We start from the raw sequence: 115,343 nt of genomic DNA, 5'->3' as shown, positions 1-115,343 counted from the left end.
CTCTGTTGATTATCAAAAAATTTGTCAAGAAATACGAGGCTGATTCTTTGTCACTGAAAATGTGTCTTGTGAACAATCTTCCAATCCGAATAGCTCAGATCCCAATTGCCCTCCTTCTCGGACATTTCAGATCGTACAATATTCTAGGAAGCAACAGTGAAAAAGTTAATCGTATTGTTCGTGGAACGTCGTTGTGAGAAAGTCAGTACTCATGATTGCCTATTTTTTCCCTCCAGAAGGAAATGCCGGTAGCTATCGACCTCTTCGATTTGTCCGATCATTGTCTCAGATGAAATGGGATGTCTGCATCGTGTCAGCCGATCCTTATTGTTATGAACGATATGATCGAGGGCTTCTTTCGCTGGTTCCTCAGGAGATACATGTGAGTCGTGTGCGCGGACGCAATATCTGGCATGCGATCCAGGCTTGGAGGGGGCAGCGATTACAGGCTATGCTTTCAAAGGGCTCGTCAGGACTGTCAGAGAAAGTCTCTGCGATACATAACGCTCCATTTCGTTCACGAGTTCGCGAAGTACTCAGGAAGGTTGAAGCGTGTTATTACTTGCCCGATATGGCACGACCTTGGATTCGCCCAGCGGTGAAGTCTGCAGTACGCTTATGTGCCTCACGACATTCTAACGTGATTTGGGCGACGGTGGGTCCATTGTCATCAGGTCTTGTCGCTTTACAGGTATCAGAGAAGACTGGGATTCCTTATGTGTTGGATTTTCGCGATCCGTGGGGGCTGAATTATTATTCGACTGAACTTATACGGCCAAAACTTGTGAGCCATTTTTTTCGTCGGACAATGTATCGATTGCTACAACGAGCCCAAGCTGTTGTCTTTCTCTTTGATACCGTTGCCGAGTGTTTTCAGCGGGTCTACCCAGGAGCAGTGGATGATTCCAGAATTCATATCATTCCAAATGGATACGATGGCGCCATTGATGATTTTGAGACTCCTCAAGGTGAAAGATGTACGATCTTATATACTGGAACGTTAACGACCTATCGTTATGACACATTCTTACAGGCCTTGTCTCTTCTGAAGAAAACCTCTCCGTTTCAGGCGAACCAAATCCATGTGATGTTTGTTGGTGAGGGGACCGTTGCACTTCAAGATAAGGTGGCCACCCTTGGACTTTCTGATATCGTGACGATGAGGCCTTCAACGTCCTATGCCGAGATTCTTTGTCTCCAGAAAAATGCTCATGCCTTTCTTATTCTGGGACGCGAATCGAATAGGAAAGGGCATGAGCTGGTGGCTGGAGCCAAATTGTTCGGATATCTCAAAGCTAGACGACCGATTATTGGCATTCTCCCACACGATGAAACCCGTAAAATACTCGATCATGTTGGTGTATCTACACTTGCGGATGTCGACTCACCTAACGAAATTCTTAGAGTTATTCAGCAGGTATTCGACTCGTGGGAAGCTGGGACGTTAGACGCACTTCTTCCAAGTGGAGCTACTTGTGAAAATTATTCTGCCGAAAGTCAAACCTTAGCACTGATCAGGGCCTTGAACGGAGAGATGGCGGAAACACCGTTTCGGTCTGGTACGGTGAGTCCGCCTCCGAGTTTAGCGGAAGACTTTTAGCCCTTTAATTTTTGAACAATGCAGATGTTCTTGGAACTATCAAGAAAGTATCGACGCAGAGGAAACTGTTGAGAAATAGAGCTTCCTCCGAATATATGCTAACGTCGTTTTTCATTCCGAAGCGTGAGATTGATTTTTTTCTCCTAAGGTTAATGTTTGGACTCAAGACAGGCATGTGGTCATGCGTTGCATAAGATGGTGAAGTCGATTGATATGAAACACATCTGACAATACGTGTTGTTTTCAGTGTCCTCAGGTGGTTTCCAGTTCTTTAATTTTCAATGTCAAGAAAATATCGAATCGAATGACTGTGAAAAACAGCGTTCTCGTGAACATAGGAATCTTTGTATGCACCATGATTGTTCTTTGCGTCATACTTGAAGCTGGGTTAGCGATTGTTGGAATAAACACGAAGTCAAATATCCGTTTTGTTGAAGATAAAGGCACAACCTTTGTCCCACATGCCTACTATCGACACACAAAGGAAGGGTTCTCAGAAGGGTACTTTAATGCGCATGGATTCCGAGACTATGAACGAACCTATCAGAAGCCAGAGGAAACCTTTCGAATCTTGATTTTGGGAGATTCTTATACTGAAGCCTTACAAGTCTCGCTTGAAAAAACTTTCCCCGCACTTCTAGAAAAAAAACTCAACGACACGATACTGTCTCCAAAATTTGAAGTCCTAAACCTCGGTCAATCTGGTTTTGGCACGGCTGATGCTTACATGAGGTATTTGAATTTTGGTGTTCAATATTCCCCTGATTTAGTCATTTTGGCGTTCTTAACCGGTAACGATTTTCGGAATAATTCCAAATTTTTAAATGAAGAGAGCTTAGCCTTCTATTTTGTTTTTGATGAGAATAAAGAACTTGCCTTGGATCGCTCTCTCTTTGATGAGTATCGCAACAGTATGACCTTACCCAAAAGACTTTTTCAAAGTCTGAAGCGGCATTCATATCTCGCTAGCCTGCTTTCCGAAAGGCTATTCCTTTGGGAACAGCAATTACAGAAGTATTCCATCAGTGACCATGCAAAGAACAATATGACTAAGGCAACGGGGACATTACAAGATTTTTCTGACCTGAACATCTATTTCCCCAAGCTCAGGCCTCATTGGCAAGAAGCTTTTGATATTACCGCAGGCGTGATTCTCAAATTTAGGGATTCCGTAAGGCAGCACGGGAGTGATTTTCTTCTTGTTACGCTCTCCAATCCTGAGCAAGTTCATGGAGAGATTCAGCAAGACCTTGTGCAACGCTATGATGTGACATTTGATTTTGGACAGCCGGATACATTTCTTGAGAAATTTTCTCAGCGTAACGAAATCATGTTTCTGGGACTTATGCCTGTACTAAAAGAGTACTATCATAAAACAGGCAACTATCTCCATGGTTTTGGCTCTACTTTAGGTCGGGGCCATTGGAACGAAAATGGTCATAAGGTCGCAGCTGAGACAATTTTTAAATTTTTACATAAGCAAAGGCTTGTGCCTCTTTCCGCGAAATAACCCTGACCATGAAAAGTTTCAGTCTGGGCGGTTACCTACTTTTCTGGTGTGACGCTCTCAACTTGACATCATTGTGAGTGATTCCCTGAACTGGAACGAGTGACTGGAGAACACAATAAATGAAAATGGTGATCGTGAATGATATGGTCTATCGATATGCCGACAATGATCCGACTGCTGTGGGTGGGTCAGAACGTTATCAGTGGCTACTCGCTCGTGCACTCGTTTCTGCGGGATGGTGTGTGACGGTCGGGGTACACACCGAATTGCCATATAAAGAGTCTCGAGAAATTGACGGGGTCAAATTTATCGGAATTGGAAATGGTAATACGCTATTGGCCTGGTATAAGTTTTTACGGTGGGAACGTCCAGATTGGTGGCAGTGGCAGTGTTCAAGTCATTGGTTGGGACCAGCGGGCATTATGGCAAAGCTCTCACGAGTCCGTCTCATCTTTTCTGCAATGCATGATCGAGACGTCCAGCCTCGAACGGCCTTGTCAAGACGTTCTCGCTGGTGGATGTTGTATGCATGGGGACTGTTATGGGCGGACAGGATTTTCGTACAGCATCAAGGACAACTGGCTGGGCTTGATCCGAAGTTACAATCAAAAGCCTTTTTGTTGCCTGGCATTGTTCAGCTGATACATAGGGCGACCGGAGATCATGTGAATCGCGAACCCTATGTCGCGTGGGTTGGAGTACTACGTGAGGTCAAACGACCGGATCTGCTTCTCGAGATTGCGAAGCAAATTCCTCATATTCATTTTGTCGTCTGTGGTGGTCCGACGGCTCATCGAACCAGTCCAGGTTATTGTGAAAGAATCATACGTGAACTGGGGAGTCTTCACAATGTTGAATATTTAGGGCATGTTCCGCCTGAAGATGCGCTAGGCGTGATAGCAGGAGCTTCGATCTTACTCTCTACGTCTGATGAAGAAGGATTCCCGAGTGTCTTTCTTGAAGCGTGGTCATTCGGTACCCCGACGGTGAGTTTGAACATTGACCCTGATGGTATTATCCAGCACAAGGGACTCGGCACACTCGCAGGTAATGTCAATAAGGCGATAGCCGACATTGAATTTCTTATGAAGACTCCAGAAGTTTGCAAGAAAATGGCGATTCGAGCACAGCAACATGTGTCTGAAGGGCATTGCGAAACTGCGGCCGTTCGAGCGTTTGAACATGGACTTGGAAGTGCTAGCAGGTAAACAATTCTCGTATCTTGTTTGCAAGAGATCAAGAATGTTTTTACCTACGTCTCTGTATTCAATGCTAAGTTGCCAATCCTGGCTCGTGACTTTGGTGTTTCCCGAGATCTTGGGATATGGTTATAAAAGAGTTTGTGATATGTATGGTGAAGGCAAAACCCTCACTCTAGTAGGTGCGCGCTAGCCAGAAGCTTTAATATTATTTATAAACGAACAACTTCAGAACAAACTTCCTGATTATGATCAATGGTGGGCGTTGGCTGCATCCCATGTCATAAAAAACCATTGCATGTCTGCCGAATGTCTGATTAGAACGCAACGCTCAAAGTGACCTTTCCTTTCATGTTTACTCCCAGTCAGGACGAGCCATTGAGGAAGTGTTGTTTCGAGCTGTTGATTGAATTGAGGAATTCTCTAGACGTTGGTGTTGCTCTAGGCTTCAATTAATGCCGAGGTTTTTGGTGAATGATTTGTGGATATTGACTGACTGTATTCGAATTTAAGTTAGTCAAATGGGGGATATGTGAACGTGTCACATCTACGGTAAACTACGTGTAAGTTGGCGTTCTGGGAAAGTCGGAAGACCGGCATGGCCACTTTACTACTGCTTGCGTATTTTCATGACCAAGACCCTTAGCCAGAATCACACTCTACGGACTCCGTCTTATCTTATTGAGTATGCATTCTATGGTCTTCAATTCTATTTGATGCTGGGTGAAGTTCTGGGACTGTCTATTCCCTTTCTTGGCGCAGGTGTCTTAGTCGTGCTCGTTACTCTCTCTTTTATGCACGCAGGTGCGCGTGGGATGGGTCTCATTAGACCGATCGCGCCTGCTCTAACCTGTGCACTTTCCACAATTTTCCTACAATTGGTGATCCATGAAGAATCAATTTCCAACGGTATGATGCGATCATATGTCACCTGGGCTTGGTCGCTTGTTGTGATTCAGATGTTATTGTTACGACCACAGTTTTTTCATCGTTTTGCATGGGTTTCTTTTTTCCTTGCCTGTGGAACGCTTCCATTTATTAAAGTCTACGTGAGTACGGGGGAGTTGACGCGAATAGGAACAACGTCTGGAGTTGGATTAGCCAATCCAAATGCGTTTGCCATGTGGTTTGGGTTTTGTTACGTGTATTTCCTAGTCTTAGGCTTAGAAACCAAAAACTATCTCGTGCGTGTGGTCTCCTGGTCAGCGGCATTATTGTCTTGTTATTTTGTCGCCGCTACCGTCAGTCGCGGTCCGCTTTTAGGTATAGCGATTGCCAGTGCCTTTGCGTTCAAAAACGTTCTCAAGCGAAGTTTTCTTCCGATAATTATCTTTCTTGTCTGTCTATGGTGTATTTATATGTCAGGGATTGCAGATGAACTCATCGGGTATTATCTTGAACGGGGGACAGAGGAAAGCGGTCGCACGTATCTGTGGTCTGTTGCACTTGAACGTATGTGGGAGTCCTGGTGGGTCGGGGTCGGGATTTCGGATGCGGTCATCGAACTGCCGGGTTCAGGGTACAAGACGAATCCCCACAATGGCCTTTTGTTTATTGGCCTGGCCTCAGGAGTCATTCCCTTATGGTTCTTTATCACGTACATTGTTCGTGTCATTCGCGGAGCGTTGGCCTCTAGCCATTCCCGTACTCAATACACAGCATTTGTGTTCCCTTTAACAGTTTTTGCATTACTTGAGGTCATGATTATTGGTCAAGCGTTTATGTCCGTTTGGCATATCGTGGTCTTCGCCATGGCAATATCATGTTGTTCGAACCCTGTAGTACGTCAAGAATCGTAATTTGAAGGCCATCTGATTTTCCCAAAGAGGCCAACCCGATTCGTGTGTGACAGGCATGTATGTTAATCCAACGTAACGTGTGAAAATGGGAATGGCGACTCCTACGGATGAGATGAGTATTTTGGCATTACACCAGAAGGTAGATCTTGAAGAAGGTTCTGAGGCGAGAAGCAAGATTCTCTATCTCATTGGTCAATTGGGGGCTGGAGGGTCAGAGCGGCAATTGTATTATTTACTTCAGGAAGTAGATAGGCAACACTGCGTTCCGACCGTTGTCGTCTGGAACTATAACGAGCAGGATACCTATGTGTCTCGAATTCGTTCATTAGGCATAGATATATGTGAGGTTCCTCATTCGTCTAACCCTATGAAGAAACTTCTTGCGTTCCTTCGCTTAGCCAAAAAGCTTCAACCTGATGTGGTTCATTCCTTCACGTTTCACACGAATTTTTCAGCTTTCTGTGGTGCGCTGATTGCCTCTTCAGTGGCTGTTGGCTCACTACGTGGGGATTTTCCAAAGACGTTATACGATACAGGGGTGATCCAAGGGCGGTTATGTTTACGATTTCCGCGAGTCCAACTTTGTAACAGCAGTATCGTCGCCGATAAGGTCAGGCAGTGGGGGGGGATCTTTGCTCCCAGACGGCAAGTCGTAGTCCGAAATGGATTAGATTTCTCGTTATTTACATATTGTGCTTTGCCTGCCTCTCAACGGGTAGAAATCCTGGCTGTTGGATCACTTTTACCTCATAAGCGGTGGGATCGTCTTATTGACGCGGCGGCTGAATTGAAGAGGCGCGGATACGATTTTCTTATACGTATTGCTGGGGATGGTCCGCTTTATGGTCTTCTGAGTCAACAGATACAAATGTTGGAGGTAACAGACTGTGTGGCCTTACTTGGACATTGTGAGCATATATCAGACTTGCTAGCTAGCTCGAGCTTTCTTGTCCATACTTCAGAGACTGAAGGCCTTCCGAATGCCATTATTGAGGCCATGGCCTGTGGTCGGGCTATCGTGACGACTGATGTCGGAGAAGTGTCACATCTTATGGAAAATGGGGAAAATGGATTTGTTGTCGAGAAAGATGATCGAGAAGGATTAGTTGCTCGAATGGCCATATTGCTCACCGACGCTGAACTCCGTGAGCGTATGGGAAAAGCCAATCATGTCATCGCTAAACAAGCGTTTGGGTTGACTCGACATGTCGATGAAACTTTTGACGCGTATCGCGCGGCGGGCTGGACGAATAGTAAGCCGATGCGACGTGACTGAGTTGTGTGAGCCTTGTGGATACGATGTAGGAGTTAGCTGATCCGTCCTCCCTGGTTAACTTCAGCACAATTATCTGAAACTTTATTTATGTAAATATGCAAGTATAGCTATGTGTGCCAATTGACGAATTCACTTTCTCTCACTGAGGGATAAGCAATTTTCGACAATCCTCATTTATTCAATGTTCCTGCCATCTATCTCTTGACGACTTATATCACGTAGAGGTTCTTTATGCGTATCCTTGCTATCACGAATATGTACCCTAGCGCTGAATATCCATCTTCAGGTCTGTTTATTCAGCAGCAAATTAAAGGGCTCCGAAATATTGGGGTTGACGTTGATCTCCTTATCGTGGATCGTCTGGAAAAAGGCAAACACGCCTATTGGGGATTAGGTCCTCAGATTCGCGATAAAATCAAAGAAGTGAGTCCTCGTTTGGTGCATTGTATGTATGGTGGTGTGATGGCTGACATTGTTACACGCACTATTTCTGATACGCCTGTTGTTGTCACGTTTCATGGATCCGACTTGCTTGGAGAGAATTTGTCTGGCCTTTTGAGGAAATGGTACTCCAGATATGGAGTCTGGTGTTCCAAGCGAGCAGCACAACGGTCAAGCGGAATCGTTTTGGTCTCATCGGTCCTGCAAGAAGTTCTGCCTGTCAACGTTGATCGGTCTAAAATCAGAACGATTCCTTGTGGGATCGACGTCGAACTTTTCAAGCCCATGAATCGAGACGTGTGTCGGCAACAACTTGGATGGGATCATGATGTTTTCCACATTCTATTCCAGAATTCCAGAGATCCAGTTAAGCAACCTGCGCTCGCATACGCATCCGTTAAGGCGCTCGAACAACTCGGAGTCAAAGCGCAATTACACGAATTGCGAAACATCCCCTACCGTGATGTACCCATTTGGTTGAATGCGAGTGGAGTATTATTGCTCACTTCGTTACATGAAGGCTCTCCAACTATTGTCAAAGAATCCCTGGCGTGTAATGTTCCAATTGTTTCGGTGGATGTGGGAGACGTCGCTGAACGAATACATGGAATTGATGGATGTTATTTGGCAAAATCTTCTCCTGGTGATCTTGCGGCTAAGCTCGCTCTCGTTCATGCTGGCATACGGAGCCATCAAGGACGAGAAAAAATTAAGGAACTTTCACTCGATCACGTGGCGCTGCGTCTTGTGCAATTCTATGCTGAGTTACAATGATTGAATCGTACAATGTGTGGGATGAATCATGATTGACTCTATTTATCCTTTGAGACCGTTGAGCTCTGGTTTGATACCGTCTTGGCGTTGAGGGGAGCGGCACAATCGAAACAGGTAAAAAGTGAGATGGAGTTGTGCTAGGTGGTGATTGAATCCCCGTTGCCTCTGTGCAACGAGGATTCATTGATGCTGGAATCAGAATTGATTGAGGGCTCTCTTAGTTTTCGTTTAGTTTTAAGATTACACTTTTGGGGCTTGCTGGAGGTTCATTATCAGTTGAAACCTGAGGAAATTCAAATGCTCCAATGTCAGGTCCCGTTCCAATGTTACGTTTGATGCCATCGTAATCCGTCGTGACTTCATTGATGGTAGAGGCATTATCAATAGCTGGGCTACCTTCTTGAAGCCGAAAATCATTGGCTTCTTTATTCACGAACTCTGGATTGGTACTTAGATTGTGTGACAACACGGTTCCTGACTGATCCCCAGGGGATAAGTAGATGTCTTCGGTTGTATTCTGGTATACAATATTATTTCCGATTGTGGCGTTTTTGAAGTTGTTTCCCACATAAATGCCGTATCCTTCATTTTTGTACACGGTGTTATTGTACGCTCGAGTCGTTTGGCTATTTCCCAATCCGCTAATATAGATACCGTAGTGTTTGTTTGCAAACGCGATATTATTATACAAAAGTGCGTTTGAAGATCGGTATGTTGTGCAAAAGCCAGAAAAGTTTTCGTAAGCCGTGTTGTTGTATACCTGATTGCCAGTCCCTGCGCTGACGAGTACCCCACATCCCCACTTACCAGAGGTGTTATTGTGGTGTGCAACGTTGTGTCGGATCGTATTATGGTCAGCGGTATTAATCGTACTTCGATAAATGTGGACTCCAAATCCGACGTTATGATGGATGTCCGATTTTTCAATGATATTATGAGCTGTTTCAATATAGAGTCCGTGATCAAAATATGTTGAACCGTTGTGATGGATGTTCATATTAATAAACTCATGGTAGGTATTATGCGGGGCGGTCTGTGGGCTTGCGCAACCACTACAGATTGACACCAATATTCCGCTATCTGTAGCGTTTTTCACTTCAGTATTTTTCACACGTATATATCGAGAATTGTCACTGAATTTAAATCCGTGCTTCGCCTGACTATTTCCGTCGACGGTAAATCCGTCGATGATGAGATATTTAGCTTGTCCGTCCTTAACCCAAAAAAATGTCTGTCCCCCTGGGGGATATATGGTCACCGTATCACCGGGGTTTGCTGCGACGGTGACTGGATTGTTCCAGGATGTTCCATTGGGAATTTTTGTAGACCAACTCAAGATTGACTCATAATACGTCCCAGCTTTAACGTAGAGGGTATCGCCGGCAACCAGTTTACTCACTCCGTGTTTAATGTTTCGGAATGGTGACGCTTGAGTCCCAGAACTCGAGTCATTTCCTGTCTTGGCAACATAATATGTTGCGGCGTCACTTATTGTTGGTGTGCTGGTTATTAATGTAGATACTAACCCAATGAAGAAAAATATCGTAGTTCTGACACATATTGAGCCTATCATGACTTCCCTCCACAGCTTTTAAGAATTAAGTATACAAGAAATGTGTGGCTATGGTCTTATCGGTAAAGAGAAATGAAACTAAAGGATGTGTTTTAGAGACGGAAATACCTTGTAGGATTCTTCTTGAAGTCGATGGAATCTCTACAGGACTAAGCTAAGCGCAATAGTTCTGAGGGTTTGTGTTCATGGCTGGTCCAGGTTTGGAGAGTGACAACTAGGTGGAGAAAAGTGCAGTCTGAGTCCTCCCTCCTTTGTCTATTGGAGGGAGGTTTCAGGTTTTGATGAGGTAGAATGATGCTCGTGACGTCAATATGTTTCGCTACTTTCGATCCGAGCTTCGATTGCTACTGATTGAATAATACTTTCAGTTATTAGTTTCCGTTTTTCTCTCTCTGTATTTGACCTCCCTGGGAAGTGTTCAAAGCTCGTTCCCTCTGGAATTCATCGCATCGTGTAGGTATGGTCTTTCTTATCCCAACCACTGCCATTGCGAGTCCAATACCGAACATAGATCGTGCCGCTGCTGGGAAGCCCTGTGACAGTACGTGAATGACTGGTTCCCATGGAGCCGGATTGAAAGAGATTCGAGCCTCCCACACTCGTGCCGATTTCCAGCCAGTGTTCCAAGTCTTGACTGGTGTGAGCACCGGTAAAGGTGACGGTCCTGGTCGATAGTGTCGCGCCGGGAGTCGGGGAACTCATGGCGGGCGGGAATGTGCCCCCTCCCCCTCCGCTGCCACCACTGCTTGTCGTCATCGAGTAGGTATGATCTTTTTTGTCCCAACCACTGCTATTGCGAGTCCAATACCGAACATAGATCGTGCCGCTACTGGGAAGCCCACTGACGGTACGTGAGTGACTGGCTCCCATGGTGCCGGATTGAAAGAGATTCGACCCGCCAACACTCGTGCCGATTTCCAGCCAATGTTCCAAGTCTTGACTGGTGTGAGCACCGGTAAAGGTGACGGTCCTGGTCGATAGTGTTGCGCCTGGAGTCGGGGAACTCATGGCGGGCGGGAATGTCCCCCCTCCCCCTCCGCCGCCGCCACCACCACTATTGACCGACATCGTATAGGTATGCTGTTTAAAGGCCCAGCCACTGTTGTTCAGAGTCCAGTATTGGACATGGATTGTTCCACTCGTGGGAAGTCCAGATACCGTTGTGGTGTGGCTGTTGCCCATGGACCGGTTATACAGATTGGGATTGTTGGCTGTTGTGCCTACTGCAAGCCAGTGCTCTTGATCTTGACTCGTATGACCGCCGGTAAAGGTGACCGAAGTGGTTGTTAACGTAGACCCCGGTGCTGGTGAGTTTAAGGGAGCAGGGAATGATCCACCGCCACCGCCTGAACCGCCCTGAAATTCATATGCGCCAATATCAAAACTGCCACCTTGAGGTCTGGAGTTTCCATCATGATCACTGTTTATTCCGCTAATGGTCGTTCCAGCATTAATGGCTGGACTTCCGGCGTTAAGACGGAAATTTTTCGCCCCGGCATTTACAAATTGTGGATTACTTTCCATGTTATGTGAGCTTGAAGCTCCATTTAACCCAAAGTTGGTACCGTTAGATCTGGCAATATTATTTTTCACTGTCGCATTAGGTACGGCTCCGCCGACAAATATGCCATAGGTTCCATTATTATAGGCGGTATTATTTTCCACCCTGGAACTAGTGTTGGTGGCTTTTCCGACATATATTCCATATATGTCATTCCCATACGCAATGTTGTTATAGATTCTTGTACTTGCAGATCTTTCGATGGTGCAAAGTCCAGCAAAATTTCCATAGGCTGTATTGTTATAGGCAACGTTGCCAGTTCCGGAACTCAGAAGGATTCCGCACCCCCAAACTCCGACTGTATTATTATCGTAGGCTTTAACATTGCGAACAATGTTATTGTTCGCGGTGTTCGTCGAACTATATAAATGGACGCCATATCCCTTGTTATGATGAATGTCAGATTGGTCGATTAGGTTGTTGCTCGTGGTAATATACATTCCGTGATCAAGTTGTCCTGAACCGTTATGGTGTGCATTGAGGTTGATGAATTCATGGTGGGTGTTACCAGATCCGGAAACCAGGACGCCGGAGTTTGTGGTGTTTTTTACTTCGCAGTCAACAACTCGGACATATTTCGTTCCACCCTCAAACTTAAAGCCATGTTTTGCCGAATTGCCCCCATCAACGTTAAAGCCCTTGATGATCAGGTATTTCGCTTTTCCATCGCCGATCCAAAAAAACGCGTTATTGGCTTTAGGTTTAACTGTCACCGTATGTCCAGGGTTGGCCGCAATGGTAATTGGGTTATTCCAGGAAGTGCCATTTGCAATAGGAATTTCCCAATGTCGAATTGATTCAGTATAGGTCCCTGATTTCACGTACAACGTATCACCAGCAGAGATGGAGCGAACGCCTTTTTCAATGGTACGAAACGGTTGCGAATTTGTGCCGGGATTTGAGTTATTTCCTGAGGTAGCAACGTAGTACGTTGTTGCTTGTGCCGACGTGACATAGATAAGTGACAAGATCAAGAAAAGAGCGTGGCCAATAGTCTTGTCTCGCATGAACGTGAAAAGTTTCAAGATCATAAGAGGATCCTCTCTGTGTGTTGTGGTATGACAACTGTTGTAAGTAAGGTGCGTGTGTTGCTGGTGGTTGTGTGGATGTCATTTGAATCAAGCACGTGACGATTTGCTGGGCGATTGATTTCACTTGCCGAAGTCTGTTGATTTGACGGAAACATTCCAATCAGTCATATGCAGCAGGCAGGCACACGTATGATCAGATTTGTGGTAACATCATTTTTTTCTGAGACGTGTAAGAACTGCTCAGATTAGATTTTTAAGAATTTCTATGAGAACAAGAATGAAACATACGGAGCGGAATCACCCCAAACAGGTGGGAAAATTCTACCGATGTTCGAGTTTTTAAAAATGGTGTACGGGAACGTCTTCAAACGTTGTTAGCTCAAAGCAAAATATATGCTCATTGTGATATGACGAGAGCGACCGAGGAAGAATTTTTTCGCAAGTACCTAAAATGTCAAGTAAAAAATCATGTTGAGTACAAGGCGCATGAGAGAATTTGTGTTTTAGAATTTTTATCTAAAATCTATATCTAAGTATTGTTGCTGCATTCGTTGACCTTCACTTTGCCAGATGGAGTGTCAAGGAATTGAGTTCATGTTGTGTGCAATCTGACGTATGTGCTGTAGGCATTGTCCGAATCCACTGTAACCATGCATGTATCGAGTCGCGTCCGTGGATGAAATGCGTCAACTATTTTTTAATATTCTTCGTCATATGGTTGGTCATTAACTGAAAAGAGTCGAAGGAAATGGAGGGATATCAGTACAGTCTCTCGTTGTTCGAGATTAACATCATCATATCGTTTCCTTGATCTGCACCACTGTTAGACTACAAGCTTTCTAATTTCTTCTTGTGACAGGAATAGTCGAAGATGTAAGTTAGGCCTTGGGTCGTCTCAGTCGTTTTTCAATATTCGGTATTTGTGCATCTAAACGTATCAGTGACTGCTCCAAGTTTTGGATCAAGCTTTCTGAAAATTAGGGTGAAACACGATGAAGTCAAAATATCCTACTGTTTCGGTGATTGTTCCTTGTCGAAATGAATACGTGCATATCGAAGAGGGCGTGCGTTCCATATTAAATCAACAGTCTCCTGATGGAGGCTTTGAAGTTCTTGTTGTCGACGGGATGTCAACGGATGGCACCCGTGAAATACTTCAAGAGCTTATAAAGGATGATTCTCGACTTCGAGTAATTGATAATCCCGCGTTTTTCACTCCTCATGCGATGAACGCAGGAATACGCGAGTCCAGTGGACGGTTTATTGCTATCATGGGAGCTCATACTCACTATTCAAAAAGCTATATTCAGGCATGCGTCAATGTCCTTGAGGAGCATCCCGATGTCTGGTGTTCTGGTGGACCAATTCGAAGTGAAGGAAGAAGTGCCTTTGGTCGTGCTGTCGCGGTGGCGATGTCGCATCCCGTCGGTGTGGGAAATGCGAAGCATCGTTTCAGTACGTTCGAAGGGTATGCTGAAGGAGCATGTTTTCCAATGTTTCGACGTGAAGTATTTGAACAAATTGGCTTATATGATGAAAATCTCATTCGTAATCAGGATGATGAATTAAATTTACGTATGGCACTCAATGGCGGAAGAGTCTATCTTTCTCCACTCGCTGAATGTCGGTATTTCGTGCGTGATACTCCGAGGCGATTATTTTGGCAATACTTTTTCTATGGGTATTTTCGTGTGGAAGTGTTAAAAAAACACAAAGTCCCAGCTTCTTTCAGGCAACTGGTGCCAATTGTATTTTTCCCTGTCGCGCTTTTGTTGGCGCTTGCCTGTTGGTGGGTTCCTGATTGGTGGGCATGGGCGGGATGTGTGCCGTTGGGCTCCTACGTGTTGGTGCTACTGGCCACTGGGATTTGGGTTGCCACACAAAAAGGTGTGATGCCTGGCGTATTATTTCCTCTTGCCGCTTTTCTAATGCATGCAGCGTATGCGGTGGGATTTGCGTGGAATCTGGTGGGCGCGGGTGTGCCGAAGTCTACAAAATAAGGTGAATCCGTGAAGGAACGATTGGTTGCAGTATTGATTGACGTAGGAGCTAAAGCATGTCGAACAGTCATACCTTGAAAAATGTTCAGGCGATTCCTCGTGTTGCCGTCATTGGGGCCGGTTACTGGGGGAAAAATCTTGTTCGCAACTTTCATGCGATTCAGGCATTAGAAGCGATATGTGAAAGTGATTCACAGGCGGTGATGGTGTTACGTGAGTCCTACCCTGGCATCAAATTCGTTCAGAATTATTCAGACATTATCAATGATCCGGCGATTCAAGCTGTTGCGATTGCAACTCCTGCGGAAACTCACGCAACAATTGTCCGAGAAGCTCTTCTCGCTGGAAAGGATGTCTTTGTTGAAAAACCCCTGTGCTTGTATGTTGACCAAGGAAAAGAGCTTGTAGCTCTGGCGAAAGGTCGGGCACGCATTCTGATGGTTGGTCATTTACTCTGGTATCATCCTGCGATTCTTGAACTCAAAACACTTATCGATTCGGGAGAACTTGGGCGAGTTCAGTACATTTATTCGAATCGCCTCAATTTAGGGAAAATTAGACGAGAAGAAAATATTCTTTGGTCTTTCGCGCCTCACGATATTTCTGTCATTCTTGGTCTTCTTGGAGAAATGCCAGAGAGTGTTCAAGCTCAAGGGGGAAATTATCTGCAGCAACAGATTGCTGATGTGACCGTGAGTTTGTTGTCGTTTCCTAGCGGGGTGAAAGCTCATATCTTTGTCTCCTGGCTTCATCCTTTCAAGGAGCAAAAATTGATCGTAGTCGGTGATAAGAAGATGGCTGTATTCGATGATGTGGAGAAAACAGATAAGTTGCGTTTGTTTCCCCATTCGATTGCATGGAAGGCTCATCACCCGATTGCGAATAAAGCCGATGCTCAACCTGTGGTTTTAGATGAGAAGGAACCATTGCGTGAGGAATGTCTCCATTTTATTGAATGCATACAATCTCGAAAGACTCCACGGACAGATGGTGTGGAAGGGTTACAGGTTTTGACCGTACTTCAGCAATGCCAAATCGCCTTAGAGCAAAAAATTTCAGATCGTACCGAGCAGACTTCTGTATCATCACTTGGGTATTTTGCCCATGAATCTGCTTGTGTGGATGAGGGAGTTGAAATTGGGGAGGGAACAAGCATTTGGCATTTTTCACACATTCTCAAAGGGACTCGGATTGGGACGCAGTGTAAAATTGGCCAGAATGTCGTTGTGGGGCCAAACGTATCGATTGGAAATGGTGTGAAAATTCAAAATAATGTTTCGGTTTATGAAGGGGTCACCCTAGAAGATTCGGTGTTCTGCGGTCCCTCAATGGTCTTTACGAATGTGTTTAATCCAAGAAGTGATATTCCAAGGATGAATGAACTGCAGCGCACGCTTGTCCGGAAAGGCGCAACTCTTGGGGCGAACTGTACGATTCTTTGTGGATTGACGGTTGGGCGATATGCGTTCATCGGAGCCGGATCTGTCGTGACCAGGGATGTTCCGGATTATGCTTTAGTTCTTGGATCTCCAGCCAGAGTTACAGGGTGGATGTGTGAGTGTGGGGTCAAGTTGGTTTGGTCTGAACAGGAAGCGGTGTGTGTCTGTAGTGGACGATACACAATGGACGGTGTAGACATCTGCAAGCGTGTTGACCTGGAAAGGTAGAGAGGCAACTATGAGTGTTCCATTGCTAGATTTGAATGCACAGCATGAGCCAATTCGTAAGGACATTCTTGCGGCTATAGAGCGTGTGATTGATAAGAATAGTTATATCTTAGGAGAAGAGGTCAAAATATTAGAGGAACGCGTGGCAGCGTATTGTCAGGCGCGCTGTGGTATTGGGGTGTCCTCAGGGACCGACGCATTGCTGGTTTCTCTTATGGCGCTTGGGCTTGGACCTGATGATGAAGTGATTACGACCCCACTCTCGTTTTTTGCGACAGCTGGGTGTATTACGCGTGTCGGCGCAACGCCGGTCTTTGTCGATGTCGAGCCGGACACGCTCAATCTTGATCCACAAAAAATTCAAGCAGCCATTACGCCACGAACACGAGCGATTGTTCCTGTTCATCTGTATGGTCAATGTGCTGATATGGATCCGATCCTTGAGATTGCTGCTGAGCATGAACTTGTTGTTATTGAAGATGCGGCACAGGCTATTGGAGCGGAGTATAAAGATCGTCGTCGCGCTGGAAGTATAGGGAACATCGGATGTCTTTCCTTCTTTCCAAGTAAAAACCTTGGGGCCCTGGGTGATGGTGGGATGGTTGTGACGAATGACGAGGCACTTGCCGATCGAGTTCGATTGCTCCGAACGCAGGGAGGAAGGCCAAAATACTATCATCAAGCTGTCGGCGGGAACTTTCGGTTGGATACACTGCAAGCCAGCGTGTTGAATGTGAAGCTCTCCTACTTAGACCAGTGGACATCGATGAGACAACAGAATGCGATGCGATATGAGCAATTGTTTACACAATATCAGTTGACTGGAAATGATCCTGTTCATCTTCCTCCAGCGGTATATCGAGATTCGCAGGTGCCTCATTATCACATCTATAATCAATTCATCATTCGAGTCCCAAAACGTGATGCGCTTCGCGAGTTTTTAAAAGAGCAGAAGATCGGCGCCGAAATCTATTATCCCGTTCCGTTACATCTCCAGGAATGTTACGCATCGTTGGGGTATGTGCCGGGTGATCTGCCGCAAGCAGAAAAAGCCTGTCAGGAAAATTTGGGTATACCGATCTATCCTGAGCTTACGTTAGACCAACAAGAAACAGTCGTGAGAGCAATTGCCGAATTTTTCGATAGGTAAAAACTCATGGGGTAGTTTTTACTGCCGTTGATTTTTACCGTGTTGGTGTGAGATGTGGGGGAGCGTGGCTGCTATTTCCCTTCTCAGGCATTGAACGATTGAGTGCGCATTTCTTGTTGAATAAACGAAGGCGATGCGTGGTCACAATATTGCCGATGAAATAAACATGTCAATTCAATCATATGGCTCGCAGAGTGAAGAGGCGCGGATTCAGGGTGTCTATGCTGGCCGTCATGATGATCAGCGTAACTCGTGGTTTCGTGCGGGTCACCTATTTATGATTCAGTCGCGGGAGCGGCGACTTTTAGGCATATTGGAAAAGTACCGACTGAGTTCATTAGGACACGTATCCATTTTAGAGGTTGGGTGTGGAACGGGGTATTGGCTCCGACAGTTCATTAATTGGGGCATGCAGCCCGAGAATATTCATGGTGTCGATTTAGTAGAAGAGCGTATTTCCGAAGCACGGCGTTTGTGCCCGAACACAGTTCACCTCACATGTGGAAGTGCGGCGAAGCTTGATTATACTGATAACCAATTTGATCTTGTTTTACAGTCTACGGTGTTGACCTCAGTGTTAGATCAGGACATGCAAGCTCAAATTGCTTCGGAAATGTTACGTGTCGTGAAGATCGGAGGAGCGATTATTTGGTATGACTTTCATGTAAATAACCCGAGGAACTCTAATGTTCGCGGCGTGAATAAAAAGGAAATTCGAAAACTTTTTCCCAATTGTGAGTTACAATTACATCGTGTGACATTAGCTCCACCAATTGCTCGAATGTTAGCTCCGGTCTCCTGGGTTGCATGTTCGTTACTTGAATATACGAAAATTTTTAATACACACTATCTTGGCATCATCCAGAGATCATGAGTAATCACATCTGTAAAGACTCTGAGCGAGCAAGGTCAGGTGTGATAGGTTCAAGTGGAATGAATGTTTTTGACCAATGAGACACTTCAGAGTCTCAGGTTCAAGACAAAAATAAATCTTCGTATTGAAGGAAGAAATAAGTATGGCACAGAATCGTGTACGGGAGCGAAGCGAAATTGCCGCTCAACTCGTTGGATATGCGAGTCAGGCGAGATATGCGACGCGCGCCAATTTTTTGTTTGATGGGATTGCTTTTTCTGATTCCACAGTTTTGGAGGTTGGTTGTGGAACTGGCGCTTGGGTCATTTGGGCGGCTATAAACGGTGCGAAACAAGCAATTGGCATTGAACCGGAGTCTGACGGCAGTACCTCACAAACGCTAGAGACATTACGGCAGACAGTCAATGCGCTTGGGTTAAACGAAACCGTCTTGGCCTATGACTACTTTCTTCACCAATTGCCGATGGAGGAAGGTAAATATGATACGGTTATTTTGTACAATGTTATTAACCATTTAAATGAACAGGCCGTTGTTGATCTTCATGAAAATCAGGAGTCATTCAGTCAATTTCTTAATATTGCGACAGATCTTCACCGAAGGATGAAACCTGGGGGCATTATTATTATTGCTGATTGTGGGCGGACAAATTTTTGGGATCGTATAGGGCTTCCCTCTCCTTTTGCTAAAAATATTGAGTGGGCGAAGCATCAAGATCCTGTTGTTTGGAGCCGGGTGTTTGTATCGGCGGGATTCCGATTGTTAGATATTCGCTGGTCTCCGCTCCAGCCTTTTACGAATATTACGGCAAATCGTTTCGTTCAGTATCTTACGTGTTCGCATTTTGTCCTGCGATTGAATGCGTAAGTGCGAGTTTGTCGGATTATTGCTTTTTTGTGTACCCCTTGATTTTGATGAATGTTACAAGGATTTAGTTCTTGGTGACGTTTCATGTAGAGAACGACTTGCCCTTTCCCTTCCAGCGTTGTTTTCCTGCCTCCTACTATTTGAGGCTTGGAGGGAATCAGTTGATGGTAACGCCGCCTCTTGGATTTTTTTGTCTAATCCTCCAGTCGAGCTTGTGCCGCGAGACTTGTTATTGAGTGATCGTTTGCTCCGCACCTAAACCTTGGATTAGTTGCTTATATTATTTCGCTGAACTCTTTTATTATGATTTGTGCGCTAATCTTCTAGATGTCAAGGTTACGCGTTGTCGGTATTGTTCTCCTTCCAAATGTCAGGCAAATAAACATCTCGCGATGCAAAGTCCTCTATACTCGTATTACGTTCCTTTGACTTAGTGTCATGCTATTTGACGAAGGTCGAATTTCGTGGAGGTTCGTAGATCGTTTCTATTGTCTGAATGATTCTGTGTGGCCAATTTGATTGTACCAGTGAGCTTCTATCAAGCAGAACAAGCGTGTGAGAGGTTGATCGGGAGTAGACGTGTGCTCATACTTTTGAGCACATATAGCATCTATCTCTTAGTCTTGACTCTGATGCCGTTTACGTTTTCTTTCGACTCGTCATGGAAGTTTCTTGATCTCGCTTCAATCCGATTTGAGCCTTTGGCGGCTGTTGTGTGTTGTACGCCCATTGAAGAGATTGTCGGAAATGTTTTGCTGTTTGCCCCATTTGGTTTTTTGTTGAGCATTCTTCCTGCGTGTCGTTGTCGGAGTCAGTGGTCAAGGCTTATCATTGTTGTCTGCTTTGCCTGTTTAGTGAGTGTTTTGATTGAGTACAGTCAGATTTTTCTCCCGCGTGCCCCCTCGATTGCGGATGTATTTCTGAATTCTATTGGTGGAATCATTGGGGCGGTAGCTGGTTCGTATGGCTATGATGTTGGTCGTCGATATGCCTGTAGAGTGTGGGCGAATCTGCAGAAATCCCCGATGGTCCTGTGGCTATTCTTGGTGTATGTGATGGCGCTGTTTGATCTGACTAGTCTGAGCATCCTTGGTACGGATTTTCGAAATTGGGATCCAAGCTATCCATTTCAATTAGGTAATGAAGCGAGTGGCGACCGCCCTTGGCTTGGAAAACTTTATTTTGTGGCCCTCTATGACAATGTCCTAACTGCTAAAGAGGTACAGCGTCATTTCCATTCAGGGCCCTTCCAGAGGCCCTCTCAAAAGGGTAATCGGAATGGTCCTGTCGCACTTTATTCGTTTACCGAAGGGAGAGGAACAACAGTCCAGGATCGCTCTGGTTTTGGGCCGCCTCTCGACTTGTCCATTGGTGATCGAGAGAAAATCTCTTGGATTGCCCCACAGGGTGTCGAACTTTTAGCGTCCACGAGTATTACCAGTGCGGGGCCCGCCCAAAAACTTTGTTTACGCCACATGTGTTCTCGCAGCCAGCTGTCTGTTGAGGTGTGGGTGGAGCCGGAGAACCTTGAGCAAGCTGGACCTGCGAGAATCCTTTCATATTCAGCGAATACGTTATTGCGGAATTTTACGCTTGGTCAGTATGGAAAAAATATTATCTTTCGATTACGGACGCCTTTATCTGGTCTGAATGGTATTCACCCCGCTTTGCAGACGACGGATGATCCGCTCATTGAGGGACGCCACCACATTGTCGTGACCTATCGCGTCGGTTATTTCACGCTGTTTGTGGACGGGCGAAAACATGCCATTCTTACGGTCGATGGACGAGATCATTTGACGCTATTTTACTCTGTCGGTAAATGGGCCTTTTGGTCTGTCGCATTGTTTCCCATAGGATTTCTTGCTTATATCATTTTTTCACGATTGGTACGTTCCGTGGTAACGGCCATTATTTTTTCTTTGGTCATTGGTTTCGTAGTCTTATTAGGGGTAGAGCTGGTTTCATGGGCTTTCGTGAACAGAGAAATAGACGTGCCGCTATTACTTTCTGGAACTGGTGTGATCTTTCTTTCAGCGCTGACAAGTTCAACTTTTGATAAAGCGACGGCTGTTCACTAATGTTTCAAGCATGGTGTTCTGGTAAATGCGATGTTTTGTAATTGATGAGTCTAGAGAGTGAGAAATTCTTGAAGTAGACTTCCTTTGCCATGTACTGTACTTAGTCCTAATTTCTCTTGAGACCCCACAATCATTTTGTTCTGGAGCGGTCTATGTATACCGGTAACAACTTATGACACCTTTTCTCCCATTTCATCGTCCTGATATTGGTGAGGACGATATCGCTGCTGTGGTTGAGACGCTGCGATCTGGTTGGTTGACGACGGGTTCGAAGACTCAACAGTTCGAGGAAGAATTTAATTCACAAATTGGCGCTCGACATGCCGTCGCTGTCAATTCTTGTACCGCTGCTTTACATTTGGCTTTGGAGGCGGTTGGTGTGACAGCCGGGGATGAAGTTATTGTGCCAACGATGACATTTGCCGCAACGGCCGAAGTTGTCCATTATCTCAATGCAAGCCCTGTGTTGGTTGACTGTCAAGAGGACACGCTGAATATTGATATTCAATCGGTTGAGCAGGCCATATCCTCGAAGACGAAAGCGATCATTCCCGTACATTTTGCAGGTCAGCCTTGCGCCATGGATCCACTGCTGGCGTTAGCCAGACAGCATGATATCAAAGTGATTGAGGACGCCGCTCATGCGCTTCCAGCCCGATATCGAGGGAAAAAGGTGGGGACGATTGGCGACATTACCTGTTTTTCCTTTTATGCGACCAAAACGATTACGACTGGGGAAGGGGGAATGGCGACGACTGATAATGCCGAGTGGGCCGAGCGAATGAGAATTTTGAGCCTTCACGGAATTTCGCGTGAGGCCGTGAATCGGTATAGCCCAGAAGGTTCCTGGCGCTATGATATTTGCTATCCAGGGTACAAGTATAATTTAACCGATATGGCTTCGGCACTTGGGATTTCTCAGTTAAGGAAATGTGATCGATTTGGAATGGTGCGGCAGTACTATGCCGGGCTTTACAATGATGCGTTCCAGAAAATTCCAGAAATCATCGTTCCGTCTGTCAGTACAGAGATGGAGCATGCCTGGCATCTCTATGTTATCCAGCTTGACCTGGAACGGTTGCGAATTGGGAGGAATCAATTCATTGTATTACTGAAAGAACAGGGCATTGGAGTCAGTGTCCACTTTCATCCTCTTCATCTTCATCCGTATTACCGCAAGACTTATAAGTACCGACCTGATGATTTCCCCATAGCCACGAAGGTGTGTGAGCGAATTATTTCACTACCGATCTATCCAAAAATGACGGAGTCGGATATCAACAGAGTCATTGAAACAGTGAATATGTTAATTTCTCAATATCGGTGTTGAGCCGCACAGTACTTCGCTTATCTTTTTCCAAGACCCTGGTATGTTTCATTGTGTAGACCTGATCTTTGAGCTGTCTTTTATTCCGAGTCCTTGTTATTCCTCTATAAGCGGTTGTGACTCCTCAAAAGCGAGAGACGTCTGAGATGGAGGGCCTAGGGGACTTGAGGCGTAATCTCACAAATTATTTTTGTTGCCTGTTCCCGTTTTGAGTGCTTCCAAGCCAACTCCCTCTCGTCCATTACAATATCCATGATCTAAGTGAACGTTTTTGTAGGTTGCGCAAAGCGCGCTTGATGACACGAGCTCTGGTTCTCCACTTCTTAGTACGCGAATTTTCATCGTATCTTACATGTTCATTGGGCAGGAAATTCAGAGCCTTGAGAGGCTTCCTTGCTGGTTTGCTCTGCTTTCAAGATGGGTGTATAGCCATTTATTCAGGTTTTTTGGATAGCGTGTCTTTCTCAATGACAGCAACCGCCCTCTGTGCAGTTTGTCCCATGGCCTTCCACTTGACTAAGAGATGCTGTTGACCATAGTGATACAAGGTCCCGAGAGCTGGGCCTTCACCGTACTCAACACAACAGGCAACCCCGTGGAATCTCCGAGCATTATCTACGAGGTCACGACGTGCCTCGATGGCCCGGGCGAACGGAGTGCTCCACGGGGTGAGGTGGCCTCAAAGTTGGGCCGGTAGTCCGTGTCGGTTTTGATCAGGCCATGGGCGACCCGCGCTACTTTCGCGGCCACCGCACACAAGGCCTTGCGTTTGCGATCAGGATTCAGGGGATCGCTTTTGATCGAGCGCGCATATTTCTGGCGAAAGGTATTTTCACGCATGCGCACGGCACCTTGAGCCGCCATCCAAAAGGCATAGCGCAAGCGGCCATTCCCATGCTTCGATAACCGTGGGAGACTGCGGGATAGCCCTGATTGATACGTACACAGATCGAAGCCACAGTATTTGAGGAATTGCCGATGATGAGGAAAGCGCCGGAGATCCTCCGCTTCAGCCAGGATGGTTAACGCCAGGATCGGCCCGACCCCGGGCAAGGTCCGCAGTTGCTGATAATCGGGATGAAGCTGGAGCGTCTGATCGGCTTGAGCTTCAATACTGGTGCGGAGGGTACAGAGGTGTTGATGCTCGGTGAGGACGACGCGAAACATGTGAATCGCCTTAGAGTCCTCGGTGACGGGAAGCCCAACGCTTGAGTGGGCTGTCGTATAGAGATCATCGAGAAAGCCGCGCTTGTTGACCTTCCGGCCCACAACCGATTCGGCTTCCTGGTAAAAGGCTTCACGGTCGTAGCGCGTAATGGCGGCTGGACAGGGGAACCGATGCCGCAGATGCGTAAACCATTGCGCACGAGAATTCGTGAAATAGCGTTCGGCTTCGGGAAAATAAAGCGGCAGATAATGGGTCATGATGCTGTGCTGGACTTGGACCTTCCGTTGAGAGATATGGAAATGGGTCTGGGCTAATTCTTGGAGATCATTCATGGCATGGACCAAGGGATCATGATAATGTTGCGAGACACCCGTTTTGAGCAGATGTAAAAGTACCTGGGCGTCTTTGGGATCATTCTTATCCCAGGAGTTATACAGTGCATCGCGGGTGCGGGCCAGGGCCAGCGAAGAAAGGAGCCGAAGTTCAAACCCGCACTGATGGAGAAAGTGCCCGAGGGAGCGGTGATACACGCCCGTGGCCTCAAACCCAATGAGGACCGAAGCCCCTACCGCCTCAAGGCGTTGTCGGAGTTGGTCATAGTCGCGACGGGTATTGGCCATCCGCCACCGCTGACGCGACCCGTCCGGACATTCCATGAGGACTTCATGATGCTGTTTGGCGATATCGATAGCGACAAGAGTTTGCTGAGGGTGAGTGGTCGAGCAAGATGTCTTAGGATGTCCCTCCTGAGAAGAGTGAGTACGCCACTCTATTGTAGAAGAGATCTAATCGCTTAGGGGCTTGCTTCCACTTATACTACGGGCCAGAGTTTCTCGCACAGGCGCTACAAGATTGGGGCCAGGAGAATCGCGTCCTCATCTACCACATTCAGCCCGGTCGCCCGACGCAGAACGCCTTCATTGAACGGTTTAATCGGACGTATCGGACTGAAGTCTTGAATCTCTATCTTTGTCGGAGTTTAGAAGATGTGCGGGAGATCACGGCCGAATGGATGACGATCTATAATGAACACCGGCCTCACGAGGCATTGCAGTGACAAGCCCCCTGTAACTATCACAAATCCACACCAGAAAACTCTATGTCTGAACTGTCCGCTTGACGGGGAAGCTTACACCTGTGCCTAGTGGAAATGGAATGTTCGTTATGACGACGCTGTGGAGGAGTGCCCAAAGGAGTTTAGTATTATTACTTATTTATGGGAATGTTCCAGCCAATTTCAACACAAATAGGTCTGTGAGATTGTGGTGTGTTTCTCGGTTTATAGAAAGTTTTTGAATAAGAAAATACCTTTAGTGTGAAATTGGGATCAATTAGACTAAGAGTATAAGCCCAATGGCTCACTATTTGTGAGTTTTTTTTGCACCTACTCGTATACTGCGAAACGATGATCTATAGCTAAGTTTATAACAGGATACCTCAGACGAAAGTTGTTAAAAAATTTGACTAAGAACAGGTAGATGCAGATTTTTCAAGGAACTACCCATTAGAGATAGCCAGATACCGCATTCTACACTATAATGCACTACCCTTTTTCCGTTGAGACAAAAATTTAATGTCTTTCTATTTTGACATTTTGGAGTGTCAAAGATGATCAAGCGTTCATTTGATTTTCTTGGAGCACTGTGTGCTCTCCTTCTCTGTTTTCCCATCTTTGTCTTAGTTGCCATCTTCATTAAGTTGGAAAGTCAGGGGCCAATTTTTTTCAGTCGCATTTATGTGGGGAAGGGGTTTCGCCACTTTTCCCGGTATAAGTTTCGTACGATGATTTATAGTGAACCCCAGAGACAAGAGCCGTCTCCTGTGGTCTCGTCTCATTGCTTTACACGAATAGGACGTTTGTTGCGCCAGTTTAAATTGGATGAATTGCCTCAACTCATTAATGTGCTGAAAGGTGAAATGAGTTTAGTCGGGCCACGTCCCGAAGTCCCTTATTATGTCAATCAATTCCGAGATCGGTATGAAGGGATTATTCAAGTTCGTCCCGGATTGATGGATCTTTCATTTCTCATGTATGTCGATGATTTGACTGCTCTTGGTCCATCAACCATCAAGCCTCCAGTTTCAGAATCTACTTATTTGCAAGAAGTTCTTCCAGAAAAAATCCGATTAGCAAATCTCTATATTGAGCATCGATCTTTTGCTTTTGACTTGGCCGTTATCGCCCAGACGCTTCTGAAGTTATTTGGGATGCGAACGGTATTGCTGAGAGTACGAGCCTCGCAACACCCTAATGAAATAGAAGAGACGATGGTGTTTAAATTTCTGTACAGACATAAACGAGTTCTTTTCCCAGTCTTGGACGTGTCTCTTATTGTGTTGGCCAATTATATTGCGTTCTGGTTGAGATTTGATGGTCAAATATCTCTCGAGTCATACCACTTGTTTACAGGTATGTTGCCTTGGCTCATATTGATTCGTGGGGTATCGTTTTTTGTGTTTAGGCTCAATGAGGGGCTTTGGAGATACGTCAGCATTTGGGATGTGAAGAAAATATTAGTTGGGGTCTTGTCTGGATCTCTAGCCTTTTATGTGTTGGTTGCTTGGGTCTTGCAGGTGGGGGCGTATCCGCGTTCGGTCTATATTATTGATGCCATTATGCTAATCGGGTTGCTCGTTGGCATTCGAGTCGCAGTCCGATTATTCCGTGAGCGAAAAGTCATAAACCGAATGAAGCGAGTACTGGTGATTGGCGCAGGAGATGCTGGGGCAAAGATTGTTCGGGAAATGCAAGCTCATCCATCCTGTACCTATGTGCCCATTGGGTTTGTAGATGATGATCCCACCAAACTCAATAAGCGGATTCATGGCGTCAAAGTCCTAGGTGCCCGTCACGACCTCGTTGATCTTTTGCCAATGTTGAAGCCTGAGGAAGTCTTAGTGGCCTTGCCCCGAGCGAGTGCCGCTGTGGTGCGAGACATTATGAACGTTTTATCCCCGTTTAAGCTGCATATTAAGACGTTGCCAAAACTAGAAGATATCTTAAATGGTCATGTTTCGATTAACCAAATTCGTTCGCTGGCCATAGAAGATTTACTTCAACGACCTTCTGTGAATTTACGCCCAGAGCCAGTTGCGCAATTAATCAAAGGGAAGCGAGTATTTATCACAGGTGCCGGAGGCTCCATTGGGTCGGAGCTTTGCCGTCAAATTGTCGAGTTTGAACCAGAGGCTCTCATCCTGTACGAGCGACATGAAAACAGTTTGTATACTATCAATAGTGAGTTAAATGATCATGGACATGCCAAGCTCATCTACCCGGTACTCGGCGATATTACTGATGCTCAACGCCTTGAGAGCACGATGCAGGAGTATCGCCCCGACATTGTATTTCATGCTGCTGCGCACAAACATGTCCCCTTAATGGAAATGAATCCTAGTGAAGCATTCAAAAATAATGTGTTGGGGACCTGGGCTGTTGCTGATATGGCCAATCAGTACGGCGTCGAGTACTTTGTCTTAATTTCAACTGATAAAGCCGTAAATCCCTCAAGTGTGATGGGGGCCACGAAGCGGGTCGCCGAATTAGTCATTCAAGGATTAGCGAGACAAGCGTCGACATGCTTTTTGACTGTCCGTTTTGGGAATGTGTTAGGGAGTAATGGGAGTGTCGTCCCTCGCTTCCAACAGCAGATTAACGCAGGGGGGCCGGTTACGGTCACCCATCCTGAGGTTCGTCGATATTTTATGTCTATCCCTGAGGCTGTGGGATTGGTGCTTCAGGCAGCGACGCTTGGTGAGCAAGGGAGTATATATCTACTTGAAATGGGTGAACAAATTAAGCTAGTGGATCTTGCTCGTAACCTCATTAAACTATCTGGTCACTTACCAGATAAAGACATTTCGATTGAATTTGTGGGGCTTCGTCCTGGAGAGAAGTTACAGGAGGAGTTGGTGGGACATTCAGAAAGTACCATTCCTTCTGCACTCGATAGCATCCTTAAGGTCCATTCTCAACAATCTCTCGATAACCAAATTTTCGACAAGATCAATGAAATTAAAGCAATGTCTGTGAGCAATGATTCTCGTTTGGTTCTTGAGCATCTTCAACAACTTGTGCCGACCTTTTGTCAAATTAGTCGCATCGGTAAAAAACAATCTGAAAGCTCTCATGTTCCAACCTATGATCTCCATTTGAATTCAGGGAAAAAGCGAATTCTGATTGTCGATGATGATCGTCCTGCTCGGAAGGCCATCCGCATTTTTCTCGAATCCCAAGGCTATATTTGCGCTGAAGCTGATCACGGAGCTTTGGCCTTAAAGTGGTTAGAGACGCAACATGCCGACTTAGTTATTACTGATAATCGGATGCCAGTTTTGGGAGGGTTTGAATTTCTTGAACGCCTCAAGGGAGGAAGCCAAACCCTTTCGCTACCTGTGGTCGTGTTCAGTGGCCATTTAAATGAAGAAGATAAACAGCGAGTGCTTCATTATGGAGTTTGTGCTGTATTTGAAAAACATGAAGGTTTTAGTGAAATCTTACCCGTGATTGATCGCGTTCTTGAGAAAATATAATTCGGAACGTGGGAGTCAAATTCCTAATTTTAGGGTTTCTTGGATAAACGCTCGACGCGTATGCTCAGATAGATCTTACCGTTGCGATTGAGAGTCGTATCGGCAGATGGGAGGAGAAGGTCATTTTCTCTTACAAATTGATTATGTCATCTTCGACAGAATGAGCGGCGTTTCCACCAGGAAAGGATTGTATGATCAATTGGATTGTCGATATTTTGACAAATCTTTAGTAGATAGTGCGGGTATTGGCTCACCATCCATCAACTTTTCGATCATGTCAGAACCCCGGACCTTTGCTTTATTAGAAAACAATCTAGGTATTGGGGACGCATTGTGGTGTTGAAACATGCTGAGCCGTTTCGCCTCATGCATCGCCTCATGGAAATCACCTGAGCTGTGAAACGGTTGATGGATATTCTTGGAAGTATCGCTGGGTTTGTTGTGTTTCTCCCGTTTGCTCTCGTCATTTCAACAATAATAGCGATTGTCGATCCTGGGCCTATTTTTTACAGGCAAGAGCGAATCGGGAAAAACGGTAAAAAGTTTTTATTGTGGAAATTTCGAACGATGCGAGTCCATCAACCTTCAGACGTTGGTCAACTGACTGCAGGCTCAAGAGATCCTAGAATTACCTCGTTTGGCTATTATTTACGGATACTCAAATTAGATGAAGTTCCGCAGTTATGGAACGTCATGAAGGGAGAAATGAGCTTAGTGGGCCCTCGGCCTGAAGTGGAACGATATGTACGATTATACGATGATAGGCAAAAACGGGTTCTTCAACTGCGCCCAGGCTGTACAGATATTTCGGTGATTCGAGGGCATTTCCATGATGATGCTTTACTTGACGACCATCAACATGATCCAGAGCAGTACTATATTAGTACCATTATGCCACGAAAATTAGATCATAATTTGTATTACTTAGAGCACCAGTCCTTATTATTAGATCTAAAAATTTTAACTGGTACGATGATGCTATTGATAGGGATCAGGAAAAATCAATCTGTCATGGAGGGGCATTGAACAAAAGAGAACGAGAAAAGTCCCCACCAATCATTTGTGCGTATATTCCGCATAATGATTCTGTCGTCATTTACAAATTTCTTGAATATAAATAAGCGATGAAGGGGATGACATTTGTGGGGCACTTGATTGGTATAGTACTGTAGAACACTGTTTTTGACTGCTGTGGCAGTTGAATCTATGAATTTTATCTGCGTATAAATGTGTAGATATGATGGATTCCGCTGTAAATGGTGTATTATTTTTACCACGACTTCATTATTTTGGAGATGAAAGGGTATTGAAGTAAATCATGATGCGACTATTTTTTGTCATGTTTATTGGATTCTTTGTTTTCCTCTCAGCCTGTAGTTCGATAGGGACCGGTGTTGAGGTTTTTACTCCGTCTGACTTAGGAGAGAACGGTTTCCCAAGTTTTTCTAAGGGCACAGTGTTGTCCGGAAGCAAAGTCATTCCACATGATGATGAGCAGTATATTATTAGGGCTGGTGATCAACTAAGTATTAAATTCTTTTTCAATCCAGAATTGAATGAGGAAAATTTAATCGTACGTCCTGATGGTCGGATTTCCCTCCAGCTCGTCCACGAAATCGAAGCTGCAAACCTGACGGCTCCGCAACTGACAAGTCTTTTAGAAAAACAATATTCCGGGCAAGTCAAGACCCCGGAGATAGCCGTTATCGTGCGATCGGTCAAGGAGCTCCCTACAGTGTACATTGACGGACAAGTGGAGAGCCCCGGGGTGTTTGAAATCGTTGGCTCTCTCAATGTGCTTCAAGTGGTTGCGCTTGCTCACGGGTTTGACGAAGACACCGCCAAAAAAAGTGAGGTTATTGTCATACGTCGAGATCAACAAGGTCATTCGTTTGTGATTAAGTTAGATCTCACAGCTGCGCTTAGCGGAAAGGACTTGAGTCAAAACATTCAACTTCTTCCAAATGATTTTGTCCATGTTCCAAGGGCGTTTTTTTAAATGAGATCATCAATGATGTTGTTGTCGAATCAGCAAGATACGGTATGTGTTATCTGTCTAATTGAAGTCTTTTTCCTAAGCGAAACCTTTTATTCGAAATGAATTGAGGTTACGATTATGTATATTTTACGGAAACAAATTCGTTGTCCTTATTCTCGGATATCTCAGCTTCGCTCGGCAATGGTGATATTGGCATTGAGTGTCTTTATTTTTCTACTACCTACTCTTGATCAAGGTGACTTTGCCTATGCTGCCTCTGATCTAGAGGTAAACCGTCCAGTAGTGAAGCAGCCCGTTGAACGGTCGAATAAACAAGCTTTTGTGATTATGCAGCAACAGCTTCACGCTTATCGGGAGCAACTGCAGTCGTCGGAGAGTGAGCTGGAAGCGTTTCAGCAGAAACATGGAATTATCTCTCTTGAAACACAAATTGATTTACTCCTTCAGCAACGTAAGGCGTTAGATGACTCGTTGAAGAAAGTGCGTAACATTTCAATGGGATATAAAGAAAAATATGAGTGGGTAAAAGGTCAAATCAGTCTTGTTCCCAAAGAGGTTCCCCTTTCAACAACTAGTAGTGAGCAAGGAGTGATTAGCGCGGCAAAGAATAACTTACTGGGCCTTCAACTCAAAGAGCAACAGTTACTGACCAAATACACGAGTGGGAGTCCTCATGTGCAGGCGGTTCGTGAGGAAATGAATGTGATTGCCCGTTTTATCACAGAGCAAGAAGCGAAGCAGGCGGGGAGTACCACACATGGGAAGAACCCCTTGTATCGTGAAATGGAAATGCAATTATTTCAGACACAGGCAGATTTAATATCCGCCGAAGCTCAAAGTGAAGTCATCGTCAAGCAGATCGCTGAAGTTGATCAAGAGCTTGAACGGTTTAGGGGATTACGGTCTGGCCTTGATGAACTTCGGCGTCAAGTGACGGCTGCTGAATCAAACTATTTGAATTACTTAACCAAGGTGGGTACCACGCCGCCGCAAGACTATCAAGTCCAAGTAGGCGATCAACTCGATTTTAAATTCTTTTTTAATCCAGAATTAAACGAGTCTGTCGAAGTTCGACCTGATGGGCGTATTGCGTTGCAGTTAGTCGGTGAAATCTCGATTGTCGGTTATACTGTGGCACAGATACGAGAGATCTTGATTGAGAAGTATGCAGGACAATTAAAAAATCCAGAGGTTGCCGTGTTACTCCGATCCTCTCATGTTTTAGCTGGAGAGGCGAGTGTTCGTTCATCAGGTCAAGCGAGTCGAGAGCATCATGAAAACTGAATCTGCAGCGGACAAAGAACTACTCCCCTATCCCTTTGGAAGCATTCGAGATATTCTCACGGCTCTCTTCAGGCAAAAAATTAAGATTTTACTTATTTTTGTTGTAACCTTTTCGACGATCATTGGATGGGTTTACTCCAAGGAGACTTTGTATGAAGCCGAAGCAACAATTCTTCTGAAGTTTGGTCGTGAACATATATTCAGGCCAGAAGTTGGAGATGTCGATCAAATTGTGCGGTTTAATGAAATCGCAGCTGTCGAATCAGAACGAAAAATTTTGGAGAGTCGCGATCTCGTACAACGAGCTGTCGAGACAATAGGAGTTCAAAATATTTATCCCGATTTAATTATCTCCAATGAGGAAGTCCAACCCTGGCAAGTGGAAACGGCTTCTTTAAGGTTTTTAGGTAATTTGACGTCCTCTGGAGCAGAGGGGACCAACGTTATTGAAATTGGATTTTCCCATCAAAGCCCTCAAGTCGCGGCTATGGCTTTGAATGTCTTGATTGATGTGCTGCAAGAAAAACACCTCCAAGTATTTAGTGATCCCAAGTCGTCGTTTTTAATTCAGCGGTTAGAAGCCTATCAGAAAAATCTTGAGCAGGCTGAAGATGTGCTACAGGATTTTAAGCGGAAGCATGATCTTGCTTCTCCCCTGGAAGATCAGCAGCGTCGCTTGCTTGATCAGCGTTCTCAATTAGATACCAATAACAAAACGATCAAAAATCAATTACAAGGTTTAGTTGGGAGAATTTCGTCGCTTACCGATCAGATGAAGACTGTATCCAAACGCATTCCGCTTTCGACAACTGAGGGTGGAGGCATGGTCGCCAAAGCCAAGGCAGATTTATTCGCACTCAGGCGACAGGAACAAGGTTTGTTGGCAAGATATACGGAAGCCAGTGGTCCTGTGCAGAATATTCGAGAGGAAATTGAGCTTGTCGAAGAGTTTATCCGAACTCAAAAGAATAGCGAGGGAGACAAAAGTGTTACAAGCGGGAAAAATCCAGTATTTCAGAACCTTGAGGTTGAGCATCTGAAGGCATTATCCGAGTTGAAGACGCTTCAGGCTAGTAATGAAGTCATTGCTCGACAGATTAGCGACCTAGATAAGAAAATACAACGGCTTGATTCACTGCAGGAGGAGTTGATTGGGCTTGATCGCAAGAGGGCGACGGCTGAAGAAAATTATAAATTATACCTTAAGAAAGTTGAAGAAGCCAAAGTCTCTGATGAAATGAATCAACTGAAAATGTCCAATATCAGTGTGATTCAAGCCGCGGATACGCCTCGTAGACCATCAGGTCGTCCCAAAAGTCGTCAGCTGCTCTTCGGCTTCATTTTTAGTACTATTATGAGTTTGGGAATGGCATTTGTGATTGAGTACCTTCAAGGGGGCTATGCGAGGCCGGACCAGGCGGCTGAGGACCTAGGTCTTCCTATTTTGGCTTCCTTTAATCAGAAGGGGTAGAGCTCTCTTTATGTATCTTACCTACTATGGCCTTAATCGCGAAGCATTTCAAATCACACCAGACCCGAGTTTCCTCTACATGAGTTCTAGCCACAAGGAAGCTCTTGGTGCAATCATTTATGGGGTCGAAAAGAGGAAGGGGTTTGTTTCAATTATTGGAGAAGTAGGTGTTGGGAAGACCACAATCCTCCGTGCTTTTCTTGAAGGACATAGCGATTCGAATCAGAAGACTGTGTACATTTTCAATCCAGTCGTTTCATACCGAGCCCTTCTCACGGCTATTTTTAAGGGGCTTGATATTGTTCCTGCTGCAGCTGATGAAGTCGAAATGGTGAATCAACTCCATGAAGTGTTAGTTGAAAACTATAAAACCGGTGGGACCGTTGTCTTGATTATTGATGAAGCGCAAAACATGCCGATTACGACATTGGAGAATCTACGCATGTTATCGAACCTTGAAACGGCAACAGAAAAGTTACTCCAAGTTGTTTTGGTTGGTCAGCCTGAGTTGGAAAGATTACTAGAACAACCGGAGTTACGCCAGTTTCAACAGCGGATTGCCCTTCGAGCTAAAATCTGTCCTCTCACTGAAAAAGAAAGTATGGCATTTATTCTTCATCGAATTGCGGTTGCCTCTACTCCAAGGAACCCGGTATTTACAAGCAAAGCACTTCAGTTGATAGCCCGAAAGGGAAAGGGGATCCCCCGAAGAATAAATATTTTATGTGATAACGCACTGATTACTGGATTTGGGCGACAACTTACCCCCGTTCCTGTGAGTGTGGTGAAAGAAATTCTTGTAGATATTGATGGCACGTCTTCTCTTCCCTTATGGAAGTGGGGCCTTGTGGCTGGCTTTGTTTTGCTTTTAGGATTTGGTGTGCTGTTTTATTGGAAAACATTTAATTTCCAGTTAAATAGCGGGGTTGTCCAGAATGTCAGTCACGAAGTGCCAGGTACTTTTAGCGAATCTAGAAATGCTACCGTTATTTCTCAGCAAGAAGGAGAGCAATTGGGGAATACGACTAGATCCGATAACTCTTTAGATGAGACGCCTCTGGGTCAATTACCGTCGCATATTCGGCAAGAAAGTTTTACGGATGATGTGACCGTTGTAGCTGAAAATAGTCAATCGGTGAAGTCTGGGGTTAGCGTTTCAGAACAAACCAATAGTGAAGACTCAAAGATTCCTGTTTTGGTCAATCGACAAGAAGCCAGTGTTTCTTCATCTCCTCGGTTTCCCCAAAGTATTCAGACTCAATCTGTTCATCGTTCATCCAGTAGAGAAGGCGAGGATGCTTCTGTTCATCATTCCAAAGCAATTTCACTCCCTTCAGAGCAATCTTCAATGGTGAAGCGATTTGTTCAACATGGGGAAAGCTTGAGTCAAATCGCTAGTGAGACCTATGGCTCCGCAAGCCTGGAGTATATTGAGTGGGTCAAACGTCATAATCCCCATATCGTGAATCCAGATATGATTCTCCCAGGTCAATACATTGCATTGCCTGAGTATCCTAAAGTCACGGATTCTCAATGAGTAAAATCTACGACGCATTACAGATTGCTCATGGCGAGCGTTTAACGGCAGCGAAGAATCAAAAGGACGCTCCGACAGTCTTTCTTCCTCCCCTCGTCACACAAGATAGTCAATCTTCTTTTCCCAGGCTCTATCAAAATTCTGAACTTTTGGCTCTATCTCAGAACATTGCAGCACGACTTCCTGACCCAAATAAAAATGTGATTCAGTTTATTGGTTCACGTAGAGGAGAGGGAACATCGACCTTGGTGCGGGAATTAGCAATGGCTTCATCTCAACAGGGAAATAAGCCTGTCTTACTTATTGAGGCTGATCATCTCAGCCCTTGTCAGTATCAGGCATTTGGTGTCAAGTCCAAACCTCCTGTCGATCAGCTATTAGAGGGCAACCATAACCTTGATGGAGTTATTTCTCAAGTTGGCGAACTAAACCTTTTTCTCGCGACTCTTTCTTCAAAAATTCAATCTTCACTTGCAAGACGTAGTTTTTTTGGCCCTACGGATATGTGGAAAGCTGTGAGAGACCAATTTTCCCTTATCCTGATCGATTCATCCCCAGCAAGTGCAACGGCAGATAGTTTCGCTATCTGTGGGACTGTTGATGGTATTGTTTTGGTTGTGGAAGCAGAAAAGACTCGATCGGTTGTGGCGAACAATGTCAAAGATCAAATTCTCATGCGCGAAGGAAATTTATTGGGCATAGTATTTACCAAGCAGAGGCTCTATATCCCAGAATGTCTTTACAAGCTGATGTGATAGGCAATCTCTAAGTAGATCAGGCAATTGATAGGAAACGTAGAAGATGCTCACATCTACTCATGATTTCGCAGTCTCCTTATTAACGACTTAGCAACGATTTCTTGGTGGAACATAAATTTCCCGTTCTTGGTCTTGCAGAACAAAGCATCAGTGTATCGTCAATGATGCACAAATTCATTTCCATGAAAATTTGTCGTGTTCTCTTCATCCGGATTTAGGCTCATCCTCTCCATAAAGAATTGTATAAAGCTGCCGATTTAATTTATGCAATTATTTCGAGTTTCGTCACGTCTTCATTCTTTTAATCAGAAAAGTATCTGTATCTCCGGATTCCTATAGGGACGGGCCCTGATACTTCTTTCCTTTACCTCCGAAGCCTAATTTCCCCAGTTCTCCCTCAATTATGAATCTGACACTTTGCCTAAGATAACATACAGCTTTAGCAGCTTTAGTCTAGATGAGAATAATTACCCAGGTTTTGTTTGGTGCAAGGTGCTGAGAGTTCCCCGCCGTTCGTATGCAGTTTTTTTGTCTGTTCGCGTTGAGTCTGTCGGGTGTTGTCCGGCACAAGTTTTTTTATACGAATTTCTGCTCTGATAATATCCGAAATTATTGAGTGGATTTGTAAAACTTTTTGTCTCAATCATCTCAAGATTTTATTTACACCCCTGTCGAATGAGGTAAAACATCGATTAACCGTATAGGTCGTTGCAATCAGTTATGTGTGAGATTTTAGGTCTATCAGTTTCAGAGGTGGCCGAGGTATTAAATTTGCATGATATGAATCGTGCAAGGCGAGCCTTATTGGATTCCATACTAAATGCTTTGGGTGGTCAATTGAGACTCAAAGAATGGCTTCGGCTCGTAAGCATGATGAGTAGGCCGGCGTCTAAGAACTCGGGTATTCTTAGGATGTGTAAGGGTGCCACACAACTATCGATAGTTTTGGTTATACTCGTTGGCGCAAGCAATACGGCGTTGGATTAACTTTAAGTGTAAATACGTATTTCGTGAATCTGACGGACGTGCGCGGCGACTTTATAAATGATGTTTTTATGTATTAAGTGTGTGTGCGTCGATTGATGGTTCTTCGTGATTTGTCTTCTGAATAGTGTGTCGTTCACTCTATGGTCTGACGAATATTCTTTATTTATGAATAAGCCGCAATATTATGGAACTCTCAATATTGATCTTTTTTGTTAGCCCGAACAAAATTGAGAAAGTCCCATTGTCGCATGACAATAAGTTGTGCAAAAAAATCTCAGATCGTACATCAAAATAGAAGACGTGTCATGAGTAGTCCAAATACACCTCAAGCTACGTTCTAATTGTAGGCTTGCTTGAAGAGCAATAGTCAGAGAGTTGTTTCTTAATGAAGTGTTCTCGTGAATGTCTATGCGTATCATCGTTCTGGAAAGGACGTTGAGGTTATTAAGAAATTTTGAGAAATAGTGTTGGTTTCATTAAATATATGGTGTATTGTATAAGGCTATAGCGAATCCAATTAATTTCTAGTTGACTGATTCAGGCAGTCAGAGCGAAATCATGCACCTCAAGGTCGGAAATTATATGAAACGGCTATAGGCTTATTGATCTTCGGAATGCTGTAGTTTCTAAGCAATACTCAACTGAAAATATACTGACGTTCTTCTTTCCCAAAATTTGTTGGAGGTCCAATTATGGTGTCTTGGCAATGTAAGGGGTCTGAGCTGATAAGTGTGTTGATCGAACAATGGTGTAGTCATGCATTGTTACATGATCAGGGAAGGAATGACCTGGAAGTGAGGGAATGGTGATGAGCATGTTCAGATGTCAGTATGTAAAGTTGACTCTCGTTATTGCCTGCGTCTCATTGTTCCAGATTCCGGTCCCACTGTTTGCTACGCTTACACTTCATTCTTCTCTCAGTGTGACCGAAACATATACAGATAACCTCTTTTTTGAAAGTAAGAAAAATAAACGCGATGATTTTGGAACGTTTGTGATTCCATCGCTGACTCTCTCATATGAAAGTCCAGACGTGGTGTTGTCTGGGACCTATGCGGGGGTGGCTCAATTTTATGTGAATCATCCTGATGCCAATGCCTATTCTCACAGATCAAGGATTGGGATTGACCTTCCGTTTTTAACCAAGCGGTATAAAGGTCTTGAAGTCCGGTTGATTGAATCATTTAACTTTGCTCCGGCCTTACAAGGATATTCGTTTGATGGTGATCAAGCTAATCAGGATTCTCCGCTGCCGGGTCAGGCTGGGCAAGGAGGACGTGTTGGTGGCGGCGGCGGATTTGGGGGTGGCGGATTTGGAGGCGGTGGACTGGGTGGCGGGGGGATTGCTGGGACCAGCTCTCCGATAGGGAATCAAGGGGTGTTCACCGGCCGAGGGACTGGGAGTAATTCGTTTCAAAATCGTGCTGGATTCATTGTGAGATATCAAATGTCACCACGTTGGGTCCCGAATGTAAGTTATCTTAATCGCTATACGACGTTCACTGATCCAGATTTAAATGATTCGCTGACTCATACCATGGGCGCAGGAACAAGTTATATTGTATCTCCCAGAACGAGACTGAACATGAATTATCGAGCAAACATTAGCGATATTCGACGTGGAGAGACCGTCGTGACCCACAGTGTGACAGCAGGGGTCGGCCACACGTTGACCCCAACGGTTAACTTCAGAGTGAGGGCGGGTGCTTCATACACGGAATCTGCTGACAGGATTACCTTTACCTCAAGTGCGAATATCACTAAAAGCTTTGAAGCTGGCTTGTTCGGGTTGAGTTACTTTCAAGGCGTCACCCCTGGTGGTGGTTTGGCCACTTCTGGCGTACTGACTCAACGCGGCACGGCAACTTGGTCGTATCCGCTGACTGAGCGAGTGAGTGGATTCCTTGCAGGCGGTGTGGCAAAAAATAAGTCATTATCCGGGAATGAGGTCGATGTGACGAGTTATCAAGGTCAAGTCGGGTTTAGTGCCTTACTGCTGCCATGGCTGAGCGGAAATATTTCGTACAGTTACATTAAGCAGAATTCAGATGGCTCCGCCACGGCATCGAGAACGGCCACAGTGAATCAAGGATTTATTGGCCTGACCGCCAGACTTCCTGATTGGCGCATTATGAGATAGGGATGACTGCGTGATGAGAAAACGACCGGCACTCTCCGTTATTGTTCCAGTCTATAACGAACAAGAAAGCACGCCTCAGCTTTTTAGCAAGATCGTCTCAGCCTGTGATTCGTTAGGTGATCCATATGAAATCATTTTTATTGATGATGGAAGTCAGGATCAGACCCCTCACGTGCTGGAGCAGTTACATCAAAAACATTCGTGTGTTCGCGTCATAGAATTCAGGAAAAATTATGGTCAAACCCTGGCGATGGCAGCCGGGTTTCGTGCGGCGCAGGGTGAATTTGTGGTGAGTATGGACGGCGATTTACAGAATGATCCGAAAGATATTCCAAGACTGCTGGATAAACTAAAGGAGGGTTATGGCGTTGTCTGTGGCTGGCGTAAGGATCGAAAGGATAAATTGGTCTCACGCCGGATCCCTTCCCAAATTGCCAATTGGATTATTGGGAAAATTACCGGTGTTCCCATTCATGATAATGGCTGTTCTCTCAAGGCCTATCGCCGAAGAGTAGTCAAGCAATTACCTTTGTATGCCGACTTTCATCGGTTCATTCCCGCAATGTCGACCCTTGGAGGTGCGAAAGTCACTGAAGTGATTGTGACGCATCATGCGAGGCAGTATGGGAGCAGTAAATATGGAATTTCACGCGCCTGGCGTGTCTTTTTGGATTTGTTTGTAGTGAGTTTGATTGTTCGATGTTCATCACGACCGGCTCTTTGGTTTGCACGGGCAAGTGGTGTGGCATTTATTGCCGGCTTGGCGTGCCTGGTTGTTTTTGTGGCCCATGATATTTCAGGCATTGTCCTTCCATCTGTCGCGTTTATGCTCTTGGCGTTAACTGGTCATTTGATGGCACTTGGCGTGTTGGGTGAAATGGTTTTGTCGACTGGAGATTATTGTCCTGAACGTATGATGAGCGGGAGCATTATCACAAAGACGTAAAGTTTACGTGCAACGATACGCGAATGTAGATTTGTATTGTATGGATCCACTGGGATCGTGATTAAAGCGAAATTCTCATATGGCATTAGCATCCATGAGTTTATCTAGCACTGACACGGGGCTGACTGCACACGAGTCATCTCAGCGACGACCCTCAATTTCGATTGTTGTGCCTGTGGTCGAGCGGTCTCATGATGTGGAAGCGGTCTATCAGGCCTACTCATCGATTCTTGAGCGGTTACAGCTGACCTTCGAATTTATCTTCGTCATTGATGGAGGAGAGCGTAGCGTGATGCATACGCTCGAGAGCATTCAGAGCGAACAATCCCCCCTGAAGATTGTTCCGTTACCCTACTACTTTGGAGAATCCATGGCATTGGCTGTGGGATTTGAGCAAGCAATGGGAGAAACGATTGTCACATTGCCCGCGTATTTTCAAACAGTTCCTGAAGGTCTTGAGAACGTGCTGAAACTTGTCGATGAGGGTTATGACTTGGTGGTCACGCGGCGATGGCCACGAATTGATACATGGTTGAATCGTCTACAAACACGGACGTTTCATTCGCTCGCTAATCGATTGACCGGTCTTGCGCTCAACGATCTGGGGTCCGGACTTCGCGCGATGAAAAAACAGGTTGCCCAAGAGGTTTCCATCTATGGCGATCTCCATCGTTTTCTTCCACTGCTTGCCCATCAAAAGGGTTTTCGGCTCATTGAAGTCGATATTCCTCAACATCCAGCACAAAGTCAGTCTCGCCTCTATCGACCAGGTGTGTATCTCAGACGCATCTTGGATCTTCTTACCGTCGTCTTTCTTTTTAAATTTACGAAAAAACCCTTGCGATTTTTTGGTTTGATTGGAAGCGGGCTATTTGCCACTGGATTCTGCGTTTCGGCGTTGTTAGCCCTAGAACGCTTGCTGGGAGTGACCGCGTTGTCCGATCGCCCACTATTGATTTTAGGAGTGTTACTCATGGTGTTAGGGGTCCAAGTCGGATCGATTGGACTCCTTGGGGAAATCATTATTTTTACCCATGCTCGAAAATTGAAAGAGTACACCATTCGAAGGTTCTTGCGGTAATTCACCCGTTTTCTCGTCGTGACAACGCATCGCCATATTTCGTAGGACTTACATGCCCATGGACGTCAATGCGTATACGCCCCAGAATCAAGGTCGATGGGATGATTTTGTCGCCCTTTCGCCGGCAGGTACGTTTTTTCATACCAGTCGGTGGAAAGCCGTGATTGAAAAAGTATTTGGCTATCAGTCCGTGTATTATTTGGCTGAACACGAGGGCGCGATCAAGGGAGTTCTTCCGCTATTTTTAGTGAAAAAGCCACTGCGTGGACAGGTGCTGATTTCTGTTCCATTTGGTGTCTATGGTGGGATTTGTGCTGATTCTCCTGAAGTGATTGCATGCTTGAGGGCACGAGGGGAGAGTCTTGCACGAGAATTGAGCGTTGATTTTCTTGAGCTGCGTCATGTGAATGCCGGTGGCATTGATCTTCCGATTAAAGAATTGTATTACAGTTTTTCCCGTGAGATTTTTGATGGGGAAGAGAAGAATATGATGGCTATTCCCCGGAAACAGCGTCGGATGGTTCGCCAGGGTATCAACCATCAACTGGAATCAAAAATAGGAGGAAAAGAATTCCTCAAAGAATTTTATATGATCTATACGACGAGCTTGAGAAATCTGGGCACCCCGGCGTTTCCTTATCGTTTCTTTGAGGTATTATTGGAGGAGTTGGGAGAACAATGTAAAATATTAACGGTCTGGCATCAGAACCAGATGGCTGCTGCCGTGATGACGTTCTGTTATAAAGATCAGCTGTTGCCGTATTATGGGGGAGGGCTTTCCCAATTTCTTCGATATGCCGTCTATGACTTTATGTATTGGGAGTTGATGCGTTATGGCTGGGAGCATGGGTACAAAGTCTTTGACTTTGGTCGGAGTAAGCAAGGGACAGGAGCGTATGACTTTAAACGCCATTGGGGGTTTGAGCCCAAACCGCTTCAGTACCAATACTATCTTCCTCAAGGGGGAGAGATTCCGAATGTTTCTCCGACCAATCCAAAGTTTCAGCCATTCATCTCCCTTTGGAAAAAAATGCCCCTTCCTGTGGCAAATTTCATTGGGCCGCACGTCATTAAGTATCTTCCCTAAAGGTCCGAAAGATCAGAAGAAACAGGGGAGCATTGTTCTGCTCCTGTATTTCGTGATTGTCCCGATCTCTCTTGGGCTGTGATGCCTGACAGTCCAACACTTTTTCATGAACATTCTGTATCTTGCCCATCGAATTCCTTTTCCCCCGAACAAAGGCGATAAAATTCGGTCTTACCATCAAATTCAGTATTTATCTAAGTCCCATGATATCTATCTCGCCTGTTTAGTTGATGATGTTGAGGATCTTCAGTATGTCGATGAGTTGAAGAAGTATTGTCGAGTGGTTGAAGCCGTGAACGAACCATATTTGAAGAGAGTTTGGCGTACAGGAGTAGCTCTGGTCAGTGGACAGGCCTTAACAGTCGGAGCCTTTTACTCGCACAAGTTGCAACAAAAGATTGAGGCCATACTTCAGTCCGTCAAAATTGATCGCATTATCGTGTTCTCCTCGCCGATGGCGAAATACGTTCGTCAGGTCAACTCGACACCAAAGTTGATGGATTTTGTTGACGTCGATTCTGAAAAATGGCGTGAGTATTCCGTGTATCAAAAGTTTCCTCTTTCGTTACTCTATCGCTTGGAAGCGTATCGACTTGGTTGCTATGAAAAAGCAATTGCTGAAGAATTTGAGCAATCAGTATTTATTTCTGTTGAAGAAGCCAATGTCTTCCGTCGTCGTGTCAAGGATTGTCCTGTCAGAGTTGTCCCAAATGGTGTGGATATGGAATTCTTTCAACCCCATCGTTGCGCAGAGACCCAGATTTCTCCAAATGGCACGATTGTGTTTACAGCGGCCATGGACTATTTCCCGAATATTGACGCGGCTCAGTTTTTCTGCAGAGATATTTTCCCAAGAATTTGCGAATTATTCCCTCAGGTTCGTTTTGATATTGTTGGACGAAAGCCGAACCCAAAAGTTCTTCGATTGGCACGTCTCGGGCATGTCAATGTGACTGGGACAGTTCCTGATGTTCGGCCGTATCTTGAGACGGCATCAGTGGCGGTTGTGCCATTACGAATAGCCAGAGGTGTACAAAATAAAATCCTTGAAGCCATGGCAATGGGACTGCCCGTTGTTGGTACCTCTAATGCGTTTCAAGGTATCTCGGTGTGTCAGGAGAATGGTATTCGAATTGCGGACGATCCAATTCAATTCGCGGATGCGGTTGTCAATTTCCTTCATGATCCGTTTTTACGCTCAGCGTGTGGGATACGTGCACGAGAGTTTGTCAAAAAGTGTGGAAGTTGGGAAGATTGCGGGGCCGAGCTGGATCGATTAGTCCATAGTATGAGTTGACGGTCCCAGTTTCTTCTGGTCGGATTTGTGGCAGAAGATCTATCCATTTATGTGTGTTGTACGGTATGTCCATCAAGCCTGAATTGCCGCAAGGCGTTGGTCACGATGAATTACCTCCAGTGGTGCTCCACCTGGTATTTCGTTTGGCCATGGGGGGATTAGAAAACGGGTTGGTCAATCTGATTAATCACATGCCTGTGGATCGTTATCGTCATGTCATTGTGTGTTTGACAGATTTTACAGATTTTCGAGATCGGATCACTCGAGCTGATGTTAAGGTGGTAGCCATTCACAAGAAAAGCGGGAAGGATTGGGGATCGTACGTGCGGATATGGAACGTATTGAAAGACGTGAACCCGACCATTCTTCATACACGTAATTTACCGACGATGGAGTATGCCATCGTTGGGACGCTGGCAGGTGTTCCCTGTCGTATTCATGGAGAGCATGGTCGAGATATTCATGATCAGTATGGAGTCAGTCTGAAATTTCGATGGTTTCGTAAGTTTGTTGCTCTATGGATTCAACATTTCATCACCGTCAGTGAAGATCTTGCGCAATGGTGTCGATCGAGCATTGGTATCAACGGCCGTCGCATCAGTCAAATTTATAATGGTGTGGATATTCAACGATTTCATCCTCGACACGACGCACGACCGGAAATTTTCCCAAGCGGGTTTGCTTCCTCCAATCAGTTTATCATTGGAACAATAGGACGACAACAAAAGGTTAAAGATCAAACGACTTTGGTGCAGGCCTTTATCCATCTTCGTGAACATTTTCCAGACAGCGCAGAGCATGTGCGATTAGTGCTCGTGGGAGACGGACCCCTCCGTGCTGACATTCAACAGCTGTTGGAAAAAAGTGGAATAGTCGAATATGTGTGGATGTCGGGAGAGCGACAGGATATTCCAGACCTTCTCCGATCATTTGATCTTTTTGTCCTCCCTTCTGAGGCTGAGGGAATTTCCAATACGATTTTGGAGGCAATGGCCAGTGGATTACCCGTGCTCGCAACGGCCGTGGGTGGGAATGCCGAATTAGTGATTGATGGGGATACGGGTTCCTTGGTGCCTCCGAAAGATCCTCGTGCGATGGCCGAAGCTATGGTGAGATATGTGAAAGATAAAGAATTGGTTCGAACGCATGGAAGGGCTGGTCGTGTTTTATCTGAACGCCGTTTCAGTCTTGAGGCGATGGTGAACGGATATTTGGGTGTATATGATGCGGCACTTGGTCGATTGTCTCACGATACATCATCATAGCTTTATGGTCGGACGCATGAATACGCCATAGGCTAGTGTCATGAATGTATGTGAAGGAAGGATGTGTTGAACGATGTGCGGAATCTGTGGTGTGTTTAATGTTGGGACCGGAGCTCCGGTTCCTGTGTCGTTATTGAAAACGATGGCTGACACGATCGTTCATCGTGGGCCGGATGAAGAGGGGTTTTATTCTGTAGGTCCGGTTGGTTTGGCGCATCGTCGTTTATCCATCATCGATTTGGAAGGTGGTCAGCAACCTCAGACCAATGAAGATCAGTCAGTTTGGGTGGTGTTCAATGGTGAAATCTATAATTTTCAGGAATTACGAGATTTTTTGTTGAAAAAAGGTCATACGTTTAAGACGCGATCTGATACGGAAGTCATTGTGCATTTATATGAAGAAAAGGGCGAAGACTGTTTTAAAGATTTACGGGGGATGTTTGCGATCGCTATTTGGGATAGTCGTCAGCGTCAACTTCTGTTGGCAAGAGATCGTGTAGGAAAAAAACCATTGTTTTATGCATATAATGAATCACGGGTGGTGTTTGGGTCAGAAATGAAGGCTGTCCTGGCAGCACCTGATGTCTCGCGGGACGTCGACCTCGAAGCTCTTTCTGACTATTTCTCTTTGCTCTATGTGCCCGCACCAAAGTCTATCTTTACGTCAGTTCGCAAAGTCCTCTCTGGTCACTATGTGGTGATTTCAGAGCGTGGTCTACGAGATGAAGAGTATTGGGATATTGATTTTTCTCGAACGGTCGTGAAATCGGAACGTGAATGGTGCGAGGAACTCATGGAAGCCTATCATGAGGCTGTTCAGCTACGGTTGATTAGTGAAGTTCCGTTAGGGGCATTTTTGTCAGGTGGTATTGATTCTTCGTCAGTCGTGGCACTGATGAGTCAGATTACCGGGAAGCCAGTCATTACCACTTCGATTGGATTTGAAGAAAAAGAGTTCGATGAGTTGGAGTATGCGAGGCAAGTGGCTACGCAATTTGGTGCTCAGCATTTTGAGCAAGTTGTTCGTCCTGATGCTGTCGGGATCACAGAAAAACTTGCGTGGTATTATGATGAGCCGTTTGCCGATTCTTCGGCCATACCGACCTATTATGTCTCGAAGTTAGCACGGGAACATGTCACGGTCGCGCTATCGGGAGATGGTGGGGATGAGTTGTTCGCGGGATATCGACGTTATGTCTTCGACAACCGTGAAGAACAATTGCGGTCATTCCTCCCTTCATGGTTTCGCCGTGGGGTATTTGGTCCATTGGCCTCGTTGTATCCTAAGGCTGATTGGGCGCCGCGAGTATTCCGCGGGAAAGCGACGTTTGAGAATTTATCCAGGTCTCACATTGAAGCGTATTTTCGCTCCATTTCAGCCGTCCGGCCTGAAGTGAAACAGCAACTTCTTCATCGGCAAGTCCAAGAGTCTCTCGGTTCGTATGATACGGTGAATGTTCTTCGGTCGTATTATGAGAAAGCCCATGGCGCTGACCCGATCGCTCGGATTTTGTATGTGGATGTCAAAACGTATATGACCGATGATATTTTAGCCAAAGTCGATCGCGCGAGTATGGCCCATTCGTTGGAGGTTCGGGCGCCTCTTCTGGATCATCCCTTTATGGAATTGGCCGCGAGGATCCCCGCTTCTTTCAAGCTTCAGGGCACGACGGGTAAGCATATCTTTAAAAAAGCCTTGGAAGGGACATTAAGTCATGACATTCTGTATCGAAATAAAATGGGCTTTGCCGTTCCCTTGGAACGATGGTTTCGAGTTGAATTAAAAGACATTGCCCACGACATGTTATTTCAGGATAAGGGGCATCCATTTTTGAATATGGACACAGTAGGGAAACTTTGGAAGGAGCATCAGTCAGGTTTACGAAATCGAGCAACAGAATTGTGGACGGTTTTGATGTTTCGTATGTGGGAGCGTCAATTTCTCTCATAAGTCTTCCCCAGGCTTCTTTGCGCACTGAGTATTCGCACTGAAGCCATCCTTTTCCTTATAGCCGTATCCAATAACTTTCGATATTTGAGGCGCATTATTTCGCTTGGCTGTCTGATAGCCGATTCAGTTATACCGAAATGTTAAAGCGCCAATTTGTATCACATTGAGAGCCAATACGTGAGATCACACGTCAATCATGCTCAATACCTCCAAGCGGGTATAACCTTCCACTGTTTGATGTGGGTCATGACGCTGGGTTACTTGGATACCTGTAATCGTGGTGTCAAAATGATTCCGTCGTCTCGATAGATTGCTCATCAGATACGTGTGATTTTGTGAATGATCGTATCCAAGGGTTGGTTCGACTTGACTTGGACACCTTTCAAGAAAACGTCGGAAGGGTTATTCAAAGGCTCTTGTTAAAGGCATGTCAAAAACTCGCGTTCTTCCGGACTATTGTGTCCAAGCATACCGACTTCTCATGAATGGGATTCGTTATAACCTATGAAGATTTTAGTGTTTACGGGTTTATATCCGAATAACGTCTGGCCCAATCATGGCATTTTTATTCATCAGCGCATGGCTGAGGTTGCGAAGTTGCCTCAATATGACATGCGAGTCGTCGTACCGGTTCCCTATTATCCTCCAATTCCGATGGGGTGGAGGGCTGCGTATCGAAAGATTGTTTCGAGCCAAATAGTGGATGGCATACAGGTTGATTACCCAAGATATTTCATGATACCCAAGATGGCCATGGTGTTACAGGGTGTTATGTTGTTTTGCTCTGTCTTACCCTTTGTGTTAAGGCTCAGAAAGTCCTTTCCGTTTGAGGTCATTGATGCCCATTATGTCTATCCAGATGGATTGGCTGCTGTGTTGTTAGGGTGGTGGTTGCAGGTTCCAGTTGTGGTGTCAGCAAGAGGCAGCGACCTCAATGTATTTGAGCAGCTCCCCATCATTCGGCGAATCATCCAGTGGACACTTGGTCGAGCCAGGGCTGTGATTACCGTTTCTCAAGCGCTGAAAGATGTTACAGTACGGTTAGGCATACCGTCCGATAAAGTGACAGTGATTCCCAATGGTGTGAATTCGGAAAAATTTTCTCCCATGCCCAAGGTTGATGCTCGCCAAAAATTGGGATTGCCGGTTGGTAAAAGAAAGGTTCTTGTCTCTGTGGGACATTTAACCCCGAATAAGGGTTTTGATCTTCTTATCAAGACATTGAAAAGACTTTCCGAAAAGTCTTATGAAACCACACCTTTATTAATCATTGTTGGAGGTGGGGCCTATAGTAAGGTCTTGGAGCGACTGACAGAAGACTTGGGCGTGACCCAGTGGGTCAGGCTCGTCGGAGCCACGCCTCATGATCAGTTGATCTGGTATTACAACGCAGCGGATATTGTCTGTTTGTTGAGTGAGAGAGAGGGGTGGCCGAATGTCATCCTTGAAGCCTTAGCCTGTGGTCGACCTGTCGTAGCGACACAAGTCGGTGGAATTCCTGAAATTTTGACTTCACCACAAGTCGGGAGATTAGTTGAACGAGAGGTTGAACCCCTCACGCAATGTTTGGAGCAGGCCTTACAACAAGAGTGGAATGTTTCGAAGATTGTGGAGCATGCCAAAGCCTTTAGTTGGCCACGAACGGCTCGTTCGGTGGGCGAGGTGTTGAATGCTGTGGTTTCTCAGGAGAAGGTTGCGAATGCCTGTGTCAAATCATCATGATGATCGATGATTGAAATGTTGGGAAGGAATGCTTGATGAAAATTGTTCTTGTTGCTGGAGCTCGACCAAATTTCATGAAAGTGTCGGCCATTATCGATGCGATTCAATCGCATAATGCTTCTGGTGGTCGTCGCATTGAGTATCGGTTGGTTCATACGGGGCAGCATTATGACGCTCAGATGTCACAAACCTTTTTTACTGATCTTGGGATCCCCAAGCCTGATGTGGATATGGAGGTAGGGTCATCTTCGCATGCTCAACAGACGGGGGAAATTATCAAACGATTTGAGTCTATCATGCTCGATGAACAGCCTGATGTCGTGCTGGTGGTTGGAGATGTGAATTCGACAATTGCGTGTTCATTGGTGGCCTCAAAGATGATGTATCCGACTCCGACGGCGACGCTGAATCTGCTTCGCCCTCGTATTGCCCATGTTGAAGCGGGGTTGAGAAGTTTTGATCGTGAAATGCCGGAAGAAGTCAATCGCGTGTTGACAGACGTGGTGTCAGACTTTCTTTTTACGACGGAACAGAGTGCTCAAAAAAATTTAAAAAAAGAGGGTATTCCAAAAGATAAAGTGCATTTTGTTGGCAATACGATGGTCGATTCATTATTGAAGCATAGAAAAAAATCTCAAGCGTCTGACATATTAAGACGTTTAGGCTTATCCCATGATGATAAAATGGCACCTCGAGAGTATGGGGTGATGACGCTGCATCGCCCAAGTAATGTTGATGACCCAACCTGTTTTCAGCCAATTCTTGAGGCACTTGAGGAATTAAGCCAAGATATGCCGATGGTATTTCCCGTTCATCCTCGAACCATGAAGCGGATTCAAGAGTTTCATCTAGAGTCACACTTCGTCTCATTGACCCCACGCGAAATTGGAGAATCAGGTTTGCATTGCATCGAACCGCTTGGCTATCTCGACTTTCTGTGCCTTACGGCCAACGCCAAATTGGTGTTAACTGATTCTGGTGGCTTACAAGAGGAAAGCACTATTTTGGGCGTGCCCTGTGTGACGTTACGAGAAAATACCGAACGGCCAATCACCATAACGCAAGGCACAAATGTGTTGGCTGGGACGACGAAGGAGCAGATTCTTGTCCATGCGCGCCAGCAACTCACCCATCACAAAAAACATAAAAGGCCAAAGTTCTGGGATGGCCATGCCGGTCAGCGAATCGTTGAAATTCTTGATCGGAGTTTGTGTGGCACAAGCTGACATGTCTCTCAAGATTCTTCATGTTTTAGACCATAGTTTGCCACTGCATAGTGGGTATACTTTTCGAACGAAAAACATTTTTCGGGCACAAGAAAAAAGAGGGTGGACCCCCATTGGGTTGACGTCGCTAAAACAAGAGCAGACATGGTCTGGACCATGGGTGGAAAAGGAGACAATCGATGGTTTGTGTTTTTATCGATCTCCCCTGCTGGCCTCCCCTCAAGGCTGGTTAGGGACGCAATATCAACTGATCAAGACGTTAGCCCGAAGACTTGAAGACGTGATTGAACGTGAGAATCCGGATATTTTACATGCCCATTCACCGGTATTGAATGCGATACCGACTTTATGGGTTGCGAGAAAGTACAAACTCCCGGTTATTTACGAAGTTCGGGCGTACTGGGAAGATGCAGCTGTCGACCATGGAACGTATGAAGAAGGGTCGTGGAAATACAGGACAGTCCGAACACTTGAGACCTTAGCCTGTCAACGGGCGACTCATTTAGCGGTCTTATGCAACGGGATTAAACATGATCTGATGAGCCGCGGCATCTCTTCCAGTAAACTGACTGTAATTCCAAACGGAATTAATCTTGAAGACTTTACCGATTGTCGGCCTGATGAGGAAAATAAGAAAAGTTGGAATCTCGCAGGGAAGCGGGTGATTGGGTTTATCGGATCGTTCTATCGTTATGAGGGGCTGGACCTGCTTGTTAATGCGTTTGCAGATCTTGCAAAGGATCATGAGGACCTTGTTCTTCTTTTGGTGGGCGGTGGGGAGGTGAAGCACGAATTAGAAGAACAAATTCAATCGCTAGGCATTCAATCAAAGGTCGTCATGCCTGGACGTGTTTCGCATGATGTCATTCCAGGTATCTATGGTCTTGTTGATATCTTTGTGTATCCAAGGAGATCTATTCGACTTACTGAGCTCGTGACTCCATTAAAGCCGCTTGAGGCGATGATCGTTGGAAAGCCTTTGGTGGCAAGCAACATTGGAGGGCACCGTGAATTGATTCAAGATGACGTGACAGGTCTTCTCTTCGCCCCCGGTGATGCCAATGCATTGAGTGCGACGTTAGAGCGATTGCTGTCAGATGAACCATATTTGAAAACGCTTGGGCAGCAAGCGCAAGCTTGGGCAAAGAAATATCGTTCGTGGGATAAGACGACATCCCCCTATGGACAGATGTATGCGTCTGCTACTGGCAAATGAAAGATCTGAGGGGACAGATTACTCAAGTATGTTGCATGTTCAAGCAACTGAGTCTCTTGACATGTGAAGGAGTACTGGCTTTTTTCGCCATACCCAACGAATATGAATACACTTTTTCATTCGGAGAGATGAGAGCCTTCATCATTGTACTTTCTACAGAGGAGTCATCTTTATGAAAAGAAGACTATTGCAGATTAGGAAACGTGTCATGCCTACACAGGAGTTGGTCGGCACTTATTGGAAACAACTTCATGGCGCTCACTATCGTGTTTTTTTCAGTCTAGCTGCACTTATCTGCATCACATGGCCCGGACCGGTTGAAGGAAGAGGAGTTGCCCCGTCGTCGTTAATCATTAGCTGGGTCTCGCATCAGGAGATCAGACGAGTCAATTCTTTTCCCATATATCAAGTGTCCCATCATCCTGCTGGTCCGACGATGTATCATGATTATTATCAATTAAAAAAGGATCGACATATCGGTCAACTTGTTCGGCTTGTCGAAAGCGCTCATACGAAGCGTATTCTGCCTCTGCTACAGCAGTCTTTTAAGATTCCAGCGCACAAAGAACATTATTTACGGCAAGCGTTGCGTGAAATTCGATACACTCTTGATCGGCTCGTTAATCATCCAAAAGCCTTAGCCTTATCTGCAACGGTGTCGAATTTGGCTGGCCGACCAAATTTGCCAATTACTTACTATCAACGAGCGATAAAGATGTATCCAAAGCATGCCATCACTCATGCGCAATTTGGAAATTTTTTAGTCGGGTTGGGAAAGTTTGAAGAAGGCATTGAACGATTGAAAGTTGCCATTAAAGTTAACCCCAAAATGTCTGTGGCCTATGGCTGGCTTGCCTTGGCCTATCAAAAGAATGGAAACCACGACTTGGCTAAAGAATATTCACAGAAAGCGAAGGAACGACACTTTAAAGGCAAACTTCCTTATTAATGCAACTCGACGGGTAATCTATATGGATGCCTGGACGTTCTCATGCAAATGAAAAGACCTACGATATGAGTGGAATCTGTGGCATAGCGTTTCCGGAACGAACACATCGGCAACACTTTCAATGTTTGACTCCCATGCTGCGTGAAATTGATCGCTCTGCCCAGAGTCAAGGGCACATGCATATTGAAGAATCAATTGGGTTTGGGGTGCAAGCATTTCCGGGTCGATTGTCTGGAATTGCCGAGCTGGTAGAGCATGGAAAGACTCATTGTCTAGGTTTTCATGGCAGCGTCTACAATCTCGATGAAGTTCTTGCTCCTGTCCGAGAGCATCATGATCCGCTTGTCGCGATGTTAGCGTTGTCATTACGTGGGATTCAGTCTTTGTTGACAAGACTTCGTGGAGACTTTGTCCTCTCTTTTTGGGATGCGAACCAAGAAGCGCTCTTTCTAGCTACTGACCGGTTTAGAGTTCATCCTCTATTCTTTCGACAGGATCACGATAAGTTTGTCTTTTCATCGAGAATGCAGGGTCTTCTGGCGTGTCCATCCGGTCAGGACATGACCATCAATCCATCGGCCGTTCTGAATGTCATTAGCTCCTCTTTCATTCCAACTCCACGAACGATTTTTCGTGAGGTTCAAAAATTACCACCAGGACAATTGCTGACTTGGAAGAAAGGGGCCATGCAATTGGAGCCCTATTGGGATATGAATTTTCCCAATTCCGGAACATTGTCTCGGACGGCCTATTCAGAAAAACTGAAAGAAACATTTTCGGATTCCATCACGGTTCGGATGAAATATGATCAGAAGGCTGACCAGATTGGAAGTTTTCTCAGTGGAGGCATTGATAGCAGTACGGTGTTGGGGGTGTTGACGCAGCTGGCGCAAACTCGGATGAATAGCTTTTCTATTGGCTTTGGCGAGGAAGCCTTTAATGAAATGAGTTTTGCGCGTTGTGCTGCCAATGCGTTCGATTCACAGCAGCATGAATATGTGGTGACGGCGGATGACACATTTCAAATTATTGACCTGCTTGTTGAAAATTTTGATGAACCGTACGCGAATGCGTCAGCTATACCGACGTATTTTTGTGCGAAACTGGCACGCGAACATGGATTTCAAGTGCTCTACGGTGGAGATGGCGGAGATGAACTATTTGCCGGCAATGAGAGATATGCGACTCAGAAAATATTTGACTATTACAAAGCCATTCCTCGCTGGCTACGAAACTATGGGGTCTCGCCTGCCGTTTCCATGCTGGCGAGCTTGCTGAAACTCAATGTGTGTATAAAAGGAAAGAAATATATTCAGCGAGCGAATACGCCTTATCCCGACCGATTGTTTTCATGGGGATTGTTTGAAATTCTTTGTATGGAAGAGGTGTTCTCTGGAGATTTTTTAAAGTCGCTGGGCGATCGCCACGATCCGTATGACCATGTGAGAGAGCTCTATGCTCATTCGCAGTCATTGGCACACACGGAGTTGGAGCGGCAATTATATCTGGATATGAAACTGGTGATTTCTGATAACGATATTTTAAAAGTCACTCGGATGACGGAAGCCAATGGGATCGCCGTACGATTTCCCTTTCTCGATCATCGTTTGGCGGAATTTGCTGCTGGTGTCCCGGCGCATATCAAGATGGAAGGGACGCAATTGCGAACCTTCTTTAAATCAACCTATTCCAACCTCCTTCCGGAAGAGATTCGGACCAAGACCAAACATGGATTTGGATTGCCGATCCCCATTTGGTTACGAACCCACAAAAAGTTGAGAGAGATGATGATGGATCTTTTGCGAAGCGAAAGGGTTCACCAACGAGGATATTTTGGTCAACATACGATTGATGATTTGCTCAAAAGACATCAAGAAGATACGACCTCATTTTTTGGAACCATTCTGTGGAACTTTTTCATGTTGGAATTATGGCTTCGGAGATATAGTGACAAACATTAAGGTACATGACGGCGAGTATTAACCCTATTTCCTCTATGTTGCGCGAGGAGTGGGTCCTCACAGTTTGAGAAACTAAACCATGGGTATACTTAAGTCGGTTGGATTTAAAGCAGTCGGAATATTGTTGCATCGAATTGGGGTACTGGGATTCATCAGTCAACTTGTGGATCGTATGCAGAAAAAAACTGTTTCAAATAGCCTACTTCCTTTTCCTCTGGTCCAAAAGCGCGTGTCTCGACCGGTTCAGATTTTAATGTACCATGGGATCGATGATGCGTGGTCTCCATTTCTCGGGCCTGCTCCGATTCGTGGTTTTAGGAACCAACTTCGTTATTTGGCCGAATACTGCAATGTGTTGGATCTTGATGAGGCCGTGGAACGAATACAACAACGGGATGTGCCCAACCGAGCTGTCGTTATTACACTAGATGATGGTTATCGCGATAGTTATGTCAATGCGTTCCCTCTGTTAAAAGAAATGGAATTACCTGCTACGATTTTTCTCGCGACGGCGGCTATCGGAACGGGGAAGGTGTTGTGGCATGATCGCGCGTGCTGGATGATCAGCCAAACGGCTGTTTCATATTTAGAGGGCTTTGGCAGCCGCAATCGGTATGTGTTGGATACGAGGGATGGGAAACGGGCGGCACAGGAAGGTGTGCTGTGGTATCTACGATCTCTTAAGGATGAGGACCGAATTGAAGCACTTGAACAGCTCTCGACGCACTTGCAGGTATCTGGTGAACCTGATATTGAACCGCGGTTAATGCTGAATTGGGAAGAGGTGAACGAAATGTACAAATCGGGCATTCGTTTTGGTGCACATACCGTACACCATCCGATTCTTTCAAAAATTCCCTTAAGCAACGTGGCCAGTGAGCTTCGTGAATCAAAAGAAACGATTGAATGTCATATGGGATGTCGTGTGACGACCTTTGCATACCCCAGTGGTCGACCAGAGGACTATAATTCGAACATTAAAGAGATTGTGAAACAGGAGGGGTTCGTCTGTGCAGTGAGTACGGTGTCTGGGGCAAATTATGAGGGCGATGATCTTTTTGACTTGAAGCGAGTGGGATATTGGGATCAGGACGTCGGGCCTTTTGGTCTTCGTTTTGAGTATTCCCGATTCTGCGCATAACCTAAACCCCATATTTTTTATCGAGTACTTATGAGGTGGAAATTCTTAAATGATCGAGAGGCCTTTCACGCACATCGTGAGCAATGGGATGCGCTGAATGCCACTACCGGCAACCATATCTTGCTCGATTCAGGTTTTTGGGATCCACTCGTCCGGTTGTTTGGTCATGATGAGCTCTATCTTGCGATTTGTGAAGACCCTGCATATCCTGCCATGATTCTTATCGAACATGTCGGAGCAGGAAGATGGACGACGTTTCAGCCGTCACAAGCCCCTCTTGGTCCAATCCTGTTCGGGAATCCCTTGAATATTGAACAGCAAATGGCCATGCTCGTTCGCAGTCTTCCTGGTTTTACAATTTCTCTAGGGATTACACAACAAGACCCAGACTATACGAGCCTTAAGCAGGGTTCCAGTGATCCGAGGCTAGAATTTTTGGACTATATCACAATTCCTAGGATTTCAATTGTCGATACATTTGAATCGTATTGGAAGCAACGAGGGAAAGATTTGGTAGGAAATCTTGCGCGTCGCAAGAAAAGACTTGATGAGCAAGGCGTCAAGATCTCCCTTTCAGTCGATCGAACTCCTCAAGGGATGGATGAGGCGGTACGAATTTATGGGCAGTTTGAAGAATCTGGTTGGAAAGGGGAGAATGGAACAGCCGTGAGTGCGACCAACTCCCAGGGTGTATTTTATCGTGAGATGTTAGCCCAGTTTTGTCAGCAAGGAGAGGGTGTGGTGTATCAGTTGCTCATGGATGAAGTCCCGATTGCCAGTAATCTGTGTGTTGAAAGGGGTGGGATGCTCATTATGCTGAAAACAGCTTATGATGAGAAATATAAGAAATTATCCCCAAGTTTCATCATGCTAGAAGATATGTTGAAACGATTATTTGCAGATAAGACGGTTCAGGTTTTAGAGTTTTATGGACGATCGAAGGAATGGCACAAAAAGTGGACGGATGAAGAACGGACGATGTATCACATTAACTGTTACCGATATGCCATGGTTTCTCAAGCAAGAAAGCTTTTGAAAACTCAAGGTCTCTTATCAGGAAAAAGCGGGTAATGCATGGATCTTGTGGTGCGACATGCTGACCTGACCAATGATTGTGAGCAGATTGTTGATCTTCAGCGTCAATATTTAACTGCCCATTCGAATCTCCAACGATTTCATTGGCTCTACAGAAATAATCCCTTTGGTCAACCGCGAGTTTGGGTGACTGAAGAGTCAAAGTCATGTGCGATTGTCGGGGCAGCAGCAGCATTTCCTCGGTCACTCTATATTGGGTTAAAAAAGAAGGTGGGTTGGGTCTTGGGTGATTTTTGTATAAGCGAGCAGTACCGGTCTCTTGGACCAGCGATTCAACTTCAACGCGCGTGCCTTGAAGGTTTGGGGTCAGAGGGGAGTGCAATTTGGTATGATTTCCCAAGCTCGCATATGCTAGCGATCTATAAGCGGCTTAAGGTGGTTCAATCACAGAAGATGATTCGTTTTGTCAAACCGCTTAAAGTCGATCGGAAGGTTCGTTCTGTGGTGAAATCGAGTTTTTTTCAGCGATGTCTGAATATTGTGGGCAATCTGACATTACAGGTAAGTGATCGAAGAGTGAAACCTCCAGCTGGCTTGACGTTTCAGCAGCATGTAGGGGAATGCGGGCCGGAGTTCACAGAATTATCTGAATTCATTGGAGGTAGTCATGGAAATTGCCTCGAACGAACCGCAGCCTATCTGAATTGGCGCTATTGCCACAATCCTCTCGACTGTTGTGTGTTGGTTACAGCCCGTCAAGAGGGGGCACTTAAGGGGTATGCTGTCTTTACCGAGACAGGGGCAGATGCCTATGTGTTGGATGTGTTCGGTGTTCAAAATCGTGATGTCATGGTCGGCCTACTCGATCATATTGTTGGACGTGTTCGTTCAGGTCCATGTGAAACCGTAGTGGTCTCTATTGTGGACAACCATCCTTGGATTCATTTTTTACAGTCCGTGGGATTTAAGCCACGTGAGGCTTCTCCCATCATTATTAGTGGTTTACCTATTGAATCTGAATACAAAACCGACGAGAATCAGCACAGATCATTATTGTTAATGCAAGGAGATCGTGACAGTTGAAGGGGGAGGCATATTTCATTATGGAAGATACGGTAGATCTTGAGCATATTAGAAAATTTGTTGTTGAACATATTCCAAGGGTCAGTCAACTAGAGGGACAAGATGATGTCCAACTTTTAGAGGATGGCTTATTAGATTCTCTTGGTATTTTGGATGTTGTGACATATTTAGAAGAAGAGTTTGGCATTACCATTTCTGATGAAGAATTAACTCCAGATAATTTTCAGTCAATACGTACGATATTTCTTTTTGTTCAGAAAAAAAAGAATCACGTCCAGGTTGCTGATTAATCATGAGGTACCCTTCCTGCGGTATGAGTTGTCTCAGGTGACATGTGAATAGGAACAATCACTCCTGGAGACGTGAGATGAGGTAGGCCCAGTTCATCACATTGCGGAATAGCTAAAGGTCCTGGGGCTATTTGGAACGCAGGTGTGCTGTAAGGTGGATCGTTGCGATCCCCCTGCTGTATAAAGAAGGTCTGAATGATGCATTTCTGCATATCGTGGGTTTCAACTTTTCCACTCCTTCCAATCTTCTCCTCTTAGTATGGAATCCCAAACAGGAATAGGCCTGGCGTTACCTGCGAGTTTTTGTCACGGTATGATGCCTGGGCGGCCTTTCTTGTTACGCAACAGCCTTGCCGATTGGTGCGAAGCTTAAAAAGAGAGCTGAGATATGTCACGTGTGTACGAAAGTAATAGTCTCGTCTCGAAACCTTACTGGGTATTCCTCTGTTTCATTCTTATATGTATTGCTGCCATCTTTCGATTTTCACATCTTGGCGATAAAGATTTTGGTATCGATGAGATTCTCCATGTGTATGCTGCTCAGGAGCTGCTTCAGGACCATGTACCTCTTTTGCCATCAGGGTATGCCTATGAGCGAGGGTTGCCGTATACCTATCTCGTTGCTGTCATGGGCTATTTGGGAGGGTTTACTGAACTGAACCTACGGATTCCGAGTGCCATCCTTGGCGTCGTGGTCGTCTTTTTTGTGTATTGGATGACTCAGCGATGGTTCTCTGTCGAGGCTGGTCTTGTGGCAGCTTTCTTCACGGCCTTATCGCCAATGGAGATTGCGCATTCTCGCGAAGTGAGGATGTACATGCTGTTCCAACTGTTATTCTTGCTGATTGCGTTTTTTTTCTTTGAAGGCTTCGAAACGTCTTCGCGAAGAAATACAAACGTACCTAAGCTGACCGCGACAAAGAAATGGACAGACACATTTCAGGTTCGTCCGTTGTTTTTATGCTATGCCGGGATGGCTTTTTTGTTGGCTCTGGGAGTTCATAAGCTCATCCTTCCGGCGATGTCTGGTTTTGTCGGCTATGTGTTGGTGATGGGGATTATTGGTGTCGTCAGTCGGTCGATCGATTCTCCTGTTCGGCAAAAATATATTGGAACTGCTCTTATGATCATTGTCGGGGCGACTGTGGGGAGTCTTCTCTTTCCGGGTATACCAGCGAAGCTCGTTGCGATCACTCAAGAACCACTAGCTTGGGGACAGGAAAATGCTGATAACTGGAGTTACTATCGTTGGTTACTGTTAGATGAATACCCTCTTGTGTTTGGGGGGCTTTCGATTTTTCTGCTCTATGGATTCTTGCAGAACCGCAGAGTTGGGTTGTTGATTGCGTGTGTGTTCCTGTTGCCTTTTGTGATTCAGAGTGTGATCTTGCCGATGAAAAGTTACCGGTACCTTTTGTATGTTTTACCATTTATGTACATGGCGGCCGGGGTCGGAGTTGCGGGACTATTGAGATCGTTGTGGTCTGCAGGGCATGCGTTTAACAAGGTGGAGTTCGTTCCGAACAGGGTTTGGAAATTCTTTGTATCGATCGTTCTTATGGGAGGCATTCTTGGGGTCTTGATCAATATGCCGTGGTTTATGCGGACGGTTAAGGATTTCGCCCAGGACTTTCAATCGCCCCATGTGACCGATGTCCAGCATCACAACTGGGGAACCACTGTGCAATATATTGAGTCACATGCCGTACCTGGTGACGTCATTGTTTCCGGTTATCCCTTACTTTCCCGTCATTATGGAGCTACCCAGCCGTTGTATTTCATGAATAATGCCTACTTGGTGACCAATATCAACCGAGATTTAAAAAATGAACAAGGACAGCTGATTGATTATACCTTTGGGGTTCCTGTTCTTCAGAACCTTGACGATCTCAAACAGATCATGAAACGTCACCCTTCTGGGTGGGTCATGACCTATGAGTGGCGGAAAGATCGATTTTGGAACTATCCAGATCTTCCAGAGACTTCGTTAGGGACATTTCCTGTGGAAGTGATACGGTACATTAAAGAACATCTTGAACGGCAGAAAATACCCAATGCTCCATATATGGCGTTATGGCGTTGGGACTCTCGCTCCTAGTGAGCTTTCGGAAAAAATTTACTTAGTTTCCCTGCTTGTACATTAATATTTCTCCAGCTCAGCCTCCCTTTGTCTTTTGCCAGACACTATTTCAAGAACCCACTGAAAAGATTAGGTCATTAATAGCGGATCTAAATGGTTGTTCAGTGAGGTGCCTAGGCCACGATAGTTCAATGGGCCAATGGCTCCTGTCCAACCATCCTTTCCTTGAAATGCATGTGCAGCATATAGGTGTCTATAGTCTTTTAACTTTTTCTTAGTACCTCTGCTCCGACGCCTGCAGGCTCTAGCCGTGCCGCGACTCTTTTATAGGGTCGATGTGTGTTTTTGCGTTCTACCGGGCATGTGTATACCGTGAGGAGCGATGAGGTTTCGCTAGAGTCCTCTGAGTGAACGCCTCTCATCGTGGGCGGGGCTTGTTTGAGATTCTCTGGTTTATGTCAAGCCTCGTGTAAGGCGGGCCGGGTTAAACGTGGTCTGATAGCGGTGAATGGACCAAGCTGCTCGGGCAATTTTCCGCGCGATACTCACTAAGGTGGCCGTTGAACTCCACCCTTGGATGCGATACGAGTCATAGATGGGTTTCCAGACTTTGGTTTTGACGGCAGCCATGGCGGCATTAACGAGTAAGGAGTTGAGATAGTAATTTTTTGTAAATATAAGTATTAACAGCTAAATATTTTATCTGTATTTAGAAAAATCTTGGTTGAAAAACAGATCAATATGCCATGTTATGTGACAGTGTGTAAGATTTTATGAATTAGATAAGAGGCTTTTGAAGACAGTTGATTTTCGTTCTAAATAATGAGATGCTTTTCTTTCATGCCAAGCACTTGGTGGTGCTTCATAGCTGTAGAGCCTTCATCTATTTTGTTCATTCACCTGTAGAAGAGCCATTTTGTCACGCTCCGCTATTCATTCCTCCTGCACCTGTGGATTCTAGGCAGCGAATGAGATCGACATAAGGAAATATCATGGATCTTTCTATCATTTTGTCCACATGCAGACGTCCAGAGATTCTTGTTCGGACTCTCAAAAGCTTTACGGAGTTGAACGTTGGAGACCTGCGATGGGAGCTTGTGCTTGTGGACAATGCCGATGATGAAGCTACGCGTCAATTAGCTGATCAATTTCAGGACACCATCACGCTGACGTATGTTGTTGAGACGAGAGTAGGGAAGAATTATGCCTTAAATACGGCCATTCCAAAAGCGAAAGGAAATATCATTGTCTTTACCGATGATGACATTCTGGCTAACCCTTATTGGTTGATACGTATCTGGGAAGGAGCGAAGCGTTGGCCGAATCATGATGTATTTGGAGGGAAAATTTTACCGCATTTTCCAACAGACCATGTGAAATTTGATCTCGAGAATCGACTCGTCAAATCGGCTTTGGTGATTGCAGACTGGAAGCTTCCTGAAGGCGAATATAAACCGAGCATGGTCTGGGGGCCAAACTTTGCTGTTCGTTCCTCTGTGTTAGAGGGCGGGTTTCGATTTAATACCGATTTTGGTCCAAATAGCGGTCAATACCTCATGGGTGATGAAACCGAATTCGTCTATCGGTTAGAGCAAGCTGGGCATCCTCCAATCTATCTGCCTGAAGCGCTCGTTCATCACCAAATTCGACCCGAACAGTTGAGTATGGAATGGTTACGTCGTCGTGTGGCTTCGTATGGAGGCACTTTTGCTTTTATGTCAGGGTTACCTCATTCTCCATTGTTATTTGGTGTTCCTCGGTACATGTACGCACAAACGCTTCAAGCGTTTCTTCAATATCTTCGTTCCCGCCTGTTTTCAGACGACAAGACGCGGTTTGAGTCCGAGCTTATGTACTGGTATCGCAAGGGAATGTTACTTCAGTATTGGATCGGAGTGCCGAAAGAGAAGGTAATAGTGTATTAACGCATTGGTTTGGTCGCGTCGTCTTCTATACCTCGTACTTACAGTTGTCATCCTAGTTGTCGTTAGACGGTCATAATAAAGGCGTATTATGAGCTTTTTGATCCATCATATGTTGAGGGACAGTGCCAAGCGTGTTCCTGAAAAGCCGGCGTTGGTCTATCGTGCTCAATCGCTGAACTACCAGGAAGTCGTGACGCAGGTATCTGGATTGGCTGCTGGGTTAAGTCAAGCCGGGATTAAACGTGGGGATCGTGTTGGCATCTATCTTGACCCATCAATAGAGTTAGTGATTTCTATCTTTGGGATTTCTCAGGCGAGTGCCGTTTTTGTTCCTATTAATGGGCTCTTGCTGGCTGAACAAGTGGGACACATTGCTCAGGATTGCGAGATGCGGTGCCTGATTACGACCAAAAAAAGACTGGCTGGCTTACAGGATGTTCTTTCCACCTTGCCAAGGTTAGAGTTTCTCGTCGTCATTGAAGATGGCTCTGACGTGCCATGTTCGACATCCGTCTATTGGTACCATGAGTTGCTCAAAATGGTTGAGATCTCTTGTCAAATTGAACCGTGCATTGACAAAGACCTCGCGGCCATTTTGTACACCTCTGGCTCCACTGGAAAACCGAAGGGTGTGATGCTATCCCATTCAAATGTTGTCAATGGGAGTTCGATTGTGTCGATGTATTTGGAGATCACCGAACGGGATAAAATATTGGCGGTGCTGCCATTTAGTTTTGATGCCGGATTAAATCAACTGATGACGGCTTTCCAGCAGGGATGCACGCTTGTGCTTATGACATTTGTGTTTGCGAAGGAAATCGTTCAAATGTTGCTCAAGGAACAGATTACCGGCTTAGCGGGTGTTCCGACATTGTGGAACCTGTTGTCACAAACTAATTCGACTCTGCAAAAACAGACCTTTCCACACTTGCGGTATATCACCAATACCGGAGGGGCGATGCCGCAACATGTTTTGGCTTTGCTTCGGAAAGCCTTACCTGCAACGAGTGTGTATCTGATGTATGGGCTGACGGAAGCCTTCCGGTCTACCTATCTTCCTCCCGATCAACTTGAGCAGCGCCCAACGTCTATGGGCAAAGCGATTCCCAATACTGAAATATTAGTGGTGAATGAGCAGAATGAACCTGTGAAGCCTGGAGAGGTTGGAGAATTGGTTCACCGAGGTCCAACGGTGTCGTTAGGCTATTGGGGAAATCCTGAGATGACGGCTAAGGTGTTGCGTCCACACCCCTATCAACATTCAAATGGCGGGACGGAGGAGATGGTGTGTTTTTCAGGAGACCTTGTGAAGATGGATGAGGATGGGTATTTGTATTTCGTTGGGCGTCGTGATTCTATGATTAAGTCTGCAGGATTTCGAATTAGTCGTACAGAAGTTGAGGAAGCCCTTTACCAAAGCGGCCAGATCAAAGAGGCAGCCGTGATTGGTGTCCCTGACGACATTCTTGGGCAAGCGGTGACAGCCTTTGTCGTGGGGCAATCTCAAGAGTCCGTGGATGTAAGTGTTCTTTCAGCCTTTTGTGCCAGCAAGCTTCCGCGGTATATGATGCCAAAGACCTTTCATATTCTGGAGAAGTTGCCCAAAACCCCGAACGGTAAAATTGATTATACGAATCTTCAAGCGATGAAAGTGCCTGCCAATGCCTGAATCTCGAGACCTTATTGCTCGCCACTTTCATATGGATTCTGGACTGTTAATGTTTGGGGGGCAAACATCGATTGAAACCATTGTTGCGACGTATGGCACGCCACTGTTTATATACGATGCAGCGGTTCTTAATCGGAAGTATGAATTATTGCAGCAGACTCTCCCTCAGAATTTTGCCATTAGTTATTCCGTCAAGGCGAATCCTTCTCAAGCGATTCTCAAGCATTTTGTGCAGAAGGGCTGTGGGTTGGAAATTGCTTCAAGCGGAGAATTTCTTCAAGCCCTCCAAGCGGGTTGTGCATCGAATGCTATTCTGTTTGCAGGGCCTGGAAAAACAAAAGCAGAACTGGAATTAGTGCTGGCGAAAGGCATTGGAGAAATTCATATCGAATCTGTTCTGGAGGTTGCCCGTATTGCCGCGATCAGTCAGCGATTAGGGGTCATGGCCAACGTTGCGATCCGAGTCAATCCAACAGGGGAAGCGTTGGGCGGCGCCATGCGGATGGGTGGACAATCCACGCCCTTTGGTATTGATGAGGAAGAGCTCGAATCGGTTGTTGCGCAAGTCTGTTCTAACCCAGTACTCAAATTCAGTGGACTGCATTTATTTTCGGGGACGCAAATTTTGGACTACTCCGTCTTGGTTTCTCAATACCGAAAAGGGTTGGATATTGCTAGGAGAATTGTCAAAAAAACAGGTCAACCTCTTCGCACATTGGACTTCGGAGGTGGCTGGGGAATACCCTACTTTGGAAAAGAGATGGAGTTGGATACGAAAAAACTGAAGTCTGGCTTGGAGGAAGTGTTTTCTGAGGTTCAGAATGATCCTGATTTTTCTGGGACGCAATTCATGGTCGAACCAGGACGATACCTTGTTGGCGAAGCCGGTGTGTACGTCACACAGATTACTGACGTGAAAGTTTCTCGAGGAAAAAAATTTTTAATCGTCGATGGAGGGATGCACCATCATTTGGCGGCGTCTGGTAATTTTGGGCAAGTCATTAAGAAAAATTTTCCGGTGTGTCTCGTGAATAAGATTGATCAGCCTATGAAAGAGACTGTCGATGTTGTGGGGCCACTTTGTACGCCACTGGATGCTTTGGCGCGTGGCATTCAACTGCCTGAAGCAATTGTTGGTGATCTTGTTGGTGTACTCCAGTCTGGTGCATACGGAAGAACGGCAAGTCCATTGCATTTTTTAAGTCATTGTTCACCTCCTGAGGTCTTGGTTGAAGGCGGGGAGGCGAAGCTTATTCGACGAAGAGGGACCTACGAAGACTTGACAAGAGACTGCGTTTAATCCGTCGTTATCATGTTCAACGATCTATAGCCTATGCGATCTAGGGCTGAGACATCGTGCAATAGGGCGTGAATTTCAATTGAATGTCTGCCCATTTGAGTATGTTAGGAATGATCGTGAGCTTGCAGACGAGGATGTGCCGATAGACTGTATGGAATTTGTCGTATCACGAGATCCTCGTTTACTTATCCAAAACCTGATTCCGTCACTTTCTCGGAAAGCACTGTCTGGTCCTGTTAGGGGGAGCTTGACCTCATATCATTTCTGGGCCAGAAATGCGTTATTTCACGGACTGGGGGCCTTGGGCCTTCAGGCTGGAGATAAGGTTCTGGTTCCCGCTTTTCACTGTTCGACCGTTGTGGAGCCGATTCTTCACTATGGCTGCGAGGTAGTTTTTTATAATGTGAATCGTGATGGAATCGTCGACTTTGAAGACATTGCTCGGAAAGTCGATTCCCGAACAAAGGCCGTGATTGCCATTCACTATTTTGGCGTCCTCCAACCTTTACCGACAATTCGAGATTTTTGTCAGGATCATCAACTTTTTTTTATTGAAGATTGTGCCCATCTCTTAATGGGTGAAAGTGAGGATGACCCACTTGGTCGTGTCGGAGATATCAGTATTTTCAGTTGGAGGAAGTTTTTCCCAATTTATGATGGAGGAATGTTGGTGTGTAATCATGCCTCACAGCTTCCGACTGTCTCTTGGGATGGCTTGGGAGGGTGGCTTCATCTTAAAATTGTCAAAAACCTTTTTGGAAAATATTTATCCGATCGATCAGCCGCTCGGCCTCCTGTAGCTTTGAATCGTGAAAAACGTGAGTCTGAAGTAGAGGATTCCGTCTCAGAAGACGAAACGAGGACGAAGTTTAAATCCAAGGCTCCTCACAGAGAGTTTGATGCCTTACAATTAAATTGGCCGATGAGTCCATGGTCTCGATTTATTTTAGAAAACATCGATTTGTCGGCAGTCATGCAGAAACGTCAAGAACATTCGAAATTTCTCAACCAAGCTTTGGGTGAGTTGTCTGGCGTTCGTCCGTGGTCTACAGAGGGAGTCAATGGCGTCTGTGCTTGGGCGTTTCCGATTGTTGCGGAAAATCGGACGGACCTTCATGTTCAATTGAGAAAACGGGGGATTCAGTCCTTTTCTTGGGGTGGGGTGATTCATCCTAGCCTTCCCTTAGAAGAGTTTCAGGACGCCAGGTTTTTGTATGAGCATCTGGTCTTGTTACCAAACCATCAAAGTTTAACTCGAGAAGAGTTACACTTTATTATAGAAAGTGTAAGAGATGTCTTGTGAGTCGATAGAGTGAACTTGACGCACCAATATTTCTAAACGTCTTAAGTTGAAATATGGTTGGTTATCAACGATGAGGAATATTTTGATGGTGGCATTTCATTACCCACCTTTTTCTGGGGGTAGTGGTGTGCATCGGACCTTGAAATTTTCACGGTATCTCCCCCAGTATCAATGGAGGCCGATTATGTTGACCCCTCATGTCCGAGCGTATCCTCAGACTAGCGATCACCAGATGAACGAGATTCCTTCGGATGTGCTCATTAAACGGGCATTTGCTTTAGACACAGCACGGCATTTGTCTTTCAGGGGAAAGTATCTCAACGTATTGGCGTTGCCAGATCGATGGGTCACCTGGATGATCGGAGCCATTCCTTTGGGGCTTTGGTTGATCCGAAAATATCAACCTCAAGCGATATGGTCGACCTATCCTATTGCGACAGCGCATGGTATCGGCCTTGTGCTCAGTAAACTGACCGGGCTTCCTTGGATTGCTGATTTCAGAGATTCCATGACCGAAGAAAATTATCCGCGTGATCGTTCGACCAGGGAATATTATCAATGGATTGAACGAAATACGTTTGCGCAAAGTACAAAAAACATTTTTACCGCTCCATCAACGAAAAAGATGTATCTTGATCGATATCCCTGGTTGAAGCAAGAGTCCTGTCTCGTGATTCCTAACGGGTATGACGAACACGACTTTCAAAGTCTTCAGTCTGAAGAGGTTCATATTTTTGGCAACGGTCGTCCTGTGCGATTGATTCATGCTGGAGTTGTCTATCCGGAAGAACGAGATCCACGCCCATTCTTTCAGGCATTGGCGAAGTTGAAATCAGAAAATCTGATATCCTCAAATATGCTGCAAATTGAATTTCGCGGATCTGGTTCAGAAGATTTGTATGCAACCAAATTACAAGAGTTAGACATTACGGATATTGTCTATCTACTTCCCTCACTCCCCTATCGCCAATCGTTGCAAGACTGTATGGCGGCGGATGGGTTACTCCTCCTTCAAGGGGCGACCTGTAACCATCAAATTCCAGCAAAAGCCTATGAATATCTTCGAATACAAAAACCTATCTTAGCGCTGACGGATGTTACGGGAGATACAGCTGCACTGTTGAACGAATGTGGAGGCGCAACCATTTGTGATTTGCACGATGAAGAAGATCTCTATCAAGGAATCCGAATATTTTTGGGACAAATCAAATCCGGTCAACATCCTATCCCGCATAGACCGACGGTGAATAAATTTTCTCGAGAAAGCCAATCTGAAATGTTGGCCACATATTTGCATCATCTTACCGATAGCCAAGGCGGTTAACTCTTTACTTTTTTTAAAAAAATATGAGAGATATTGCATTAGTTATTCTCGTTTTAGGTTCTGCGGCCGTTGCCATTAGAAGGCCCATGTATGGGATGTTACTCTTTGTAGCCTTTGGCATTGTTAATCCTCAAGGATTTACGTGGGGGTTTGGCAGGTCCTTTCCTATCGCCATGATCATGGCCATGGCCACTGTTCTGGGTTATGTGATTTCACCAGAATCAAAACGTTTTCCTCGACAGCGAGAAGTCTGGATGCTGCTTGGCTTGTGGTTGTTATTTGTCGTCTCAACTGTGGTTGCGTATATTCCGCATCGAGGGTGGATGTCAGATGCCGCGTTAACTCAACTCATCCATGTATCAAAAATCTTTGTCATGATCTTTTTGTCCATGTCCCTTCTCAATTCGCCAGAACGTGTTCAGATGCTGATGAAGGTTGTGGCCTTATCGATTGGACTATTATCGGTCAAAGGCGGGATATTTGCGATTATCACGGGTGGGAGTGAGTTGGTATGGGGGCCGGAGGGATCATTTCTGTATGCGAATAATGCCATCGGTCTTGCAATGGCCATGAATGTTCCCTTGCTTTATTATCTGATTCAGCTTGAGCGTAAGCCCTGGCTTCGCAAGGTCATGTGGATTATGTTGGGATTGTCCGTTCCAGCAATTGTCTGTACGTTTTCCCGTGGCGCATGGTTGGGACTCATGGCGGCGGTTGGATTAATCTTATTGAAGAGTAAGTATAAAGTCGTGATAGGTGTTGGCGGTGCCATTATGGTTTTCGCTACGATCGCCTTCATCCCATTTTTAACGACACTGGATCTCGTGCCTGAGCGGGTCCAATCTCGATTTGATGATTTGGTGAATTATGAAGAAGAAGGGTCAGCCGTCAGTCGATTTTGGAATTGGGAGGCTTGCAAGCGGGTTGGCTTCGCCAATCCCCTTACAGGAGAGGGCTTTGATTATTACGGTCGACATATCTATGAGAAATACTTTCCTGAGTTCATCGTACAGTATGGACATGATAAAGTCTGGTCCTGTCACAGCATGTGGTTGACCGTGTTGGCAGAGCATGGCATTCTGGCATTTCTCCTCTGGATTGCATTGCTGATATCCTGTTTTCTCAGTTTACGAAAAATCCATCGATTCAGTAAGAGAATTGAGAGTCTCCAATGGATGGGCTATTACGCGTCGATGGTCGAAATCAGTTTTGTGGTATATATGATTGTCGGGACGTTTCTGGATGTCGCGTATTTTGATGTATTTTATCAATTTATCGTTGTGGTAATACTTCTGAAAGAACACATGTACCAGATGGTGAAGTCTTGGCATTTGAGTCCAGGGGAAGAGCGTTTTCGACGGTCACATGTTCGAGCGTCGTTGGCTGGGTCCAGATGATTCTCTATGGATGGCCGTGTCCTTCGATGCTCAACCCATAATTTTTCTTGGTGAGTGACCAATTTACATGAAAATAGGGTATGATAAGACCATCTCATGACCTGGTAGGTCTCCAAGGTGGGGAATGAGCTTGTTACGGAAATGGTGGGGTGCGTTATCCCTCATCTATTCATGTCCTGCGTCTTCAAAGATGCCCACTTACTTTGGGTGATGAACAGAACGATCTCCTGGTATTCCTATCGGTCTGATGGGCTATTTTCGGCGCCAAACCCTTGATTTTCTGTGGTAAGGCAGAACGGTATATGTATGAAACACATTAGTCTTGGCATCTCAGCTTATTACCACGATAGTGCAGCATGTTTAGTGCATGATGGTGAAATTGTTGCAGCGGCTCAGGAGGAACGCTTTACGCGAAAAAAACATGATGCTGGATTTCCTCGTGAAGCCGTGAAGTTTTGTCTGAGGGAGGGCGGGTATACTTTGTCTGATGTCAGTGAAGTTGTGTTCTATGATAAGCCATTACTCAAGTTTGAACGACTACTTGAAACTTATTTAAGCTTTGCCCCAAAGGGGATTTCTTCCTTTCTTGCCGCGATGCCTGTATGGCTGAAAGAAAAATTGTTTCTCAAAGACCTTTTACGCAAAGAATTAGTGCGAGTGGGAGAGTTTGCCTCCACAAAGGAGGTTCCGCCAATCCTCTTTGGGGAGCATCATGAATCTCATGCCGCCGCGGCCTTTTTCCCTTCGCCGTATCAGGATGCGGCCGTGTTGTGTATGGACGGTGTAGGGGAATGGGCGACGACATCAGCATGGGTCGGGCAAGGAAATCAACTGACCCCGTTATGGGAAATTCCCTTTCCGCATTCAATGGGATTGCTGTATTCCGCGTTTACCTACTACACCGGGTTTAAGGTGAACTCTGGGGAATATAAAGTCATGGGACTGGCGCCCTATGGTCAGCCCACATATGTAAAAGCCATCTATGAGCATTTGCTGGATGTGAAGGAAGATGGCACGTTTCGATTGAATATGGAGTATTTTGATTATTGCACGGGCTTGAAGATGACCAGTGCGAAATTTGACGAAGTATTTGGAGGGCCGCCCCGCAAACCTGAATCGGAGTTGACGCAACGGGAAATGGATTTGGCGAGATCGGTCCAAGAGGTGACTGAAGAGGTCGTTCTGCAGTTGGCCCGAGGACTTCAGAAAGAAACAGGCTTCGATTCGCTATGTTTGTCTGGTGGTGTGGCTCTCAATTGTGTCGGAAATGGTCGCTTGCTTCGCGAAGGTCCCTTTAAGCGTCTTTGGATTCAGCCTGCAGCGGGAGATGCTGGAAGTGCGTTGGGGGCGGCGTTATCCGTTCATTATCAATATCATGGAAATTCTAGGACGACCAACGGAGAATCCGATTCGATGCGAGGCAGTTATCTGGGCCCAGCTTTTACCAATGATGAGATTGAAACGCGCCTGCAAAGTCTTGGGGCTCGCTATGAACGTTTGGATGACGAAACTTTGTCCAGTCGTGTGGCCCATGAGCTTGCGACTGAAAAGGTCATTGGATGGTTTCAGGGACGAATGGAATTCGGCCCTCGTGCGTTGGGAGGACGAAGCATTCTTGGTGATCCTCGAAGCGAAAAAATGCAGTCGATCATGAATCTAAAAATCAAATATCGAGAATCATTTCGACCCTTTGCTCCATCTGTCCTTCGCGAGCGGGTTTCTGATTATTTTGAAATCAATGCCGAGAGTCCCTATATGTTGCTGGTGGCGCCGGTCTCCAAGGACCGACGTTTGGCACTGACGGATGCTCATAAAAACTTATGGGGGATCGATTTATTGAATGTCCCGAAATCGGATATTCCTGCTGTGACCCATGTGGATTATTCAGCGAGAGTTCAGACTGTGACTCACCAGACCAATCCGCGGTATTATGCGTTGCTCAAGGCTTTTGAAGCTGAAACGGGTTGTGGTGTGCTCATTAACACGTCGTTTAATGTGCGGGGTGAACCAATCGTTGGAACACCTGAGGATGCCTTTCGATGTTTCATGCGGACGGAAATGGATGTCTTGGTACTTGAAAATTGCGTGTTGCGCAAAGAGGATCAGACCCCTGTGGAGAAAGACAGTAGTTGGATGCAAGAGTTTGAACTTGATTAACGGGAGCCCAAACGATGAGTTTTGATCCTTCAACAGTCACAACAAAACAGCTACGGGGTTTTGGCTGGCTCATGGGTGGGCTATTCTTGGTCATTGGACTGTGGCCGCTAGTGGTGCACGGGACTGGGATTCGTATCTGGAGTTCCGTCGTGGCGGGTCTATGGGGAACCATGGCACTAGTTTGGCCAGCAGGGTTAATGCCCCTTTACCGGGGATGGATGTGGTTTGCCGAAAAACTCGGGTGGTTTAATACGCGAGTGCTACTGGGAGTGATTTACTATGTACTTGTGACGCCGATTTCTCTGTTAATGAGAGTGCTGGGGAAGAAGCCATTACACTGTCACTTTGATTCAGAGAAATCCAGCTACCGTGAAGTGAAAGCTGCGCGAACGCCGGACCATGTCGTGAAGCCATTTTAAGGAGGAGAAGAGTATGCAGGAATTTGTATCAGAATTGTGGGACTTTATGCGGGAGCGCAAGAAGTTTTGGCTGGCGCCTATTCTGATTATGTTGTTGTTACTCGGCGGATTGATTGTGTTAACAGAAGGCTCTGCTGTCGCACCCTTTATCTATACGCTGTTTTAATTGTCAACAATACAGTCAATTCAAGGGACTCTTCCATATTGTTTCACTGCTCGGCTTAAACAATATGCCGAAGAGTTCCTTGACGATTTCTTTTTGACCGAGAGTCCATATGTTCATGGTGCTATTGGTGCTGTTTAACCCGGTCAAGTTCATTGCTCGTAGATCATGGTGATTGATTCTCGGTTCATTTTCTCGTTATCCCACCGTTCATTTATCATTCCCATATAACATTAAAGATCTTGGCTACCTGTGTGTGGGGTGCTGATTACGCAGGTTTTCGTATCATGAACATATCAGCTCACGACATGTTCTTGAATGCTTACTTGTAATCTGTGATGCGTTTCAGGAGAATTTTGAGATGTGTCTGAAGTTGAGAGATAGACGTGTCGAATAGGGTTTCAATTACTTTTCTACCTGATTCATGCCAAGCCGTATGCTGTCAAAATCATGTACGGTGATTTACTGTGACTCTGTTCTCAGACTCTTCAAAGTCGTCATCTGGATTATTTTGATCTACTAGCCGGTAGGTTAGGTTTAGGGAAACGCGTGTGCATATTGTGTCAGTCATTTCACGGTGCTTGATGCAAGGAGAGAAGGGAGTACACTGTGTATTCAACGGTATGCCTGCCGTGTTCAATGTTGAGAACGGAAAAGGCTGGGCCCCTGTCCTCATTGTTGTGAAGCGAAGCAGTCATGAAAGTGTCGACGGTAGTTTGAAGAAGGGATAAAAATTGTCGCCTGCAAAACCGTTAGCGGAAATCTTGTTAGGTGGGGTCGCATGGATGATGGCCATGCGTTGGGGAGTGAGACTTATCGGATTGATGAGTACCGTGATCCTGGCTCGACTCTTGATGCCAGCAGATTTCGGTATTGTCGCTATGGCGATGGTGTGCGTTGGCCTCATCAATCAATTACTTGACTTCGGTTTAGAGTTTGGATTGCTTCGCAACCCGAATGCCGAACGAAAACATTACGATACGACATGGACGATTCGTTTATTACAGATGGGAGGCGTGGCGGTCTTGTTAGCCGTTGCTGCGCCATTCATTGCCTCCGGTTATGAAGAGCCCAGAGTGATGCCAATCCTTTGGGTGATCGCGTTTGGGGCTTTTGTGCGAGCGTGGGAAAATATCGGTACCATAGATTTTCGAAAACACTTGCAGTTTGATCGTGACTTTAAATTCAATGTCTATATCAAACTAGGTGGATTTCTGGTGACGATTGGGTTGGCGTTCTACCTGAGAAACTATTGGGCACTGGTTGTGGGATCGTTGTTTAACCATTGTGTCGCGGTGGGATTGAGTTTTGTCATGTCATCGTACCGTCCGCGTTTTTCATTAGAAGCCGTGGGAGAAGTATTCTCATTTTCGCAATGGATGTTGGTACGAGGATTCGCGAATTATATTTTTGGTCGAGGAGATGAGATTATCACGGGGAAGATTTTTGGCTCAATCGGGTTGGGCTATTACGCCATGGCTAAGAATGTGTCTTCCATGGCTACAGCTGAAATTGTTCAGCCAGCCTCACGTGCGTTTGTTCCGGGGTTTTCCCAATTTGAAAATGAACCGAGTCGGCTAGCCTCAGCCTTTACGAGGGCCATATCTGGGATGGCCCTCGTTGTGGTTCCCGCTGGGCTTGGACTGTCAAGTGTTGCGCCAGAAGTCGTACCGATTTTACTGGGCCATAAATGGTTGGAGACTGTACCGCTTTTGCAACTTGTGCCTATTGCCGAAGTTGTGATGGCATTACATGGACTGGCGGGGAGTCTAGTCATTGTGATCGGACGGGTGAAGCTATTGGCAGCTGTGGCCTGGTTACGGGCTCTTGTAATGTTGGGGTGCGTCTATCTTGGTTACCAATTTGCCGGATTGATCGGTGTCGTGTACGGCATGATTGCGAGTGCTACGTTTTCTTTTATCGTGTTGAACAGTGCGGCAATCAGTGTCAGTGAACTGGAGTGGGGACGTATTATTCGTGCTGTCGTCCGCCCTGTGGTCGCAGGTGCGTGCATGATGGGGGCAATCTCCTGGGTGGGTGCTTTTTTCGCTTTTCCCTTGTTGGTCTTATTGATCGTGAAAATGCTTGTTGGGGCCGCAGTCTATTTGTCTGTGATTGGACTATTATGGCGAGCCTTTGGTGGGACAGAAGCTATAGAAACAGAACTTTTGAATATGATTCGACAGAAACTGAAATTAGGTTAATTCCAAAAGGCCTTACATTACATCCTGAAAGGTGAAATATTGTTCTGCTTGAATGAGTAGACGTATTTCACAGAAAAATTATCGTGCCATCATCTTGCGCATGATATGTGCGAACCCGCTGATTTCGGCTTCAAAAACGATTTGTGGGGTTGTTTCTGAATCAAGAAACCGAGTCCAGGCCAATGGTGAAGTGTTTGGTGAAATGAGGCCAGGCTCACAAGTCGTCGCAGTATGAATTTGTTCTTTCTCTAGGATGGGCCAGAGAGCCTGTGACCATTCTCCACTCGGATAACATAAATGATGAAGGGACCGACCGGTGATTGGTTGTAGCACGGCCCGGTTGTCTTCAAGTTCTCGTTTGACCGCGGTGCTATCGGGAGGAAGGTGATGACGATGGGTGTGCAATTGAATGTCAAAGTTTTGCTGTGAAAGGTTTGCCACCTCTTCTTCTGTCATCAGGGATAGCCGTCGTGAGGCGACAAGTTCCTCAAAGTCAAGATTGAGTCGATGGGCGATCTCTCGTGCGAGATCGACTCTTCCTGGTTCGTCGAGGATTGTTTCCCCATGATCAATGATTCGTTGTATCGTTCTTTCTCCATCCAATCCTTTTGTTGCTTTAGAGGCGCTCCTCTCACCGACTAAGTCAGCAATCTGAATTTTCACCATCGATGTTTTCCAGAAAAAATATTGAATGGCTAAACGAAAAATGGGGTTATGATGCAGGACATAATAGGTGGTGACGTAAATAGTAGCGGTAAAGCCCATTTCATGAAGAATTGGGACAGCGAGGGCAGAAACACTGTGGAATCCATCGTCTATGGTAATGACAATTTCATTTCCTCTTAAATTTCCTTGACGTAAGAGCGCAAGAGATTCATCCAGCGTTACAGCGTGATATCCTGAACGCTGGAGCCAACGCATGCGTTGCTTAAATAACTCCGGACTTTGAAACAACTTAGGCCTGAAAAGATGCTCGTCCGTGAATGAAAATCCGTGAAAACACAAGATTCGTAAGTATTGTTTCGTTAAATGGTTTGAGAGTGTGAATAGCCTTGTTTGCTTGGCGAGACTATAAATACTATTTTTGATCGACATTTTCATCTTTTCCTACTCATGAATGAACGGGAGAGGTCAAATTTCGGGAATCAAAAAATGTGAGTCTGACACACGATGAAAATTAAGATGATGATATTCGTATCACCAAAGATTGTTGGTCTCAATCGTACAAAACGGCAGATCCATATTCGGCTGAGATTATAACGACGACCAATCGTATCATGTTAGTCCTTTAAGACATAAAGCGACGCAGAGAGTGAATCATCATTTTTAAATATAACGCGCGATCGCCTGGAAAGTTGAGGTCGGAAAATATTTTTGGATTGATGCCAAGTGATCCAAACTCTAAGCATATCGATAATTTTTTGGCAATCGAAAATGATGGATCTTTCAAGCAGGAAAAGACATATTCGACCTCACGGGGAAAGGTCAGTCGACATTGAATGAGGGGATAATCTGTGGCCGGAGGGTTGACATGCCCAAATATCGCATCGACTAAAAATCTTGGGAAATCAATCCCCGCAAATAACGCTAAATGGAGAGAACCCCAAAATCGGGAATTGAATTCCATCAAAGAAAATTTATCACTGACAGGGTCCCAGCGATATTCAAACATCCCCACGCCTTCCCAGCCAAGATGTGTGGCTCTCAATTTCGCATCAGCTAAGATCGCCTCGTGTTTCCAGGCACTTCGCAATGAAGACACTCCCCCTGTATGCGGGACTTCGTGAACACGGCGATGCATGAATTCTCCTAATATCGCACCTTGCCATTGTGATAAGAACACTCCCACTCCAGCACCCTGTACATATCCTTGAATGAGAACCTTTTGGTAGCGCTGGCGTAGCTGCTTGAGTCGTTCACTGGCTATGTGACTGGTTCGACATTTAATGACATCTCCAGAACTCCCATCTCGGGCATACACCGCATCAACTTTGAGGAACAATGGTTCCCCAAGCATTTGTAGCTCACTGTTTGATGGTAATGCATCATCTTCCCCAAGCAGAGCAAACGGTGGTAAATGATCCTGAAAGCCTCCTTCTATAGAAGCTTGGAATAAATCATATTTACTCAATGCCTGATAGACTAACCGTTGGTTTTTGGGGGTTGGCAGGAGATGCTGAAATTGCTGAAACCATGGTCGAATGGCTAATAAAAAGGCCTCTGAAGGAATAATTAAGTCTATGGTTTCTTGATGGAGGATCTTGCTCAACCAGGCGATGAACTTTTCATGGTCATCATATGACGGTTGCTGATGTGCGACTTCGCAATAAGAAGAAGAAAAGCCTAATGCGTCTTCGACAGGAGATGTCGAGACCACGCGGTAGCCGGCTCGACCAAGAGAGCGTATAACTGCAAGGGAACCAATTGCATGAGCTTCGGTCACCAATATCGAAAGGCTGTTTCTCCAGTTATCCTTCAATGCTGTTCCTCATGGCTTTGTCGGGGTGAAATGCGAGCACATCTTTGCTAGGGCCAAGTCAATACGATGAAAGCATTGTTCAAAATACGCATTGGACAAACCGTATGGGTCATGAAAGTACACAGCCCAGGATTGTGGAGACCATAATCCTAGCAATGTAACCTGGACATCATTTTCCTTAAAATATTGATCGTAGAGCGAGTTGGCATGATCGGGTTCGAAGGCGACAAGCAAATCGCCAGATTGCAATGAGACTTCTTGAATGTTCTGACTCCGATGAGTCGTAAGTTGAATGCCCCGACTACTTGCTGCAACTTGTGCGCTTGAATTTGCAGGGTTGCCTGACTTGGCTTTTAGGCCGGCTGAAATGGTGTGTCCGCCCAGCTCACGAAACTTGAATTCAGCATACGGACTGCGACAGATATTTCCATGACAGACAAAAATCACCCTTGAAACCGTGAGCCAATTAATGCGCCGATAGACGGAATACCCACCCAGCATCGCTTTAGCCGAAAAGAATGAATTTCTTAAAAACGCTTTTTTCCCACCGTAGGCATCGGCGAAGTATTCACCGTGTTTTTCCAATGAACGCTGTGATGCTAGCATCTCCCTCACCTTCTTTCTCCACTTTTAATATTCTTCAACCTCTCAGAGTCATGTTGCAACGGGAGTTTGTGAATTCTTGCTGGTGTGCTGCAATTTCATGGGTACTATAGTGTTTATGCATATATGAAAAGAAATGTACGATTATCACAATTCATGGAATGCTCCTAACGTCTTATTTCTCAAGGAAGTGAATATCCGAAGTGGTTTAAAAAAGACCCGAATTCTCCCCATACACGTAAGTGAGACATATCTGAGAAAATGGAGAACGTTGGAATAATGGAGCTGTTAGGGTGTTTGCGGTGATGATATATGTCTGCTCACAATTAACAAGAGTTATCTCCGACGAATTGATAGGTCAATTCAACCCGTCATATCAAGGTCTGTTACAACGGATGACCGTTTCAATTATCTTCCGATCTATGAGGCGTATGACTTTGCTGACTTGGCTACATTAACCGATACTCTAGAAAACAGGGTTTAACCTCGGGCTGTCTATTCCGTTATACCAGGATTATCAACGATCGTAGTCTCGGTCGCTTTAGGAAGTTACTTGGATTTGCTCATGATATAAGAATACCTGCTGACGAACTGAAATAAAATACAACATGTGCAGAAAAGTGGGTCTTGGGGCAATAGTCGAGAATTGAAGAAGGAGTGCCTAGTATTTGACCGGTGATTCCCAGAGGATCGTTGCCCCAGACTGTCAGCATACATTCTTATGCAAGCCGCTTCAAAATGTTGGCAAATTCAGTATCATATCCTCTCATCGTATTGTGCCAGTTGATGTAGGCATTCATACTCTCATGAAAGGTAAACTCAGGGGTATAATTCAATTCTTTCTGTAGCAGGTCACAGGAATGATACACGCCTCGCATCTGAGCCGAGCAGAACTGCCAATTTATCGGTGCTGCATTTGTCACTTTGGCTATGACGGTCGGGCCTTCTATGCTCAATCTGACCTTTTCTTCCATGTCCCCAGGAAGTTTTCCGACAAGTCCACGAAAGAATAAGTCCACTTTGCAGAGCAGAGGGTCTAAGCGCAACGCTTCACGAACATTGCTGCCCACAAGGTGTTTGAAAGATCTTAATGGATTGTAGGATATGTTGGGGACCCTGGTATGCCGTTCAATCTCCTGCTTTGTGATACAAATGGTTTGTGTTTTTCCGGTCAGGGGCAGGAGATGCTCTGCGAGTTCTGCCCACGTTGTGTTGTAGTTATCTGTCACAAAGTACCGAGTCCCGTCACCCTTGCCATGAAATAAGGCCAATTCGATGGCTTTCGCGAGATTGGCCACATCGACAGTGGCACATGCTGTCTTGCCGTCATCTAGTAATCCGAATTGGTCTTGTTTAATCATGTTGACCAGGCCATTGAGTAAGTAGGAACTTGGGCCAATAATATTGGGAGGACAGAGGATGGTACTTGGTAAACCGGCTTGCGCCGCGGCTTGGACTAACTGGTCTTGCTTCAACTTCAGAATTCCATAGGCATTGGTTTGAGGGTCAGGCCGAGCCGTTTCATGAACAGAATCTGGTGAAGGTTTATCGCCATAAATGAGGACGCTACTGATATGGACAAATCGTTGGACCTGAGCGTGCTTGGCTTCTTCTAACAGGTTTTTCAGTCCGTCGATCATGACATGATCAGTGCCGCGCGTGCAGTTGACGACATGTGTGACGCCTTTGAGTACGTTTTTCACCTGTTGGCGAGATAAAATATCAACTTGTTCAAGCGTGAGGTCGAGACGTCGGAATAAACGCCATGCGCTTCCATCTGAATGGATCACGGCTAAAACCTCGACATCGTTCCTGGCAAGTAAACGTTCAATCACAGCCGTACCGGCAAACCCTGAAGCTCCAAAGACCGCCACTCGCATCATTGAGTCCTCCCATTCTTCTCATACCACGTATCTGGTAAGGCTTCTCGATGTTGATAGGCTTTGTCTAGGAGCTGTAATGATAAAAGTCCTTCTTCGGCTGAAACCATAGGTTTGTGATTGAGTTGACAGCTGAGCGCAAAGTCTTCTATTTGCTGTTGGAACTGAGAACCGGCTGAAATCTTTCCATTGATTTTACTCAGATTAATAGCCAAATCAGGCTGCTCATAGGGGTATAACACCAGGTCTTTCATATTATCAGGCAGTAAAACATGACCTTTTTCTGTATCTAACACTAACCCTGATGGCAAGGCGGTTGTTTTAGAAAAATGAACGTATCCAGAAATTTGTTCATCACCTTGTCCAAATTTCATCAACATTCTCGCATTGGCTTCGGGGCCGCCTAAGGAGTCATCCTTGAGCTGTATGTTGTCAGGAAGTCCAAACAGATGGATCATACGATCAAGGAAGTGGGTGCCCGTGACAACCAGGACGCCACCACCGATATTTTGGCGTTTCATGAGATAGTTGGAAAACGTGGCCCATCCTCCAGGGGTTCCAAATTGATAGGCAAACTTTTTGACTTTTCCAAAGTATCCCTGCTCGAGTAAGTCTTTAAGCAATTGAAAGTTTGGATAAAATCTTGTGCAGTACCCGACAGCCACTCTTTTCCCAGATTGCTTTTCCGCTTCGATAATGTCTAGGCCTTCTTGTAGGGTTGATGCGAGCGGTTTCTCGATGAGTACATGAATGCCGTTGCGTAAACATTCAATGGCCAGGGGGGCGTGAAGGTGGTTGGGTGTGGCAATGAGTGCACCATCAACCTCACCTTTCATATCTGATATCGATGAGAGTATTTCCACTTCAAGTCCGAATTCATTCGCAATTTTTTGTGCTCGGCTTATCTCGGGGTCCACAAACGCCACAACCTTCACTCGCGGTGATGCTAGTGCGGCTGGAATATGTGAACCGTATGAAATTTTCCCTGTCCCAATGATGGCAAGTTTAAAGGGAGAGAAGGACATTTCAGATGTTTGTTGGTCTTTATTCATAAGAGTATCAGTGGCTGATCATGGCTTTTGGATAATTGATCGATGGGAGATAAACGATTTCCTTTTGGTTGCTGGTTCTACACGTTCGTATGGATTTTACGAAACCCCTTGTCGATATCTAGTCAATCAACCAATTGATGAAGAATAGCATGCAGTTTTCTGTTCCATCAGGTTATGAATGAAATGTTCAAATTTATCCACTCGGTTTTCCCAGTCATTTTGCCGGGCATAGTTTGTTCGTTCTATCGACGTTGAAGCTGACGTGCCATCAAGGTTTCGTTGGATCGCATCGATCCATTCGTCGACCGTATGGCAAATATCAATATATCCTTCAAAATACTGCTTGATCGGAGCCGTGTATGCAGAAACAACGGGTTTTCCAGACGCCAAGTATTCATTGATTTTCAGTGGATAGGCGGCAAACATCCATGATTCTTTGGTGCTGAGGTACGGAGCAATCTGAATGTCCATTAAATCCAAACAGAATGGTATATGTTCTTTAGCAATTTGCCCGACATAGGTCACATTCTCTCGGTGGAAAAAATCTTGGTACGACGTCCATTTTTTTTGATCTGATTTCATCGTGTTATTCATCACACGTCCAATAAACACAAAGTGGCAGCGAGTAAATTTCTCGGCTAACTGATTGAGCAATACATAATCAAGTTTCCGATTTATAGTTCCTAGATATCCTATTCTGGGGCCAGGGATTTCTTCGATGCGAGTTGAAATGTCAGATGGTTGCCGTGCATTATCAAATGATGAAATGTCAACACCATTTTCAACGATATGCCGTTCAATTGTGGGGTTTTTGATCATTTCATCCCACACGGTATGGTTGACGGCCGTCACGAGGTCAGCCATGTCGACGAGTTGTTCATGGTAGGTATTTTCATCCTCACCGATAAAATTATACGCATCGAACATATGATAGAGAACATAAGTCGGATTTAATTCTTTGACATATGGGAAAAATGACGGATTAAAGCAAAAGACAATGAACTCATCGTTTGGGTGTATGGACAAGATCTGCTTGAGCTTTTTGCAATGATGTTTCACGGCCCATCGATCGGCCAGGGGAATTTTATAGTTCCTTGGCAGAATTTTCCCTGGCTTGTACAGCCGTACATCATCTTTCTGTTCCTCGTGGCCAAAGTATTGAGCATTGGTACATTGATGAGAGTACAGGGCGCCGTTGGAATAGAGGACCGGCCAGCCTCTTTTTCCCAGTCGGGATAGCGTGTGTTGACGTCCTGCCCATTGGCCGTCCCAGATCGTATGCGAAAAAGCAATAATGGGTAATTGTTTTTCTTCCCATTTTCTGCTTAAGCAGCTCATAGAAATGGAGTATCCATCAGGGGTGCTTGTCGATTATTCAATGTCATGGAATCGGGTTTGTCGCTGGTTATCGTTTATAGAGGGTTATCGGCCTTTGCCCGATCACGCTTGAGAGTCTTCCCTCAACTGGATTGTGAGTTCTTGCTCTGCATCATGTATCGTAACACCATATTTCCTCCAGTTGTAGAGGTCGTGCGCTGGCTTAGCGCCCCCTTTAAGCGGGGTATAAGGAGCAGGCAGTTTTTTCGCAGAGACGGCTCGCCTTCGTTGTTGATCAGTGAAGAAGGCGAGAAGGGAAATGTGACTAAGAAAAGCCCCATTTCTCGACATGAAAGCCATAATGCTCCTGAAACAAACGCATGTGGTCTTGTAATTTGTTATGAATAATGGCTCGTTCTTCTTTTGATAGTTGTTTTTTTTGACTAACTTTAGCGACGGGTTTGTACAGTCCTTTAAGAAGTTGTTTGGCCGATTGAGGTAACAAGTTTGTCACAGACTTAATATGGGGGTGCATATTCAGGAAAACTTCAGCTTGCGATAATTGGTTTGTTTTATGCTTCACTTCATCAACTATTTCTACATCAGTACTGTTGAGATGTAACCTGTCAAATACGGAAGTGAGAAGTTGTGCCGGGTTGGAGACAAGCTCATCGAAATCAAGCACCAGAATATTTGTGACTCCAAAATGCTCCCGATAGGGTTCTAATTGCATGGAGTAGTCTGAAATACTTACGTACCGGTCATCAGTTATTGGCAGCTTCGGGTCAAACCATTTTTTATCTAGGGAAAAGTTGTAATCCGACTCAATGCGTTTAAATGGATCTCTGACGACATACAAAAAGGTAGGGGTGATTCCATAGGCCTTTATTTTGTGGGCGACATTCGGTTCAGAAGGGTATTTGGTGTACCCAGTCGAGGCCTCAAGCACATAGGTATGTTGATCTGGATTATAGTCCCATAAATCGGAATAGTGCTGGACGCTGACTCCGTGCCCTTGATTTTCAGAAAAATATTCTGGCTCTTTATGAACGCATGAGCAAATCTTGGGGTGTTGAGCGAGATGCCAGTACAGAGTCGTGGTGCCGCTCTTCATCGCACCAATAATCATGATATAGGCATCGTTTGGAATGATGGACTTGGACATACTGGATACTCAATTGAAGGAACGGCATTTGCTGGTTCCCGATGCCACGATTTCGACGAATAGAAATTTAAAATAGGCTATAGAAAGGCGAGAGCAGAAAATTACCAAAGACGCAGCAGTGTGTCAATTATGTCAATAATGTTGAGTTTCCTGGTGAGGGGGGGGCGTACAGTGACGTTCTCGCTCTCTTCATCTACGAATACATCAATTATGTCCTGTGATGTTTTGATTCGCAAGTACTCGGCTGAGACGCATTGAGTCCCGAGTCAGGGACGGCACAATGGAGCAAGTCCGCGTGCCTCGATGCACCATCTCAATTCTTTCACTTTCTGTAATCCTCCTATCTAGGCTTTATCCCATGATTTTCAGTGAACATTCTTAAGAAATTGATCCTTAAGAGAAACGGCCTGAACGATTTCATGATGAGTCCAGGATGGTATACTGATGAGGTCTTTTCCGCTATGATCGAAGTAGGGAACCTTTAAAATGGCATAGGATGGACGTTAATGAATTACGTGGTTCTTGCCGATATATGACACGAGAATAGACAATGAGTGGTCTCTGTTTGGGATCCTATCCTGACAACGTTTGGCCTTGATTTTATAAAACATAAAGAGGAAGTGATGAACGTCAGCATTTTTGGCCTTGGATATGTCGGAGCCGTATCGTTGGGTTGTCTCGCCCGAGATGGACATGCGGTTGTTGGAGTCGATTTGGATCAAACGAAACTCAATTTGATACGTCAAGGTGCCACGCCCATTATCGAAGAAGGCATGGAAGAGCTAATGAGCCATGCCGGTTCGTGCGGCCGCGTGGATGTCACTGATAATCCTATGGATGGGGTGCATCGTTCAGAGGTGTCCTTTGTGTGTGTCGGCACACCGGCACGTTCAAATGGCAGCCAAGACTTATCGGCCATACGGCGGCTCAGTGAGCAGGTCGGGCAAGCGATGAAATTAAAAGTCGGATACCATGTCTTTGTCATTCGATCGACGGTGTTTCCAGGGACGGTAGAAGAAATCATTACACCCATTATTGAAGAACATTCCGGCAAGCAGAAAGGACAGGATTTTGATGTCTGTTTTCAGCCTGAGTTTCTTCGAGAGGGATCCTCTATTAAAGATTATGATCATCCACCGTTGACGGTGGTGGGTACGGACTCATTACGTGCGGAGAAGGTGTTGCGTGATCTGTTTGGGCATTTACCGTGTGAATTCATTGTGACGTCAATCCGAACGGCAGAGATGGTCAAGTATGCCTGCAACATCTTTCATGCTCTCAAAGCGACATTTGCGAATGAAATTGGACGACTCTCACAGGCGATGAGCGTTGATTCGCACGCCGTGATGGATATGGTGTGCCGTGACACGCGTCTCAATATTTCTCCTGCCTATCTGAAGCCTGGGTTTGCGTTTGGAGGTTCGTGTTTACCCAAGGATCTAAAGGCCATGCTCTATGTGGCTAAAACCAGCGATGTGTCGGTGCCGATGCTTTCGAATGTTTTGACAAGCAACACCATCCATATCGATCATGCCATTGATGCAGTATTGAATTATGGGAAAAAGTCTGTTGGATTAATTGGGCTAAGTTTTAAGAGTGGGACTGATGATTTGCGGGAAAGTCCATTGGTGGTAATGGCCGAGCGCTTCATTGGAAAAGGACTTGATCTTCATATTTATGATCCTGAAGTGAATGTGGCAAGACTGATGGGGGCAAACCGTCGTTTTATTGAAGAGACGATTCCTCATATTGCTTCATTAATGACCAAAAATTGTGAATCCTTGGTCGAAAAGGCTGAGGTTCTCATCGTTGGCTTAAGCGACAAGGCGATCATGGATGTCCTTGTTCGCACAACTCGGGATGATCAAATCATTCTCGATCTTGTCAATATTCCTCAAAAGGACCGTATTCGCGGGAAGTATCAAGGAGTCTGTTGGTGATACGACTTCTGCCTGCATGGATACGCTACGAGGCGTAACGAACGATATCACTGACTCTCAGGTTCTTCGCGTTGCCTGTTCCTATGATGTATCTTCGAGGTTTTTAGCGTTTCATACGACCTATGAACCATTCTCACATCTGGACTTTCTTAGATCCTCATTAACAGTGGCATTTGCGAGCATGTTGTTCTGATTTGATTCGTTTCGTATACGATGGGGATGCTGTTGAACGTAAGAGTGGTCTCGTCTGCTCGAGAGTGTGATGAAATTTATTGTTGGTTTCGTTGCTGTTGTCCTTCTTTTTGAAGGTGCGATACGTATTCTGATCGGTGCCCCACGGCCGGAGCAATTGCCGTTAATTCGCGTCCAACCAGATCCTAGGTTTGGATATAGACCGATACCCGGGGATCAACATTACGGCTATGATGAGCTCACAAAGCTGAATGATTTAGGTTTGCGAGGAAAAAAAGTTAATCCTAAACGCCTTGACGAGCATCGTATCTTAGCGTTTGGAGGTACTCAGGTTTATGGGCTAGGAATTGCTGACGCAGAACTTTTCACGAATGTCCTCGAAGATCATCTCAATCGCGCCGATCATGCAGGAACCTATCGAGTCATTAATTTTGGTATCCGAGCTTTTACCCTCCGTCAGCAACTCAATTTACTTGAAGAGGTTGGCGTCGATGTGGCCCCTGACCATGTGATGGTATTTCTTGATATGTACAGTATGAGAGAGATGGATATTCCAAGATATTATCGACAAATCGAAGCACGGGACTGGTATATGCTTGATCTGGCTGGGAAGCCCGATGGTCGAGTCTTGGCTCAATGGTATGTGAAGCAGGCCGCGCGTAAGAGCGCGCTTGTTGCATGGCTGCACAGCCTCTATAAAGACTGGAATCAGCGATCGAGTCTTGCTTCGAAGGTCTTACGTGGTGAAAAGGATGCTCAGGTAGATCGATGGCTGAGGTTTGTGACCACTCAAGTCGATGCGTTTATCGCCTCGGCGAAGGCACACGGGTTTACCTTGAGTTTTATATTGCTCCCGTTTCCTTCTCAACTATCAAATGATCAACCGACTCGGTGGTATCAGTCTCACCTTCGTGACATTGTGACCGCGCGAGGGTTGAGATTTTTTGACTTGCAAGAGCCTTTACGCAAATTATACAAGCAAACAGGTCGTTTACCTGTCGCACCGTTTGATGCGCACTACAGCGCTGCGGCTCATGACGCCATTGGTCGCTATCTTTCCAATGCGCTATATGAAAATGCTGTGGTTCCTGTTGAGTCGTGATAAAGGCATGAACCCTAAGTATCTGATCTCGGTTATTGAAAGAACAGATTAAAGGTAATTTCCAATGTGTGGAATCTACGGACTTTTGAGTTTTTCCGAACATAACCTGGAGGAACCAAGTGTTCTCCAGCGTATGGGTGATGCCATGGTCCATCGTGGCCCTGATGATGATGGTGAATATGTGGGGAAAGGGGTTCTCCTGGGTATGCGACGTCTTGCGATCATCGATGTGGCGGGAGGGCATCAGCCGATCTCGAACGAAAATGGAACCATCTGGGTCGTGTGTAATGGTGAAATTTATAACTTTCGAGAATTACGAGAAGAACTTCGCGGATTAGGACATACCTTCAAAACCGGAACCGACAGCGAAGTGGTCGTTCATGCGTATGAGCAGTATGGGGATGACTTTGTTTCCCATCTGGACGGTATGTATGGGTTTGCCCTGTGGGATGCGACTCGTCGGCGACTCCTGGTGGGTCGAGATCGACTCGGCATCAAACCGCTCTATTATCTGAATGACGGTTCACGGTTAATCTTTGCATCGGAAATCAAATCAATCTTAGTGGTCCCAGGGGTCAGAGCCGAACTCGATCCGATGGCGCTCAGAGAATACTTGACGCTCGGATATACGCCAGCTCCATATTCCATGTTTCGTGGTATTTGTAAGCTGCCGCCTGCGTCGCTCATGGTGTGCGAGAACGATCATTGCGAAATTCGGTGTTATTGGCAATTTCCAGATACTGTCGATCATTCGATGAATGAGCGAGACTGGGCGGATCAGTTAATTGAGGCATTCGAATCTGCCGTGGTCTCGCAAATGGTCAGTGATGTGCCTCTTGGAGCCTTTCTCAGCGGAGGGATTGACTCGAGTAGTGTGGTGGCAATGATGGCGAAACATAGTACGAAACCGGTGAAAACGTATTCGATCGGATTCGAAGATTCGGATGGTGGCCAGTACTACAATGAGCTTCCCTATGCTCGGAGAATCGCCGAACTCTTTGGCACCGACCATAAAGAAATTCTGGTTAAGCCTGACGTCGTACAACTGCTTCCTCGCCTTCTCTGGCATATGGATGAGCCGATGGCCGATGCCGCATTTATCACGACCTATTTAGTTGCGGAATTTGCCAGACGCGATGTGACCGTGATTCTTTCAGGCGTGGGAGGCGACGAGTTGTTTGGCGGCTATCGTCGGTATCTTGGCGAGTATTATGGTCAATATTATAATCGTATACCAGGGTGGATGCGTCGCCATGTGCTGACACCGCTTGCTCATCGTCTTCCGAGTGATCGCCATTCCCCACTCCTGAACTTATCGCGCTATGCACGGAGTTTTATGCTCTCGAATGAACTCTCATTTGATGAGCGATATCGTACGTATGTCCAAGTGTTCAGTCGGATGCAGCGGAGTCGCTTGCTTCAAGAGCCGTATGACATGGAAGCAGATTCATTGGGTATGGTGTTATCGGGGTCGGGAAACGGTGACGCTCTGCGGCGTCTTCTTCATGTGGATATCGCGACCCAATTGCCCGATGACTTATTGTTGCTCACCGACAAAATGACCATGGCGACTTCTCTGGAATGTCGGGTTCCGATTCTTGATCAACGGCTCGTTGAACTTTCCGCACGTATGCCATCTCGATATAAGATTCATGGACGGCATCTCAAGCATATTTTGAAAGTTGCATTTAAGGGGATCCTTCCGGATGATATCCTCTTTCGTAAGAAACGTGGATTTGGCGCACCCATGGGAGCATGGCTCAAAGGTGCCCTTTCACCGCTCCTCAGGTCTGTTCTTTCTAAGGAATCGATTCAACAACGCGGGGTATTTGATTGGCATGAAATTGAGCAAACCATCGCCCTGCATGAGGCCAATAAAGAAGACCACACCGATCATTTGTTAGCGTTGATGAACTTTGAGTTGTGGAGCCGCATGTATCTGGATGGGCAGTTGCCGGTTGATGTGGCCGCCCAACTTCAGGACGAGTTAGTGCATTGAATATCTTTTATCTTTGTCATCGTTTCCCCTATCCGCCTAGTCGGGGAGGAAAAATACGTCCATTTAATATGATCAAGCATATGAGCGAGGAGGGGCACAACGTGACGGTGGCGTCCTTAACTCGTTCTGATGAAGAATCGAAAGCGGCTTTGGGTATCCGCGACTATTGTGATGATTTTATGTTTGAACAAGTGAATGCCTCGTCCGCCGTTCTCCGCATGATTGGCAGTATCCCCACAGCATCCCCCGCGAGTATGGGATATTTTTATTCGCCTCGTCTCAAGCGTCGAATTGCAGGGGCACTTGCTGAACGTCGATTCGATCTCATTTTTGTTCACTGTTCCTCTGTCGCACCTTATGTGGCCGATGTACGGACCATTCCAAAAATTCTGGATTTTGGTGATATGGACTCGCAGAAATGGCTGATCTATTCGAAATTTCGTCGCTTCCCCATGTCACTCGGCTATCGTCTTGAAAGTGTGAAACTTCGAAAAGCTGAAGAAGATCTCGCTAAAAATTTCAATATCTGCACTTGTACGACCAAGGCCGAGCTGGAGACGCTGAATAGCTATGGCGTGTCCGTTCAGACCGATTGGTTCCCAAATGGTGTGGATACCAAATATTTTTGTCCCATTGAAGACCCCTACGATCCGGACGTCATTTCATTTATTGGCCGAATGGATTATTTCCCAAATCAACAGTGCATGATGTGGTTTTGCCAAAACGTCATGCCGGCCATTCGTGAACAGCGACCCAACACAAAACTGTGGATTGTGGGTGCCAATCCTTCGAGGGCCATACGTGCTCTGGAGAACCTCCCAAATGTGACGGTGACGGGGTCTGTGGAAGATGTGAGGCCTTTTATTTATCGATCTGCCGTGAATGTCGCTCCTTTATCCATCGCGCGAGGGACGCAGAATAAGCTGCTTGAGGCCATGGCCATGGGAATCCCTGTTGTCACGAGTGAGCAGGCTGCTGGGGGAATTGATGCGGTTCCCGGAGAAGATTTTCTGACGGCTTCGACCGTTGAAGGCTATCGAGATGCGGTCCTTCGTCTTCTGAATAATCCGCAAGACCGAGATCAGTTTGCTCGCAGTGGTCGGTCGCGTGTGTTATCGCACCACAGTTGGAAAAACTCGATGAACAAATTGGATATGTTGATTGAAAAATGTTGTGAATCCTCCTGAGGTGCCTCGGTATTCCTATCGCGATATTTCCCTTTGACCTTTCCCATCATTCGTCCTAGATACCCTGAGTTTGACTTTAGCTATCGTTTCATCGTCTCAATGCGTATTCGCTGATCTTAGTTGTTTTCTTGTGTTATGTTCTGAATGGGTGCCTTGATGACAGGCGTTTTTCTCTGTCTTCATGGTATTGCCATGTTGTTGGATTGGATGATTTTTATAAAATCAGCTTATCAAGGGAGACTAGGGTGAAGACTGAAAATTTTAAAACAGTTGTTCGAGAAAGTCATGAGTCGTAAATTGACACGTGATACGACAAAGCTGCGTTTGGGTATTGCTGCAGCTTTTGTCAGTATCTTGATTCTGGTTGTCCTCTTAGAAACAACTGTGCGTGTTCGACAGTGGGTCAAGTACGGAACGGCGACCACCTCCGTCCAAAGCTTTACGGTTGATCAACAGACCGGGTTACGTGTGCCTAAGCCAGGAACCAAGACGGGACGGATTCAAGTCAATTCATTGGGGTTTAGGAGTCCAGAATTAGAGATGCCCAAGCCTCAAGGTACGGTTCGTCTTGCTTTTCTGGGTGGATCAACGACCTGGTGTGCGGAAGTCAGTAGCAATGAGATGACATGGCCTCATCTGGTCTGGAAAGAACTCAAGACATTATACCCTGAGGTTAGGTTTGATTATCTCAATGCTGCCGTTCCTGGATACTCGGTCGGAGAGTCCCTGTTGACCTTAGAGCATCGTGTGAAACCGCTTTCGCCGGATGTGATTGTGATTTACCATGCCACCAATGATCTCAGCTATATCACTCGGAAGTTGGCTAGGGCTCAGGGTATTTTCTCTGGAAGAACTGAAGATCCTAGCTGGCTTGCTCAGTGGTCTCTGACCTGGTTCCTCATTGAAAAAAATTTAGAATTGAATGAACGACAAAACAAAGCCAAGGAAGGTACGGCTCAACTTTTATTTCAGTCTACTGAGATCGCACAGGAGTTTTCTGAGCAGCTAGAGGCACTTGTGGATGCGAGTCGCTCGGTGACGCCTCTTGTCGCGCTGGCAACGTTTTCCCACAAATTTAGGAACGAACAAACCTTGGAAGAGCAACTTCAGGCGATGAATACCTCTATTTACTATATGCCCTATATGACACCACAGGGGCTATTTGATGCTTTTGATGCGTTTAATGCCGTCATTCGTGAAACGGCTAAAAGGCGCCAGGTTCTCTTGATCGGAGGTGAGAATCGTATTCCTGGCGATGATCAACATTTTAATGATTCTGTACACTTTAAAGATGCAGGCAGTCAGGCTATGGCTGTGCGAGTGACTGAGACACTTAAGCAGTCATCGCAGTTCCAAGATTTACTCAAGATGGTCCCTTCATCTCCTTGAACTTCCAACGTTTGATGTGGGACATGACGCTGGGTTACTTGAATACCTGACATCTAAAGGATACCGTCGTTACGATAGATTACCCATCAGTTACGCTTGGTCTTTGCCCGATCGTATTCAAGGGCTGACTCGACGGGAACTTATTGGGATTTGTTTGTTGACCGTTTGTGTTCGTATACGGTACATGCGTGGGGCATTCATACCCCAAGCATGTACCGAAAAGGATGGAGGAAGAGAGATTGTTCTTGATGGCTTAAGACACAATCATCAATGATCAGTCCGGTAACTTTGTGTGGCTAATAATAAGTTGATCGTACCAGACGTACCCAACTGGATGTGTTTGGCTTTTGTTTTTATTGGTTTGATACGGAAGGAACCAGAGTTTGCCGTATCCTTTATTATTGCGAAGCTTGATTTCGAAATCAATTGTTAAGATGCTGGGCTTCCCTTCATGGGATACCCATAAACGAACACGACTCTTTTCCCCAGGTTGCCCGTGTTTGAGAGCAACTTGAAAGGTCATCCATTCGTCAGGAACATATTCAACGCATGTCGGAGAATTTTCTGGCCAATCAGATCGGAGGCACGGTCCCGGTCCTCCAGGCTGGTAGTCAAAATCATAGCGTCCGACTCTGGTGACGAATCCATCATTAAATCCACAGGCATGATACATGTTCGGATACCCGTGTTGATTCGTATCAACGAGCACAATTTCATTGCTGGAGCATGAGAACTCATCAGCGGCTCCGATCATGCCCTGCTTCCACCCGGCACCGGGGTCATATTTTGTATTTAGAAAACTCGCAGAAAATCGTTGTTTCCACTGAATGAACACTTCTTGGCCCGGACCGATTGATTGGCCGTTGAGAAAGTCCGCAAAGCGCACGTGATATTGCCCGGACCCGCCGCTCCCACTATTTGATGGAACGGTAAACTTTAAGGTGCCATCGACGATTTCTGGACAGCCTTTAGTGGGATCACTCTTCAGTTTTTCGCACCGTCCGTCATTCGATGTGATGGCCTCTCGCAGGTCGCTCTTGTCGGTAGGTAATGGATCATTAAAATCCTGACAAAAAATCGTTGTACTTTGTTGGCAGAGCATAGCAAATTCGGCTCCAGGCAATCTTGGCGTTTTTGGTGGATTCTCTGTTGGAAGTGGGGGCGGTGGGTTCTGAGATTGAACGACTACCAGCTTGGTTGGAGAGTTCGGTGCGACGTTATCCCCAGAGACACTGTCTTCGGTATCCGGAGTCGATTCAGCTGTGGGTGGAGCTACGGGTGTCCCACCTTGAGCGTGTTTGTACAACCAGATTGTTGATTTATCGCCAGCATAATCCCCGTACATGATTACGCCATATGTGTTAATTGGCACGACGAAGCCGTCGACGGTATTGGCTGAGGAACGATTGAGTGCACTTGGTCTGGTTGCCTCGTCGTCTATGACGCTCCACGTGTTTGTCTTAAAGTTAAACGCATAAAACTTCCCAATATTATTCAATACCAGAAGGTCTCCCGTTACGGGATCGATGGTAATCAGTCCGCCTTCTTTGGCATGAGGGAGCTGTAAGATGGTTGGCGCATCTGGTAATTTTGTAATCACTCCATTTGCGTCCATCTTGCACCAAGATTTTGACGTAGGAAATCCTGAGGCACTCGTATTGCCCCCACCGAAGACGATGGTATGGGTGATGGGATTATAGGAAGCAAAATTATGGTACCACCCTCTTTGAGGTTGCCCTGGTCCCTGAAAGCATTCATATTTTTTAGAGGCGTACACGCTCCAGGTGTCTGAATCGTAATCATATTCTCGAATGGATCCGTTGGAGCCATCGAAGACATACCATTTTTTGCGTTCGGGGAAATATTCAAGCGCATGCGCAATGCCACCCCCATTGGGCCCCTGGGCCCCCTTCCTCCAAGTTTTTTGGGTAATATCGTAATGATAGATGTTGGTAAAGTTTGGAGTAATTTTCACAAATCCTAAGAGACGATGTTTGGGCGAAATCGTGTTGTGATTATACCCGTGTCCAAGTGAAGACTTTTGACCCATGACGAGGAGATCTCTTGTCCAGGTATTCGATGCATCCGTATAAATATGTAGTTGTGAAGAATTGTAATGTCCTGATCCGAGAAACAGCACTTGCTTGCCGATAGGATCCCAGGTGGCTTCTCCCATGTACTGGGTAGACCGCGCGTTGTTCCCGCCTGGGTACATTAAATAGCCTGGTGTAAATCCGTTTGTTTTCAGCTCAGCCCATGTACCTGCCGGCATAGCATTCGCCACATCCCCAAGCTCGCTCGCCGTGCTTGGTTCTGAGGCAAAGCAAATCAATGTTGTCAGCAGAAGCGCAATTGTTTGTCGTTTTACTTTTATCGTTTTCATAGTCTTCCTTTAAAGCCGAGTTCAAATAAAGCCTAATGCTACAAAAAGTAAACGATGTCTGGTCCAGCGTTCCCTAGGCTAGGCCTAGGGGGCAGGAGTGATCGTGATATAGTTTAAGATGACATGTTGTCCTTGTCGTTGCAAGTTGACGGTCAATTTTCCATCGCTGACGGTTACAGGGAAATCGGTAATGGTGAGAAATTCATTGACTCGTGTTCGTACATTTTGGATGACTGGCTTCCCCTCTACCGTAATGTGATGTGGCCCCTGAGCATAACTCGGATCACCACTGGCGAGAGAGACGAGATAGTTGCCATTGGCAAGGTTATATTGCCAGGTGGCGGTACTGCCTTTGTCGAAGTGAATAAGGGTATCTCGAGACTGATTGCGATGGAAGTTTCGTTCGCGGGTATTGACGCGAGTGGACCAGCCGTAGCCGCGGCTGCTGGAATACTGCGACCCATCATCCTTGATGAATCCTTTAGGAGTTGAGGCCGATGATGGTTGGAAGTTGATGGAGACGGCTTCGCCTCCCGAAGGCGTTCCGCCTGTAGGGGGCACTCCAGGGTTCGAATCTTCTGGGGCAATACGGACATAATTCAGAATGGTCTTTTGACTGCCTCCACTGCGAGTAAGCCGAATGTTCAATTGACCATCGGAAATGGTTACTGGGAAATTGGTGACCGTTTTAAACTGATTGACTTGTGTCGTGACATTATTGATAGCGGTTTGTCCTTCAACCACGACATGGTGTGGACCTTGTGCATAGCTGGGATCACCACTGGCGAGAGAGATAACGTACTTCCCGTTCGGTAGGTTGTAGGACCATGTCGCCGAAGTGCCTTTGTCAAAGTGGATAAAGGTATCTCGTGATTGATCTTTGTGGGCCTTGCGGTCACGGGTATTGACGCGAGTCGACCAGCCATACCCACGGCTGCTGGAGTATTGCGACCCATCATCCTTGATGAATCCAGACGGAGTAGAAGACGATGACGGTTGGAAGTTGATGGAGACGACTGAGCCCCCAATAGGTGGTACGCTCGGTGGAGGTACCGGTACAGTATTCGGATCTGCCGGGGCAATACGGACATAATTCAGAATGGTTTTTTGACTGCCTCCACTGCGAGTAAGCCGAATGTTCAATTGACCATCGGAAACGGTCACTGGGGAATTGGTGACCGTTTTGAACTGATTGACTTGTGTCGAGACATTATTGATAACGGTTTGTCCTTCAACCACGACATGGTGCGGACCTTGTGCATAGCTGGGGTCACCACTGGCGAGAGAGATAAAGTACTTCCCGTTCGGTAGATCGTAGGACCATGTGGCCGAAGTGCCTTTGTCAAAGTGGATAAACGTATCCCGCGACTGATCTTTGTGGGCCTTGCGGTCACGGGTATTGACGCGAGTTGACCAGCCATACCCACGGCTGCTCGAGTATTGCGACCCATCATCCTTGATGAATCCAGACGGAGTAGAAGACGATGACGGTTGAAAGTTGATGGAGACGACTGTGCCACCAGTTGGTGGGTTAGTAGGAGGGTTTGACGTAGCTACGAATGTGGCGGTTACGGATTTCGCGGTACTCATGGTGACGACACATGAACCAGATCCTGTGCAGGCTCCATTCCATTTAGAAAATGTTGACCCGGATTTTGGTGTGGCTGCGAGAGTAACGGATTGTCCTTCAGTGAAAGATGAATTGCAAGAACTTGTGCAGCCAATACCGGCGGGAGCACTTGAAACGGTTCCATTCCCTGTGATTGAAACGGAGAGGTTGTGTTGGGGTTTTGTCGATTCTACAAATTTTATTGTTACAGACTTCGCGGCGTTCATGGTGACGACACAGGAACCTGATCCGGAGCATGCTCCTCCCCAACTGGAAAACTTCCAATTTGACTTTGGCGTGGCAGAGAGGGTAACGGACTGTCCTTCAGTGAATGATGAATTGCAGGAGCTTGTGCAGCCAATACCGGCGGGAGCACTTGAAACAGTCCCATTACCTGAGATCGAGACAGAGAGATTGTGTAATACGTTTTCCGCCTGTGTACTCACTTCCGCAGAAGGAGAACTTTCATTTCCCGCTTCATCATATGCGGTGACGGCAAAGTAATGTTTTTTTGTCGAGTCAAGGTCTTCCTTACGGTGAGACGTTTTATTGTCTACATTGTCCGGAAACCCATACACGCCAGATGCTGTGCCGTGATACACATTATAGCCGGCGAGATCCTCTTCCTGGTTTGGGGCCCACTCTAAATCAACATCTTTTTCAGCGGCAGAAACAGTTGGGGAAATTGACAGTAGTAACCCAAAGGCAAGAACGATAGCTGGTATATTTCGGCTCCAAGTGAACATATGAGGCCCCTCCTTAAGTAGAAAAATCGAAGAAGGCCCCATTTCCGCGGGGTGCTGACTGAAAATCTGCCCTTCCTTCGGTGTCCCGGCTATCAGATGCGAGTTCATCTGACCCGTGGTTTTGCGTCCCTACCTCGCGGTAGGTTTGCCCTTATCGGGAAGGAGCCTTCATAGTTATGACGGTAGACGTTGTGAAGTTTAGATTATCATGTGTATTCCTGTCCTTATTTTTTCGTGTTCACAACTAGATGAACATTGTGTTCCATATGAATAAATATATCGGCCATCTTACAGAACACTTTAGTTGCTCCATTGCTTCATCTTCTCAGGACTTCTCATCGACTCTTCAGTCTTGCTAAGAGTTAGTGTTCAGTCTCTCTGGAAGGTGTGTGGTCAATCGGGGCTATTCAATTGTTATTGAGGTGCAATACGGACAAAATTGAGGAGTGTTTTGCTACTGCCGCCTGAGCGGGTGAGGCGAATCGTCAGTTGGCCGTCAGAGACGGTGACGAGACGATTGGTGACGGTGGCAAATTTATTAGCTTGCGTGGAGACATTATTAATGACGGTGATGCCTTCGACTTGAACATGATGTGGCCCCTGATGATAGGTTGGATCACCGCTGGCAAGTGAGATGTGGTACTGGCCATTGGGCAGCGTATATTGCCAGGTCACGTTGGTGCCTTGGTCAAAGTGAATGAGTGTATCCAGTGACTGATTGCTCGATCGATTCCGTTCACGGGTGTTGACGCGGGTCGACCAGCCATAGCCGCGGGAGGCGTTGAAGGGGGCCCCGTCATCTTTAAGGAAGCCCGCCGGTGTGCTGGCAGAAGCCGGTTGAAAGTTAATGGAAACGACTGAGCCGCCTGACGGTGGGGGAGGCGGGGGAGGTCCTGGGGCTGGCGGTGGCGGATTCGACCCCGTCGACGCAATACGGACAAAATTGAGGAGTGTTTTGCTACTGCCGCCTGAGCGGGTGAGGCGAATCGTCAGTTGGCCGTCAGAGACGGTGACGAGCCGGTTGGTGACGGTGACAAATTTATTGGCCTGCGTGGAAACATTGTTAATGACGGTGATGCCTTCGACTTGAACATGATGTGGGCCCTGATGATAGGTGGGATCGCCGCTGGCAAGTGAGATGTGGTACTGGCCATTGGGCAGCGTATATTGCCAGGTCACGTTGGTACCTTGGTCAAAGTGAATGAGTGTATCCAGTGACTGATTACTCGATTGATTACGTTCACGGGTGTTGACGCGGGTCGACCAGCCATAGCCACGGGACGCGTTGAAGGGCGCACCATCATCTTTGAGAAAGCCCGTCGGTGTGCTGGCAGAAGCTGGTTGAAAGTTAATGGAGACGACAGAGCCGCCTGGTGGTGGGGGAGGCGGGGGAGGTCCTGGGGCTGGCGGTGGAGGCGGTGGTGGTGTGGTTGAGCCAGTCGTGGTTCCTGAAACTTCGTTCGAAGGCGCACTTTCGTTTCCTGCGACGTCGATAGCTGTGGCAATGAATGAATAACGTGTTTCGTCTGTTAGTCCTCCTATTGTTTGAGAAGGGGCAACAGGGTTCGATGGAAAACCAGAAAATGCTGGGGCTCCATAATTGGTCGAGGGCGGTATTCGTTTGTAAATTCTATATCCTGCAAGATCATTTTCGTTATTAGGTTCCCACGTTAGTGTGAGGGAGGCTGCTTGACCATGAAGAGGAAGGGAAGAAAGTACAGCAACCAAAAACAATGTAAAGACTGTGAGGAAATTGGTTTTACACACTGAGGCAGTATGACTTGTCATAGTTCTCCGTGACTGATTCCAATTAAGATGTTTTGTGAAAATCAAAACTGAGAATAAAAAATTAGAAGTTAATGTTGATGCTCAATTCATACGATGGCATGCACCGTATGAGATAATTCCACGACCCTTGTGGCGGGTATTGCTAATCCATTTTGCGGAACCTTTTGAATCCCAGGCATTCTCCCAAGCAATTCATATGCCGATTTTACGTTTCCCGTATTTATTTCTTGAAATTAGGAAGTTATAAAAAACCGCAACAGTGGTGTTGTCATCATTGCATGAGAGAATTTTAATTTTCTGCAGGTCATGATGTTCATGTGTTATACGTAGTTTCGAGAATATGACAAAAGCGAATCTCACGATATCTTGAAATCGTGTTTTTCTAATATCGACTTTAATATTTACGCTAAAATACACGGTTTGGACTATGAGAATTGACTAGTCTGTGAGAGGTGTGTTTTCTAATGGGGCGAATGTTTTTGTGGGTTGGGGGGATAGAGAAGATGTATTATTCTCAGACTGGCATTTGTTGATTCATGTTTCTGTTAAGAATGCCTTTGAGAGTCCCTCTGGGTTGTGTTGGAATATATGTCTGAATATTGTTTGACTCTGCCTTTAGGAAAGGCAAAAGTTAAAGAATCTGGATTATGAATTTGAGCTGATGGTATGGGTGAGGAAAGATGGATCGGTAAGAAGGATCGCGTTGTGGCAGTTGTGACGAAATTATTTACTGTCGGACAATAGTCGTCTTATGTTTTCGCGTCTTTCTATTTTTTGGCGATCGGCATTGGGTTATTTGACCATTATCGCTTTGGTGGTCGGCGTGAATCTGTATGTCCTCAATCAACTTCGTGTCTTGACGGATTTAAGTGCAGAGCTTGTTATTCACCATTTCCCTGCTGTTGAAACAGCAAAACGTTTGATTGTGAGTTTATATGCACAATTAAAAAGTGATAAGCAATATCTCGTTCTTCGGGATACCTTGTTGTTACAAGAATTTCTTGAAGAAGCCGAAAACTTTCGAAAAACGCTTGAGGTTTTGCGAAAACAGGAAGATTCTCAGAAAACACTGGAGCTACTCGCGAGAGTCAGGCAACTCCATGAAGAACTTCATACGCTATTTCTAAGTGAGGGGGTAGAGCAAAACGATCGCTCGGAGGTCTCTATTTCTTCCTATGAGAGTCGACGAGATGTGTTAGTTGACTCTATGACTGAGGCGATCAATTCGTATATCACGTTACAGGAGTCGAGTATCGGGGGGATTTTACGCGATACGCATGTACGATCAGTTCAAGCGGTTGATATTTCCCGGCAGCTCATGATCATGGCATTATTGTTGGGACTTGGTTTGGCCGGTGTAGCCAGTTATAGTATTCTGCGTCCGCTGAGACGCGTTCAAGGACAAATACGCCGTATTGGGCAGGGGCAGTTTGGACGAACGGTCCCCGTGACCGTGCCCCATGAGTTACGAGAACTTGTTCATACGGTCAACTGGATGAGTGAACAATTACAGCAATTGGATCAAATGAAATCTGAATTTCTCGCCAATGTGTCGCATGAACTTCGCACGCCGTTAACCTCGATACGAGAGGGCACACAACTTCTTGTTGATGGAATCCCTGGCCCCATCAATCGCGATCAGCGTGAGACATTGACGATCCTACTGGAGAGTAGTCAGCGTCTGAATCAGTTAATCGGGAACCTTCTTGATTTGTCTCGAATGGAAGCCGACATGTTGGCCTATCAATTTAGCCCAACAGACTTGAATCGTCTGGTGTTGCGATCGGTCGAGAAAATGAAATTTTTAGCAGAACGTAAACATATTCAACTCGTGACAGAATTATCGCATGATCGTGTTCGTATGCAGGATGTTGATGGTTCCCGCATTGAACAGGTTACTGAAAATCTGTTGTCGAACGCGATTAAGTTTAGCCCTGAAGGGTCGTCTATTACCATTCAGTCACGGGCCGCAGAGAATGGCGGTAGTTTTCATCTTTCTGTCTCAGATACAGGCCCAGGTGTTCCACCTGAAGATTTACCACATATATTCGAACGTTTTTATCAAGGACGATCTCAAGAAGGCCGCTCGTACGTTGGAAGCGGTATTGGGCTGGCTTTAGCTAAGAGAGTCGTGGAAGCTCATGGAGGTACCATCTGGGCTGAGAGTGAAGTCGGAAAAGGGACGACTGTTCATGTTATGGTGGGCAATCAAAAGCCCAGTGGAGTCACCAGATGACGATATGGTCATGTCTTCCCTCTAAACTCTTGTCTGTTCTGCTTGGAATGGTGTTCTGTTGCGTGACAATGAGCGTTTCCCTTTTATCTTGGAACATTGATCCTGTACAGGCTCAGCCGCAGCGCTCGGATGTTTCAATGTCAAAAATATTTGAGCCTGATTCGGAAGACATTCCATTTTTTCGAGCCATTGTGGAGGCTCAAAACCGAGAGCTTCAAGAGTGTAAGACCCCGTTAGCTTGTCAAAAACCAAACTTTCTTCGAGGTTTGGCATTGCTGTATTCCAACAAAGGTTTAGCGGCAACGCATTTTCAAAAAGTGATTACGGCCAAGCCGTCGAGCCGTTTGGCTGCTGAAAGTCGATTTTGGTTGTGGTTCATTGATGTGCTGAGTACCCAGAAGCGCGAGGCAAAAATTTCAATCATCGATCTGGCTAGACGTTTGACGCGTGAGATTGTTGATCGAGAATTTATTGTGTATGACTTGGTCGCGAAGCTGGAACAGACGTCTCTTGAATCATTGCAGCATGATGTGGATGAACGCGATAGAAAGGTTGAGGAATTAAATCAGGTTATTACGGCCTTAACGAAACAGGTTAGTGAATTAAAAAAAGAACCGGCCATCAGGTTGTCGCTACAAAAGGAACTGCAAGCAAGTGAAAAGAAAGTTGAAGAACTCATGAGTCAACTCGATGCTCTTCGACGAATTGATCAAGAACTCAAGGAGAAAACCCCACCAACTCGACCATCAGAAGAATTGACCCCTGCTCCAGGATTAGAAACCGCTTCTCCCAATTAGGAGTGAAAAAACTTATGTCAGATGAACGTATTCTCGTTGTTGATGATGACCCAAGTCTGTTAACTCTCTTACAAATGCGGCTGAAATCAATGGGGTTTGTTGTGACCCCCTGCGGAACAGGGCGGGATGCGTTGAGCCGTGCACAGGAAGAGGCTTTTGATTTTGCTATTTTAGATCTTCGGCTTCCCGATTCAGATGGTTTGGGATTAATGGAAGACCTTCATCACCTTCATGCCGGTCTGCCGATCTTAATTCTCACGGCACACGGATGTATTCCGAATGCTGTTGAAGCTATGCAAAAAGGGGCTCATGGCTATTTGACTAAACCGTTTGATGATAAGGAACTGCTTGCCAGTATTGATAAAGCTTTGACCCAACAACGCATGAGTCAAGAAATCCATCGCCTGCAAATGCTTGTCAATGAGCTATATGGCATGGATAAAGTTGTAGCTCGAAGTTCAGAGATGCAAGCGTTACTTCAACAGGTTGCCCGAGTTGCTGGTACTGATGCCACCGTCTGTATTTCTGGAGAAACGGGAACAGGAAAGGAAGTGATCGCTCGAGTGATTCACTGTAATAGTTCTCGAGCGAATAAGTCATTCATTGCGGTAAATTGTGCGGCTATTCCTGAGACCTTGTTTGAAAGTGAGCTATTTGGTCACCAAAAGGGGTCATTTACTGGTGCTCATCAGACGAAGCGTGGACTTTTTCAAACAGCCGATAAAGGGACCTTGTTCCTTGATGAAATTGGTGAAATGCCTTTATCTCTTCAAGGAAAACTCTTGCGAGCCATCCAACAACGTGAAGTCCTTCCGATCGGAGCTCAAATGCCAACGAAAGTTGACGTGAGGATTCTTGCTGCGACGAATTCAGATCTAGAAGTGGCAGTAAAAGAAGGCCGGTTCCGCGAAGATCTCTATTATCGAATCCATGTTGTGCCGCTTTGGATTCCACCTTTGCGTGAACGACGTCAGGATATTCCGTCACTCACACAATTTTTCCTCAAACAAAGTGTGGCTCGTTTGAATAAGCCCATTCGAGGATTTACTCCTGATGCGATGCAGGCCATGGTGACCTATTCGTGGCCTGGAAATGTGCGCGAACTCGAAAATGTTATTGAACGTGCCGTCGTGATGTCTCCAAAAGATATGATTACGGCAGATCTATTACCCTTGACCCCTGGTAAGTCTCCAGGTACGCTTCAACCATTGACCGAAGCCAAAGAAGATTTTGAACGTGAGTATTTGAAGGATATTCTTCGTGCAACTGATGGGAATATTTCTCGAGCCTCTCAGATAGCTGGTCGGTATCGTGCCGACTTTTATAAACTCTTAAAGAAGTATGGGTTACATCCATCAGACAACCAGGGCGAACGAGTGCCTCCCGGAGAACAGGTTGATCTCACCTAAGGGTATTCGTACATCTATATTTATTGTTTTATTTTCTTCTCGCGTGGGTTTCTTCATCCATTAATACTTGCTCGCGTCAAGGCATCAAGTTTGGTGCTCTTCCACATTTTCCATTTCCGTTTTGTACGTGACAAATGTTTGTCGGTTTACGGGCTGTTGGTCTGGTATGTCCTGCCTATAGCCGTTCTAAATAACTTTCGCATGTTTGCCGTGAGTAATCGCGCGGGGTTAGTTGATATACCTCAGCTGGACTTGGACACCGGTCATCCAAAGATCAGTTTGGTTATTGAGTGACGACGTCGAATGTATGTGAGAAACGCGAGGACTTGCATGTATCGTGTCCTAGCATACCTACCTTCAACCTTTTGGATTCGCTATAGTGTGTGCCGAAGTAAAAGGCATGACATTTTTGGTCTACATTCTTGATTTTGCTGGAAAATAGTGTCTTGACGAGATGCTCAATCTTTGTTGGAATCTAGTTTGTACCATTTAATGGCGAATCAAATTAATTTCCAGTTAATTATTAAGACTACCGTAGCATAATACTTCGCCTCAAACACGTGGAAGTTATTTGAAAGGACTATAAGATTGGTCAATGTCCCTGATTTATCGACTTGCTTCATCACCATGACAATCCTGTTTTAAACCGACAACGTCTTGATGAAGTTGTCTTAGACACCGTTTGTAGGTCGTAAGATGTGAGAGTGTAAAACTTAAGAGTCCTGTAGAGAAAGCCGAAGAATTATTAGAAATCATATTTAAATTCAATCATTTATCCGTATCAAAATTTATGAGTGGTCGCGCTGCAGTTATGCTTCAAGATGCGATTCCATCCATTTCTGGGATTTCTCGTGTAAGGAGTGTAAGAGGAATGAATTCAATGGTTGTGTTTTTATGACGGTGATGAGTCTTCCCTCGCATTCGGCATTTGATCCTCGGAATCTTGTTCTCTGGTCAATTCCGATCATTGGGTTATTACTTCTCCTATACTGGGATATTACCAATGCGCTCGTAGCCGATTGGTATAATGATCCTGACTATTCTCATGGATTTCTAGTGCCATTTTTATCAGTGTTTTTTGTGTGGGAACGCTGGGGTGATATTACGCAAACACGTATTCAACCTAGTTGGTGGGGAATTGGCCTTCTGGGTTTTGGTCTTTTGATGTTAGTCATTGGATTGGTTGGCGCAGAACTCTATACACAGCGGTGTTCGTTGATTGCCGTCTTAGGCGGACTTGTACTCCTTATATTTGGCTGGAACATGATGTGGGTCGTGAGTCTCCCTCTGGCTTTTTTAATTTTTATGGTGCCGCTGCCTGCAATTGTGGTGAACACCATTGCGTTTCCCTTACAGTTATTTGCTGCAAAAACTGCAACATTCTGTCTCTTTTCTCTTGGGATTCCCGTGCTGCGAGAAGGGAATCTCATTGCTCTCGCCGGTACAACCTTAGAGGTTGCCGAAGCCTGTAGTGGTCTTCGGTCATTACTCTCCCTCTTAGCGTTAGGGACGGTTTATGGATACTTTTCTCAAGCAGTGATCTGGAAACGATGGATGTTAGTGTTTCTCTCAATTCCCATTGCCATCATTGCGAATGCGATCCGAGTCAGCGGCACTGGGATTCTGGCCCACTATTGGGGAGTCGAGGCCGCAGAAGGTTTTTATCATACCTTTGAAGGGTGGATTGTGTTTATTGCAGCATTTGTTATGCTTTTAGTCTGTGGCAGCTTATTGTCTTGGATGGGGACGGGACGGAACAGGAAGGGGCAGGACGTTGAAATTAGGGAGTGAAATGCCATGAAACCTTGGCCTTTTATTGTTGCCGTCATCATGTTAGCAGGCACATGGGGAGTGATCGAATCACTTTCCTATGGGGACACGGTGCAAAGTAAAAAAGACTTTAAGAAGTTCCCTTTGACCATGGCGAAGCACTGGAAAGGTAAAGAATTGGGTTTAGAAGAAAAAGTTCTGAAGGTTCTCAAACTTTCTGATTATATGATGCGTGTATATTGGCCCACTGAAGAATCTGAAAATGCCAGTACTAGCAAGGTGAGTCAGCAAAATCATCCCGTGTCCGGTGAGGATGCCCAAACCGGCCCGGTGTGGCTGTATGTTGGATACTACGAAAGTCAAAGAACGGGAAGTACCTATCATTCACCGAAGAATTGTTTGCCGGGAGCGGGATGGCAATTTGTTGAATCAGAACATGTGACCGTCCCAATGGGCGATGGTCGAGGGCAAGTGATTAACCGTGTGCTCATCGAAAAAGGATTGGAGCAGCAAGTTATCTTATATTGGTATCATGATCGTGGTCGTGTGATTGCAAGTGAATATTGGGCCAAAGGATATATGGTATGGGATGCCATCACGAAAAACCGAACGGATGGCTCTTTGGTCAGAATATCGATACCGGTGACCACGAATTCGGACGCAGCTTACCAGCATGGCATAAACTTCATTCAGGATCTCTGGCCTGTTCTCTTGGAGTTTATGCCTGATCAGTCAATTCACACAGTCTAAGAGGATGAATGGTGGTCTGGACGATCCCGTGTTTCCTAAGTGGTGGGGCGGCTTTGTTTTTGGCCGCCCTTCTTATTTTGCGGCGGAATAGGGGCCGTGTGTTTCTTGCCCTCTTTTCGATGGCGTCTGTCACCGTGTGGATTCAATTGGCCAATGGGTTTTCCATACTGTTTGAACGCCAGTTTATATTCTGGAGGCAACTCTCTCTTGTAGGAGAGATTCTGTGGCCAGTGACCATGTACCTGGTGGCCTTGTCATTTACGAAACATCTGTCTTTACCCTTTCAACAGATCCTAGTGTGGCGATTTCGTGCCTTGCTAGCCGTTGCGGTTGTATTAGGCCTGTTTGTGATTGGGTTTCCGCATTTAGTGATTACACCCGGAGTTGAACAAGAAGCTGTGGTTTTTCAACGACCATGGGGTCGGCTGATTTGGGGGTTTATTTTAGTAGGACTCATTCTCGCCTTATCGGAATTGGAACATATCCTTCGCGTGTCGCGCGATCCACTTCGTTATCAAATCAAGTTTGTCATTATTGGGGTCGGAGGTATGGCGACGATTGCGATAGTTCAGGCAAGCCAAATGCTGTTATTTGCTGTCTGGCAACAAGAATATATGTGGATGGCCGCCATTGCGGTGTTGTTGTCGATTGGATTAATTGTGTATGGGTTGAGACGTTGGGGGCCAGAAGACCTGAGTCAGAAACTCTTTGTGTCGCCTCATGTCCTCTATACCTCGTTTACCTTTCTCATTGTTGGTGTCTATCTTGTTGGCGTTGGGCTGTTAGTTGCTGTGGTGAGGCAAACTGATTGGACCATGAGTTCGGCACTGGGCATGCTCTTGCTCTTCGTCGCTGGCGTGGCGTTAGTCATTGGAATGTTTTCTCGACAAGCACAAGCCGAGCTTCAATTGTTTGTCGCCAAACATTTCTATCGATCAAAATATGATTATCGAAGTCAATGGCTTGAATTAACCGAATCATTCAGTTCATGTCAGTCGGTAGAAGAAATTTTAGACCAATTTTTGAATATTTTGAGTCGGACGTTTGCCGCTCCCAAAGTCACGATTTGGATAAAGTTTCAAGCAGATAATCGATTTCATCAAGTACGGTCTGTGACGACTGGCCCATCGAATGCCTCCATTGCTATCACCCATCCACTGATCGATGAGCTAGGGCAGCAAGGCGTTCCAGCGGTATTGTATTCAACAGAAACTGAACCGAACGATCAGATAAAAGGTTTTATGGAAGACACCAGAGCGGTCGTCTGTGTGCCACTGCAGTCGACTTCTGAGCATCTCATTGGTTTTGTCACTTTAAGTGAAGAATTACATGGCCGAACATATGGTAGAGACGACCTCGACCTCCTTCGAGCGATGGGACACCATGTTGCCATGTTGCTCACGCAAGCGAAGTTAATGGATGAGCAACGGGCGTCTGCAGAGTGGGAGGCGGTTCACAAATTTTCTGCCTTTTATTTACATGATTTAAAAAATCTGGCGTCAGGGCTTTCGTTAGTCTCCCAAAATGCCGAAATGTATGGACATGATCAGGAGTTCCAGGCTTCAGCCATGCGGACCATCGGGAAGACGGTTCAGCGGATGATGGCGCTGGTTGGAAAACTCTCGATTCAAATCAAAGCTCCGAAGCACGAAACCGCCGCTTTGTTTGAAGTCATGAATGTGAACGAGATCGTCTTGGAAGTTGTGGAAACGTTGGAAGGAGTGTCCTGTAAGCCTCAACTATTCCCTGGAGCTGACCTTCCCGATGTCTCACTCATTCCTGATGAGTTTAAACATGTCATCTTGAATGTACTGATGAATGCCCAGCAAGCGCTTCATGCTGAGGGAATGATTGAAATAGAAACGAAACGAGAGGGTCAGAATGTATTAGTGGTTGTCAAGGATAATGGTCGGGGGATCCCTGAATCGCAACTCCGTACGCTTTTTCAGCCATTTCGAACGACCAAAAAAAAAGGCTTGGGCATTGGTTTATATCAATGCCGACAAATTGTTCAAGATCATGGAGGGACCATGAGGATTGATAGCCAAGAAGGGCATGGCACGAAGGTCTCAATTCTCTTACCGCAGGTCTGCCATCCGGTTGCCAGAGTCAATGCCTAGGCAAGTTTGGAGTCACGATGTGAATGTTGAAAGGATGTTATGGAAGAGGCACTGAAGGATCAACAAAGTCGGGGAGGGCCTCATGCTCTTCCATCTCTTTTAGTTGTTGATGATAATCTTGAGCTTCGTGAACAGATGAAGTGGGGTGTGAAACGTGCCTACCAAGTGTTTGAAGCCGGGGGGAGAAATGACGCCATTGAGATGATGAAAAAGAGCCAAATTGACTTGGTGACATTGGATCTTGGTTTGCCTCCTGATCCTGATGGTGTTTCAGAAGGATTTCTGGCATTAGAAGAGTTTCTCGCCATCAACCCTTCGATGAAAGTTATTGTGATTACAGGAAACCATGATCGCGCCAATGCACTCAAGGCTATCCAGCTTGGTGCGTATGATTTTATGGAAAAGCCTGTCGATCTGGAGGTCTTGAAGGTTATTCTTCAGCGTGGCAGTTATCTCGCACAAGTTGAAGTAGAAAATCGTACCCTTCTTGAACGTGAGAGCAGTCGAAGTTTTCATGAAATTATCGGTTCAAGTCCGAGCATGGAAAAAGTATTTGACACGATTCGACGTGTAGCAACATCCGATGTCTCGGTCTTAGTCGTCGGGGAAAGCGGAACAGGAAAGGAGCTAATTGCAAGGGCGATTCATCACCAAAGTGAGCGACGAGATGGTTCTTTTGTGGCGATTAACTGTGGCGCGATTCCTGAAACATTATTGGAAAGTGAATTGTTTGGGCATGAGAAGGGATCATTTACTGGTGCACATCTTCAGCGGAAGGGCCGAGTTGAATTAGCACAGGGCGGAACTCTATTTCTCGATGAAATTGGTGAGTTGTCTACGGCCTTACAAGTAAAATTGCTCCGTGTTCTTCAGGAACGCTGTATTGAACGAGTCGGTGGACGTGTGGAAATTCCTGTGGATGCTCGTGTCATCGCCGCAACCAATTTAGATCTTCAAGAAGCGATGAAAGATGGACGTTTTCGTGAAGATTTATATTGGAGATTGAATACCGTGACCATTACAGCTCCCCCTCTTCGTGATCGTGGTGCAGACATCATGGTGATAGCCAAGTCGTTGCTGCAACGATTTGCGGATGAGGCAAGAAGAAAAATTGCTGGGTTTAGTCGTGAGGCTGTCGAGGCGATTGAACGGTATGCCTGGCCGGGAAATGTTCGAGAATTAGAAAATCGAATTCGACGAGCCGTGACCCTCTCGGATCATTCACGACTAATTCCCTCTGATCTTGACCTGGAGGAACCAAAAGAGTTTGCCGAACGGACGACACTCAAAGAAGCTCGAGATGCGGTTGAGAAGTGTCTGGTTGAGCAAACGCTGACGAAAACAAGCGGAAATATCACTAAAGCTGCCGTGATACTTGGGGTAAGTCGTCCGACACTTCACGATCTGATTTCTCGCCATAATATACAGAAGTAACTATCTCGAAGAATCGTGAGTCTCGTTGAGAACACATTTGTCTGTAGGCTATAGTCAATGTAATCAATTCTATGGGGATGCTAAGCCACGAACGCTTAATAGTTTTATGCTTCAATGTATGCTTACCCGGCACTCGAATCACAATTGTAACGGAAAATTGATATTATCGCTGCCCTCTGTGGACACGGTCGTTGATCGAACCATGTGTGCGTGATGGGCAATCGAGCTTGAGATCTCACCGTATCTGATAGCTCCATTACAGGTGTCCTTGGACACGGTTGTTGGCAGTCCCGCGTGTGCCTGATGGGCAATCGAGCTTGAGGTCTGACCGTATCTGATATCTCAATTACAGGTGTCCAATTATGAGCGATAGGATGCGTTGATCTTGACATAGTCATATGAAAAGTCTGTAGTCCAAACCTTAGCTGAAGACTTTCCTCTCCCTACTGTAACCGTTATTGCATACGACTTTTTCTTCATCACGCGTTGGACTTGTCGTTCCCTGCTTGGAATGACTTCCTGCCCGTTTTTGACCATCGTGACATCATCGAATGAGATTTCAACATGCTTTGGTTGTATGGCAGGACCGGCACGGCCAATGGCGACCATAAATCGACCCCAATTAGGATCTTCTCCAAATAAAGCAGTTTTGACCAGTGGAGAGGTGGCGAGCGTTTTGCTAATGACTTTGGCATCTTGATCGGTCTTCGCTCCATGTACCAGGATTTCGACGATTTTCGTTGCCCCTTCTCCGTCTTGGCAGATTTTCATGGCCAACGCCTGACATACGTCATTGAGTGCATGCTGGAATTTTTCATGATCAGCAGAATGCAATGGGATCATCGTGTTGTTCGCCATGCCATTGGCCAAGCAAAGCACGGTGTCATTGGTACTGGTTTCGCCATCAACAGAAATTGTATTAAACGATGAATGAACGGCTTCTCGTAACGAAACTTGGAGTATTTTCGGTTGAATGGCGGCATCAGTCGTGACATAGGCTAACATCGTTGCCATATCAGGGTGAATCATGCCTGAGCCTTTGGCCATACCGCCAATAGTCACAAGTTGTTTTCCTATCCGAGTTTGTATGGCGAGTTCTTTGACCGTTGTGTCGGTTGTCATAATGGCCCGTGCCGCGTCTCGATGTCCGGATTTTCTCAATCGCTGCATAAGTGAAGGAATGCCTTTTCGGATGGCTGGCATTGGAAGTCTTGGCCCAATCACTCCAGTCGAACCAACAAAGACACTCGTAGTGGAAATGTCAAGACGAATGGCGACGAGTTTGGCCATTTCTTCCGCGTCTTTCAATCCATGCGCCCCTGTGCATGCATTGGCGTTACCACTGTTGATGATGATGGCACGACCGTGTTGCTTTTTGAGATGGAGTCGATCGAGTATGACCGGTGCAGCCGGGATTCGATTTTTGGTAAACACACCGGCTATCGGACCTTCAACCTCCGAGACGAGTAACGCTAAGTCGAGGAGGGGGGAGGCCTTAATCCCGGCATGAATGCCGGAAGCCATGAATCCCTTGGGAGCCGTGATCCCACCATTGGTTCGTTTCATCTGATCGTCACCTATTTATAATGAATTCGTGAAAAAATTGGCTTGTTTGTAGAGAGTTATGGATAGAGGCCAGGCGCCGTGAGGCCGAGGTTTTCAGGAAACCCCAAGGCCACATTCATGGCTTGGATGGCTTGCCCGGCAGCGCCTTTGACGAGATTGTCGAGGGCTGCAACGGTGATGATGTGTTCTGTTCTTGGGTCATGCGTAATGCTCAGGTCACAGAAGTTCGTGCCTCTCACATGGCTTGGAGTCACTTGATGCGGATACTGAAATATTCGAATACATGATTCATTTTTATAAAAATCTTTATACAGCGCTATCCAGTCTCTCACCAAGAAGTCAGGTTTGACCTTGGCGTAAGCGGTACTGAGAATTCCGCGATTCATCGGGACGAGGTGGGGAGTAAAGAGTATCGAATGTTTCGTGTCAGTAGGCTTTTGATTTATCGTAGAATAGTTTTTTGAAACTTTTGTCAGTTCCTGTTCGATTTCAGAGATATGTCGATGCATTCCAATTTTATATGCATGGATCGATTCATGGGCTTCAGGAAAGTGGTAGGCCAAGTTTGCTCCTCGTCCAGCTCCCGATATACCTGATTTTGCGTCGATGATGATCGTACTTGGATCAATGATCCCATTTGCTAATAACGGGGCAAGTTGTAAGATGGCCGCAGTCGGGTAACAACCAGGCACGGCAATTAAGCGTGTTTGTTGAAGAGCGGTTCGATGCAATTCAGGTAACCCGTAGACAGCTTCCTGCAGCAGGGATGAAAATGGATGTGAAACATCATAATACTGCTCATAGATCGTAGGGTCATCGAGTCGATAATCAGCGCTTAGGTCAATCACGAGCTTATTGAGCTCAAGAAAATTAGCAACGGGGTGTAATGATTGAGTATGCGGGAGAGCCAAAAAAATAATATCGGCCTGTTGGGCAATGGCTTGTGGGTCAAGCGGTACGAGCGAGAGGGTGGTCAATGATTCCAAGTGTGGAAAGATAGCGGTTAAAGGTTGGCCGGCTGTTTTTTCCGAAGAGGACACGACGGTGATGGAAATTTCAGGGTGCTGACTCAAGAGTCGAAAGAGTTCTCCTCCGGTATAGCCACTGGCTCCAATAATCGCAGCATGTCTTTTTTTTGTGCCCATTGTTCCCCGATTCATAATTTACCGATACACGTTATATCAGTAGATTATGGTAACGCGATGGTTGTGAAATATTCCATATGTGTGAGCATACTTTCTCGTTGTTTTGGCTACTCATCATCGACAGGTCAACTGAGAGGAAAGACTATACTCCTAGTTATGGCACTATATTAGAATATATTTAGTTTCCCTAACCAATGAGTAGACGTCGTTGACAGTATTACGTAGTTTTTGGGCAAGAAAAAAGGGAAGGCACTGAGGCCTTCCCTTTTTTTACTTAAAAAACCCTAGAAGCACTCAGCGTTTGGAGTATTGGAATTTGGCCCGTGCGCCTTTCTGCCCGTATTTTTTTCGTTCCTTGACTCGCGAGTCACGGGTCAAGAGGCCTTTCTTCTTGAGCGACTCTCGAAGGGGCGGGCTCAGAATAGATAGGGCTTTAGCGATTGCATGGCGTAAGGCTCCAGCTTGTCCCGAGACGCCTCCACCAGCAAGAGTTGCGCGCACATTGTATTGACCTGTGGTTCCAGTAATATCGAATGGAGAAACAATCTGATTTCGATGACCTAATCGAGTGAAGTACTGATCTGCGGGTTTATTGTTTACTTGAATGGTCCCATTGCCTGGTTCAATCCATGCTCGGGCGACTGCATACTTTTTTTTCCCTGTTGCGTACTGTGTTGTTTCAACCATTCTTTGAATCCTCTTTAAAAAACAGGTAAGAGTAAATGACGTTCATTATTTTACGAGATTTAAGGGAAGAGGGTTTTGAGCCTCATGTGGATGTTCAGCACCTGGGTACAATCGTAATTTTTTAGCCATCTGTTTCCCGAGTGGAGACTTTGGCAACATGCCTCGTATGGCTTTATTCAATAGCTCAGTTGGCTTTTTCTCATGAAGTTGTTCTGCTGTCGTTGATTTAATGCCACCTGGATAGCCGGTATGGTGGTAGTACGTTTTGACTTTAAATTTGTTTCGGGTGAGATGAATTTGACCGGCATTGATGACGACAACATGATCTCCAGTATCAACATTCGGTGTATAGATAGGCTTATGTTTTCCTCTAAGTAGCAGCGCAATACGAGAGGCGAGTCGACCAAGCGTCTGACCTTCGGCGTCAATGAGGTGCCATTTTCTCTTGATTTCTAAGGGCTTCGCTTGAAACGATCGCATGAATTTCTCCTTCGTAGATGGTACGAGACTACTGATGATAGTTATGAGGCTTCGGTTTCCGACTGTCCAAAGCTTTTTGGGTCTAGCTTGGCAAGCCATGCGTCCAGATTTTCACCGCCTCGTTTCTCTAAGACTTCTTGTGTGACATATATTGGGCTTTTCGTACGAAGGGCGAGAGCGATGGCATCGCTGGGTCGCGAATCAACTGTCTTCTCAAGGCCATTTTTCGATAGGTGAATGGAGGCATAATAGGTATTGTTTTTGACTTCGGTGATAATCACGCTCGTTATTACAAATCCTAAATGTTCACCAAAGCTATAGATCAAGTCATGGCTCATTGGCCGGGGAGGGATCACTTCCTCTAGTGCCAGTCTGATTGATGTGCCTTCAGCTGTGCCAACCCAGATTGGTAAGACCTCAGAGTTTTTCTCATCTCGGAGAACGACAATTTGAGTCTCCGTATTGGGGTCAATGAGCACCCCATGGACTTTAAGTGCGATAAGAAGGTTGAGGTCAGGCTGGTCAGACATGTTGAATGGGTTTGTTTCTTAATCTATGTACCAAAAAGTCTTATGGGAGTTTCAAGAATATTCTAAGCTAATAACAACAATGAAATTCGTTTAGCAATCAAACTTACCAAAGTCTTCGGGCTTGAGGTTTTCTAGCCAACGCTCAAGTTCTTCAGAGCTTTGCTTATGCAGAACCTCGGCTGTCGCAAAGATTGGAGCATCGGTTCGTAAGGCAACAGCGATGGCATCACTTGGTCGTGAGTCTATGGAAAATTCAGAATCTCCATAAAGCAAGTGAATTTTTGCAAAGTACGTATTTTCTTTCAAGTCTGTTAGGACAACACTGATAATCTTCGCTTCCATGCTGTCCAGGATCGCTTTCATTAAATCATGTGTCATTGGACGAGGTGGAGCAATTCGTTCTAATGCGAAGCTGATCGCACTGGCTTCTGATTTCCCTACCCAAATGGGTAGCATATCAGAGTTTTGTTCATCCCTGAGTATCACGATATAGGCATTATTGTAGGGGTCGAACAGTAACCCCCTAACATTCATTTGGTTGAGCATAGAAATGCCTTGCGAAAAGAAGTCTAACTATTGGGCATGTTGTGCCAGACAAAATACTACGGTATCACTCATTAGGACATATTGTCAACGAGACATGATCAGGCCATTGAATGAATAATCTATAAAAACAGTAAGTTAGAGAGGTGTCTTTTGTCTAGATTCGTTCGATTGATGTGTCAGGAATAAATGAAGACGATGGAGGGATCACTTCTCTCCTTTTACGAAATATTACCTTGTTTTAAAAGTTTTTCTTGTAAGTGCTTTGTGAGTTCAGAGGGAAGAACGGTTGTTTTCTCGCCACTCTTTCGTTCTTTGAGGTCGATGGTGCCTTGTGCTAGCCCCTTATCTCCAATAATCACCTGGTATGGGGCTCCGATTAAATCAGCATCATTAAACTTGACCCCGGCGCGTTCATCCCTATCATCGAGCAAGACCTCAATATTCGCTTGTTGTAATTCCGCATACAGCGTTTGGGTAACCTTTTGAACCGACTCTGAATTTGTGACCGGAAGGAGGTGTACATGAAAAGGTGCGATAGGAATAGGCCAGGTAATGCCTCGGTCGTCGTGATTTTGCTCGATGGCGGCTGCGACTGTTCTGCCCACACCAATGCCATAACAACCCATGACTGCGAAATGCTCCGATCCCTGTGAGTCTAAATAGGTTGCCCCCATTTTTTCACTATATTTCGTTCCAAGCATGAAGACGTGACCGACTTCGATGCCTCGTGCGGTCTCTAATTTGGCTAGACTATGAGGGGATGGGTCTCCCGATTGTGCCTGTCGAAAGTCACCGATAGCGTCAATGGTAAAGTCTCGATCTCTATTGGCATTGACGTAATGCATATTTACTTCATTGGCGCCGACGATAAAATTACTGAGTCCTCCCACAGCATAATCAGCAAGAATTTTGACACCGTGAAGTCCGATGGGTCCTGCAAATCCAGTTGGGGCGTTCGTGGCCGCTTGAACAGATTCGGTGTCAGCCAGTGTGAGTTCATGAATGTTGAGGTGACGTTGAATTTTAACTTCATTGGCTTGATGGTCGCCACGAACCAAGACGGCGATGAGCGAATTGTCTGGAGTGCGGTATAGCATCGTTTTCACAAGGCGGTCTGGAGTGGTGTCTAATACGCTGCAAACTTCCATGACAGTCTTCGCCTGAGGAGTGCTGACTTTTTTGAGTGGTTGAGGAGGTTCAACTGGATGTGACGCCATATCGGATGCGACTTCAGCCCGTTCCACGTTCGCGGCATAGGAACTTTCTGGGTCAAAAACGATGAGTTCTTCTCCTGTATTTGCCAGTACCATAAATTCATGAGATGAGGTTCCGCCGATGAGCCCCGTGTCAGCTTCCACAGCTCGAAACTGAAGACCCGTGCGCGTGAAAATACGATGATAGGCCTCATACATACTTTGATAGTTTTTTCTGGATCCCTCTTCGTTTTGGTCGAAACTATAGGCGTCTTTCATGATGAACTCACGACCCCGCATGAGTCCAAAGCGTGGACGAATCTCATCACGAAACTTGGTTTGAATCTGATAGAGCGTGAGAGGTAACTGTCGGTACGATCGGACCTCCCGTCGGAATAAATCCGTGACGACTTCTTCGTGAGTCGGCCCTAAACAGAAGTCTCGATCATGGCGGTCCTGGAGGCGGATTAACTCTTTTCCGTAAAAATCCCACCGTTCAGTTTCTTTCCAAAGCTCTGCAGGAGAGAGGGCCGGTAGCAAGACCTCCTGGGCTCCAATACGATTCATTTCCTCTCGAATAATCTGTTCGACTTTTCGAATGACGCGGAGCCCTAATGGGAGATATGAGTAGATGCCGGCGGCCACTTTTCGAATCAGGCCAGACCGGAGCATGAGCCGGTGGCTGATCACCTCCGCTTCTCCCGGGTCTTCCCGCAAAGTGGGTATAAACATGTGTGTGGTGCGCATAGGTATCCTAATTGAAATATGAAGATGTGGTCTTAAACGAGTGGCGAGGTTTTAGTCAAGAGGGCCTGAGACATGAACGATCTTCATTACTGCAGAAGGCGTGAAACATCGTTCCATGTCGCGTATATCATAATACAGAGAAGCAAGACCATTCCAACTTGTTGCGCAACCTCACGCGACCGTTCTCCAAGGGGGCGACCAAGAATCGCTTCACAGGCAAAGAAGAACAAATGTCCACCATCTAAGATCGGAATGGGTAACAGATTGAGAATACCTAAGTTGATGCTCAAGATGGCGATGAGAAAGATTAAGCTTGAAAGACCTTGCTCGGCATGTTCGCCTGATACGCTGGCGATCATGACTGGTCCTCCGATATTTTTTGTTGAAATTTCTCCTGTGAGGAGTTTATAGACACCCACAACGGTCAGTTCTGACCATTTCCATGTAGCAATAATCCCGTCCAAGGGGGCTGTCAGGATCGATTCAGTAGTGAACATTGATCGCCCTTGAACTCGAATGCCAATCTTTCCAATGACTTGAGTCTCACCGTCTTCAGAGGTGAAATTTTCAGCGGCCGGAGTGACATTAAGAGGAAGCGTTTGCTGGCCCCGTAGCACTTTCACCACAATAGGCTGGTCAGGATGACTCCGTACGATGTCCGTCATTTGTCTCCAGGTCTGAATGGACTGATCGTTAATCTCTAGGATTCGATCTCCAGCGAGTAGTCCGGCTTGCATCGCTGGGGTATTGGGAACCACATCGCCGACAACAGGTGGGATGGCTTCAATCCCTAATCCATAGATGAGTTCGTCCGGTTGATTCGGATTGGGTTTCGATGATGGCGTAATCACAAACGTTTTGACGGCTTCATCACGGCTGACATCGATGGTCATTGACCGTCCATGACTGTTTGCAATGGATTCGGCGAGTTCCCCATAGGTCGTAATTTCTGTCTCATCCGCGCGAAGAATGCGATCCCCGACATGTAGTCCCACTTCTTCAGCAGGAGAATTTGGAATAATCGCTTGAATTTGAGGTGTAAGATCTTGAAATGTTGGGACGAAAAGTGGCGAGCCACTTGCGAGAAGACCAGAGAAAATCAGGTAGGTCAATAGAAAGTTAAATCCAGGCCCGGCCGCCACAATGAGTGTCTTATTGGGCAACGATTGATGGGTAAAAGATCTCTTTTGCTCTTCAGAGCTGACGACTTCAGAGTCATCCTCGCCAAACATCTTTACATATCCGCCTAGAGGAACAGCCGAAATCAAATATTCGGTGTCGCCCACGGTGCGGCTGAAAATTTTTGGTCCAAATCCTATAGAAAACTTTACGACTTTAACGCCAACCCAGCGTGCAGCTAAAAAATGTCCGTATTCATGGAACGCAACCAATACACCCAGCACAATAAGAAACCACCAGATTTTTTGGGCAAACACAAAAATGGCATCGGGAGAAATCGCCATAAACATGAAGGGAGAGAGATTCATGAGAGTTAACCTATTTCACTGCGACATTTCGAAGCATTGAGGCTTTTTCTCGCGCCCAGCGATCGGCTTCCAAGGCATCTTCCACTGAGCGCAATTCTCGTGGCGTGTAGGCCGTCATGGTTTCTTCAATGATTTTCGGGATGTCTAAAAAAGAGATTGTTTTTTCTAAGAACGCTTGAACGGCCACTTCATTGGCGGCATTTAATGTTGCTGGAAGCCCTCCGCCTTCTGCCAGGGCATCATACGCTAATTGCGCACAAGGAAACTTTTCGAAATCTGGTGGTGCAAAATTCAACTGGCCGATCGTTCCCAGATCGAGGAGGGGAGGATCTAAGGGAACCCGGTTGGGGTAGTTGAGTGCATAAGAAATGGGTGTCCGCATATCAGGGAGGCCAAGTTGTGCCATAACTGAGCCATCACGGTATTCTACCAAAGAATGGATAATACTTTCTCGGTGAATCACGATATTAATTTGAGCTGGAGGAATATCGAATAGCCATCGGGCTTCAATCACTTCCAAGCCTTTATTCATTAAAGTCGCTGAATCAATGGTAATTTTCGCGCCCATTTCCCAATTGGGGTGCTTCAGAGCCTGCTCGATCGTGACATTTTTGATTTTATCGAGTGGCCAGTCCCAAAAAGGTCCTCCTGATGCCGTTAAGACAATACGGCGAACGTCTTCCCGTCGATGCCCTTCAAGTGATTGGAAGACGGCACTGTGTTCGCTATCAATAGGGAATATTCTGGTTCCCTGTTTGTGAGCTTCTTCTTGCATGAGGTGTCCGGCCATCACCATAGGCTCTTTATTCGCGAGTGCTA

At 45.8% G+C, this 115,343-nt stretch carries 82 protein-coding genes, 3 pseudogenes and 1 riboswitch (2 of these 86 running past the window's edge); of the genes and pseudogenes, 61 read left to right on the top strand and 24 right to left on the bottom strand.

The features are described 5' to 3' along the window. The 7 genes from ACWQXP_RS22545 to ACWQXP_RS22515 form a co-directional block, all read left to right on the top strand. Positions 1 to 43: the 3' portion of a hypothetical protein gene (locus ACWQXP_RS22545; RefSeq protein WP_454065134.1), read on the top strand. 1,127 nt of this gene lie to the left of the window's left edge; only the last 43 of its 1,170 coding nucleotides appear in the window; its start codon lies beyond the left edge, outside the window; it ends in the stop codon at positions 41 to 43. A gap of 150 nt (positions 44 to 193) precedes the next feature. Then, positions 194 to 1,600, top strand: coding sequence for a glycosyltransferase (locus ACWQXP_RS22540; protein ID WP_454065133.1), 1,407 nt, complete (start codon positions 194 to 196; stop codon positions 1,598 to 1,600). Between the two features lie 571 nt (positions 1,601 to 2,171). Beyond that, on the top strand, positions 2,172 to 3,110 hold the full coding sequence (locus ACWQXP_RS22535; RefSeq protein ID WP_454065132.1) for a hypothetical protein: 939 nt from the start codon (positions 2,172 to 2,174) through the stop codon (positions 3,108 to 3,110). 119 nt (positions 3,111 to 3,229) lie between these two features. After that, a complete protein-coding gene (locus tag ACWQXP_RS22530; protein WP_454065131.1) occupies positions 3,230 to 4,318 on the top strand; it encodes a glycosyltransferase family 4 protein in 1,089 nt (362 codons plus the stop codon). 620 nt (positions 4,319 to 4,938) lie between these two features. After that, positions 4,939 to 6,108 carry an O-antigen ligase family protein gene (locus tag ACWQXP_RS22525; RefSeq protein ID WP_454065130.1) on the top strand — a complete coding sequence of 390 codons (1,170 nt, stop codon included), beginning with the start codon at positions 4,939 to 4,941 and terminating at the stop codon, positions 6,106 to 6,108. An 85-nt stretch (positions 6,109 to 6,193) separates the two neighbouring features. After that, positions 6,194 to 7,384, top strand: coding sequence for a glycosyltransferase family 4 protein (locus ACWQXP_RS22520; protein ID WP_454065129.1), 1,191 nt, complete (start codon positions 6,194 to 6,196; stop codon positions 7,382 to 7,384). A 231-nt stretch (positions 7,385 to 7,615) separates the two neighbouring features. Further along, positions 7,616 to 8,599: a glycosyltransferase gene (locus ACWQXP_RS22515; RefSeq protein ID WP_454065128.1), complete on the top strand. Its 984-nt coding sequence runs from the start codon at positions 7,616 to 7,618 to the stop codon at positions 8,597 to 8,599. Between the two features lie 217 nt (positions 8,600 to 8,816). Here ACWQXP_RS22515 and ACWQXP_RS22510 read toward each other — a convergent pair whose 3' ends face one another. Together ACWQXP_RS22510 and ACWQXP_RS22505 are read right to left on the bottom strand one after the other, a co-directional pair. After that, the gene (locus ACWQXP_RS22510; protein ID WP_454065127.1) at positions 8,817 to 10,172 is read right to left on the bottom strand and encodes a right-handed parallel beta-helix repeat-containing protein; all 1,356 of its coding nucleotides are present in this window, start codon (positions 10,170 to 10,172) and stop codon (positions 8,817 to 8,819) included. Positions 10,173 to 10,613: 441 nt separating this feature from the next. Then, positions 10,614 to 12,764 (bottom strand): right-handed parallel beta-helix repeat-containing protein, encoded by a 2,151-nt coding sequence (locus ACWQXP_RS22505; protein ID WP_454065126.1) that lies wholly within the window; start codon positions 12,762 to 12,764, stop codon positions 10,614 to 10,616. Between the two features lie 992 nt (positions 12,765 to 13,756). On the opposite strand from ACWQXP_RS22505, the gene ACWQXP_RS22500 reads away from it, so the two are divergent. From ACWQXP_RS22500 to ACWQXP_RS22470, 7 genes are all read left to right on the top strand, one after another. Then, complete coding sequence (locus tag ACWQXP_RS22500; RefSeq protein ID WP_454065125.1) at positions 13,757 to 14,764, top strand: glycosyltransferase family 2 protein; 1,008 nt, start codon at positions 13,757 to 13,759, stop codon at positions 14,762 to 14,764. A 56-nt stretch (positions 14,765 to 14,820) separates the two neighbouring features. Beyond that, a complete protein-coding gene (locus tag ACWQXP_RS22495) occupies positions 14,821 to 16,431 on the top strand; it encodes a Gfo/Idh/MocA family oxidoreductase (protein WP_454065124.1) in 1,611 nt (536 codons plus the stop codon). Between the two features lie 10 nt (positions 16,432 to 16,441). Then, entirely contained in the window at positions 16,442 to 17,581 is a 1,140-nt protein-coding gene (locus ACWQXP_RS22490) for a DegT/DnrJ/EryC1/StrS family aminotransferase (RefSeq protein ID WP_454065123.1), read from the top strand. 166 nt (positions 17,582 to 17,747) lie between these two features. Continuing rightward, positions 17,748 to 18,455, top strand: coding sequence for a class I SAM-dependent methyltransferase (locus ACWQXP_RS22485; protein WP_454065122.1), 708 nt, complete (start codon positions 17,748 to 17,750; stop codon positions 18,453 to 18,455). Positions 18,456 to 18,597: 142 nt separating this feature from the next. After that, positions 18,598 to 19,320: a class I SAM-dependent methyltransferase gene (locus ACWQXP_RS22480; RefSeq protein WP_454065121.1), complete on the top strand. Its 723-nt coding sequence runs from the start codon at positions 18,598 to 18,600 to the stop codon at positions 19,318 to 19,320. Positions 19,321 to 19,901: 581 nt separating this feature from the next. Then, entirely contained in the window at positions 19,902 to 21,401 is a 1,500-nt protein-coding gene (locus ACWQXP_RS22475; protein WP_454065120.1) for a VanZ family protein, read from the top strand. Between the two features lie 172 nt (positions 21,402 to 21,573). After that, positions 21,574 to 22,731: a DegT/DnrJ/EryC1/StrS family aminotransferase gene (locus ACWQXP_RS22470; protein ID WP_454065119.1), complete on the top strand. Its 1,158-nt coding sequence runs from the start codon at positions 21,574 to 21,576 to the stop codon at positions 22,729 to 22,731. A gap of 628 nt (positions 22,732 to 23,359) precedes the next feature. On the opposite strand, the pseudogene ACWQXP_RS22465 reads toward ACWQXP_RS22470, so the two are convergent. After that, positions 23,360 to 24,669, bottom strand: a pseudogene (locus tag ACWQXP_RS22465) (IS110 family transposase); the annotation flags it as partial. Between the two features lie 47 nt (positions 24,670 to 24,716). Between ACWQXP_RS22465 and ACWQXP_RS22460 the strand changes: the two are divergent. The 25 genes and pseudogenes from ACWQXP_RS22460 to ACWQXP_RS22340 form a co-directional block, all read left to right on the top strand. Further along, a pseudogene (locus tag ACWQXP_RS22460) lies at positions 24,717 to 24,947 on the top strand (integrase core domain-containing protein); the annotation flags it as partial. A 557-nt stretch (positions 24,948 to 25,504) separates the two neighbouring features. Beyond that, on the top strand, positions 25,505 to 28,429 hold the full coding sequence (locus ACWQXP_RS22455; protein WP_454065118.1) for an SDR family NAD(P)-dependent oxidoreductase: 2,925 nt from the start codon (positions 25,505 to 25,507) through the stop codon (positions 28,427 to 28,429). A gap of 396 nt (positions 28,430 to 28,825) precedes the next feature. Further along, on the top strand, positions 28,826 to 29,455 hold the full coding sequence (locus ACWQXP_RS22450) for a sugar transferase (RefSeq protein ID WP_454065117.1): 630 nt from the start codon (positions 28,826 to 28,828) through the stop codon (positions 29,453 to 29,455). Positions 29,456 to 29,747: 292 nt separating this feature from the next. Next, entirely contained in the window at positions 29,748 to 30,428 is a 681-nt protein-coding gene (locus ACWQXP_RS22445; protein WP_454065116.1) for a polysaccharide biosynthesis/export family protein, read from the top strand. A 117-nt stretch (positions 30,429 to 30,545) separates the two neighbouring features. Next, on the top strand, positions 30,546 to 31,712 hold the full coding sequence (locus ACWQXP_RS22440) for a polysaccharide biosynthesis/export family protein (protein WP_454065115.1): 1,167 nt from the start codon (positions 30,546 to 30,548) through the stop codon (positions 31,710 to 31,712). Further along, positions 31,702 to 33,183 carry a GumC family protein gene (locus ACWQXP_RS22435; protein WP_454065114.1) on the top strand — a complete coding sequence of 494 codons (1,482 nt, stop codon included), beginning with the start codon at positions 31,702 to 31,704 and terminating at the stop codon, positions 33,181 to 33,183. Before ACWQXP_RS22440 ends, ACWQXP_RS22435 begins: the two co-directional genes overlap by 11 nt. A 10-nt stretch (positions 33,184 to 33,193) precedes the next feature. Then, a complete protein-coding gene (locus tag ACWQXP_RS22430; RefSeq protein ID WP_454065113.1) occupies positions 33,194 to 34,720 on the top strand; it encodes an AAA family ATPase in 1,527 nt (508 codons plus the stop codon). Next, entirely contained in the window at positions 34,717 to 35,475 is a 759-nt protein-coding gene (locus tag ACWQXP_RS22425) for a hypothetical protein (protein WP_454065112.1), read from the top strand. Before ACWQXP_RS22430 ends, ACWQXP_RS22425 begins: the two co-directional genes overlap by 4 nt. A 1,798-nt stretch (positions 35,476 to 37,273) precedes the next feature. Continuing rightward, positions 37,274 to 38,605 carry a hypothetical protein gene (locus ACWQXP_RS22420; protein WP_454065111.1) on the top strand — a complete coding sequence of 444 codons (1,332 nt, stop codon included), beginning with the start codon at positions 37,274 to 37,276 and terminating at the stop codon, positions 38,603 to 38,605. A 13-nt stretch (positions 38,606 to 38,618) separates the two neighbouring features. Then, positions 38,619 to 39,551: a glycosyltransferase family 2 protein gene (locus ACWQXP_RS22415; RefSeq protein WP_454065110.1), complete on the top strand. Its 933-nt coding sequence runs from the start codon at positions 38,619 to 38,621 to the stop codon at positions 39,549 to 39,551. Between the two features lie 94 nt (positions 39,552 to 39,645). Next, on the top strand, positions 39,646 to 40,632 hold the full coding sequence (locus ACWQXP_RS22410; RefSeq protein WP_454065109.1) for a glycosyltransferase: 987 nt from the start codon (positions 39,646 to 39,648) through the stop codon (positions 40,630 to 40,632). Between the two features lie 52 nt (positions 40,633 to 40,684). Beyond that, positions 40,685 to 41,719, top strand: coding sequence for a FemAB family XrtA/PEP-CTERM system-associated protein (locus ACWQXP_RS22405; protein ID WP_454065108.1), 1,035 nt, complete (start codon positions 40,685 to 40,687; stop codon positions 41,717 to 41,719). A 106-nt stretch (positions 41,720 to 41,825) separates the two neighbouring features. Further along, a complete protein-coding gene (locus tag ACWQXP_RS22400; protein ID WP_454065107.1) occupies positions 41,826 to 43,016 on the top strand; it encodes a TIGR03087 family PEP-CTERM/XrtA system glycosyltransferase in 1,191 nt (396 codons plus the stop codon). A 65-nt stretch (positions 43,017 to 43,081) separates the two neighbouring features. After that, positions 43,082 to 44,281: a TIGR03088 family PEP-CTERM/XrtA system glycosyltransferase gene (locus tag ACWQXP_RS22395; RefSeq protein WP_454065106.1), complete on the top strand. Its 1,200-nt coding sequence runs from the start codon at positions 43,082 to 43,084 to the stop codon at positions 44,279 to 44,281. Between the two features lie 73 nt (positions 44,282 to 44,354). Beyond that, on the top strand, positions 44,355 to 46,232 hold the full coding sequence (gene asnB, locus ACWQXP_RS22390; RefSeq protein ID WP_454065105.1) for an asparagine synthase (glutamine-hydrolyzing): 1,878 nt from the start codon (positions 44,355 to 44,357) through the stop codon (positions 46,230 to 46,232). A gap of 504 nt (positions 46,233 to 46,736) precedes the next feature. After that, the gene (locus tag ACWQXP_RS22385; RefSeq protein ID WP_454065104.1) at positions 46,737 to 47,954 is read left to right on the top strand and encodes a glycosyltransferase family 4 protein; all 1,218 of its coding nucleotides are present in this window, start codon (positions 46,737 to 46,739) and stop codon (positions 47,952 to 47,954) included. Between the two features lie 35 nt (positions 47,955 to 47,989). Then, the gene (gene wecB / locus ACWQXP_RS22380; RefSeq protein ID WP_454065103.1) at positions 47,990 to 49,180 is read left to right on the top strand and encodes a non-hydrolyzing UDP-N-acetylglucosamine 2-epimerase; all 1,191 of its coding nucleotides are present in this window, start codon (positions 47,990 to 47,992) and stop codon (positions 49,178 to 49,180) included. Further along, a complete protein-coding gene (locus ACWQXP_RS22375; RefSeq protein ID WP_454065102.1) occupies positions 49,167 to 50,396 on the top strand; it encodes a TIGR04063 family PEP-CTERM/XrtA system glycosyltransferase in 1,230 nt (409 codons plus the stop codon). The genes wecB and ACWQXP_RS22375 overlap by 14 nt, the downstream gene beginning before the upstream one ends. Before the next feature lie 172 nt (positions 50,397 to 50,568). Next, complete coding sequence (locus tag ACWQXP_RS22370) at positions 50,569 to 51,345, top strand: hypothetical protein (protein ID WP_454065101.1); 777 nt, start codon at positions 50,569 to 50,571, stop codon at positions 51,343 to 51,345. A 65-nt stretch (positions 51,346 to 51,410) separates the two neighbouring features. Continuing rightward, entirely contained in the window at positions 51,411 to 53,306 is a 1,896-nt protein-coding gene (locus tag ACWQXP_RS22365) for an asparagine synthetase B family protein (protein WP_454065100.1), read from the top strand. Between the two features lie 79 nt (positions 53,307 to 53,385). After that, positions 53,386 to 54,447 carry a polysaccharide deacetylase family protein gene (locus ACWQXP_RS22360; protein WP_454065099.1) on the top strand — a complete coding sequence of 354 codons (1,062 nt, stop codon included), beginning with the start codon at positions 53,386 to 53,388 and terminating at the stop codon, positions 54,445 to 54,447. Between the two features lie 30 nt (positions 54,448 to 54,477). Then, positions 54,478 to 55,518: a GNAT family N-acetyltransferase gene (locus ACWQXP_RS22355; RefSeq protein ID WP_454065098.1), complete on the top strand. Its 1,041-nt coding sequence runs from the start codon at positions 54,478 to 54,480 to the stop codon at positions 55,516 to 55,518. A 3-nt stretch (positions 55,519 to 55,521) separates the two neighbouring features. Beyond that, positions 55,522 to 56,565 (top strand): hypothetical protein, encoded by a 1,044-nt coding sequence (locus ACWQXP_RS22350; RefSeq protein ID WP_454065097.1) that lies wholly within the window; start codon positions 55,522 to 55,524, stop codon positions 56,563 to 56,565. 20 nt (positions 56,566 to 56,585) lie between these two features. After that, complete coding sequence (locus ACWQXP_RS22345) at positions 56,586 to 56,855, top strand: phosphopantetheine-binding protein (RefSeq protein WP_454065096.1); 270 nt, start codon at positions 56,586 to 56,588, stop codon at positions 56,853 to 56,855. 388 nt (positions 56,856 to 57,243) lie between these two features. Continuing rightward, the gene (locus tag ACWQXP_RS22340) at positions 57,244 to 58,953 is read left to right on the top strand and encodes a glycosyltransferase family 39 protein (RefSeq protein ID WP_454065095.1); all 1,710 of its coding nucleotides are present in this window, start codon (positions 57,244 to 57,246) and stop codon (positions 58,951 to 58,953) included. Positions 58,954 to 59,388: 435 nt separating this feature from the next. Here ACWQXP_RS22340 and ACWQXP_RS22335 read toward each other — a convergent pair whose 3' ends face one another. Next, the gene (locus tag ACWQXP_RS22335; protein ID WP_454065094.1) at positions 59,389 to 59,565 is read right to left on the bottom strand and encodes a hypothetical protein; all 177 of its coding nucleotides are present in this window, start codon (positions 59,563 to 59,565) and stop codon (positions 59,389 to 59,391) included. A gap of 362 nt (positions 59,566 to 59,927) precedes the next feature. On the opposite strand from ACWQXP_RS22335, the gene ACWQXP_RS22330 reads away from it, so the two are divergent. The 10 genes from ACWQXP_RS22330 to ACWQXP_RS22285 all read left to right on the top strand — a co-directional run bounded on the left by ACWQXP_RS22330 (position 59,928) and on the right by ACWQXP_RS22285 (position 72,796). Beyond that, on the top strand, positions 59,928 to 60,860 hold the full coding sequence (locus ACWQXP_RS22330) for a glycosyltransferase (protein WP_454065093.1): 933 nt from the start codon (positions 59,928 to 59,930) through the stop codon (positions 60,858 to 60,860). An 88-nt stretch (positions 60,861 to 60,948) separates the two neighbouring features. After that, positions 60,949 to 62,529, top strand: coding sequence for an acyl-CoA ligase (AMP-forming), exosortase A system-associated (locus ACWQXP_RS22325; protein WP_454065092.1), 1,581 nt, complete (start codon positions 60,949 to 60,951; stop codon positions 62,527 to 62,529). Beyond that, positions 62,522 to 63,829 carry a type III PLP-dependent enzyme gene (locus tag ACWQXP_RS22320; protein ID WP_454065091.1) on the top strand — a complete coding sequence of 436 codons (1,308 nt, stop codon included), beginning with the start codon at positions 62,522 to 62,524 and terminating at the stop codon, positions 63,827 to 63,829. The genes ACWQXP_RS22325 and ACWQXP_RS22320 overlap by 8 nt, the downstream gene beginning before the upstream one ends. A gap of 151 nt (positions 63,830 to 63,980) precedes the next feature. Next, on the top strand, positions 63,981 to 65,132 hold the full coding sequence (locus ACWQXP_RS22315; RefSeq protein WP_454065090.1) for a DegT/DnrJ/EryC1/StrS family aminotransferase: 1,152 nt from the start codon (positions 63,981 to 63,983) through the stop codon (positions 65,130 to 65,132). 85 nt (positions 65,133 to 65,217) lie between these two features. Then, on the top strand, positions 65,218 to 66,456 hold the full coding sequence (locus ACWQXP_RS22310) for a glycosyltransferase (RefSeq protein WP_454065089.1): 1,239 nt from the start codon (positions 65,218 to 65,220) through the stop codon (positions 66,454 to 66,456). Positions 66,457 to 66,479: 23 nt separating this feature from the next. Beyond that, the gene (locus tag ACWQXP_RS22305) at positions 66,480 to 67,853 is read left to right on the top strand and encodes a putative O-glycosylation ligase, exosortase A system-associated (protein WP_454065088.1); all 1,374 of its coding nucleotides are present in this window, start codon (positions 66,480 to 66,482) and stop codon (positions 67,851 to 67,853) included. A 306-nt stretch (positions 67,854 to 68,159) separates the two neighbouring features. Further along, positions 68,160 to 70,010 carry a carbamoyltransferase family protein gene (locus ACWQXP_RS22300; RefSeq protein WP_454065087.1) on the top strand — a complete coding sequence of 617 codons (1,851 nt, stop codon included), beginning with the start codon at positions 68,160 to 68,162 and terminating at the stop codon, positions 70,008 to 70,010. Positions 70,011 to 70,024: 14 nt separating this feature from the next. After that, positions 70,025 to 70,429: an SxtJ family membrane protein gene (locus ACWQXP_RS22295; protein ID WP_454065086.1), complete on the top strand. Its 405-nt coding sequence runs from the start codon at positions 70,025 to 70,027 to the stop codon at positions 70,427 to 70,429. A 13-nt stretch (positions 70,430 to 70,442) separates the two neighbouring features. Then, complete coding sequence (locus ACWQXP_RS22290) at positions 70,443 to 70,595, top strand: DUF5989 family protein (protein WP_454065085.1); 153 nt, start codon at positions 70,443 to 70,445, stop codon at positions 70,593 to 70,595. A 731-nt stretch (positions 70,596 to 71,326) separates the two neighbouring features. Next, complete coding sequence (locus tag ACWQXP_RS22285; protein WP_454065084.1) at positions 71,327 to 72,796, top strand: lipopolysaccharide biosynthesis protein; 1,470 nt, start codon at positions 71,327 to 71,329, stop codon at positions 72,794 to 72,796. A 78-nt stretch (positions 72,797 to 72,874) separates the two neighbouring features. Here ACWQXP_RS22285 and ACWQXP_RS22280 read toward each other — a convergent pair whose 3' ends face one another. From ACWQXP_RS22280 to ACWQXP_RS22250, 7 genes are all read right to left on the bottom strand, one after another. Beyond that, positions 72,875 to 73,897 carry a polysaccharide deacetylase family protein gene (locus tag ACWQXP_RS22280; protein ID WP_454065083.1) on the bottom strand — a complete coding sequence of 341 codons (1,023 nt, stop codon included), beginning with the start codon at positions 73,895 to 73,897 and terminating at the stop codon, positions 72,875 to 72,877. 187 nt (positions 73,898 to 74,084) lie between these two features. Next, positions 74,085 to 75,275: a hypothetical protein gene (locus tag ACWQXP_RS22275; RefSeq protein ID WP_454065082.1), complete on the bottom strand. Its 1,191-nt coding sequence runs from the start codon at positions 75,273 to 75,275 to the stop codon at positions 74,085 to 74,087. A 9-nt stretch (positions 75,276 to 75,284) separates the two neighbouring features. After that, the gene (locus tag ACWQXP_RS22270) at positions 75,285 to 75,881 is read right to left on the bottom strand and encodes an arsenate-mycothiol transferase ArsC (RefSeq protein ID WP_454065081.1); all 597 of its coding nucleotides are present in this window, start codon (positions 75,879 to 75,881) and stop codon (positions 75,285 to 75,287) included. Between the two features lie 716 nt (positions 75,882 to 76,597). Beyond that, entirely contained in the window at positions 76,598 to 77,761 is a 1,164-nt protein-coding gene (locus ACWQXP_RS22265; RefSeq protein ID WP_454065080.1) for an NAD-dependent epimerase/dehydratase family protein, read from the bottom strand. Beyond that, positions 77,758 to 78,810 carry a Gfo/Idh/MocA family protein gene (locus ACWQXP_RS22260; RefSeq protein ID WP_454065079.1) on the bottom strand — a complete coding sequence of 351 codons (1,053 nt, stop codon included), beginning with the start codon at positions 78,808 to 78,810 and terminating at the stop codon, positions 77,758 to 77,760. The genes ACWQXP_RS22265 and ACWQXP_RS22260 overlap by 4 nt, the downstream gene beginning before the upstream one ends. Positions 78,811 to 78,936: 126 nt before the next feature. Beyond that, complete coding sequence (locus ACWQXP_RS22255; RefSeq protein WP_454065078.1) at positions 78,937 to 80,148, bottom strand: glycosyltransferase; 1,212 nt, start codon at positions 80,146 to 80,148, stop codon at positions 78,937 to 78,939. Positions 80,149 to 80,452: 304 nt separating this feature from the next. After that, complete coding sequence (locus ACWQXP_RS22250; protein ID WP_454065077.1) at positions 80,453 to 81,292, bottom strand: sulfotransferase domain-containing protein; 840 nt, start codon at positions 81,290 to 81,292, stop codon at positions 80,453 to 80,455. A 623-nt stretch (positions 81,293 to 81,915) separates the two neighbouring features. On the opposite strand from ACWQXP_RS22250, the gene ACWQXP_RS22245 reads away from it, so the two are divergent. From ACWQXP_RS22245 to ACWQXP_RS22225, 5 genes are all read left to right on the top strand, one after another. Continuing rightward, complete coding sequence (locus ACWQXP_RS22245) at positions 81,916 to 83,232, top strand: nucleotide sugar dehydrogenase (protein ID WP_454065076.1); 1,317 nt, start codon at positions 81,916 to 81,918, stop codon at positions 83,230 to 83,232. Between the two features lie 262 nt (positions 83,233 to 83,494). Beyond that, positions 83,495 to 84,526 carry a hypothetical protein gene (locus ACWQXP_RS22240; protein ID WP_454065075.1) on the top strand — a complete coding sequence of 344 codons (1,032 nt, stop codon included), beginning with the start codon at positions 83,495 to 83,497 and terminating at the stop codon, positions 84,524 to 84,526. A gap of 64 nt (positions 84,527 to 84,590) precedes the next feature. Next, entirely contained in the window at positions 84,591 to 86,525 is a 1,935-nt protein-coding gene (gene asnB / locus ACWQXP_RS22235) for an asparagine synthase (glutamine-hydrolyzing) (protein ID WP_454065074.1), read from the top strand. After that, positions 86,522 to 87,712, top strand: a complete 1,191-nt coding sequence (locus ACWQXP_RS22230; protein ID WP_454065073.1) for a TIGR03087 family PEP-CTERM/XrtA system glycosyltransferase — start codon at positions 86,522 to 86,524, stop codon at positions 87,710 to 87,712. The genes asnB (ACWQXP_RS22235) and ACWQXP_RS22230 overlap by 4 nt, the downstream gene beginning before the upstream one ends. A gap of 285 nt (positions 87,713 to 87,997) precedes the next feature. Then, entirely contained in the window at positions 87,998 to 89,101 is a 1,104-nt protein-coding gene (locus ACWQXP_RS22225) for an SGNH/GDSL hydrolase family protein (protein ID WP_454065072.1), read from the top strand. Between the two features lie 274 nt (positions 89,102 to 89,375). Here ACWQXP_RS22225 and ACWQXP_RS22220 read toward each other — a convergent pair whose 3' ends face one another. From ACWQXP_RS22220 to ACWQXP_RS22205, 4 genes and pseudogenes are all read right to left on the bottom strand, one after another. After that, positions 89,376 to 91,484 carry a hypothetical protein gene (locus ACWQXP_RS22220; RefSeq protein WP_454065071.1) on the bottom strand — a complete coding sequence of 703 codons (2,109 nt, stop codon included), beginning with the start codon at positions 91,482 to 91,484 and terminating at the stop codon, positions 89,376 to 89,378. 84 nt (positions 91,485 to 91,568) lie between these two features. Continuing rightward, positions 91,569 to 93,074: a hypothetical protein gene (locus ACWQXP_RS22215; RefSeq protein ID WP_454065168.1), complete on the bottom strand. Its 1,506-nt coding sequence runs from the start codon at positions 93,072 to 93,074 to the stop codon at positions 91,569 to 91,571. Positions 93,075 to 93,095: 21 nt separating this feature from the next. After that, a pseudogene (locus ACWQXP_RS22210) lies at positions 93,096 to 93,839 on the bottom strand (InlB B-repeat-containing protein); the annotation flags it as partial. 76 nt (positions 93,840 to 93,915) lie between these two features. Beyond that, positions 93,916 to 93,999, bottom strand: a riboswitch (cyclic di-GMP riboswitch). A gap of 254 nt (positions 94,000 to 94,253) precedes the next feature. Next, positions 94,254 to 95,627, bottom strand: coding sequence for a hypothetical protein (locus tag ACWQXP_RS22205; RefSeq protein ID WP_454065070.1), 1,374 nt, complete (start codon positions 95,625 to 95,627; stop codon positions 94,254 to 94,256). Positions 95,628 to 96,378: 751 nt separating this feature from the next. On the opposite strand from ACWQXP_RS22205, the gene ACWQXP_RS22200 reads away from it, so the two are divergent. The 7 genes from ACWQXP_RS22200 to prsR all read left to right on the top strand — a co-directional run bounded on the left by ACWQXP_RS22200 (position 96,379) and on the right by prsR (position 106,143). Then, a complete protein-coding gene (locus tag ACWQXP_RS22200; protein ID WP_454065069.1) occupies positions 96,379 to 97,863 on the top strand; it encodes a sensor histidine kinase in 1,485 nt (494 codons plus the stop codon). 137 nt (positions 97,864 to 98,000) lie between these two features. Next, positions 98,001 to 98,660 (top strand): hypothetical protein, encoded by a 660-nt coding sequence (locus ACWQXP_RS22195; RefSeq protein WP_454065068.1) that lies wholly within the window; start codon positions 98,001 to 98,003, stop codon positions 98,658 to 98,660. Between the two features lie 14 nt (positions 98,661 to 98,674). Next, positions 98,675 to 100,069: a sigma-54-dependent transcriptional regulator gene (locus ACWQXP_RS22190; RefSeq protein ID WP_454065067.1), complete on the top strand. Its 1,395-nt coding sequence runs from the start codon at positions 98,675 to 98,677 to the stop codon at positions 100,067 to 100,069. 894 nt (positions 100,070 to 100,963) lie between these two features. Further along, positions 100,964 to 101,860 carry an exosortase A gene (xrtA, locus tag ACWQXP_RS22185; RefSeq protein WP_454065066.1) on the top strand — a complete coding sequence of 299 codons (897 nt, stop codon included), beginning with the start codon at positions 100,964 to 100,966 and terminating at the stop codon, positions 101,858 to 101,860. Positions 101,861 to 101,866: 6 nt separating this feature from the next. Further along, on the top strand, positions 101,867 to 102,589 hold the full coding sequence (locus ACWQXP_RS22180) for an exosortase C-terminal domain/associated protein EpsI (RefSeq protein ID WP_454065065.1): 723 nt from the start codon (positions 101,867 to 101,869) through the stop codon (positions 102,587 to 102,589). An 8-nt stretch (positions 102,590 to 102,597) separates the two neighbouring features. Continuing rightward, positions 102,598 to 104,709 carry an XrtA/PEP-CTERM system histidine kinase PrsK gene (gene prsK / locus ACWQXP_RS22175; RefSeq protein WP_454065064.1) on the top strand — a complete coding sequence of 704 codons (2,112 nt, stop codon included), beginning with the start codon at positions 102,598 to 102,600 and terminating at the stop codon, positions 104,707 to 104,709. Positions 104,710 to 104,748: 39 nt separating this feature from the next. Next, positions 104,749 to 106,143: a PEP-CTERM-box response regulator transcription factor gene (gene prsR, locus ACWQXP_RS22170; protein WP_454065063.1), complete on the top strand. Its 1,395-nt coding sequence runs from the start codon at positions 104,749 to 104,751 to the stop codon at positions 106,141 to 106,143. 360 nt (positions 106,144 to 106,503) lie between these two features. Here prsR and argJ read toward each other — a convergent pair whose 3' ends face one another. The 9 genes from argJ to ACWQXP_RS22125 all read right to left on the bottom strand — a co-directional run. After that, a complete protein-coding gene (gene argJ, locus ACWQXP_RS22165) occupies positions 106,504 to 107,709 on the bottom strand; it encodes a bifunctional glutamate N-acetyltransferase/amino-acid acetyltransferase ArgJ (protein WP_454065062.1) in 1,206 nt (401 codons plus the stop codon). 56 nt (positions 107,710 to 107,765) lie between these two features. After that, positions 107,766 to 108,869 carry an N-acetyl-gamma-glutamyl-phosphate reductase gene (argC, locus tag ACWQXP_RS22160; RefSeq protein ID WP_454065061.1) on the bottom strand — a complete coding sequence of 368 codons (1,104 nt, stop codon included), beginning with the start codon at positions 108,867 to 108,869 and terminating at the stop codon, positions 107,766 to 107,768. A 279-nt stretch (positions 108,870 to 109,148) separates the two neighbouring features. After that, complete coding sequence (gene rpsI / locus ACWQXP_RS22155) at positions 109,149 to 109,541, bottom strand: 30S ribosomal protein S9 (RefSeq protein ID WP_454065060.1); 393 nt, start codon at positions 109,539 to 109,541, stop codon at positions 109,149 to 109,151. Positions 109,542 to 109,586: 45 nt separating this feature from the next. After that, the gene (gene rplM, locus ACWQXP_RS22150; protein WP_454065059.1) at positions 109,587 to 110,021 is read right to left on the bottom strand and encodes a 50S ribosomal protein L13; all 435 of its coding nucleotides are present in this window, start codon (positions 110,019 to 110,021) and stop codon (positions 109,587 to 109,589) included. A 41-nt stretch (positions 110,022 to 110,062) separates the two neighbouring features. Then, positions 110,063 to 110,551, bottom strand: a complete 489-nt coding sequence (locus tag ACWQXP_RS22145; RefSeq protein ID WP_454065058.1) for a bifunctional nuclease family protein — start codon at positions 110,549 to 110,551, stop codon at positions 110,063 to 110,065. A 90-nt stretch (positions 110,552 to 110,641) separates the two neighbouring features. Next, the gene (locus ACWQXP_RS22140) at positions 110,642 to 111,097 is read right to left on the bottom strand and encodes a bifunctional nuclease family protein (RefSeq protein ID WP_454065057.1); all 456 of its coding nucleotides are present in this window, start codon (positions 111,095 to 111,097) and stop codon (positions 110,642 to 110,644) included. A gap of 218 nt (positions 111,098 to 111,315) precedes the next feature. After that, positions 111,316 to 113,037 carry a proline--tRNA ligase gene (locus ACWQXP_RS22135; RefSeq protein ID WP_454065056.1) on the bottom strand — a complete coding sequence of 574 codons (1,722 nt, stop codon included), beginning with the start codon at positions 113,035 to 113,037 and terminating at the stop codon, positions 111,316 to 111,318. An 86-nt stretch (positions 113,038 to 113,123) separates the two neighbouring features. Then, entirely contained in the window at positions 113,124 to 114,524 is a 1,401-nt protein-coding gene (gene rseP / locus ACWQXP_RS22130) for an RIP metalloprotease RseP (protein ID WP_454065055.1), read from the bottom strand. Positions 114,525 to 114,534: 10 nt separating this feature from the next. Beyond that, positions 114,535 to 115,343, bottom strand: partial view of a 1-deoxy-D-xylulose-5-phosphate reductoisomerase gene (locus ACWQXP_RS22125; RefSeq protein ID WP_454065054.1) — the 3' portion only. It continues 352 nt past the right edge of the window; only the last 809 of its 1,161 coding nucleotides appear in the window; the start codon falls outside the window, past its right edge — the gene reads right to left on this strand; the stop codon is at positions 114,535 to 114,537.

It is taken from the genome of Candidatus Nitrospira salsa, from assembly GCF_965152625.1.
The sequence above is the reverse complement of the archived record's forward strand: the minus strand, read 5'-3'. Positions and strand labels throughout refer to the sequence as shown.

What these genes read in the sequence shown, in the direction of transcription:
- wecB (WP_454065103.1), top strand. Translation starts at nt 47,990, where the DNA reads ATGAAAATTGTTCTTGTTGCTGGAGCTCGACCAAATTTCATGAAAGTG.
- ACWQXP_RS22400 (WP_454065107.1), top strand. Translation starts at nt 41,826, where the DNA reads ATGAACATTCTGTATCTTGCCCATCGAATTCCTTTTCCCCCGAACAAA.
- ACWQXP_RS22270 (WP_454065081.1), bottom strand. Translation starts at nt 75,881, where the DNA reads ATGCTAGCATCACAGCGTTCATTGGAAAAACACGGTGAATACTTCGCC.
- ACWQXP_RS22200 (WP_454065069.1), top strand. Translation starts at nt 96,379, where the DNA reads ATGTTTTCGCGTCTTTCTATTTTTTGGCGATCGGCATTGGGTTATTTG.
- ACWQXP_RS22340 (WP_454065095.1), top strand. Translation starts at nt 57,244, where the DNA reads ATGTCACGTGTGTACGAAAGTAATAGTCTCGTCTCGAAACCTTACTGG.
- ACWQXP_RS22360 (WP_454065099.1), top strand. Translation starts at nt 53,386, where the DNA reads ATGGGTATACTTAAGTCGGTTGGATTTAAAGCAGTCGGAATATTGTTG.
- prsK (WP_454065064.1), top strand. Translation starts at nt 102,598, where the DNA reads ATGGTGGTCTGGACGATCCCGTGTTTCCTAAGTGGTGGGGCGGCTTTG.
- ACWQXP_RS22525 (WP_454065130.1), top strand. Translation starts at nt 4,939, where the DNA reads ATGACCAAGACCCTTAGCCAGAATCACACTCTACGGACTCCGTCTTAT.
- ACWQXP_RS22295 (WP_454065086.1), top strand. Translation starts at nt 70,025, where the DNA reads ATGAGTTTTGATCCTTCAACAGTCACAACAAAACAGCTACGGGGTTTT.
- ACWQXP_RS22300 (WP_454065087.1), top strand. Translation starts at nt 68,160, where the DNA reads ATGAAACACATTAGTCTTGGCATCTCAGCTTATTACCACGATAGTGCA.
- ACWQXP_RS22365 (WP_454065100.1), top strand. Translation starts at nt 51,411, where the DNA reads ATGAGTGGAATCTGTGGCATAGCGTTTCCGGAACGAACACATCGGCAA.
- ACWQXP_RS22215 (WP_454065168.1), bottom strand. Translation starts at nt 93,074, where the DNA reads ATGAGTACCGCGAAATCCGTAACCGCCACATTCGTAGCTACGTCAAAC.
- ACWQXP_RS22510 (WP_454065127.1), bottom strand. Translation starts at nt 10,172, where the DNA reads ATGATAGGCTCAATATGTGTCAGAACTACGATATTTTTCTTCATTGGG.
- ACWQXP_RS22470 (WP_454065119.1), top strand. Translation starts at nt 21,574, where the DNA reads ATGACACCTTTTCTCCCATTTCATCGTCCTGATATTGGTGAGGACGAT.
- ACWQXP_RS22240 (WP_454065075.1), top strand. Translation starts at nt 83,495, where the DNA reads ATGAAATTTATTGTTGGTTTCGTTGCTGTTGTCCTTCTTTTTGAAGGT.
- ACWQXP_RS22305 (WP_454065088.1), top strand. Translation starts at nt 66,480, where the DNA reads ATGAGAGATATTGCATTAGTTATTCTCGTTTTAGGTTCTGCGGCCGTT.
- ACWQXP_RS22140 (WP_454065057.1), bottom strand. Translation starts at nt 111,097, where the DNA reads ATGCTCAACCAAATGAATGTTAGGGGGTTACTGTTCGACCCCTACAAT.
- asnB (WP_454065105.1), top strand. Translation starts at nt 44,355, where the DNA reads ATGTGCGGAATCTGTGGTGTGTTTAATGTTGGGACCGGAGCTCCGGTT.
- xrtA (WP_454065066.1), top strand. Translation starts at nt 100,964, where the DNA reads ATGACGGTGATGAGTCTTCCCTCGCATTCGGCATTTGATCCTCGGAAT.
- ACWQXP_RS22355 (WP_454065098.1), top strand. Translation starts at nt 54,478, where the DNA reads ATGAGGTGGAAATTCTTAAATGATCGAGAGGCCTTTCACGCACATCGT.
- ACWQXP_RS22145 (WP_454065058.1), bottom strand. Translation starts at nt 110,551, where the DNA reads ATGTCTGACCAGCCTGACCTCAACCTTCTTATCGCACTTAAAGTCCAT.
- ACWQXP_RS22205 (WP_454065070.1), bottom strand. Translation starts at nt 95,627, where the DNA reads ATGACAAGTCATACTGCCTCAGTGTGTAAAACCAATTTCCTCACAGTC.
- ACWQXP_RS22480 (WP_454065121.1), top strand. Translation starts at nt 18,598, where the DNA reads ATGGCACAGAATCGTGTACGGGAGCGAAGCGAAATTGCCGCTCAACTC.
- ACWQXP_RS22425 (WP_454065112.1), top strand. Translation starts at nt 34,717, where the DNA reads ATGAGTAAAATCTACGACGCATTACAGATTGCTCATGGCGAGCGTTTA.
- ACWQXP_RS22405 (WP_454065108.1), top strand. Translation starts at nt 40,685, where the DNA reads ATGCCCATGGACGTCAATGCGTATACGCCCCAGAATCAAGGTCGATGG.
- argC (WP_454065061.1), bottom strand. Translation starts at nt 108,869, where the DNA reads ATGAATCGGGGAACAATGGGCACAAAAAAAAGACATGCTGCGATTATT.
- ACWQXP_RS22255 (WP_454065078.1), bottom strand. Translation starts at nt 80,148, where the DNA reads ATGAGCTGCTTAAGCAGAAAATGGGAAGAAAAACAATTACCCATTATT.
- ACWQXP_RS22430 (WP_454065113.1), top strand. Translation starts at nt 33,194, where the DNA reads ATGTATCTTACCTACTATGGCCTTAATCGCGAAGCATTTCAAATCACA.
- ACWQXP_RS22410 (WP_454065109.1), top strand. Translation starts at nt 39,646, where the DNA reads ATGAGTTTATCTAGCACTGACACGGGGCTGACTGCACACGAGTCATCT.
- ACWQXP_RS22330 (WP_454065093.1), top strand. Translation starts at nt 59,928, where the DNA reads ATGGATCTTTCTATCATTTTGTCCACATGCAGACGTCCAGAGATTCTT.
- argJ (WP_454065062.1), bottom strand. Translation starts at nt 107,709, where the DNA reads ATGAAACGAACCAATGGTGGGATCACGGCTCCCAAGGGATTCATGGCT.
- ACWQXP_RS22485 (WP_454065122.1), top strand. Translation starts at nt 17,748, where the DNA reads ATGTCAATTCAATCATATGGCTCGCAGAGTGAAGAGGCGCGGATTCAG.
- ACWQXP_RS22530 (WP_454065131.1), top strand. Translation starts at nt 3,230, where the DNA reads ATGAAAATGGTGATCGTGAATGATATGGTCTATCGATATGCCGACAAT.
- rseP (WP_454065055.1), bottom strand. Translation starts at nt 114,524, where the DNA reads ATGAATCTCTCTCCCTTCATGTTTATGGCGATTTCTCCCGATGCCATT.
- ACWQXP_RS22260 (WP_454065079.1), bottom strand. Translation starts at nt 78,810, where the DNA reads ATGAATAAAGACCAACAAACATCTGAAATGTCCTTCTCTCCCTTTAAA.
- ACWQXP_RS22515 (WP_454065128.1), top strand. Translation starts at nt 7,616, where the DNA reads ATGCGTATCCTTGCTATCACGAATATGTACCCTAGCGCTGAATATCCA.
- ACWQXP_RS22190 (WP_454065067.1), top strand. Translation starts at nt 98,675, where the DNA reads ATGTCAGATGAACGTATTCTCGTTGTTGATGATGACCCAAGTCTGTTA.
- ACWQXP_RS22495 (WP_454065124.1), top strand. Translation starts at nt 14,821, where the DNA reads ATGTCGAACAGTCATACCTTGAAAAATGTTCAGGCGATTCCTCGTGTT.
- ACWQXP_RS22435 (WP_454065114.1), top strand. Translation starts at nt 31,702, where the DNA reads ATGAAAACTGAATCTGCAGCGGACAAAGAACTACTCCCCTATCCCTTT.
- ACWQXP_RS22315 (WP_454065090.1), top strand. Translation starts at nt 63,981, where the DNA reads ATGGAATTTGTCGTATCACGAGATCCTCGTTTACTTATCCAAAACCTG.
- ACWQXP_RS22265 (WP_454065080.1), bottom strand. Translation starts at nt 77,761, where the DNA reads ATGATGCGAGTGGCGGTCTTTGGAGCTTCAGGGTTTGCCGGTACGGCT.
- ACWQXP_RS22505 (WP_454065126.1), bottom strand. Translation starts at nt 12,764, where the DNA reads ATGATCTTGAAACTTTTCACGTTCATGCGAGACAAGACTATTGGCCAC.
- ACWQXP_RS22220 (WP_454065071.1), bottom strand. Translation starts at nt 91,484, where the DNA reads ATGAAAACGATAAAAGTAAAACGACAAACAATTGCGCTTCTGCTGACA.
- ACWQXP_RS22385 (WP_454065104.1), top strand. Translation starts at nt 46,737, where the DNA reads ATGAAGATTTTAGTGTTTACGGGTTTATATCCGAATAACGTCTGGCCC.
- ACWQXP_RS22135 (WP_454065056.1), bottom strand. Translation starts at nt 113,037, where the DNA reads ATGCGCACCACACACATGTTTATACCCACTTTGCGGGAAGACCCGGGA.
- ACWQXP_RS22320 (WP_454065091.1), top strand. Translation starts at nt 62,522, where the DNA reads ATGCCTGAATCTCGAGACCTTATTGCTCGCCACTTTCATATGGATTCT.
- asnB (WP_454065074.1), top strand. Translation starts at nt 84,591, where the DNA reads ATGTGTGGAATCTACGGACTTTTGAGTTTTTCCGAACATAACCTGGAG.
- rpsI (WP_454065060.1), bottom strand. Translation starts at nt 109,541, where the DNA reads ATGGTTGAAACAACACAGTACGCAACAGGGAAAAAAAAGTATGCAGTC.
- ACWQXP_RS22290 (WP_454065085.1), top strand. Translation starts at nt 70,443, where the DNA reads ATGCAGGAATTTGTATCAGAATTGTGGGACTTTATGCGGGAGCGCAAG.
- ACWQXP_RS22350 (WP_454065097.1), top strand. Translation starts at nt 55,522, where the DNA reads ATGGATCTTGTGGTGCGACATGCTGACCTGACCAATGATTGTGAGCAG.
- ACWQXP_RS22520 (WP_454065129.1), top strand. Translation starts at nt 6,194, where the DNA reads ATGGGAATGGCGACTCCTACGGATGAGATGAGTATTTTGGCATTACAC.
- ACWQXP_RS22370 (WP_454065101.1), top strand. Translation starts at nt 50,569, where the DNA reads ATGAAAAGAAGACTATTGCAGATTAGGAAACGTGTCATGCCTACACAG.
- ACWQXP_RS22395 (WP_454065106.1), top strand. Translation starts at nt 43,082, where the DNA reads ATGTCCATCAAGCCTGAATTGCCGCAAGGCGTTGGTCACGATGAATTA.
- rplM (WP_454065059.1), bottom strand. Translation starts at nt 110,021, where the DNA reads ATGCGATCGTTTCAAGCGAAGCCCTTAGAAATCAAGAGAAAATGGCAC.
- ACWQXP_RS22280 (WP_454065083.1), bottom strand. Translation starts at nt 73,897, where the DNA reads ATGAAAATGTCGATCAAAAATAGTATTTATAGTCTCGCCAAGCAAACA.
- ACWQXP_RS22500 (WP_454065125.1), top strand. Translation starts at nt 13,757, where the DNA reads ATGAAGTCAAAATATCCTACTGTTTCGGTGATTGTTCCTTGTCGAAAT.
- ACWQXP_RS22445 (WP_454065116.1), top strand. Translation starts at nt 29,748, where the DNA reads ATGATGCGACTATTTTTTGTCATGTTTATTGGATTCTTTGTTTTCCTC.
- ACWQXP_RS22325 (WP_454065092.1), top strand. Translation starts at nt 60,949, where the DNA reads ATGAGCTTTTTGATCCATCATATGTTGAGGGACAGTGCCAAGCGTGTT.
- prsR (WP_454065063.1), top strand. Translation starts at nt 104,749, where the DNA reads ATGGAAGAGGCACTGAAGGATCAACAAAGTCGGGGAGGGCCTCATGCT.
- ACWQXP_RS22310 (WP_454065089.1), top strand. Translation starts at nt 65,218, where the DNA reads ATGGTGGCATTTCATTACCCACCTTTTTCTGGGGGTAGTGGTGTGCAT.
- ACWQXP_RS22335 (WP_454065094.1), bottom strand. Translation starts at nt 59,565, where the DNA reads ATGGCTGCCGTCAAAACCAAAGTCTGGAAACCCATCTATGACTCGTAT.
- ACWQXP_RS22420 (WP_454065111.1), top strand. Translation starts at nt 37,274, where the DNA reads ATGAGCATGTTCAGATGTCAGTATGTAAAGTTGACTCTCGTTATTGCC.
- ACWQXP_RS22490 (WP_454065123.1), top strand. Translation starts at nt 16,442, where the DNA reads ATGAGTGTTCCATTGCTAGATTTGAATGCACAGCATGAGCCAATTCGT.
- ACWQXP_RS22440 (WP_454065115.1), top strand. Translation starts at nt 30,546, where the DNA reads ATGTATATTTTACGGAAACAAATTCGTTGTCCTTATTCTCGGATATCT.
- ACWQXP_RS22180 (WP_454065065.1), top strand. Translation starts at nt 101,867, where the DNA reads ATGAAACCTTGGCCTTTTATTGTTGCCGTCATCATGTTAGCAGGCACA.
- ACWQXP_RS22455 (WP_454065118.1), top strand. Translation starts at nt 25,505, where the DNA reads ATGATCAAGCGTTCATTTGATTTTCTTGGAGCACTGTGTGCTCTCCTT.
- ACWQXP_RS22195 (WP_454065068.1), top strand. Translation starts at nt 98,001, where the DNA reads ATGTCAAAAATATTTGAGCCTGATTCGGAAGACATTCCATTTTTTCGA.
- ACWQXP_RS22245 (WP_454065076.1), top strand. Translation starts at nt 81,916, where the DNA reads ATGAACGTCAGCATTTTTGGCCTTGGATATGTCGGAGCCGTATCGTTG.
- ACWQXP_RS22345 (WP_454065096.1), top strand. Translation starts at nt 56,586, where the DNA reads ATGGAAGATACGGTAGATCTTGAGCATATTAGAAAATTTGTTGTTGAA.
- ACWQXP_RS22250 (WP_454065077.1), bottom strand. Translation starts at nt 81,292, where the DNA reads ATGTCCAAGTCCATCATTCCAAACGATGCCTATATCATGATTATTGGT.
- ACWQXP_RS22225 (WP_454065072.1), top strand. Translation starts at nt 87,998, where the DNA reads ATGAGTCGTAAATTGACACGTGATACGACAAAGCTGCGTTTGGGTATT.
- ACWQXP_RS22415 (WP_454065110.1), top strand. Translation starts at nt 38,619, where the DNA reads ATGAGAAAACGACCGGCACTCTCCGTTATTGTTCCAGTCTATAACGAA.